Origin of the sequence: Streptomyces hydrogenans (assembly GCF_014656075.1) — a bacterium.
GTDB classification, from domain to species: domain Bacteria; phylum Actinomycetota; class Actinomycetes; order Streptomycetales; family Streptomycetaceae; genus Streptomyces; species Streptomyces hydrogenans.
The window spans coordinates 1-112831 of sequence record NZ_BNBS01000001.1; the positions used below are offsets into that span (position 1 = coordinate 1).

At 75.1% G+C, this 112831-nt stretch carries 100 protein-coding genes and 3 pseudogenes (1 of these 103 cut by a window edge); 61 read left to right on the forward strand and 42 right to left on the reverse strand.

The window, feature by feature from the left end; translation table 11 throughout:
- Together IE321_RS00005 and IE321_RS00010 are read left to right on the forward strand one after the other, a co-directional pair.
- The coding region (locus IE321_RS00005; RefSeq protein WP_190221211.1) for a non-ribosomal peptide synthetase at positions 1 to 6954 on the forward strand (6954 nt) is incomplete at its 5' end.
- A gap of 130 nt (positions 6955 to 7084) precedes the next feature.
- Entirely contained in the window at positions 7085 to 8068 is a 984-nt protein-coding gene (locus IE321_RS00010) for a class I SAM-dependent methyltransferase (RefSeq protein ID WP_190221212.1), read from the forward strand.
- Positions 8069 to 8188: 120 nt separating this feature from the next.
- Here the strand turns inward: IE321_RS00010 and IE321_RS00015 are convergent, their stop codons facing one another.
- Positions 8189 to 8821, reverse strand: coding sequence for a winged helix-turn-helix domain-containing protein (locus IE321_RS00015; protein WP_107063177.1), 633 nt, complete (start codon positions 8819 to 8821; stop codon positions 8189 to 8191).
- Between the two features lie 56 nt (positions 8822 to 8877).
- On the opposite strand from IE321_RS00015, the gene IE321_RS00020 reads away from it, so the two are divergent.
- The 3 genes from IE321_RS00020 (at position 8878) to IE321_RS00030 (ending at position 12358) form a co-directional block, all read left to right on the forward strand.
- Positions 8878 to 10146 carry an MFS transporter gene (locus tag IE321_RS00020; protein ID WP_190221213.1) on the forward strand — a complete coding sequence of 423 codons (1269 nt, stop codon included), beginning with the start codon at positions 8878 to 8880 and terminating at the stop codon, positions 10144 to 10146.
- A 129-nt stretch (positions 10147 to 10275) separates the two neighbouring features.
- The gene (locus tag IE321_RS00025; RefSeq protein ID WP_190221214.1) at positions 10276 to 11337 is read left to right on the forward strand and encodes a sulfotransferase family protein; all 1062 of its coding nucleotides are present in this window, start codon (positions 10276 to 10278) and stop codon (positions 11335 to 11337) included.
- A 49-nt stretch (positions 11338 to 11386) separates the two neighbouring features.
- On the forward strand, positions 11387 to 12358 hold the full coding sequence (locus IE321_RS00030; RefSeq protein WP_190221215.1) for a quinone oxidoreductase family protein: 972 nt from the start codon (positions 11387 to 11389) through the stop codon (positions 12356 to 12358).
- 17 nt (positions 12359 to 12375) lie between these two features.
- Here the strand turns inward: IE321_RS00030 and IE321_RS00035 are convergent, their stop codons facing one another.
- The 3 genes from IE321_RS00035 to IE321_RS43115 form a co-directional block, all read right to left on the reverse strand.
- A complete protein-coding gene (locus IE321_RS00035; RefSeq protein WP_190221216.1) occupies positions 12376 to 13620 on the reverse strand; it encodes a serine hydrolase domain-containing protein in 1245 nt (414 codons plus the stop codon).
- A 214-nt stretch (positions 13621 to 13834) separates the two neighbouring features.
- Positions 13835 to 14353, reverse strand: coding sequence for a hypothetical protein (locus IE321_RS00040; RefSeq protein WP_190221217.1), 519 nt, complete (start codon positions 14351 to 14353; stop codon positions 13835 to 13837).
- Between the two features lie 79 nt (positions 14354 to 14432).
- On the reverse strand, positions 14433 to 15947 hold the full coding sequence (locus IE321_RS43115; RefSeq protein WP_372470276.1) for a DUF3592 domain-containing protein: 1515 nt from the start codon (positions 15945 to 15947) through the stop codon (positions 14433 to 14435).
- Positions 15948 to 16102: 155 nt separating this feature from the next.
- Between IE321_RS43115 and IE321_RS00050 the strand changes: the two genes are divergently transcribed.
- Together IE321_RS00050 and IE321_RS00055 are read left to right on the forward strand one after the other, a co-directional pair.
- Positions 16103 to 16540, forward strand: a complete 438-nt coding sequence (locus IE321_RS00050) for a nitroreductase family deazaflavin-dependent oxidoreductase (protein WP_190221218.1) — start codon at positions 16103 to 16105, stop codon at positions 16538 to 16540.
- A 215-nt stretch (positions 16541 to 16755) separates the two neighbouring features.
- Entirely contained in the window at positions 16756 to 17886 is a 1131-nt protein-coding gene (locus IE321_RS00055; protein ID WP_229916256.1) for a DUF3103 family protein, read from the forward strand.
- Between the two features lie 60 nt (positions 17887 to 17946).
- On the opposite strand, the gene IE321_RS00060 is transcribed toward IE321_RS00055, so the two are convergent.
- Both IE321_RS00060 and IE321_RS00065 read right to left on the reverse strand, forming a co-directional pair.
- Positions 17947 to 18492, reverse strand: coding sequence for an EF-hand domain-containing protein (locus IE321_RS00060; protein WP_043222044.1), 546 nt, complete (start codon positions 18490 to 18492; stop codon positions 17947 to 17949).
- A gap of 137 nt (positions 18493 to 18629) precedes the next feature.
- Positions 18630 to 19337 (reverse strand): NUDIX domain-containing protein, encoded by a 708-nt coding sequence (locus IE321_RS00065; protein WP_051841795.1) that lies wholly within the window; start codon positions 19335 to 19337, stop codon positions 18630 to 18632.
- Between the two features lie 57 nt (positions 19338 to 19394).
- Between IE321_RS00065 and IE321_RS00070 the strand changes: the two genes are divergently transcribed.
- The 3 genes from IE321_RS00070 (at position 19395) to IE321_RS00080 (ending at position 21163) form a co-directional block, all read left to right on the forward strand.
- Positions 19395 to 20150, forward strand: coding sequence for a DeoR/GlpR family DNA-binding transcription regulator (locus tag IE321_RS00070; RefSeq protein ID WP_190221220.1), 756 nt, complete (start codon positions 19395 to 19397; stop codon positions 20148 to 20150).
- Positions 20151 to 20234: 84 nt separating this feature from the next.
- Positions 20235 to 20639: an ATP-binding protein gene (locus IE321_RS00075; protein WP_226652448.1), complete on the forward strand. Its 405-nt coding sequence runs from the start codon at positions 20235 to 20237 to the stop codon at positions 20637 to 20639.
- Positions 20640 to 20746: 107 nt separating this feature from the next.
- The gene (locus IE321_RS00080) at positions 20747 to 21163 is read left to right on the forward strand and encodes an STAS domain-containing protein (protein ID WP_190221222.1); all 417 of its coding nucleotides are present in this window, start codon (positions 20747 to 20749) and stop codon (positions 21161 to 21163) included.
- Between the two features lie 21 nt (positions 21164 to 21184).
- Here the strand turns inward: IE321_RS00080 and IE321_RS00085 are convergent, their stop codons facing one another.
- Positions 21185 to 22723 carry an alpha/beta hydrolase gene (locus IE321_RS00085; RefSeq protein ID WP_190221223.1) on the reverse strand — a complete coding sequence of 513 codons (1539 nt, stop codon included), beginning with the start codon at positions 22721 to 22723 and terminating at the stop codon, positions 21185 to 21187.
- 148 nt (positions 22724 to 22871) lie between these two features.
- Here IE321_RS00085 and IE321_RS00090 point away from each other — a divergent pair.
- Positions 22872 to 23360: pseudogene (locus tag IE321_RS00090) on the forward strand (mycothiol transferase); the annotation flags it as partial.
- A gap of 169 nt (positions 23361 to 23529) precedes the next feature.
- Complete coding sequence (locus tag IE321_RS00095; RefSeq protein ID WP_043222037.1) at positions 23530 to 24264, forward strand: SOS response-associated peptidase; 735 nt, start codon at positions 23530 to 23532, stop codon at positions 24262 to 24264.
- 46 nt (positions 24265 to 24310) lie between these two features.
- Here the strand turns inward: IE321_RS00095 and IE321_RS00100 are convergent.
- A pseudogene (locus IE321_RS00100) lies at positions 24311 to 24961 on the reverse strand (response regulator transcription factor); the annotation flags it as partial.
- Positions 24962 to 24964: 3 nt separating this feature from the next.
- Positions 24965 to 26116: a sensor histidine kinase gene (locus IE321_RS00105; RefSeq protein ID WP_190221224.1), complete on the reverse strand. Its 1152-nt coding sequence runs from the start codon at positions 26114 to 26116 to the stop codon at positions 24965 to 24967.
- A gap of 116 nt (positions 26117 to 26232) precedes the next feature.
- On the opposite strand from IE321_RS00105, the gene IE321_RS00110 reads away from it, so the two are divergent.
- The gene (locus IE321_RS00110) at positions 26233 to 27756 is read left to right on the forward strand and encodes a DUF1349 domain-containing protein (RefSeq protein ID WP_190221225.1); all 1524 of its coding nucleotides are present in this window, start codon (positions 26233 to 26235) and stop codon (positions 27754 to 27756) included.
- A 39-nt stretch (positions 27757 to 27795) separates the two neighbouring features.
- Here IE321_RS00110 and IE321_RS00115 read toward each other — a convergent pair whose 3' ends face one another.
- Both IE321_RS00115 and IE321_RS00120 read right to left on the reverse strand, forming a co-directional pair.
- The gene (locus IE321_RS00115) at positions 27796 to 28482 is read right to left on the reverse strand and encodes a hypothetical protein (protein WP_226652449.1); all 687 of its coding nucleotides are present in this window, start codon (positions 28480 to 28482) and stop codon (positions 27796 to 27798) included.
- A 229-nt stretch (positions 28483 to 28711) separates the two neighbouring features.
- A complete protein-coding gene (locus IE321_RS00120; protein ID WP_190221226.1) occupies positions 28712 to 29215 on the reverse strand; it encodes a GNAT family N-acetyltransferase in 504 nt (167 codons plus the stop codon).
- 165 nt (positions 29216 to 29380) lie between these two features.
- On the opposite strand from IE321_RS00120, the gene IE321_RS00125 reads away from it, so the two are divergent.
- Together IE321_RS00125 and IE321_RS00130 are read left to right on the forward strand one after the other, a co-directional pair.
- On the forward strand, positions 29381 to 33835 hold the full coding sequence (locus IE321_RS00125; protein ID WP_226652450.1) for an aminotransferase class I/II-fold pyridoxal phosphate-dependent enzyme: 4455 nt from the start codon (positions 29381 to 29383) through the stop codon (positions 33833 to 33835).
- Positions 33832 to 34572 (forward strand): class I SAM-dependent methyltransferase, encoded by a 741-nt coding sequence (locus tag IE321_RS00130; protein WP_190221227.1) that lies wholly within the window; start codon positions 33832 to 33834, stop codon positions 34570 to 34572. The genes IE321_RS00125 and IE321_RS00130 overlap by 4 nt, the downstream gene beginning before the upstream one ends.
- Here the strand turns inward: IE321_RS00130 and IE321_RS00135 are convergent.
- Positions 34521 to 36380, reverse strand: coding sequence for a glycoside hydrolase family 15 protein (locus tag IE321_RS00135; protein ID WP_190221228.1), 1860 nt, complete (start codon positions 36378 to 36380; stop codon positions 34521 to 34523). The genes IE321_RS00130 and IE321_RS00135 overlap by 52 nt on opposite strands.
- A 214-nt stretch (positions 36381 to 36594) precedes the next feature.
- Here IE321_RS00135 and IE321_RS00140 point away from each other — a divergent pair, with 214 nt between their 5' ends.
- The 4 genes from IE321_RS00140 (at position 36595) to IE321_RS00155 (ending at position 42281) form a co-directional block, all read left to right on the forward strand.
- Positions 36595 to 37221: a glycosyltransferase gene (locus IE321_RS00140; protein WP_043222029.1), complete on the forward strand. Its 627-nt coding sequence runs from the start codon at positions 36595 to 36597 to the stop codon at positions 37219 to 37221.
- A 507-nt stretch (positions 37222 to 37728) separates the two neighbouring features.
- Positions 37729 to 39150, forward strand: a complete 1422-nt coding sequence (locus IE321_RS00145; protein ID WP_190221229.1) for a glycosyltransferase family 4 protein — start codon at positions 37729 to 37731, stop codon at positions 39148 to 39150.
- Positions 39151 to 39289: 139 nt separating this feature from the next.
- Positions 39290 to 41077 (forward strand): glycosyltransferase family 4 protein, encoded by a 1788-nt coding sequence (locus IE321_RS00150; RefSeq protein WP_190221230.1) that lies wholly within the window; start codon positions 39290 to 39292, stop codon positions 41075 to 41077.
- A 103-nt stretch (positions 41078 to 41180) separates the two neighbouring features.
- Positions 41181 to 42281: a glycosyltransferase gene (locus IE321_RS00155; protein WP_190221231.1), complete on the forward strand. Its 1101-nt coding sequence runs from the start codon at positions 41181 to 41183 to the stop codon at positions 42279 to 42281.
- Positions 42282 to 42308: 27 nt separating this feature from the next.
- Here IE321_RS00155 and IE321_RS00160 read toward each other — a convergent pair whose 3' ends face one another.
- A complete protein-coding gene (locus IE321_RS00160) occupies positions 42309 to 42887 on the reverse strand; it encodes a TetR family transcriptional regulator (protein WP_190221232.1) in 579 nt (192 codons plus the stop codon).
- An 87-nt stretch (positions 42888 to 42974) separates the two neighbouring features.
- Here IE321_RS00160 and IE321_RS00165 point away from each other — a divergent pair, with 87 nt between their 5' ends.
- Together IE321_RS00165 and IE321_RS00170 are read left to right on the forward strand one after the other, a co-directional pair.
- Positions 42975 to 43508 carry a GNAT family N-acetyltransferase gene (locus tag IE321_RS00165; protein ID WP_190221233.1) on the forward strand — a complete coding sequence of 178 codons (534 nt, stop codon included), beginning with the start codon at positions 42975 to 42977 and terminating at the stop codon, positions 43506 to 43508.
- Positions 43509 to 43853: 345 nt separating this feature from the next.
- A complete protein-coding gene (locus IE321_RS00170; RefSeq protein ID WP_190221234.1) occupies positions 43854 to 44333 on the forward strand; it encodes a GNAT family N-acetyltransferase in 480 nt (159 codons plus the stop codon).
- Positions 44334 to 44434: 101 nt separating this feature from the next.
- On the opposite strand, the gene IE321_RS00175 is transcribed toward IE321_RS00170, so the two are convergent.
- From IE321_RS00175 to IE321_RS00195, 5 genes are all read right to left on the reverse strand, one after another.
- Positions 44435 to 44725, reverse strand: a complete 291-nt coding sequence (locus IE321_RS00175) for a WhiB family transcriptional regulator (protein ID WP_190221235.1) — start codon at positions 44723 to 44725, stop codon at positions 44435 to 44437.
- Positions 44726 to 45055: 330 nt separating this feature from the next.
- Positions 45056 to 46177 (reverse strand): DNA alkylation repair protein, encoded by a 1122-nt coding sequence (locus IE321_RS00180; protein WP_190221236.1) that lies wholly within the window; start codon positions 46175 to 46177, stop codon positions 45056 to 45058.
- A gap of 166 nt (positions 46178 to 46343) precedes the next feature.
- On the reverse strand, positions 46344 to 46919 hold the full coding sequence (locus IE321_RS00185; protein WP_190221237.1) for an SMI1/KNR4 family protein: 576 nt from the start codon (positions 46917 to 46919) through the stop codon (positions 46344 to 46346).
- Positions 46920 to 46926: 7 nt separating this feature from the next.
- A complete protein-coding gene (locus tag IE321_RS00190) occupies positions 46927 to 47073 on the reverse strand; it encodes a hypothetical protein (protein WP_190221238.1) in 147 nt (48 codons plus the stop codon).
- Positions 47070 to 48074, reverse strand: a complete 1005-nt coding sequence (locus tag IE321_RS00195) for a GlxA family transcriptional regulator (RefSeq protein ID WP_190221239.1) — start codon at positions 48072 to 48074, stop codon at positions 47070 to 47072. Before IE321_RS00195 ends, IE321_RS00190 begins: the two co-directional genes overlap by 4 nt.
- A 321-nt stretch (positions 48075 to 48395) precedes the next feature.
- Here IE321_RS00195 and IE321_RS00200 point away from each other — a divergent pair, with 321 nt between their 5' ends.
- Complete coding sequence (locus IE321_RS00200; RefSeq protein WP_190221240.1) at positions 48396 to 49244, forward strand: dienelactone hydrolase family protein; 849 nt, start codon at positions 48396 to 48398, stop codon at positions 49242 to 49244.
- Positions 49245 to 49348: 104 nt separating this feature from the next.
- On the opposite strand, the gene IE321_RS00205 is transcribed toward IE321_RS00200, so the two are convergent.
- Complete coding sequence (locus IE321_RS00205; RefSeq protein WP_043222133.1) at positions 49349 to 50986, reverse strand: ADP-ribosyltransferase domain-containing protein; 1638 nt, start codon at positions 50984 to 50986, stop codon at positions 49349 to 49351.
- An 82-nt stretch (positions 50987 to 51068) separates the two neighbouring features.
- Positions 51069 to 51851 (reverse strand): macro domain-containing protein, encoded by a 783-nt coding sequence (locus IE321_RS00210; protein ID WP_190221241.1) that lies wholly within the window; start codon positions 51849 to 51851, stop codon positions 51069 to 51071.
- A 330-nt stretch (positions 51852 to 52181) separates the two neighbouring features.
- On the opposite strand from IE321_RS00210, the gene IE321_RS00215 reads away from it, so the two are divergent.
- The 3 genes from IE321_RS00215 (at position 52182) to IE321_RS00225 (ending at position 55347) form a co-directional block, all read left to right on the forward strand.
- On the forward strand, positions 52182 to 52556 hold the full coding sequence (locus tag IE321_RS00215; protein WP_043222010.1) for a hypothetical protein: 375 nt from the start codon (positions 52182 to 52184) through the stop codon (positions 52554 to 52556).
- Between the two features lie 190 nt (positions 52557 to 52746).
- Positions 52747 to 53091 (forward strand): ArsR/SmtB family transcription factor, encoded by a 345-nt coding sequence (locus IE321_RS00220; RefSeq protein ID WP_043222008.1) that lies wholly within the window; start codon positions 52747 to 52749, stop codon positions 53089 to 53091.
- 201 nt (positions 53092 to 53292) lie between these two features.
- Entirely contained in the window at positions 53293 to 55347 is a 2055-nt protein-coding gene (locus IE321_RS00225; RefSeq protein ID WP_190221242.1) for a phosphocholine-specific phospholipase C, read from the forward strand.
- A 7-nt stretch (positions 55348 to 55354) separates the two neighbouring features.
- Here IE321_RS00225 and IE321_RS00230 read toward each other — a convergent pair whose 3' ends face one another.
- On the reverse strand, positions 55355 to 56317 hold the full coding sequence (locus tag IE321_RS00230; protein WP_190221243.1) for a helix-turn-helix domain-containing protein: 963 nt from the start codon (positions 56315 to 56317) through the stop codon (positions 55355 to 55357).
- 108 nt (positions 56318 to 56425) lie between these two features.
- Here IE321_RS00230 and IE321_RS00235 point away from each other — a divergent pair, with 108 nt between their 5' ends.
- Complete coding sequence (locus IE321_RS00235; RefSeq protein WP_190221244.1) at positions 56426 to 57469, forward strand: saccharopine dehydrogenase family protein; 1044 nt, start codon at positions 56426 to 56428, stop codon at positions 57467 to 57469.
- Between the two features lie 23 nt (positions 57470 to 57492).
- On the opposite strand, the gene IE321_RS00240 is transcribed toward IE321_RS00235, so the two are convergent.
- From IE321_RS00240 to IE321_RS00250, 3 genes are read right to left on the reverse strand one after another with little or no spacing between them, the layout of a single operon-like run.
- Positions 57493 to 58497 (reverse strand): HEAT repeat domain-containing protein, encoded by a 1005-nt coding sequence (locus tag IE321_RS00240; RefSeq protein ID WP_190221245.1) that lies wholly within the window; start codon positions 58495 to 58497, stop codon positions 57493 to 57495.
- A gap of 3 nt (positions 58498 to 58500) precedes the next feature.
- A complete protein-coding gene (locus IE321_RS00245; protein WP_190221246.1) occupies positions 58501 to 59172 on the reverse strand; it encodes a HEAT repeat domain-containing protein in 672 nt (223 codons plus the stop codon).
- Between the two features lie 49 nt (positions 59173 to 59221).
- Positions 59222 to 59809: an SMI1/KNR4 family protein gene (locus IE321_RS00250; RefSeq protein ID WP_190221247.1), complete on the reverse strand. Its 588-nt coding sequence runs from the start codon at positions 59807 to 59809 to the stop codon at positions 59222 to 59224.
- Positions 59810 to 60076: 267 nt separating this feature from the next.
- Between IE321_RS00250 and IE321_RS41730 the strand changes: the two genes are divergently transcribed.
- From IE321_RS41730 to IE321_RS00260, 3 genes are read left to right on the forward strand one after another with little or no spacing between them, the layout of a single operon-like run.
- The gene (locus IE321_RS41730; protein ID WP_229916258.1) at positions 60077 to 60967 is read left to right on the forward strand and encodes an alpha/beta fold hydrolase; all 891 of its coding nucleotides are present in this window, start codon (positions 60077 to 60079) and stop codon (positions 60965 to 60967) included.
- Positions 60964 to 62238, forward strand: a complete 1275-nt coding sequence (locus IE321_RS41735) for an MFS transporter (RefSeq protein WP_226652457.1) — start codon at positions 60964 to 60966, stop codon at positions 62236 to 62238. The genes IE321_RS41730 and IE321_RS41735 overlap by 4 nt, the downstream gene beginning before the upstream one ends.
- Positions 62235 to 62975: a 4'-phosphopantetheinyl transferase family protein gene (locus IE321_RS00260; RefSeq protein WP_190221248.1), complete on the forward strand. Its 741-nt coding sequence runs from the start codon at positions 62235 to 62237 to the stop codon at positions 62973 to 62975. Before IE321_RS41735 ends, IE321_RS00260 begins: the two co-directional genes overlap by 4 nt.
- On the opposite strand, the gene IE321_RS00265 is transcribed toward IE321_RS00260, so the two are convergent.
- The 5 genes from IE321_RS00265 to IE321_RS00285 all read right to left on the reverse strand — a co-directional run bounded on the left by IE321_RS00265 (position 62955) and on the right by IE321_RS00285 (position 69028).
- Entirely contained in the window at positions 62955 to 64637 is a 1683-nt protein-coding gene (locus IE321_RS00265) for a dipeptide ABC transporter ATP-binding protein (protein WP_190221249.1), read from the reverse strand. The two genes, IE321_RS00260 and IE321_RS00265, sit on opposite strands and share 21 nt — an antisense overlap.
- Entirely contained in the window at positions 64634 to 65557 is a 924-nt protein-coding gene (locus IE321_RS00270; RefSeq protein WP_190221250.1) for an ABC transporter permease, read from the reverse strand. The genes IE321_RS00265 and IE321_RS00270 overlap by 4 nt, the downstream gene beginning before the upstream one ends.
- Positions 65554 to 66510 carry an ABC transporter permease gene (locus tag IE321_RS00275; RefSeq protein ID WP_190221251.1) on the reverse strand — a complete coding sequence of 319 codons (957 nt, stop codon included), beginning with the start codon at positions 66508 to 66510 and terminating at the stop codon, positions 65554 to 65556. Before IE321_RS00275 ends, IE321_RS00270 begins: the two co-directional genes overlap by 4 nt.
- Before the next feature lie 46 nt (positions 66511 to 66556).
- Entirely contained in the window at positions 66557 to 68191 is a 1635-nt protein-coding gene (locus tag IE321_RS00280; RefSeq protein WP_043232445.1) for an ABC transporter substrate-binding protein, read from the reverse strand.
- 150 nt (positions 68192 to 68341) lie between these two features.
- The gene (locus tag IE321_RS00285) at positions 68342 to 69028 is read right to left on the reverse strand and encodes a response regulator transcription factor (protein ID WP_043222229.1); all 687 of its coding nucleotides are present in this window, start codon (positions 69026 to 69028) and stop codon (positions 68342 to 68344) included.
- Positions 69029 to 69506: 478 nt separating this feature from the next.
- Between IE321_RS00285 and IE321_RS00290 the strand changes: the two genes are divergently transcribed.
- The 13 genes and pseudogenes from IE321_RS00290 (at position 69507) to IE321_RS00355 (ending at position 82444) form a co-directional block, all read left to right on the forward strand.
- A complete protein-coding gene (locus IE321_RS00290) occupies positions 69507 to 70967 on the forward strand; it encodes an FAD-dependent monooxygenase (RefSeq protein WP_190221252.1) in 1461 nt (486 codons plus the stop codon).
- Between the two features lie 79 nt (positions 70968 to 71046).
- Positions 71047 to 71373, forward strand: a complete 327-nt coding sequence (locus tag IE321_RS00295; protein ID WP_043222234.1) for a TcmI family type II polyketide cyclase — start codon at positions 71047 to 71049, stop codon at positions 71371 to 71373.
- The gene (locus IE321_RS00300) at positions 71370 to 72650 is read left to right on the forward strand and encodes a beta-ketoacyl-[acyl-carrier-protein] synthase family protein (RefSeq protein WP_190221253.1); all 1281 of its coding nucleotides are present in this window, start codon (positions 71370 to 71372) and stop codon (positions 72648 to 72650) included. The genes IE321_RS00295 and IE321_RS00300 overlap by 4 nt, the downstream gene beginning before the upstream one ends.
- Positions 72647 to 73867: a ketosynthase chain-length factor gene (locus IE321_RS00305; protein ID WP_190221254.1), complete on the forward strand. Its 1221-nt coding sequence runs from the start codon at positions 72647 to 72649 to the stop codon at positions 73865 to 73867. Before IE321_RS00300 ends, IE321_RS00305 begins: the two co-directional genes overlap by 4 nt.
- Positions 73868 to 73971: 104 nt before the next feature.
- Positions 73972 to 74247, forward strand: a complete 276-nt coding sequence (locus tag IE321_RS00310) for an acyl carrier protein (RefSeq protein ID WP_043222239.1) — start codon at positions 73972 to 73974, stop codon at positions 74245 to 74247.
- 11 nt (positions 74248 to 74258) lie between these two features.
- Entirely contained in the window at positions 74259 to 75050 is a 792-nt protein-coding gene (gene fabG / locus IE321_RS00315) for a 3-oxoacyl-ACP reductase FabG (RefSeq protein ID WP_043222242.1), read from the forward strand.
- Between the two features lie 34 nt (positions 75051 to 75084).
- Positions 75085 to 76023 (forward strand): aromatase/cyclase, encoded by a 939-nt coding sequence (locus tag IE321_RS00320; protein WP_190221255.1) that lies wholly within the window; start codon positions 75085 to 75087, stop codon positions 76021 to 76023.
- A gap of 2 nt (positions 76024 to 76025) precedes the next feature.
- A pseudogene (locus IE321_RS43310) lies at positions 76026 to 78022 on the forward strand (SDR family oxidoreductase).
- Positions 78019 to 79056, forward strand: a complete 1038-nt coding sequence (locus IE321_RS00335; RefSeq protein ID WP_226652458.1) for an LLM class flavin-dependent oxidoreductase — start codon at positions 78019 to 78021, stop codon at positions 79054 to 79056. Before IE321_RS43310 ends, IE321_RS00335 begins: the two are co-directional and overlap by 4 nt.
- Entirely contained in the window at positions 79053 to 80336 is a 1284-nt protein-coding gene (locus IE321_RS00340) for an MFS transporter (RefSeq protein ID WP_226652459.1), read from the forward strand. Before IE321_RS00335 ends, IE321_RS00340 begins: the two co-directional genes overlap by 4 nt.
- A complete protein-coding gene (locus tag IE321_RS00345; RefSeq protein ID WP_043222248.1) occupies positions 80333 to 80932 on the forward strand; it encodes an NADPH-dependent FMN reductase in 600 nt (199 codons plus the stop codon). The genes IE321_RS00340 and IE321_RS00345 overlap by 4 nt, the downstream gene beginning before the upstream one ends.
- Positions 80922 to 81611, forward strand: coding sequence for an antibiotic biosynthesis monooxygenase family protein (locus IE321_RS00350; RefSeq protein ID WP_051841824.1), 690 nt, complete (start codon positions 80922 to 80924; stop codon positions 81609 to 81611). The genes IE321_RS00345 and IE321_RS00350 overlap by 11 nt, the downstream gene beginning before the upstream one ends.
- Positions 81608 to 82444 carry an SDR family oxidoreductase gene (locus tag IE321_RS00355; protein ID WP_190221258.1) on the forward strand — a complete coding sequence of 279 codons (837 nt, stop codon included), beginning with the start codon at positions 81608 to 81610 and terminating at the stop codon, positions 82442 to 82444. Before IE321_RS00350 ends, IE321_RS00355 begins: the two co-directional genes overlap by 4 nt.
- 82 nt (positions 82445 to 82526) lie before the next feature.
- Here the strand turns inward: IE321_RS00355 and IE321_RS00360 are convergent, their stop codons facing one another.
- The 3 genes from IE321_RS00360 to IE321_RS00370 form a co-directional block, all read right to left on the reverse strand.
- Positions 82527 to 83810, reverse strand: a complete 1284-nt coding sequence (locus IE321_RS00360) for a cytochrome P450 (RefSeq protein ID WP_190221259.1) — start codon at positions 83808 to 83810, stop codon at positions 82527 to 82529.
- 133 nt (positions 83811 to 83943) lie between these two features.
- Complete coding sequence (locus IE321_RS00365; RefSeq protein ID WP_190221260.1) at positions 83944 to 84627, reverse strand: response regulator transcription factor; 684 nt, start codon at positions 84625 to 84627, stop codon at positions 83944 to 83946.
- 119 nt (positions 84628 to 84746) lie between these two features.
- Entirely contained in the window at positions 84747 to 85370 is a 624-nt protein-coding gene (locus IE321_RS00370; protein WP_226652523.1) for a TetR/AcrR family transcriptional regulator, read from the reverse strand.
- A gap of 318 nt (positions 85371 to 85688) precedes the next feature.
- Here IE321_RS00370 and IE321_RS00375 point away from each other — a divergent pair, with 318 nt between their 5' ends.
- The 7 genes from IE321_RS00375 (at position 85689) to IE321_RS00405 (ending at position 94024) form a co-directional block, all read left to right on the forward strand.
- The gene (locus IE321_RS00375) at positions 85689 to 87188 is read left to right on the forward strand and encodes a DHA2 family efflux MFS transporter permease subunit (RefSeq protein WP_190221262.1); all 1500 of its coding nucleotides are present in this window, start codon (positions 85689 to 85691) and stop codon (positions 87186 to 87188) included.
- Positions 87185 to 88015 carry an SDR family NAD(P)-dependent oxidoreductase gene (locus tag IE321_RS00380; RefSeq protein WP_043222257.1) on the forward strand — a complete coding sequence of 277 codons (831 nt, stop codon included), beginning with the start codon at positions 87185 to 87187 and terminating at the stop codon, positions 88013 to 88015. The genes IE321_RS00375 and IE321_RS00380 overlap by 4 nt, the downstream gene beginning before the upstream one ends.
- Positions 88016 to 88168: 153 nt before the next feature.
- Positions 88169 to 88849 carry a hypothetical protein gene (locus IE321_RS00385; protein WP_190221263.1) on the forward strand — a complete coding sequence of 227 codons (681 nt, stop codon included), beginning with the start codon at positions 88169 to 88171 and terminating at the stop codon, positions 88847 to 88849.
- A 253-nt stretch (positions 88850 to 89102) separates the two neighbouring features.
- Positions 89103 to 91775, forward strand: a complete 2673-nt coding sequence (gene lanL / locus IE321_RS00390) for a class IV lanthionine synthetase LanL (protein WP_190221264.1) — start codon at positions 89103 to 89105, stop codon at positions 91773 to 91775.
- Positions 91776 to 91857: 82 nt separating this feature from the next.
- Positions 91858 to 92013, forward strand: a complete 156-nt coding sequence (locus tag IE321_RS00395; RefSeq protein WP_190221265.1) for a VenA family class IV lanthipeptide — start codon at positions 91858 to 91860, stop codon at positions 92011 to 92013.
- An 80-nt stretch (positions 92014 to 92093) separates the two neighbouring features.
- Positions 92094 to 93131 (forward strand): ABC transporter ATP-binding protein, encoded by a 1038-nt coding sequence (locus IE321_RS00400; protein WP_190221266.1) that lies wholly within the window; start codon positions 92094 to 92096, stop codon positions 93129 to 93131.
- The gene (locus tag IE321_RS00405) at positions 93128 to 94024 is read left to right on the forward strand and encodes an ABC transporter permease (protein WP_190221267.1); all 897 of its coding nucleotides are present in this window, start codon (positions 93128 to 93130) and stop codon (positions 94022 to 94024) included. Before IE321_RS00400 ends, IE321_RS00405 begins: the two co-directional genes overlap by 4 nt.
- Here the strand turns inward: IE321_RS00405 and IE321_RS00410 are convergent.
- The 3 genes from IE321_RS00410 to IE321_RS00420 all read right to left on the reverse strand — a co-directional run bounded on the left by IE321_RS00410 (position 94008) and on the right by IE321_RS00420 (position 96243).
- Positions 94008 to 94679 carry a GNAT family N-acetyltransferase gene (locus tag IE321_RS00410; protein WP_190221268.1) on the reverse strand — a complete coding sequence of 224 codons (672 nt, stop codon included), beginning with the start codon at positions 94677 to 94679 and terminating at the stop codon, positions 94008 to 94010. The two genes, IE321_RS00405 and IE321_RS00410, sit on opposite strands and share 17 nt — an antisense overlap.
- A 124-nt stretch (positions 94680 to 94803) precedes the next feature.
- Complete coding sequence (locus IE321_RS00415) at positions 94804 to 95259, reverse strand: cytidine/deoxycytidylate deaminase family protein (RefSeq protein ID WP_190221269.1); 456 nt, start codon at positions 95257 to 95259, stop codon at positions 94804 to 94806.
- Between the two features lie 138 nt (positions 95260 to 95397).
- Positions 95398 to 96243, reverse strand: coding sequence for a helix-turn-helix transcriptional regulator (locus tag IE321_RS00420; protein WP_043222264.1), 846 nt, complete (start codon positions 96241 to 96243; stop codon positions 95398 to 95400).
- A gap of 260 nt (positions 96244 to 96503) precedes the next feature.
- On the opposite strand from IE321_RS00420, the gene IE321_RS00425 reads away from it, so the two are divergent.
- On the forward strand, positions 96504 to 97955 hold the full coding sequence (locus IE321_RS00425; protein ID WP_190221416.1) for an MFS transporter: 1452 nt from the start codon (positions 96504 to 96506) through the stop codon (positions 97953 to 97955).
- On the opposite strand, the gene IE321_RS00430 is transcribed toward IE321_RS00425, so the two are convergent.
- Positions 97876 to 98553: a hypothetical protein gene (locus IE321_RS00430; RefSeq protein WP_190221270.1), complete on the reverse strand. Its 678-nt coding sequence runs from the start codon at positions 98551 to 98553 to the stop codon at positions 97876 to 97878. The two genes, IE321_RS00425 and IE321_RS00430, sit on opposite strands and share 80 nt — an antisense overlap.
- A gap of 75 nt (positions 98554 to 98628) precedes the next feature.
- The gene (locus tag IE321_RS00435) at positions 98629 to 99477 is read right to left on the reverse strand and encodes an SDR family oxidoreductase (protein WP_190221271.1); all 849 of its coding nucleotides are present in this window, start codon (positions 99475 to 99477) and stop codon (positions 98629 to 98631) included.
- Positions 99478 to 99575: 98 nt separating this feature from the next.
- On the opposite strand from IE321_RS00435, the gene IE321_RS00440 reads away from it, so the two are divergent.
- Positions 99576 to 100175 carry a TetR/AcrR family transcriptional regulator gene (locus tag IE321_RS00440; RefSeq protein ID WP_190221272.1) on the forward strand — a complete coding sequence of 200 codons (600 nt, stop codon included), beginning with the start codon at positions 99576 to 99578 and terminating at the stop codon, positions 100173 to 100175.
- A gap of 46 nt (positions 100176 to 100221) precedes the next feature.
- On the opposite strand, the gene IE321_RS00445 is transcribed toward IE321_RS00440, so the two are convergent.
- Complete coding sequence (locus IE321_RS00445) at positions 100222 to 100620, reverse strand: hypothetical protein (RefSeq protein WP_190221273.1); 399 nt, start codon at positions 100618 to 100620, stop codon at positions 100222 to 100224.
- Between the two features lie 30 nt (positions 100621 to 100650).
- Complete coding sequence (locus IE321_RS00450) at positions 100651 to 101391, reverse strand: dienelactone hydrolase family protein (RefSeq protein ID WP_226652524.1); 741 nt, start codon at positions 101389 to 101391, stop codon at positions 100651 to 100653.
- A 195-nt stretch (positions 101392 to 101586) separates the two neighbouring features.
- Here IE321_RS00450 and IE321_RS00455 point away from each other — a divergent pair, with 195 nt between their 5' ends.
- A complete protein-coding gene (locus IE321_RS00455; protein ID WP_190221274.1) occupies positions 101587 to 102078 on the forward strand; it encodes a MarR family winged helix-turn-helix transcriptional regulator in 492 nt (163 codons plus the stop codon).
- Positions 102079 to 102566: 488 nt separating this feature from the next.
- Here the strand turns inward: IE321_RS00455 and IE321_RS00460 are convergent, their stop codons facing one another.
- Positions 102567 to 103220 (reverse strand): NADPH-dependent F420 reductase, encoded by a 654-nt coding sequence (locus IE321_RS00460; RefSeq protein ID WP_190221275.1) that lies wholly within the window; start codon positions 103218 to 103220, stop codon positions 102567 to 102569.
- An 88-nt stretch (positions 103221 to 103308) separates the two neighbouring features.
- Between IE321_RS00460 and IE321_RS00465 the strand changes: the two genes are divergently transcribed.
- From IE321_RS00465 to IE321_RS00480, 4 genes are all read left to right on the forward strand, one after another.
- The gene (locus IE321_RS00465) at positions 103309 to 103674 is read left to right on the forward strand and encodes a winged helix-turn-helix transcriptional regulator (RefSeq protein ID WP_043222280.1); all 366 of its coding nucleotides are present in this window, start codon (positions 103309 to 103311) and stop codon (positions 103672 to 103674) included.
- A 111-nt stretch (positions 103675 to 103785) separates the two neighbouring features.
- The gene (locus IE321_RS00470; RefSeq protein ID WP_190221276.1) at positions 103786 to 105105 is read left to right on the forward strand and encodes a CU044_5270 family protein; all 1320 of its coding nucleotides are present in this window, start codon (positions 103786 to 103788) and stop codon (positions 105103 to 105105) included.
- Positions 105102 to 105479: a VOC family protein gene (locus tag IE321_RS00475; protein ID WP_043222285.1), complete on the forward strand. Its 378-nt coding sequence runs from the start codon at positions 105102 to 105104 to the stop codon at positions 105477 to 105479. Before IE321_RS00470 ends, IE321_RS00475 begins: the two co-directional genes overlap by 4 nt.
- A 96-nt stretch (positions 105480 to 105575) precedes the next feature.
- Positions 105576 to 106214 carry an SMI1/KNR4 family protein gene (locus IE321_RS00480; RefSeq protein WP_043222287.1) on the forward strand — a complete coding sequence of 213 codons (639 nt, stop codon included), beginning with the start codon at positions 105576 to 105578 and terminating at the stop codon, positions 106212 to 106214.
- Positions 106215 to 106247: 33 nt separating this feature from the next.
- Here the strand turns inward: IE321_RS00480 and IE321_RS00485 are convergent, their stop codons facing one another.
- Entirely contained in the window at positions 106248 to 106985 is a 738-nt protein-coding gene (locus IE321_RS00485; RefSeq protein WP_190221277.1) for a class I SAM-dependent DNA methyltransferase, read from the reverse strand.
- 196 nt (positions 106986 to 107181) lie between these two features.
- Here IE321_RS00485 and IE321_RS00490 point away from each other — a divergent pair, with 196 nt between their 5' ends.
- Together IE321_RS00490 and IE321_RS00495 are read left to right on the forward strand one after the other, a co-directional pair.
- A complete protein-coding gene (locus IE321_RS00490; protein WP_190221278.1) occupies positions 107182 to 108447 on the forward strand; it encodes an MFS transporter in 1266 nt (421 codons plus the stop codon).
- Positions 108448 to 108579: 132 nt separating this feature from the next.
- Positions 108580 to 109266: a LamG domain-containing protein gene (locus IE321_RS00495; RefSeq protein WP_190221279.1), complete on the forward strand. Its 687-nt coding sequence runs from the start codon at positions 108580 to 108582 to the stop codon at positions 109264 to 109266.
- A gap of 81 nt (positions 109267 to 109347) precedes the next feature.
- Here the strand turns inward: IE321_RS00495 and IE321_RS00500 are convergent, their stop codons facing one another.
- Entirely contained in the window at positions 109348 to 110043 is a 696-nt protein-coding gene (locus IE321_RS00500) for a substrate-binding domain-containing protein (RefSeq protein ID WP_079021906.1), read from the reverse strand.
- A 97-nt stretch (positions 110044 to 110140) separates the two neighbouring features.
- Here IE321_RS00500 and IE321_RS00505 point away from each other — a divergent pair, with 97 nt between their 5' ends.
- The 3 genes from IE321_RS00505 to IE321_RS00515 form a co-directional block, all read left to right on the forward strand.
- Complete coding sequence (locus IE321_RS00505) at positions 110141 to 110908, forward strand: IclR family transcriptional regulator (RefSeq protein WP_043222290.1); 768 nt, start codon at positions 110141 to 110143, stop codon at positions 110906 to 110908.
- 104 nt (positions 110909 to 111012) lie between these two features.
- Positions 111013 to 112221, forward strand: coding sequence for a 4-hydroxybenzoate 3-monooxygenase (locus tag IE321_RS00510; protein ID WP_190221280.1), 1209 nt, complete (start codon positions 111013 to 111015; stop codon positions 112219 to 112221).
- Between the two features lie 31 nt (positions 112222 to 112252).
- Positions 112253 to 112831, forward strand: partial view of an amidohydrolase family protein gene (locus IE321_RS00515; RefSeq protein ID WP_190221281.1) — the 5' portion only. 447 nt of this gene lie beyond the right edge of the window; 579 of the gene's 1026 nt are visible here — the first part of the coding sequence; it begins with the start codon at positions 112253 to 112255; its stop codon lies beyond the right edge, outside the window.

Sequence of the window (112831 nt, forward strand, 5' to 3'; positions counted from 1 at the left end):
GTCCGCGCCGACGCGTACACCGCCGCCGCCCGCGCCGCGCTCGCCGGGCCGGGCGACCAGATCGACCCGGAGCACTGGCACGCGCTCGCCGCGGCCCACGGCCGCACCGCCGTGCTCACCTGGTCGGCGGACGGCCCGGACCTGCTGGACGTGCTCTTCCCGGCCGCCGACGGCCCGCGGGCCCTGGACGGCGTGTACCTCGACCGGGGCACCACCGGCTCCGCCCCGCTCACCAACGACCCGATCGCCACCCGCCGCCGCGGGCTGCTCGTCGCGGCGCTGCGGGACTGGTCCAAGGAGCGCCTGCCGTCCTCCCTGGTGCCCTCCGCGTTCGTGGTGCTCGACGCGCTGCCGCTCACCGCGAGCGGCAAGCTGGACCGGCGGGCGCTGCCCGCACCCGACTTCCGCGGCCACGCGACCGGCCGGGCGCCGCGCGACGCCCGGGAGAAGCTGCTCTGCGAGCTCGCCGCCGAACTCCTCGACCGGCCCGCGATCGGCATCGACGACGACTTCTTCGACCTCGGCGGACACTCGCTCCTCGCCACCCGCCTGCTCAACCGGATCCGGGGTGCCTTCGGCGTCCGGCTCGAACTCGACGCGCTCTTCACCACGCCCACCGTCGCCGGTCTCGCCGCCACCCTCGCCGGGACCGCCGGGCAGGAGGCGCCGGTCCTGGCCGCGGCCCCGCGACCGGACCGCGTCCCGCTGTCCTGGGCCCAGCAGCGCCTGTGGTTCGTCAACCGCATGGACCCCCTCGGCTGGACGTACAATCTGCCGGTGGTGCTGCGCCTGGCGGGACCGCTGGACCGGACGGCGCTCGCCGCCGCCGTCGAGGACCTGACGGCGCGGCACGAGCCGCTGCGCACCGTCTTCGACGAGCGGGACGGGCGTCCGTACCAGCGGGTCCTGCCCGGGGTGCCGGCGGACGGCCTGATCCGGGTCCTCGACGTGGACGAGGCCGGCCTGGACGAGGCCGTGCGCGCCGCCTGCCGGGAGCCCTTCGACATCACCGCGGACGTCCCCGTGCGGGTACGGCTGCTGCGCACCGCGCCGGAGCGGCACGTGCTGGTGCTGGTGCTGCACCACATCGCGGGCGACGGCTGGTCGATGCGCCCGCTGGCCCAGGACCTGTCCGCCGCGTACGCGGCGCGGACCGCCGGCACCGCCCCGGCGTGGAGCCCCCTCCCGGTGCAGTACGCCGACTACGCGCTCTGGCAGCGGGACCTGCTCACCACCGCCCACCAGGAGCGGATGACCGACTTCTGGCGCGACCACCTGGCGGGGCTCCCCGAGGAGCTGGCCCTGCCCTACGACCGTCCCCGCCCCAGCGGCGCCGACCACGACGGCGCGCTGCTCCCGCTGCGGATCCCCGCCTCCCTCCACGCCGACCTGGTCGCCCTGGCGCAGCGGAGCCGGACGACGCTCTTCATGGTGCTGCACGCGGCGCTGGCCGCGCTCTTCACCCGGCTCGGCGCGGGCACCGACATCCCCATCGGCACCGTGGTCGCCGGGCGCGGCGACGACCAGCTCGACGATCTGGTCGGCTTCTTCGTCAACAACCTGGTGCTGCGCACCGACACGGCGGGCGACCCGACCTTCCGCGAGCTCCTGGAGCGGGTCAGGACCGACGACGTGGCCGCCCTGAGCCATCAGGAGCTGCCCTTCGACCGGCTCGTCGAGGCGCTCAACCCGGTGCGCGCGCTCGGCCGCCACCCGCTGTTCCAGACCATGCTGGTGCTGCAGAACAACGCGGACGCCGGCTTCGCCCTGTCGGGCCTGGACACCGAGGTGGTGCGGTCGACGCCGTCCGCCGCCCAGCTCGACCTGTTCGTGAACCTCACCGACACCTACCGGGCGGACGGCGGGGCCGACGGGATGGCCGGCGAGATCGTCTACCGCACCGGGCTGTTCGACGCGGAGACGGTACGGACCCTGGCCGACCGGTTCCTCCGGGTGCTGCGGGCCGTGGCCGCCGACCCCGACCGGCGGCTGGGCGGCCTGGACGTGCTCGGCGACGGCGAACGCGACACCGTCCTGCGGTCCTGGAACGCCACGGAACGCCCGCTGACGGACGCCTCGCTGCCCCGGCTCCTCGCCGCGCGGGCGGCGGCCGCCCCGGACGCCGTCGCGGTCACCGGCCCCGTCACGCTCACCTACGCCGAACTCGACCGGCGCGCCAACCACCTGGCGCACCGTCTGGTCGCGGCCGGCGCGGCCCCGGACCGGCCGGTGGCGCTGCTCCAGCGCCGTTCGGCCGACCTCGTGGTGTCCATGCTGGCGGTCCTCAAGGCCGGCGCCGCCTACCTGCCGCTGCCGTCGGCGGCCCCCCGGGACCGGCTGCGCCTGATGGCCGAACAGGCCGGCGCCACGCTCCTCGTCACCGACGACCCGGCCGGGGCGTGGGCGGGCCCGACCGTGCTGACCCCCGGGGACGGCGAGTCCCCCGAGGCGCCCGGTCCGGACCCGCACCCGGACCAGGCCGCGTACGTGATGTTCACCAGCGGCTCGACCGGCCGCCCCAAGGCCGTCGTCCTGACGCACCGGAACACCGCCGGGTTCGTCCGCGACCGGCTCTGGCGGGCGGGCGGCACGGTGCTGATGCACTCCGCCACCGGCTTCGACGCCTCGGTGCACGAGATCTGGACGCCGCTGCTGACCGGCGGCACGGTCGTGGTGGCTCCCGGGGAGAACCTCGACGGCGCCGCCCTGGCCGACGCGGTGGCCTCGTACGGGGTGGACCGGATCTGGCTCACCTCGGGCCTGTTCGGGGCCCTCGCCGAGGATCCCGAGTGCTTCGCCGGCGTCCGGGAGGTCCTCACCGGCGGCGACGTCGTGCCGCCCGCCGCCGTCACCCGGCTCCTGGAGCGCCACCCCGACCTGACGGTCCGGGCCCTGTACGGCCCGACCGAGACGACCACCTGCTCCACCCGGTTCTCGATGTCCGGCGCGCACGCGGTGCCCGTCCGGGTGCCGATCGGCACCGCGATGGACAACACCCGGCTGTACGTGCTCGACGAGCGGCTCCAGCCGGTGCCCGTCGGGGTGCCGGGCGAGCTGTACATCGCCGGCTCGGGCCTGTCGCGCGGCTACGCGGGACAGCCCGGCCTGACCGCCGAGCGGTTCACCGCCGCGCCGTGGGGTCCGCCCGGCGGCCGGATGTACCGCACCGGGGACGTCGTCCGCTGGCGCGGTGACGGCACCCTGGACTTCCTCGGCCGCGCCGACGCCCAGGTGAAGATCCGCGGCTTCCGGGTCGAGCCCGCGGAGGTCGAGGCCGCGCTCACCGCCCTGCCCGAGATCGGGCAGGCGTTCGTCACCGCCCACGAGGACCGCGGCGGCGAACGCCGCCTCGTCGCCTACCTGGTGCCCCAGGGCTCCGACCCGGACCCGGCCGCCGTGCGGGACCGGCTCGCCTCGGCGCTGCCCGACTACATGGTGCCCGGCGCGTACGTCGTCCTCGACGCGCTGCCGCTCACCGGCAACGGGAAGGTCGACCGGCGGGCGCTGCCGGAGCCCGTGTTCGAGACCGGCGCCGGATACACGCCGCCGCGGACCCCGGCCGAGGAGATCCTCGTCGCGCTCATGGGCGAACTCCTCGGCAGGCCCCGGGTCGGCGCCCACGACAACTTCTTCGACCTGGGCGGCCACTCGCTCCTCGCCACCCGCCTGGTCAACCGGATCCGCACCCATCTGGGAGCGGAGCTCGGCGTCGCGGACCTCTTCGAGGCCCCGACCGCCGCGTCGCTGGCCGCCCGGATCGGCACCGGCGACGGCACGGACCCCGCCCGCCCGGCCCTGCTGCCGGCCGTACGGCCGACACCGCTGCCCCTGTCGTACGCCCAGCAGCGGCTGTGGTTCCTGTCGCGCTGGAACGGGCTCGGATGGCCGCTGGTGCTGCACCTGGACGGCCCCCTGGACACCGGCGCGCTGCGCGCGGCGGTGGGCGACCTCCTCGCGCGGCACGAGACGCTGCGCACCCGCTTCCCCGAGACGGACGGCACGCCCCGCCAGCACATCGCGGCGGAGACCGACCCGGACGAGGTGCTGCGGACCGCCGCCGTGGACCCGGCCGACCTGGACCGGGAGCTGACGGCCGCCGCGCTCCACCGCTTCGACCTCACCACCGACCTCGCGCTGCGGCTGCGCCTGTTCACCACCGGCCCGGACCGGCACACCCTGCTGCTGCTGATGCACCACATCGCCGGCGACGGCTGGTCGCTGGCCCCGCTGACCCGGGACCTCGCCCAGGCGTACGCCGCCCGGGTGCGGGGGGACGCGCCGGTCTGGCGTCCGCTGCCGGTGCAGTACGCCGACTACGCGCTGTGGCAGCGGGAGCTGCTCGACGGTCCGGACGGCAAGCGCCTCTCCGCCTACTGGACCGGGCGGCTCGCCGGGCTCCCGAGCGAGCTGGCGCTGCCCTACGACCGGCCCCGGCCCGACTCCTCGGACCTGCGGGGCGAGCTGCTGCCGGTCACCCTGCCCGCGCCGCTGCACGCCGGTCTCCAGGAGCTGGCCCGGGCCACCCACACCACGCTCTTCATGGTGCTGCACGCCGCGCTCGCGGCGCTGTACACCCGGCTCGGCGCGGGCACCGACATCCCGATCGGCACGACGGTCGCCGGGCGGAGCGACGAGGGCCTCGACCCTCTGATCGGCTGCTTCGTCAACAGCCTGGTGCTGCGGACCGACACCGCGGGGGACCCGAGCTTCCGCGAACTGCTGGCGCGGGTGCGGGAACTGGACCTGGCCGCGTACGCCCACCAGGAGCTGCCCTTCGACCGCGTCGTCGACGCGCTCAACCCGGCCCGCTCGCTCAGCCGGCACCCGCTCTTCCAGACCATGCTGGTGCTCCAGAACAACGCCGAGTCCTCGTTCACGCTGTCCGGCGTGGACGTGGCGCCGGCCCCGGCCGAGGGCGCGGTGGAGGCGATCCGGGTGGGTCCGGTGGACTTCGACCTCAACCTCAGCTTCGTCGAGCACCACGGCGAGGGCCGGGTGCCCGAGGGCGTCACCGGCGAGGTGCGCTACCGCACCGACCTGTTCGACCGGGACACCGTGACCGCCCTGACGGACCGGCTGGTACGGCTCCTGGGCGCGGCGGTCGCGGACCCCGACGCCCCGATCGGACGGCTCGACCTGCTGTCCGACGCCGAGCGGCGGGTCGCGCTGGCCGACCCGCGCGACACCGCCCGGCCGGTCGTCGACGAGGACCTGGCCGTGCTGTTCGCCCGGCAGGCCGCCGCCACCCCGGACGCGGTCGCGGCGGTGGAGGGCGACCGGTCGATCACCTACCGGGACCTCGACCGGCGGGCCAACCACCTGGCGCACGCGCTGGTGGCGGCGGGCTGCGCGCCCGACGACCCGGTGGCCGTGCGGCAGCCGCGCGGCATCGACTACCTCGTGACGGTCCTGGCCGTCACCAAGGCCGGCGGCGGCTGCCTGCCCCTGCCCGGCGCGGCCCCGCTCGCCCGCCGACAGCACATGGTGGACCACATGCGGGCCACGCTGCTGGTCACCGACGGGCCCACCGACCTGGCCGGGGTCACGGTGGTCACGCCCACCCCCGGCGCGGCGGAGCACGGGCCGGTGACGGTCACGCACCCGGACCGCGCCGCGTACACGATGTTCACCAGTGGTTCGACGGGCACGCCCAAGGCGGTCGTCGTCTCGCACCGCAGCGTCGCCGAGTTCGTCACCGACCGCGCCTGGGCGGGACTGCGGCGGGCCGACGCGCTGATGCACTCGCCGACCTCGTTCGACCCGTCGGTCTACGAGATCTGGCTGCCGCTGCTCACCGGCGGCCGGGTGGTGATCGCGCCCGAGGGCGAGCTGGACACCGAGGTGCTGGCCCGCACCATCGTCGAGGGACGGGCCACCACCGCGGTCTTCACCTCCGCGCTGTTCAACCTGATGGTGGCCGAGGCGGGACCGGCGCTGGCCGCGCTGGACCTCGTCTGGATGGCCGGTGACGTGGTGTCGCCCGCGTCGGTCGCGGAGCTGACGGCCCTCGCCCCGGACACGGCGGTCGCGGCCGCCTGGGGCACCACGGAGACCACCGTCATCTCCTCCTGGCACCCGATCGCCTCGGTACCGGCCCGTACGGTGCCGATCGGCCGCCCCATGGACAACACCGGGCTGTACCTCCTCGACCAGCGGCTGCGGCCGGTCCCGCCCGGCGTCCCCGGCGAGGTGTACGTGACGGGAACGGGCCTGGCCCGCGGCTACGCCCACCAGCCGGACGTGACGGCCGGGCGGTTCGTGGCCGATCCGTACGGTCCGGCGGGCGGGCGGATGTACCGCACCGGCGACCTGGCCCGCTACCGGCCGGACGGGGTGCTGGAGTTCGACGGCCGGGTGGACGCGCAGCTGAAGGTCCGCGGCTTCCGGATCGAGCCCGCCGAGGTCGAGGCGGTGCTGACCGGCCACCCGGACGTGACGCACGCGACGGTCACGGGGGACGGCGAACGGCTGGTCGGCTACCTGGTGCCGGCGGACGTGGACGCGGCCGCCGTGCGGGCGCACGCCGCCCGGACGCTCCCGGACCACATGGTGCCGAGCGTCTTCGTCACGCTGGACCGGCTGCCGCTCACCGGCAACGGCAAGGTCGACCGGAAGGCCCTGCCCGCCCCGGACCCGAGCGCGGCCCGGGTGGAGTACGTGGCGCCGCGGGACGAGCGGGAGACCGCGCTGTGCGCGCTGTTCGCGGAGGTCCTGAAGGCGCCGCGGGTCGGCGTGCACGACAACTTCTTCGATCTCGGCGGCCATTCGCTCCTCGCCACCCGTCTGCTCAACCGGGTGCGCACCCGCTTCGGCGCGAGCCTGAGCGTGGCCACCCTCTTCGACTCCCCGACGGTCGCCGCGCTCGCCGCGCGACTCGGCGGGGCCGCGCCCCGGAGCCGTCCGAAGCTCCGCAGGCGTACGGGTTCCGCCGGAGCGGACGCGGATTCCCGATGAGACGGGCGGAGACCCCGCCCGACCGAAAGACCGGCGCGGCACCGACGGTGCCGCGCCCGCCGGCCGGGAACCGCACCGGACCGGCCCCGTGGAACCCGAGATGATCGTCGAATTGGAGTGGGAGAGCGCGATGTCACCCATCAGTACCCCTGAGACCGCGGCCGACCTCGCCGCCGTCGCCGCCCTGCTGGAGATGGCCGACCGGCTGGGCATCGTGCCCCTGCTGGAGCGCGGCGAGCCGGTGACCACGGCGCAGCTGGCGGCCGCGGCGGACGTGCCGGAGGAGGGCATGGCCGGCTTCGTGGCCACCCTGGTCGCCGCGGCGCTGCTGGAGCCGGCCGGCGTCAAGGAGTTCCGGGTCGCGGACGACTTCGCCGACCGGATCCACGCGTCCGGCTACCTCTACTGGTCGCTGCGGGCCAACCAGCCGTACGTCGAGCACCCCGCGGAGTTCCTGCGCGACCCGGCCGGCGCCGCCGCGCTGTACCGGCGCGACGGCCGTGAGGTGGCGGTCAGTTCGCGCTGGATCGGCAGCCAGGGCTTCTACCCGGCGGCCACCGAGGCGATCCTCGCCGCCCGGCCGCGGCGGATCGCCGACCTCGGCGCGGGCGCGGCGGGGCTCCTCATCGACCTGCTGGGCCGGCTGCCCGAGAGCACCGGCGTGGCGCTGGACATGAGCGCCGGCGCCTGCCGGGAGGCGAGCCGCGCGGCGCGGGCGGCGGGCGTGGGCGACCGCCTGGAGGTGGTGGAGCGGCCGATCCAGTCCCTCGCCGACGACCCCGCGCCGGTGGCCGGCGCCGACGTCATCCACGCCGGCTTCGTCTTCCACGACATCGTGCGCGAGGGCGACGTCTTCGACCGGGTGCTGCGCAGATGCCGGGAGGCGCTGCGGCCGGGCGGCATCATGGCGATCACGGACGCGGTGCCGTACGCGCCGGACGGGCGCGAGCGCCGGTTCAGCGCGCTCTTCACCTATCTGCACGCCGGGTTCATGGACGTGGAGCTGCCTCCGGAGGAGGAGTGGCTGGAGCGCTTCCGGCAGGCCGGCTTCGACCAGGCCCGCTGCGTGCCGCACCGCTTCCCCGGCGGCCGGCTCTTCATCGCCCCCAAGTGACGTGCGGGGGAAGCCCGTAGCCCGTGTCGGGTGAGGCGTCCCCCGCACCCCGAGAGTCCGTGAGGACGAAGCGCCGCCCGTGTGGACCCACACGGGCGGCGCTTCCGTCTTCTCCGCCCCCTACGGCGCCGCCGGCTCCTCCGCGGGGTCCTTCGGCGCCCAGAACATCATCAGGAACTCGACCGGCACCACGGCCTTCTCCTCGTCGTCGGGACGGTTGAACTCCTCCATCAGCGCGGCCAGTCGGGACCGGAACTCGGTGGCCCGCTCCGGGGTCAGCCGGCGGTCCAGCGCCACCACCATCGGGCCGAGCGGGTCCGGCTTCGCCCCGGCCTCGGGCTCCGGCTGGAAGCGCCCGCTGATGATGTCCCGGACGAGCCGGTCCCGGAAGTCGTTCAGCGTCGCGGCGAACGCGTCGGCCAGGTCGCCCGCGTTGCCCGGCGCGGCCAGCAGGTCGCGGCTCAGCCGCAGGGCGAACTGCGCCACCTGGTACTGGCTCTCCTGGATCCCGGAGACCATCCGGGTCTGCGCCACCTTGATCAGGCCCGCCGCCTCCAGCACCTTGATGTGCCGGTAGAGCCGGGTGGGCGGCTGGTCCAGCAGCCTCGCGATGTCCTTGACCCGGTGGCCCGCGCGGACGTCGCTCATCATCGTGCGCAGGATCGCCAACCTCAGCGGGTCGGAGAGGGCCTTCAGCGTCTCCACGTCGTCGACCTCGCGGACGACCGTCACCGCGTCGGCATCGTCAGCCATGAACCCATCCCCATTTCCTCGTAGCGAACCATTCAGTCGCATGCTACCGTTCACGCATGAGTGAACGCTTACGTCAGAGTGATAGCGAAGCTCCCGCCCCATCCATACCCCTGCGCCGCAACCGACGCTTCCAGATTCTCTGGATCGGCGCGGCCTCCGCCAACCTCGGCCTCGAAACGGTGGAGGTCGCGTACCCCCTGCTGATCATGTCGCTGACCGGATCGCCCGCGCTCGCCGGCCTCTTCGGGTTCGCGCAGATCGGCACCGCCCTCCTGGTCGGACTCCCGGCCGGCGCGGTCGTCGACCGGTGGGACCGGCGCCGGATCCTGCTGATCTCCGAAGCGGTCCGCGCGCTCACCCTGGCGTTCATCGTCGTCGGTCTGACGACGGGCCGGGCGAACTACGGCCTGCTGATCGTGGCCGCGGTCGTCCTCGGCGCCGGTACGGCCTTCGGCGCGCCGGCCCGGATGCTGCTCGTCCGGGCGGTCGTGCCGGACCATCAGCTGACCGCGGCGCTCAGCCAGGACGAGGCGCGCAGCGGAGCCGCCGCCCTGGCCGGACCGCCCCTCGGCGGCTGGCTCTACCTGCTCTCCCGCACCTTCCCCTTCGTCGCGGCCACCGCCGGGTTCGTCATCTCGTTCCTCTGCGCCCTCGCCGTCAAGGTCCCGAAGACCGAACCGGCCGCCGAACCGGCGGGCGGCGAGCGGAAGAGCGCGCTCGGCCCGCTGGCCGACGTCTTCTCGGGCCTGGTCGAACTCCTCGGCGACCGGCTGCTGCGGTCCGCGCTGCTCCTGATCAGCGTCTTCTACTTCAGCGTCACCGCCGCCATCCTGATGGTGATGGTGACCCTCCAGGACCGGCACCACTCCCCCGGCACCATCGGCCTCGCCCTCTCCGGCACCGCCGTCGGCATGCTCGCCGGCTCGGCGCTGGTCCCGCGGCTCAACCGGCTGCTCAGCCCCGGCGCGCTGCTCCTGGCCGCGTCCACGCTGACCACGGTCGCGGTGGCCCTGCTGGCGCTGCCGTTCGGACCGGTCTGGGTCTTCGCCCTGCTGACCCTGGCGGCCCTCGGCCTGCCGGCCCTGAAGATCCTCGTCGACATCATGATCTTCCGTCAGACCCCGGACCACCGGCGGGGCCGCGCCATCGCCGCGACCATCACGCTCATCGGCGCCGGCTCCCCGCTCGGCTCCCTGGCCGGCGGTCTGGCCCTGGAGTTCCTCGGCGTCACCGGCGCCCTCGTCCTGATCGCCGGCGTCCAGGCCCTGATCACCGCCGCAGGACTCGCCAACCGGCACGTCAGGTCCGCCCGCTGGCCCGCCTGACCCCCGGTCGGCGCTTCGTCCTCCGGGACCGCCCGAGCACGCACGCCGGTACCCCCTGCCCCGGCACCGCCCCGCGCGCCGCGTCCCCTCCGCCCGAGAACCCGCCTCTTCACGAAAGCGAGCTCCGCCATGCTCAAGCAGCCCATCTTCATCGTCGGCCACCCCCGCTCCGGCACCAGTCTGGTCCGCAGTCTGATCGAGCGCAGCGAGCACGTCTGGAGCATCGGCCGCGAGGGCAAGCCGATCTGGGAACGCGGCAGCCTGCACCCGAGCCGGCGCGACTGGCACTCCAACGCCCTGGACGCCTCCGACGCGACCCCCGAGGTGGCGGCCCGCCTGAACGAGGACCTGCTCGCCGCCGCCCGCCGGCCCGGCGCGGAGTGGTCCGTCGCCGACAAGCTCGACCACCTCGACTTCATCCGCGCCCAGGGACTCCAGCCGTACTACTACGACGTGCCGCTGAAGGCCCTCCAGGAGCGCTTCCCCGGCGAGCTGCCGGAAGGCCCGCCCACCACGCGCGACGGCGGCGAGCTCGACGAGATCACCCCGTTCTGCTTCCCGCCGCGCGGCCCGCGCCCCACCGAGGCCGAACTCGCCGACGGCATCCGGCTGGTCGAGAAGAGCATCCAGTCCTGCTTCCGGATCCCGTTCCTCCAGGCCCTCTACCCCGACGCCACCTACGTCTTCGTCGTCCGCGACCCGCGCACCAGCATCGGCTCCCTGATGGACGCCTGGCTCAACCCCCGGATGTTCTTCTCCTACCCGGTGCCGGAGCCCCTGCGGATCAAGGGCTACTCGGACGTCTTCCCGTGGGGCAAGCAGTGGTGGAACCTCAGCCTGCCGCCCGGCTGGCGCGACTGGGTGGACCTGAGCCTGGCCGAGGTCTGCGCCCGCAACTGGGTGGCCCACAACCGGGCCGTCCTGGACGCCGCCCGCGCCCTGGCCCCCACCGGCAACTCCGTCCTGGTCCGCTACGAGGACGTCAAGTCCGACCCGGTCGCCACCATGGAGGCCGTGGCCGACGCGGTGAAGCTGCCCTTCTCGGACGCCTGGGGCCGCCGCGACCTCCCCGTCGTGATGACCCAGACCGTGCCCGACCCCGACAAGTGGCGCCGCCACGAGTCCGAGATCCGCCGGGTCCTGCCGCTCGTGAACGACCTCGCCGAAGAGGCCGGCTATGACCTCCGGTGAATCCCCGGACTCCCCGCGGACGGTGGCCGGGCCCCGTACGATCCCGGCCATGAAAGCCATCCAGGTCAGCCGGGCCGGCGGGCCCGAGGTGCTCGAACTCGTCGACGTGCCCCGGCCGGTGCCGGGGCCCGGCGAGGCGCTCGTGCGGCTTGCCGCCGCCGGCGTCAACTACGTCGACGTCTACTTCCGCTCCGGCCTGTACCCGCAGGACCTGCCCTACGTGCCCGGGCAGGAGGGCGCCGGCACGGTCGTCGAGGTCGGGCCGGGGGTGCGGGAGGTCGCCGTCGGCTCCGTGGTGGCCTGGGCGAACCTGCCGGGGGCCTACGCGGAGTACGCCCTGCTGAGCGCCGACCGGCTGGTGCCGGTCCCGGACGGGCTCTCCGCCGAACTGGCCGCGGCCACCCTGCTCCAGGGCATGACCGCGCACTACCTCTGCCACGACACCTACCAGGTCCGGGCCGGCGACACCGTCGTGGTGCACGCCGCGGCGGGCGGCGTCGGCATGCTGCTGACCCAGCTCGTCCGGCTCCGCGGCGGCACCGTGATCGGTACCGCGTCCACCGGGGCCAAGGCGGAGGCGGCGCGCGCCGCCGGCGCCGTCGAGGCGGGCGGCCACCGGCCGGGCGCGCTGTCGGAGGCGGTGCGCCGGCACACCGGCGGTCGCGGCGCCGCCGCCGTGTACGACGGGATCGGCGGCCCGACCTTCGACGAGAGCCTCGCCGTGCTCCGCCCGCGCGGCGTCCTGGCGCTCTACGGGCAGGCCGGCGGAGCGGTGCCGCCCTTCGACCTCCAGCGCCTCAACGCCGCCGGATCCCTGTACGTCACCCGCCCGAACCTCACCCACCACATCCAGGACCGGGCCGAACTGCTCCGCCGGGGAGGGGCCGTGCTCGACATGGTCCGCGACGGACGGCTGCGCGTCCGCGTCGGGCAGCGGTTCGCGCTGCCCGACGCGGCGGACGCCCACACGGCGCTCGAAGCGCGCGGCACCATCGCCAAGACGGTGCTCACCTGCTCCTGACCCGCCCGGGCGGAGGGTCAGGCCGCGGGGTCGCCGTACCCGCCGTCGGGCCCGTGCCCACCGCCGTGGCCGTCCTCCAGGAGGGCGCAGACGAAACGCTCCTCGGTCGCGCGCAGGCGGGCGAGCAGCGCGGGGTCGAGGGTGACCTGGCTGGTGACGGAGACGGTGACGGTCCGCCGGCCGTCGGGGGTGGCGGCGGCGAACTGGGTGTAGCCCGGGGTGTTGCCGGTGTGGCCGAGGACGGTGCCGCAGCGGGTCTCGTACCGGAAGACGCCCAGTCCGGCGGCGTTCACCCCCGGCCCGGCGGGCTCGGACGCGCCGGGGACGAACCGGCGCTGCGCGTGCCGGGTCCGCGGCGACAGCAGCGTGGGTCCGACGTAGCCGCCGATGAAGGTGCCGAGGTCGGCCGGGGTGGAGACGATGCCGCCCGACGCCCACGCGCCGGAGGCGCTGATCGCCTCGCTGACGTCCTCGGGCGCCTCGCCGGGGGCCGTGGCGTAACCGTGGAGGAAGGGGCGGGGCAGCCGGAAGCCGGAGGGGAGGCTGGTGTCGCGGAGGTCGAGCGGGCGGTACACCCGTTCGCGCAGCAGGTCCTCGTAGCGGCGTCCGGTGGCCTGCTCGGCCATCAGGGCGACGGCGATGTTGTCCGAGTTGGAGTAGCCGTAGCGGCTGCCGGGCGGGAAGAGGAGGTCCGGGGCGGCGAACTCCAGCAGGCGCCGGGAGACGAAGCGGTGGCGGGGGTCGGCGCGGACGATCGCCTGGAAGCGCGGGCTCCTGCTGTAGTCGGGCAGGCCGCTGGTGTGCTGGAGGAGCTGGCGCAGGGTCACCGCGTGCCAGGCTTCGGGGAGGTGCGGCAGGCGCTGTCCCAGGGTGTCGTCCAGGCCGAGCGCGCCGCGGTCCACCAGGCTGAGGGCCACCGCGCCGCTGAACGCCTTGGCGGCGCTCGCGATCCGCATGTGGTCGTCCGGGCGCGGCGGCCGTCCGCTCTCCGTGTCGGCGGTCCCGGCGCGGTAGACGCGGGGGACGCCGTCGCGGGTGAGGACGGCGATCGCGCCGGGCGGTCCGCCGGGGGCGGCGACGAGCTCGGCGAGCGCCCGGCGCAGCTCCTTCTCCGAGCCGCCGCCCCGTGCCCCCGCGTCCCGGGCGGGCCGCTCCCCGGCGGTGGCGTGGGGCAGCGCGGGCCCGGTCAGCGCGGCGACGAGGAGCAGGGCGGTGGCCGCGGCCCGGCGGGGCCAGGACGCGTGCGGGGCGGATCGGGGCATGCGGGACCTCCTGGACGGGCCGGCGGCCGGGTGCGCCGACCCGTCCAGCTTCCGCGCGCGGGCCGGGGGGCGTCGGCCGGAGCGCGCGATCCTGCGCCACCCGGCCCTGTCGAACCCCCCGGCAGAAGGTTCCGCGCCTCCCGCCCCTCGGCCGATCGGGTGAGCCGCGCCGGAGGTTCCGCGCCTCCCGCGCCTCGGCCGGTCGGGAGCCCCGTCACGGGAAGTACAGGGCGGCCTTCCTCAGGACGTGGCCGGTGAACATGCCGCCCAGGGCGACCCGTCCCCGGTACATCGAGGTGCGGACCCCGTCCGGCGCGGTCTCGACGGCGAGCGGGCGGCTGATCAGGGTCGTACCGAGGATCCGGGCGTCCTCGGCCGCCCACCGGGCCGCCTCCGGCCGGACGCGCGCGCTCACCAGGGCCGGCAGCACGAAGGCCGCGTTGCGGGCTCCGGGTATGCCGCGCCGCAGGCTCTTGGCGTGGCTCATGGCCCAGACGGTGAACTCCCCCAGGGCGGTCTCGTCGACCTCGGGGACGGCGGCCGCGAAGACGAACAGCTCGACCTTCGTGCCGAACCAGCGGACCTTGCGGTCGGCGCGGTGCGCGGCGACCACCCGGTGCTCGTGCCACGACGGGAGGGTCACCGCGCAGCCGTCGGCCGTCAGCCGCTCGTGGAGCGCGGCGAGGTAGGTGGCCGCCGCGTCGGCGGTCGGGTCGGTCGCATGCGGAGTCATGCCCGGATCCTCCAACACCCTTGAGACGCAAGGGAAGAGGCGATCTCGGAGCGACCGCCGGAGGGGGCGGCGCCCGGACTCAGAGCAGCGCCGCCCCCACCGCGGCCGCCGCTCCGCACACGAGCGTCACCAGGACGTTGACCAGCACGTCCAGATCCTGGCCGCGGCGCTCGGCGGCCGGGTCGAGCGTGAACCTCGCCGGGTCGGAAGGATGATGATGGACCGTCACCTCCCGGCCGTACGCGCCCGCCGGGTCCGGGAGGTGCTCCGTGCAGTGGGCCGTGACGGCGGCACCCGCGCGGGTCGTGAAGGAGACCACCGGGGTGAACCTGGTCCAGGTGTGGCCGTCCTCCTGGTCGACACTGACGTCCTTGAGGACCGCGACGACCCGCCCGGGCACGGCGTCCATGGTGGCGAGGTCGGCCAGGCGGGCGGTCCTGGCCCGGACCGTGCCCGGCAGGTGGACGGCGGCGTAGAGCGCACCCGGGCCGCCGGCGCCGACGAGGGCCCACGGCCAGCCCCACTCGATCGCGGCGAGGGCCACCAGCCCGGCGTAGACCAGGAAGACCGCGCAGCCCGGCTTGGCCAGCCCCCGGCCGGGCGGCTCGGGGCGGGGCGAGAACCGGAGGGCGTGCGGCCGGCCCCGCGGGTGGCCGACCCCGATCTCGCGGCCCTCCCACGCCGCGGTGATCACCTCGCCGTGCTCCCCGTCGTTCGTCGCGGTGACGTCCCGCCCGGTGACCGGGTCGCGGTAGGAGACGACCACCGGTATCCCGCCATGGCGCGACCCGCCGTGCCGGGGCGGCCGGACGCGCACGATCCGACCGGTGAGCCGGACCGTGCGTTGCACCTTGGTCAGCCCGGCCAGGGAGAGGGCGAAGCCGACGAGCGCCGCCGCGCCCCAGGCCGCGCACCACAGCCGCAGGAAGGGGACCCATCCGGGGAGGTCCGGCAAGGAGCCGTTCTCCCGGGAGCCGAACAGGTCGGCACGCAGCAGCCAGAGGGCGGCGGCCGTGCCGAGCAGCAGGCCGAAGAGGGTGAGGTAGCCGCCGGCCCGGCCCGGCTCGGGGTCGCTCAGCAGGACGGGTCCCGGTGCGGCGTCAAGGCGCGCCACGGCCGCCCGCGCCTCCCACTCCGGTGTGGGCCGCCGCACGATCCGCGTCTTCCACGGCCGGTCGGGCGGGTACGTGACGACCACGACGCCGCCCGGTCGGACGTCGGCGAGCTCGGAGACGTGGACCTCCTGCCGGAGGGCCACCCGGAACGCGGGCGCGTCGTCCGGCACGACGGACAGCTCGCACCGCACGGGCACGTCGGTGGGCACGCCCTGCTCCATCTCCCGGTCCTCGACCCTCGCGAGGGCCGTGCGCGGGACGGACGCCGCCTTGCGGAGGCGGCGCGGCAGCCCGGCGAGGAGGAGGGCGAGCCCGTGGGCGGCGGGCAGGGCCACTCCCGTGACGATGAGCAGCGGCCGCTCGACGACGCATCCGCCGATGAACGAGGTGAGCGACACCCCGATCACCCCGCCCGTCAGGAAGCCGAGGACGAGTTCGGGAGGCGAGTCGTTCGGCGGCCCGCTCGCGGTGATCGTCATGGGCCCGATTCTGCCCGCCGGGGCGAGCCGCCGACAGCCCCGCGCGGGCACCGGGCCGGGGCGGCGCCCGGGCGGCGCGCGGCGGTGTCCGGGCTTCGGATAGCGTCGGCGGGACGCCGGCCCGGCCGGACACCCCCCTGCGAAAGGCGAGCACCATGCCCCTCACCGGTAGCTACGAGCCCAGCACGAACGAGCTGGTCCGCGCCCAGGTCGAGCTGTACGAGTCGTCCGGCGGCACCGAGGGCACCACGATGCGGGGCATGCCGGTCGTCATCGTCACCAGCGTCGGCGCCCGCAGCGGCCGGCTCCGCAAGACGCCCCTGATGCGGGTGGAGCACGAGGGCGCCTACGCGCTCGTCGCCTCGAACGGCGGCGCGGTGAAGCACCCGGTCTGGTACCACAACCTCGTCGCCCAGCCCCTCGTCGAGCTGCGCGACGGCCCCCGGGTCTGGGACATGAAGGCCCGGCTCGTGCTCGGCGAGGAGCGCCGGATCTGGTGGGACCGCGCGGTGGCGGCCTTCGCCGACTACGCCGACTACCAGGTGCGGACCGACCGGGAGATCCCCCTCTTCGTGGTCGAGCGCGTCGGCTGACCCGGCCCGGCCCCCGCATCTGGCGGGGGACGGTACCCCTGCGCCCCAACGGCCTTGACTCATATCGCCGTTGGGGCGGTCTATACGCGTAGACAGATCATGCCCCATCATGGTCGGGCTCCACCCCCGCACCATCGCACCGGCCGCACACCCACGGCCGGTTCCCGGCATGCCCCGACACCCCGGGGCACCGGCCGACTCCGATGGAGGATGTCTTGTCCGTCAGAAAGCAGCTCCGCACGGCCGCGTGCGGTCTCGCCCTCACCGGCGTCCTGGTCGCCACCGCCCAGGGGCCCGCCACCGCGACGCCCGCCGCGTCCGGCCCGGCGGAGGTCTCGCCGATCGCCGCCGCCGAGGACGCGGCCGCCCGCGCCCTGGCCCGTTCGCTCGCGGACACCGCCTGGCGGGCCGAGGCCGGGCGGGCCGTCGTGCGCGGCGGCGAGACCGGACTGGCGGCGCTGGCCGACGGGGCGCGCAGCCGGGCCGCCGCCCTGCTGGCCGCCGAGGCCGCCGCCGCGGACCGTTCCGTGCTCGCCGCCAAGGGGCTGGGCGCCGGCACCGGGGGGCTCCTGACCGTGTCACTGACCGGGGACGTGGACTCCCGCCGGGCGCCGCTGGTGGCCGTCGCCCCGTCCGACGACGAGGCCGGCGCCGTCACCGCGTACGACACGGCGGGCCGCCTGCACACGCTGTCCGCCACCGAGGCGCCCGAGGTGCCGGTGTACGTCGTCGGGGTCGACGGGGAGAAGGCGGTCGAGGCGGGCATGGCGGTCCTGGAGCGCGAGCTGGCCGCCGCCGGGGTCTCCACGGCCGCGGCGCCCGCCCCGGCCGCCGCCGCGGCGGGGACCGCGGCCACCGGCTTCTGGACCTCCCGCATCACGTCGGTGCGCCTCGCCGACGACAAGGAGACCTGGATCAAGGGCGACGCCGAGATCTTCAGCATCGTCAGCGGCTTCGGGCTCGACGGCAAGGTGCGCGTCGACACGGTCACCCATCCGTATCTGAACGACGCGGGGACCACGTACTACCCGAACCAGATCCTGGTGAACTGGTCGCAGTACAAGTACAACCTGGCCGACACCGTGATGATGGAGGACGACGGGGACACCAACTACTCGGCCCTCGCCAAGGCCATCGCCGCGGCGCTGCTGACCATCGCCGACCTCGGCGCGTACGTCCCGCTCGTCGACCCGGTCGTCGACGCGATCCCGTCGTCCTTCTGGACCGACGACGCCGACTTCGTGGACGCCTGGTACACCCTGGCCCGGGAGACCACCGGCACCCGCGACGGAGCGGGTGGCAACGGCCGCTTCACCTTCGACCGCTACTGGGTGTCCGCCCTCTGACGGACGCCCGGCGTGGGACGCGTCCCCGGCGTCGCGCGACGCCGGGGACGCGCGGTCGGGTCACGCGGTGCCGGGCACCGGGCCGCACAGCTGGTTCCCCGGTTCGGCCGGGTCGTCGCTGATCCAGAACTGGATCCACAGTTCGGTGAACTCGGGGCGGCTGAGGTGCCCGTCCCCGTCCCGGTCGAGGCGGTCGAAGACGTCGGCGACGTCGACGCTCTCGCCGTGCCAGGTGTCGACGAGCCGCCGGTGCTCGGAGGGCGAGATGCGGCCGTCGCCGTTCTCGTCGACGGCGTCGAAGACGGTCTCGGCGGTCGCGGCGACGACCTCGCGCAGGGTGGGCAGCAGATCCACCATGGCGAGGAGCTCGTCCAGGTCGACCCTGCCGTCGCCGTTCGTGTCCACGTGCGCCGCGAGCAGGTCCCACCAGCCCAGCATGAGCGCGTCCACGCGCCCGGCCAGTTCGGATCCCGGCCGCACCCGGGGCAGGCCCCGCCAACGGGCCGCGAGGGCCTGGAAGTCCCGCTGGTCGAGGTAGCCGTTGTCGTCGGCGTCGAAGGCGCGGAACATGCTGACGAGCTTGGCGCGCTGGAAGTCACTTGCCACGGTCGGCCTCTCTGTCGGATCTCCGGCGATCCTGCCCACCCGGCGGCCGTGCCCGAACGGCGCGCGGTGGCGCGGAGGGGCGTGCGACAGGGCGCGCGGCGCGGTCGGCGGCTCCCGGGGCTCCGCGCCCGACGGTCTCACCCGGCCTTCGGGGCGAAGGGGCCGTCCAGCGCCGCCCATTGCAGCAGCAGGATCGTCTTGCCGTCGACGATGCGGCCGTCGCGGGTCATGGCCAGGGCCTCCGCGAAGGGCACTTCGAGGACCTCGATGTCCTCGCCCTCCGACGCGAGGCCGCCACCGGCGCCGGTGCGGTCGGCGGCGGTGTAGGGGGCGGCGTAGAAGTGCAGGCGTTCGGTGACCGAGCCCGGGCTCATGTAGGCGTCGAGCACGTGGGCGACCGGGCCGAGCGTGACGCCGAGCTCCTCGGCGGCCTCGCGCCGGACGGCGGCGAGCGGGGCGTCGCCGTCGAGCAGTCCGGCGGCGACCTCGACGAGCATGCCGTCCGGGTGGTCGTTGACGTAGGCGGGGTAGCGGAACTGGCGGGTGAGCAGCACGCGACCGCGCTCGCGGTCGTACGGCAGGACCGCCGCGCCGTTGCCCCGGTCGTACGTCTCGCGCTGCTGGGACTCCCAGCGCCCGTCGCGCCGGCGGTAGTCGAAGGTCGTGCGGCGCAGGACGTGCCAGCCCCGGGAGGTGAGCTCCACGTCGCGGACGACGACGTCGGCGTTGCGGTCCAGGTCGCGTCCGGCCCGGTCGAGACCGGTGCGGCCCCGGTGGTCGGGGGTGTCGGTGCCGGGCAGGGCGTCGGGGGTGCGGACGGGCACGGGGTTCGGCTGGTCGGTCATGGCGCGCTACGATACAGCCCACTGGACATAAACGTGCAAGACTGTGAAGGAGTACGCATGCTGGCCGCCCAACGGCGCGCGCACCTGCTGGACCTGCTCGCCCGGCAGGGGAAGATCGTGGCCAAGGACGTCGCCGCGGACCTGGGGATCTCCGAGGACAGCGTGCGCCGCGACCTGCGCGACCTCGCGTCCGAGGGGCTCTGCCAGCGCGTCTACGGCGGGGCGCTGCCGGTCTCCCCGGCCGTGGCGGACTACGCCGCCCGGCAGTCCGTCGCCCCGGAGGGCAAGCGGCGGATCGCCCTGGCCGCCGCCGCGCTCGTGCGGCCCGGCAGCGCCCTGATCCTGGACGGCGGCACCACCGCCCTCGCCGTGGCCCGCGCCCTGGCGCCGGAGCTGGACTGCACCGTGATCACCCACAGCCCGACCGTCGCGACCGCGCTGCTGGACCATCCGAAGGCCGAGGTCTTCCTGCTCGGGGGCCGTCTCTTCAAGCACTCCGCGGTCACCTGCGGCGCGGCCGCCGCCGAGGCCGCCCAGAACGTCTCGGCCGACCTGTTCCTGCTGGGCGTCACCGGCGTCCACCCGGACGCGGGCCTCACCACAGGCGACGCCGAGGAGGCGGCGATGAAGCGGGCCCTGGCCGCGCGGGCCGCCGACACGTACGTCCTCGCCTCCTCCGAGAAGATCGGCGCGGCCTCGCGCTTCCGCGTGCTCCCCTGGGAGGGCGTCACCGGCCTGCTCACCGACGCCGACCCCCACCACCCGGTCCTGCGCTCGCTCGCGGCGCGGGGGGTCGAGGTCCTGGCGGCCTGACGACGGCCGGCGGCGCGGCGCATGGCCCGCCGTCCGATGGGTAGCCGCCGGGGCGACGAGCTGTCCGGGCCGAAGGAGGGCACGGTGCCGTTCCCCACGCGACGTCACATCGACATCGAAGGCCCCCACGCGGTGCGGCGGGCCAGGGAAGAGGTCCGCCGTCTCGTCCGGGAGACGGCGGGCGGCGACGTGCCGCCGCGCCGGACCGCCGAGGACGACGCGGCGCTGGTGGTGAGCGAGGTCGTGACGAACGCCGTCCGGCACGGCGGCGGGGTCTGCGCGCTGGACCTGGCGGTGGGGCCCGACGGGCTCGACATCGCCGTCACGGACCGCAGCACCCGCCTCCCGTACCTCCGGCAACCGTCCCTGACCGGCGAGGGCGGTCTCGGCCTGGGCATCGTCGCCCGGCTCGCGGACGCCGTGACGACCTGTGCCGCGGCGGGACCGGGCGAGGGGAAGGCCGTCCACGTCCACCTGCGGCTCTCCTGACGGCGCCGCGCCCCCAGCGATACACGAAACAACTTTCACGTAAATATTGACGTATAACCGTCGAGAGGCAGACACTCGGGGTGAGGCCCCTCCACCCGGGAGGAAACATGACCCCACCACCGGCGGACCCGACCCCCTCACTGTTCCCGGACGCCCCCGACGACCCCCGGATCCGGGTCGAGGCCGAACCGACCACGACCGGGACCCTGCTCCGACTCGGCGGCGAGATCGACATGGACACCGCCCACCAGCTGGACACGGCACTCAGGCGCGCCCTGTCCGACGGCGGCGGGCGGCGCCTCCTCTCCCTCGACCTGTCAGAGGTGACGTTCTGCGACTCCACGGGCCTGAACACACTGCTGCGCGCACGCCAGCGGGCCCTGGACCGGCACGTCTCCCTGTCCATCACCGCGGTGAGCGAGCAGGTGGCGCACCTGCTCGACATCACGCGGACCGCGCCCCTCTTCGGGCTCCCGCCCTCCCGGGCCCGCCGGAGCTCCGACGTGCCGCGGCCCCGACCCTGAGGCCCCGCGCACGGCCGTCGGTCAGCAGCGCACGTCGGCGTCCGGGCGCTCCCCCGTCAGCAGGAACCGGGTGACGGTGCGGTCCCCGCAGGCGTTGCCGGCCCCGCCGGCGGCGGTCAGGTACACGCCGTGGCCACCCCGGTCGACCGAGACGAGCCGGGCCCGCTCGCCGAGCGCCGCGCGCATCCTCAGCCCGGAGGCGTGCGGGGTCGCCGGGTCCCGCAGGTTCTGGATCATCAGGATGTTCGACGGCCCGTCGTCGGTGAGCCGGACCGGCTTCTCGACCGCCCCGCCCTTCCAGAAGGCGCAGGGCGTGACGTTGGCGGGCATGCCGCCGGTGAGCGGGTACCGGGCCCGGTCGGCGGCGACCGCCCGGGCGTAGGCCGGTACGGAACGGGGCCAGTCGACGTCGTTGCAGATCACGCCGACGGTGACGGCGGCCGCCTCGTCGGGCATCGCCCCGGACAGCTCGGGCGGCAGCACCGGCGACGCCTCCGGGTCGAGGACCTGGTCGACGAGGAGCGCGAAGGCGGGGAAGGCGGCGTCGGAGTAGAGGGCGAGCTGGAGCGCCTGCCGGAAGGAGGCGCCGTCGAGCACCGCTCCCGGCACGGTGGTGGCGCGGGGCGCGCGGTCGAGCCGCGCGGCCAGGTCGAGCACGAGCGTCCGTACGCCCTCCGGGGTGTCGGCCAGCCGCAGCCCGTCGCCGGCGCGGTCCGGGTGGGAGGCCCAGGCGGCGAAGTCCGGGAAGCGGTCCTCGGCCCCCTTCGCCATGTCGGCGAGCCAGCCGTACGCGACCCGGCGCGGGTCCGGGTCGGCGCTGCTGTCCAGGACCCACCGGTCGGTCCGCCCCGGGTGTTCCTGCGCGTACCGGGCGGCGACGTAGGTGCCGTACGAGGTGGCCCACGCGGACACCTTCTCCTCGCCGAGCGCCTGCCGCAGGAGTTCCATGTCCCGCACCTGGTTGGCGGTGGTGAGGCCGCGCAGCACGGCGCCGCCGTTGCGGGCGCAGGCGTCGGCGATCCGCCGGGCCCGCTCCGCGTTGGCCGCGATCGACCCGTCGGCGGCGGGCCAGGAGCGCACGGTCACCATCCACCGGTCCTCCGCCGCCAGCCCGCACCGCGCCTTGGTGGAGCCGCCGACCCCGCGCGGGTCGAAGGCCACCAGGTCGTAGGCCCCGCCCGTCTCCTTCGCGAGCGCCGCGCCCTTCTGCGCGAGCCGCTGCACGCCGGAACCGCCCGGCCCGCCCGGGATCACGATCAGCGTCCCGCGCCGCGCCTCCGGCCGGGCGGAGGCCAGCCGGGAGACCGCCAGCTCGATCCGGGGCCCGGTGGGGTCGGCGTGGTCGAGCGGCACCGAGAGGACGGCGCACCGCTGCCCGTCGGCCGCCTTCACCGAGGCGGCGCAGTCGCCCCACGACAGGGCGCCCCCGGCGGCGGCGCTCGCGGCGGCGGGGGCATCGGCATGGGCCGCGCCTCCGACGGCGACGAGTCCCGCCGAGGCGAGCACGGCGGCGGAGAGGGCGGAGGCGGCAAGTGACGTACGAACACGAGGAGTTGTCATGCCCTCACCCTGCCGTCCGGGGGCCCGGCGGCCCATCCGGGCACCCGGCCCGTCGGAGGTGGGGCCACCCCCCTCCCGGTACGGCCCAGTGGGGCAAAGAGTGCGCCTGAAACTTGCTGCAAGAGTTTGCATCAGAGAGGGAACAGCCATGCCGGGATTCGCCCCTCCCGTCTCCGACGAGCGCTCGGCGCTCACCGCCTACCTCGCCCACCAGCGGCGCGCGCTGCGGGTCACCGCCCACGGCCTGACGGACGCCCAGGCCCGCAGCGCGGCCTCCGCGGGGGAGCTGAGCGTCGGCGGGCTGATCAAGCACGCGGCGCGCTGCGAGACGTTCTGGACGGATCTGATCGTCCACGGCGACCGGGGGCCGCGGCGCGCGGCGGACGAGTCGGACGCCGACGAGTTCCACCTCGCTCCGCACGAGAGCCTGGCCTGGGCCCTGGCCGAGCACGCCGCGGCGGCCGAACGCACCGACGCGGTGATCGCGGGCGTCGCGGACCTCGGTCAGGCCGTCCCGGTGCCGCGGGGGCTGCCCTGGTTCCCCGCCGAGGTCGGGGAATGGTCGGTGCGCTGGGTCCTGCTCCACCTCATCGAGGAGACGGCCCGGCACGGAGGCCACGCCGACGTCATCCGCGAGGCCGTCGACGGCGCCACCCACTACCCGCTGCTCGCCGCGGCCGAGGCGTGGCCCGACCCCTGGTTCCGGCCGTGGGAGCCCCCGCCGGCACCGGCCGGCCCACCCCCGCGCCCGACTCCCCCGGCCTGTCGGGCGGCGCGGGTGCGGCCGCCGGTGGCAGAGTGGCGGCATGTGCGGCCGATACGCTTCCACCCGCAGCCCCCAGGAGCTGACCCGGCTCTTCCAGGTGACCGACTGGCGGCCGGAGGAGACCCTGGAACCCAGCTGGAACGTCGCGCCCACCGACCTCGTGTACGCCGTCCTGGAGCGCGCGGACCGGGACGGCGACGACCGGGTCCGCCGCGAACTGCGGGCGCTGCGGTGGGGCCTGGTGCCCTCGTGGTCCAAGGACCCCGGAGCGGGCGCCCGGATGATCAACGCCCGGGTCGAGACGGCGCACGAGAAGCCCGCCTACCGCAGCGCCTTCGCCCGGCGCCGCTGCCTCCTGCCCGCCGACGGCTTCTACGAGTGGGAGCGGGTGAAGGACGAGGCGACGGGAAAGCCCCGCAAGCAGCCCTACTTCATCCACCCGGCCGACGGCGAGCCGATGGCCATGGCGGGCCTGTACGAGTACTGGCGCGACCCCGCCGTCACCGACGACGACGATCCGGCCGCCTGGCTGACCACCTGCACGATCCTCACCACCGAGGCGACCGACGCGGCCGGCCGGGTCCACCCCCGGATGCCGCTCGCCCTCTCCCCCGACCACTACGCCGACTGGCTCGACCCCCACCACCACGACACCGCCGACCTCCGCGCCCTGCTCGGGCGGCCCGCCCACGGACGTCTCGACGTCCGGGCCGTCTCCCCGGCCGTGAACAACGTGCGCAACAACGGCCCCCACCTCCTCGACGCCCCGGCCTGAACCGGGCCGGGCCGCCCCGCGCGCTCAGGCGGGGGGGCAGGTCGGCGACGCGGTAGCCGACCCCGGGCGTCGTCGTGATGACCGGCGGGTCGCCCAGTTTCCGGCGCAGCCGGCCGACCGTGACCGTCACGGTGTGGGTGAACGGGTCGGCGTTCTCGTCCCAGACCTGCTCCAGGAGCTCCTCGGTGCTGAGGAACCCCGGGGCCGCGCGCAGCAGCGCCTCCAGGACGGCGAACTCCTTGACGGACAGGTCCAGGGGCCGTCCGTCGCGCAGGACGGTGCGGCGCACCGGGTCGAGTTCGAGTCCGGCGGCGCGCAGGGTGCGGGCCCGGGCGGTCGGCCTGCGGCGGGCCAGGGAACGGACGCGGAGGATCAGCTCCGGGAAGTGGAAGGGCTTCGCGAGGTAGTCGTCGGCGCCGAGGGTCAGGCCGCTGACCCGGTCGCCGGGAGCCCCGGCCGCGGTCAGCATCAGCACCATGGGCCGGTCGTCCCGCTCGGTGATCATCTGGCAGAGGGCGTCGCCGTGGATGCCGGGCAGGTCCCGGTCGAGGAGCACGACGTCGTACGCGTTCAGGTCGAGCCGCTCGGCCGCGGCCAGGCCGTCGTGCGCGACGTCGACGGCCATGCCCTGGTCCCGCAGCCCCTCGGCGACCACCTCGGCGAGGGACCGCGCGTCCTCCACCACCAGCACCCTCACCCGTCAGCCCTCCGTACCGGCCGCCGCCGGCAGCTCCACCGTGACGCGCAGGCCGCCGGCCGGCCGGGCCAGCAGGACCAGCCGGCCGCCGTGCGCCGCGACGATCGCGGCGACGATCGACAGTCCCAGGCCCGAACTCCCCTCCGAGCCCGTCCGGTCGGCGCCGAGCCGCTCGAAGGGCTCCGTCAGCCGGTCCACCCGCTCCTGGTCGAGGACGGGGCCGCCGGTCTCGACGACCAGGCGCGCCCCGCCCGCGTCGTGCGCGGTGGCGAGCCGGATCGTGCCGCCGTCCTCGTTGTGCGCGATCGCGTTGTCGACCAGGTTCTCCACCATGCGGGACAGCAGCGGCCGGCTGCCGCGCGTCCGGGCCCCGGCCCGGGTGTCGTCGTCGACGGTCAGTTCCTTCGGGGCGAGGTCGGCGGCGCGGGCGGCCAGCGCCTCCCGGGCCAGCTCGTCGAGCGCCACGGGGGCCGGGTCGCCGAGGGCGCCGTGCTGGGCCCGGGCGAGCAGCAGGAAGCCGTCGAGCAGGTGGTCGACCCGGTCGAGCTCGGTCCGGAGCCGGCCGGCGAGCGCCACGGTCTGCGCGGAGGGTTCCGGTTTGGCGACGGCGACGTCCAGCGACGCCCGCATCGTCGCCAGCGGCGTGCGCAGTTCGTGCGAGGCGTTGCCGACGAACCGCCGCTGGGCGACGAACGAGGCCTCCAGGCGTTCCAGGAGGCCGTCGACGGTGTCGGCGAGCTCCTTGACCTCGTCGACGGGACCGGCCACGGCCAGCCGCTCGTCCAGGTTCTCCGCCGAGATCCGCCGGGTCGCCGCGGTGATCAGACGCAGCGGCCGCAGGACCCGGCCCGCGAGGATCCGGCCGAGGAGGAGCGAGAGGCCCGCCATCACCACCAGCGCCACGAGCGAGCCGACCAGCCACTGCCGGCTCGTCTGGGCGTGGACCTCGGCGAGCTGCCGCCGCACCTCCGCGACCTGCTGCGCGGTGGCGCCGGCGGACGGGTCGGCCGGTGCCTGTCCGGGGGCGACGTCGGTGATCCGCCCGCCGGACATCAGGTAGGTGAGGGCGAGGAGGACGATCCCGGAGCCGAGGAACCCCGCGGCGTACAGGAGGGTGAAGCGCCGTCCGACGGTACCGCTGCGCAACCTGCTCATGCTCCTCTTCCCGCCGTCGGCGTCCTGCCCGGGCCCCAGCATGCCCCGTCGGACCTCACAGCGGTGTAACAGGGACCGTTCGGGCCGCGTGAGGGCCCGGTCCGTAGACAGGTCCCATGACGACGACCCACGAACGACTCCGCGGGGAGTGGACCAGGTTCCGGCGCCCGGGCCGGCTGATCGCGATGGGGGCGGCGGCGCTGGCCGTCGTGCTCCTCGGACTGCTGTACGCCTCCGGCAACCGCGCGTCCTGCGACGGCACCTGTCCCCCCGCGCCGACCGCCCGCGACGGCTCCCGCGTCAACGACCAGTTCGCCCTCTACCACCGCGACCTCGGCGAGAACGGCAGCATCACGGTCCGGATGACGTCCATGACCGGCACGATCACCTACCCGCCGCCCGGCCACGACCGGATCGTCCCGGGCCTGGTGCCCTGGGCGAAGGCCGGGATCATCATCAAGGACGGGCTCCGCCAGGGTTCCCCGTACGCGGCGCTGATGCTCACCGGGAGCCACGGCGTGCGGATGCAGTACGACTACCGGCACGACATCGCGGGGAGCGCGGGCGGGGTCTCCGCCGCGTCGCCGCGCTGGCTGCGGCTGACGCGGTCGGGGGACACGGTCACCGGCTACGAGTCCGCCGACGGCACGCGCTGGACGCGGGTCGGCTCCGCCCGGCTGTCCGGTCTGCCCGGGGCCGTGCGCGTGGGCCTCTTCGCCACCTCCCCGGGGGATCTGACGCTGCGGCGGGCCGGCCTCGGCGGCGCCACGGAGCAGGTGCGCTTCACCCAGGCGGGAGGCGTCTTCGACCGCGTCGAGGTCCGGGGCGGGGCCTCCTCCGCGGGCTGGCGCGCGGACATCGTCGGCACGATGAACGAGACCGAGTGGGAGCGGGACCACCGGGCGTCCGGGGCGGTGGAGAAGGACGGCACGGTCACCGTCACCGGCGTCGGCGACATCGGGCCGGGCGGCACGGAGAACGGCAACCGTCCGGTGGAGGGCACGCTGGGCGGCCTGTCCCTCGCCCTGCTCGTCGTGCTGGTGGTGGCGGTGCGCTTCGCGACCGCCGGCGGCGGCGCGGGGCTCACCCGCCCGGAGCTCGCGGCCCGGGCGGCCGTCGTCGGCGCCGTGACCTTCGTGACCGGTCTCCTCGCCGTGGGGATCACGGTCCCGGCCGGTGCGGCGATCCTGAAGGGGAACGGGATTCCCGTCCTCGCCGTCCCGGCGCCCACCACCGTGCGCGTCGTCGTCGGCACGGCCGCCGCGCTCGCCCTCGCCGCCGTGCTCGCCGTCGCGCTCGGCTCCCTGCTGCGGCGGGCCCGGTTCGCGCTTCCCGTCGCCGTCCTGGCGATCGCGGTGCCCTACGTCGTGACGTCCGTTCCGCTGCTCGCCGACGGGCTCGCGCGGTGGCTGCTGCGGGTCACGCCGGCGGCCGGTTTCGGCACCCGGCAGACCCTGGTCCCGTATCCGCAGGTCACGGCCCACTACGCGCCGTCGGCCGGATACTTCCCGCTGCCGTGGTGGGCCGGTCTCGCCGTGCTGTGCGGGTACGTGGTGGTGCTGCTGGGGTGGGCTCTGACCCGGCTGCCGCGGGCCGACGGGGACGCGGCGGTCGCGGAGCCGGCCGCCGCGTGGAGGTGACGGCGACGCCCCGTGGCGCGGGGCGCGTGCCGTCCCGGATCAGCTGACGAACTCCTCGTCGCCGTACCGCACTTCGGTCGTGTTCCAGTCGACGCCCAGGTCCTGGGTGAACTTCCGGGCGAGCGCGAGGTCCGCGAGCGGGGCGACGAGGACCAGCTGCCCGTCGAGGGTGGTCGAGCCCCCGCCGAGCCGTTCGCGGGCCTCGGGGTCGGCGACGAGCGCGTCGTGCAGCCGGGTCGGGCTGACGCCCTCGGCCCGGATCCGGACCGCGTCCGTCTCCGGCGAGGTCCTCGGCAGGCAGCGGAAGGTGAGGACCGACTCCTGCCGGTACCGCTTGGCGATGACGCCGGCGATGTGGTGGAGGCCGTCGCGGCCGACCCGGTCGACCTCGAACTCGCGGGAGCGCTCGTAGGTGGCCCGCTGGAGGTCGGAGGACCAGAAGACGCCCTCCAGGAGGGTGGAGGGGCCGGACTCCGCGCCGTGGGCGCGGATGATCCGGCGCACCTCGTGGCCGAAGCGGACGAGCCGGGTCCGGAGGCGGGGGTCGTCCGGGTCCGTGATGATCGCGGTGTTGTCGGTGGCGAAGATCTCCGCCTCGGACGGACAGGTCCCGCGGTCCGGGCCCGGCGCGTCCTCCCCCGCGTGCGCCACGCCCGACAGGCTCAGGGTGAGCGCGGTGACCAGGACCGCGGCGGACAGCCGTCCGCGCATGAGGGTGTCGTTCACGCCGCGCTCAACGAGCCGGGGCCCGGATGGTGACACGACGCTCCGCGAAACCGGTGAACCTGCGGAGAGGGTCCCCCGGACGGCGGCCCGTCGCGCGACGCGACCGGCCGAGAGGGCCGTCGGCCTCCGCGACGACCCGTCGCCCCGGGCCCGGACCGGCCCGCCGCCCGCGCTCACCCGGCCGCACCACCGCCCCGGCGGCTTCGAAGCCACCCGGCGCGGACCGGGGTCACGGCAACGCGCGGGTGAGCCAGGCCACTTCGCCGTTCTCCTCGACGGAGAGGCGGTCCCGCTCGAAGCCGAGCTTCTCCAGGACGCGCAGGGACGGGGCGTTCCAGGTGCCGACGGTCGACCAGAGGCGCGTCCGCCCGGTCGCGGCCGCGGCCCGCAGCACGGCGCCGGCCGCCTCCGTGGCGTAACCGCGGCCGTGCGCGTGGCGGAAGAGCTCGTAGGCGATCTCGGGCTCGTCCAGCGAGGCGCGCCCGACGATCAGCCCGCAGTAGCCGATGAAGTCGCCCTCCTCCCGGCGCTGGATCGGCAGCAGGGCGATGCCGGTGGTCTCGGTCGCCGCGAGGAGTTCGACGATCCCCTTCCGGCTCTTCTCGACCGTGGGCGATCCCTTCTCGCGCTCGGAGAGCAGCGCGCAGAAGTCCTCCGCGTCCGACTCGGCCCACGGGCGCAGGATCAGCCGCTCGGTCTCCAGGTGATACGCCATCGTCTCGTACGTCGTCATGCCCTCACTCTGCCTCACCCCCGTCCGGGCGGTCCGGGCACGTCGCGCAGGGCCGAAGGGATCGGGACATAATGGACGGTGGCCATGCAGTGGGAGGCCGGCGGCCGATCAGGCGAAGGCCGGGCCTCGCATCGGACCCAGACGCGCCCAGGCGCGGAGGAAGCCATGCCCCCACCCCCACCCGGGCCCGGGGAGCCGGCCGAGTCGGTGGAACCGGCTCGCGACCGGGCCGCCCACAAGGGCCGTGTCCTGGCGATCGGCTACGCCGCCGTCGCCGCCGTCGCCACCGTCGTGTACCTCAACGTGCCGGAGCGGCACACCACCACCTGGGCGATCATGGGTCTCGGCAGCGTCGCCATGATGCTCACCGGGGTCCACCTCTACCGGCCCGCGCACCGCTGGCCCTGGTGGGTGCTCGCCTGCGCCAACTTCACCTTCGTGGCCGGGGACTCGACGTACAACATCATCGAGTCGTACCTGGAGCAGCCCAACCCCTTCCCGTCCCTGGCCGACGTCTTCTACCTCGCGACGTACCCGCTCTTCGCGGCCGGCATCTTCGGGTTCCTGAAGTACCGCTACCAGGGGCACGACCTCTCCGCGCTCCTCGACGCGCTGCTGCTGACCACCGGACTCGCCGTGCTGTCCTGGGTGTTCCTCATCAGCCCGCTGGGCATGTCGGACGGACTGACCTGGGTGGAGCGGGCCATCTCCATCGCCTATCCCCTCGGCGACATCCTGGTCCTCGCCATGCTGACCCGCTTCGTCCTCGGCGGGCTGCGGGACCGGGCCGTCCAATTGCTCGCCCTCGGTGCCGTCGGGCTGCTCGCCTCGGACGTGCTGTACGGGTACCTCCAGCTCCAGAACACCTGGCAGGTCGGCACCCCCATGGACCTCGGGTGGGTGCTGTACTTCACCGCCTGGGGGTTCGCGGCCCTGCACCCCTCCATGGTGCGGCTGACCGAGCCTCGGTCGGAGCCGCCGCGCGTCCGGATCCGCCGACGCCTCGCCGTGCTCGCCCTCGCCGCGCTGGTCGCCCCCGCCGTGCTCCTCGCGCAGGCCCTGAACGGCTCCGTCCGGGACGCCCCCGTCATCGCCGCCGTCTCCGCCGGCATGTTCCTGCTGGTGCTGCTGCGCCTGTGGCTGCTGGTCGTCGAGAACCGCAAGACGCTGGCCCGCGAGCGGAGCCTCCAGGTCGCCGCCGCCCTGCTGGTCTCGGCCCGCACCCGTGGGGAGGTCGCCACCGCCATCACCCGGGCCGCCGACGCGCTCTTCGGCTCGACGGAGCACGTCTCCCGGCTCCTCGTGCTCGACCGCGCGCGGGGCCTGCGCTCCGTGCCCGCCCCCAGCGAGAACGGGTCGTGGCTCCTGGACGACGGGGCCCGCCCCGCCACCGGGCCCACCGGGCCGGAGATCCGGCACCTGCCGGTCGCCCAGCTGGGGCCCGACGCCCGGGCGGCGCTCCGGCCCTTCCCCACCGCCCTGTTGTGCCCGCTGCTGCCGGGAGGACCGGGCGCGTCGACCCGGCCGCCGCTCGGCGCCCTGGTCCTCGCGGCGCCCGCCCCCGCGCTGCGGCAGGTCCAGGACCCGATGCGGTCCCTCGCCTTCCAGACGGCGCTCGCCCTCGAACGCGTCGGGCTCAGCGAGGAGATCACCAAGCGCGACAGCGAGGCGTACTTCCGGGCCCTGGTGCACAACGCCTCGGACGTGATCCTCATCCTGGGCGACGACGACAGCGTGCAGTACGCCAGCCCCGCCGCGGAGACCATGCTGGGTGCCGTCCCACCGGCCGACGCCCCGCTGAGCGACCTCGTCCACCCGAAGGACCGGATGAGGGCGGCAGGCGCCCTCACTCGGGCCCGCAGCCCGCACGACGGCCAGGTCCTGGACAACTGGAGCATGCTCGGTCCGAACGGCTCCACCCCGGAGGTCGAGGTGCGCTGCAGCGACCTGCGCGACGACCCCACCGTGGGCGGCATCGTCCTCACGCTGCGTGACGTCACCCAGCAGCGGACGCTGGAACGGGAGCTGATGCACCGGGCGTTCCACGACGCCCTGACCGGCCTCCCCAACCGGATCCTCCTGGTGGAACGCATCGGGCAGGCGCTGCTGCGGGACCGCCGCAAGTCCGCCGTGACCAGCGTGCTCTTCATCGACCTCGACGACTTCAAGCTGGTCAACGACATGATGGGGCACTCCGTCGGCGACGAGCTGCTCGTCGCCGTGGCCCGCCGGCTCAGCTCCACCCTGCGCCGCAGCGACACCGCGGCCCGGATCGGCGGCGACGAGTTCGCGCTGCTGGTCGAGGGGGCCAGGGAGCCGCGCGACGCCGACGCCCTCGCCGAACAGGTCGTGCAGGCGCTCGGCCGGCCCTTCCCGCTCTCCAACGGATCCGCCGGCATCTCGGCCTGCGTCGGGGTGGCCACCGCGACCGGCGCCGACGACGCGGAGTCGCTGATCGGGCACGCGGACCTCGCCCTGTACGCGGCGAAGTCCGCGGGCAAGCGGCAGTGGCAGAGCTACCGGCCGGCCCTGCACGCCCGGATGGAGGCCCGCCACGACCTCCAGGCCGGTCTCTACGACGCCATCGCCGAGGAGGGCTTCGAGCTGCGCTACCAGCCCATCGTGGAGATCGGCAGCGGGAACGTCACCGGCTTCGAGGCGCTGGTGCGGTGGCCGCGCCGGCGCGGCATGGTCCCGCCCGAACAGTTCATCGCCCTGGCCGAGGAGACCGGCCAGATCCTCCAGCTCGGCACCTGGGTGCTCAACCAGGCCGCGCGGGACGCCGCCCGCTGGCGGCACACCCGGCCCGAGGCGGAGCGGCTGCGGATCAACGTCAACGTGTCCGCGCGCCAGTTCCGCGACACCGGGTTCGTCGGCAACGTCCGCCACGTCCTGGACCGCTTCGGGCTCGGCGCGGGCTCGCTCACCCTGGAGCTCACCGAGTCGGTGCTGATGCGGCGCGACGAGCAGATCCGGGACACCATGCGGTCCCTCAAGGAACTCGGCGCCTCCATAGCCATCGACGACTTCGGGACGGGCTTCTCGTCGCTGAGCTACCTGCGGGAGTTCCCGCTCGACATCCTGAAGGTCGACAAGTCGTTCATCGACCAGATCGTCACCGACGGCCAGCAGGTGGCCATCGTGGAGGGCATCGTGCGCCTCGCCGACGTGCTGGGCCTCCAGGTCATCGCCGAGGGCATCGAGACCAAGGCGCAGCGGGACCTGCTGACCGCCATGGGCTGCGGCTACGGGCAGGGCTTCCTCTTCGCCGAGCCGATGACCGCGGACGAGGCGGAGGACTTCCTGGCGGTCCCGCCGGGGCGGACGCACCCCGCGCCGGTCCTCGGCCCGCTCACCCGGCGCGCCTCGGTCCCGGTCCGGCGCCACCGGCAGCGCTGGGAGGACCTCGGCCGGCTCCAGCACACCGCGCGGATGTGCGACGCCGTCATCGACCAGGTGGAGGGCCGCCGCATCCGCAGCGGCGGGCAGTGGCTCACCGACTTCGCGTCCTGCAACTACCTCGGCCTGGACCTCGACCCGGAGATCATGGACTCCATCGATCCGCAGGTCCGCGCGTGGGGGACCCACCCCAGCTGGTCCCGGCTGATCGGCAACCCCCGGCTGTACCCGGAGATCGAGGAGCGGCTCACCGAACTGCTCGGCGCGCCCGACTCCCTGCTGCTCCCGACCATCACCCTGATCCACACCTCGGTGATCCCGGTGCTCGCCGAGGGCGGGCACCTCTTCGTCGAACACCGCGCGCACCGCACGGTGTACGACGGCTGCCTCGTCGCCCGGGCGAACGGCGCGGCCCTGCGGCGCTTCCGGGCGGAGAGCCCCGACGAGCTGGAGACGCTGCTGCGGGCGACGCCCCGCTGGGGGCCGCGGCTGGTGTGCCTCGACGGCGTCAACAGCATGACGGGCAATCTGCCGGACCTCCGGGAGCTGGTACGGATCTGCGCCGAGCACGACGCGACGCTGTACGTGGACGACGCCCACGGGTTCGGCGTCATCGGCGAGCGCCGGTCCGACGAGAGCTCGCCGTACGGCAGCCGGGGCAACAGCATCGTGCGGCACCTGGACCTCGACTACGACCGCACCGTCCTGGTCGGCGGCTTCTCCAAGGCGTACTCCTCCCTGCTGGCCTTCCTCACCGCCCCCACCGAGGTGAAGGAGCACCTGAAGGTCGCCGCCGGCCCGTACCTGTACTCCGGCCCCTCCCCCACGGCCTCGCTGGCCACGGCGCTCGCCGGACTCGACGTCAACGACCGGCGGGGCGACGCGATCCGCGCCGACCTGTACCGCAAGACCGACCGGGTGCTGCGCCACGTGCGGCGGCTGGGGGCCGCCACGCCGAACACCGACGGCCTGCCCATCGTCGAGCTGCCCCTGGAACGCGCCGAGGACCTGAACGGCGTCGCCGAGTACCTGTGGGACCAGGGCGTCTACGTCACGCTCGCCGCGTATCCGCTGGTCCCCCGCGACCAGGTGGGGTTCCGGATCCAGATCACGGCGGCGAACTCGGACGAGGAGATCGACGACCTGCTGCGGACCCTCACCGGCCTCGACGAACGCTTCCCGCTGAAGAAGCGGGCGGCGAGCGGGGCGGGACGGCGGTGACGACGCCCCGGCGCAACGCCGACGCCGACTGGGACGCCTGGCCCGTCGAGGAGTACCTGGCGGAGAACTACCGGGCGCTGCACCCCTGCGACGTCGCCGTGATCCGGCACCACGCGGCCCTCTACCGGCGCCTCGGACCGGGCAGTGTGGAACGGTCCGTCGAGTTCGGCGCCGGACCCAACCTGTACCCGCTCATGCCCGCCGCCACCGCGTGCCGGGCCGTCGACGCGCTGGAGCCCGGCGCGGCCGGCCACGCCTACCTCCGCGCGCAGCTGCGGAAGGGTCCCGACCCGAGCTGGCAGCCGTTCTACGCCCTGTGCCGACGCCTCGACCCGGCCCTGCCGCGCACCCTGGCGGCGGCGCTGCGGGGGGTGACCGCGGTGCGGGGCGACGTGCGGGCCGTGCGGCGGAACGCGTACGGCCTCGGCTCGATGTCCTTCGTCGCCGAGAGCGTCACCGAGGACCACGCCGAGTTCGCCCGGTTCTGCGGGGACTTCGCCCGCTGCGTGCGGCCGGGCGGGCACCTGCTGGCCGCGTTCATGGAGAACATGCCGAGCTACCGGATCGGCACCGGCCCGCTCTGGCCGGCCTGCCCGGTCGACGCCGGGGTGGTCCGCGAGGCGTTCGCCCCGCACACCCGGCGGCTGGAGATCCGGCGGGTCGAGAAGGACCCCACCCTGCCCGACTACGGCGACACCGGCATCCTGTTGCTGCACGCCGTGCGCGCGGACCGCTGACCCCGCGCGCCGGCGCGGATGTCGTCGAGCACGAAGGCCGTGTTGACGACGGCGACGTGGCTGAACGCCTGCGGCGTGTTGCCCAGCTGACGCCGCCCCACCGGGTCCCACTCCTCCGAGAGGAGGCCGACGTCGTTGCGGACGGACAGCACGCGGTCGAAGACGTCGCGCGCCTCGTCGCCGCGCCCGACGAGGGACAGGGCGTCCGCGTACCACAGGGAGCAGGCGAGGAAGGCCCCTTCGCCGCCGGGCAGGCCGTCCACCTCGTGGACCGCGCCGCCGCGGGCCTCCTCGACCTCGTACCGGCGCAGGAAGCCGCCGTGGTCGAGCCGGCGCACCGCCTCGACGGTGTCGCGCACCCGCCGGTCGCCGGGCGGCAGGAAGCCCAGTTTGGGCAGGAGCAGGGCGGAGGCGTCGATCCGGCGGGAGCCGTAGTACTGCACGAAGGAGCGCCGGCCCTCGTCCCAGCCCCGCTCGCACACCTCGCGCCGGACGAGGTCCCGCATCCGCCGCCAGCGCGGTTCGCGCGAGCGCAGCCCCATCACGCGGGCCAAGCGCAGGGCGCGGTCGGCGGCGACCCAGGACATCACCTTGGAGTGCACGAAGTGGCGGGGCGGGCCCCGGACCTCCCACAGCCCCTCGTCGGGGTCCTGCCAGCGCTTCTCCACGTGGTCCATGAACGAGACGATCAGGCTGCGCATCCGGGCGTCGAGGGTCACTCCGGAACGCAGCGCCGAGTAGAGGGTGTTCATCACCTCGCCGTAGACGTCGAGCTGCACCTGGTCGGCGGCGGCGTTGCCGATGCGGACCGGCGAGGAGTCCTCGTACCCGGGCAGCCACGGGGCGGACCGCTCGCCCAGCCGCCGCTCCCCGCAGATCCCGTACACCGGCTGGAGGTCGGAGGGTTCGCCGGCGATGGTGCGGATCAGCCACGCGTTCCAGGCGGTCGCCTCCTCGCGGTAGCCGCTGCGCATCAGGCAGGAGAGGGTGAAGGCGGAGTCGCGGAGCCAGCAGAACCGGTAGTCCCAGTTGCGTTCGCCACCGGGGTGTTCCGGGAGGGAGCAGGTGGCCGCGGCGACGATGCCGCCCGTCGGCGCGTACGTCAGCGCCTTCAGGGTGATGAGCGAGCGGATCACCGCCTCGCGGGCGGGCCCCTCGTAGCGGCACTTCGCCGACCAGGCGAGCCAGAAGCGGAGGGTCTCGTCGAGGGCCGCCCGGGAGTCGGGGACGGGCACGTCGGTGTCGGCGAGGTGCGAGGGGGTCCAGCGCAGGACGAACCCGAGGCGCTGGCCGGCCGACACGGAGAACCGGAGCGACGCCCCGGTCTCCGTGACGGACATGTCCACCGGCTGCTCGCAGAGCAGCGACATGGCGTCGGGCCCGGCCACGGAGCGCATCGCGCGCTCCCCGGCCTCCCAGTTGCGCGGCACGACCCGGCCGTGGTCGAAGCGCGGGCCGAACTCACCGCGCATCTGGACGTGCCCCGAGATGCCCTCCACGATCCTGATGACGCACGGGAACTGACGCCGCGGCGGCATGAAGTCCGTCAGCCTGACGGCGCCTCCGACGGTCTCCCACACGGTGTCGAGGACGAGCGTCTCCCCGCGGTACGACCGCCGGCCGGCGGTCGGACGATCGGCCGGGCCCATCCACCACTGTCCGTGGGACTCGGTGCCGAGCAGCGCCGCGAAGCTGGCGGGCGAGTCGAAACGGGGCACGCACAACCAGTCGATCGCCCCGTCCCTGCCGACGAGTGCAGCCGTCTCGAGATCACCGATCAGGGCGTAATCCTCGATCTTTCCGGCCATGATGGAGATTCTAGTACCGATTCGCGTGACGGCCAGGGTCGACGGTTCCGCGATCATTCCTTTCCGGTGCGCGGGATTTCCCTCTCATTGACCACCGGGCGGCCGGAGAAGCATCATGGAATGTCCCCGCTCCTCGGGGCCGGAGGTGTTCCGATTGGTCACTCATCCGTTGCGCCGGTCCACGGACCGTGGCGGGTCGCCGGGGCGTGACACCGTGAGCCTGGTGGTCCTCGTCGATCCCGGCGATCCCGATCCCGGCCGTTTCCTCGACCGGCTCCCGGGCTCCGTGGACGAGGTGGTGACGGTCGAGGCGCCCGGCCCGGGCCGGCCCCACCGCTGGCCGGACATCGCGTGGGGGGACCGCATCGTCCTGATCCAGGCCGACGGCAGCATGTCCCCCGACGACATCCCGCATTTCCTGTACTACCTCGACCACGGCTTCGACTTCGTCAAGGGTTCCCGTTTCATCGCGGGCGGCGAATGCACCGCGTATCCGCCGCTCCGCAGAATGGGACACCGCTTTCTGCTCGTCACGGCCCGATGTCTCTACGGTCAGCAACTGACCGACGTGTGGTACGGATTCTGCGCCTTCCGCCGGGAATTCCTGCCCCTCCTGGAGGAACAGCCGGAACCCCCCGAGCTGGTGGGCCCCGAGATCGTCGTCCACGCCCTGCACTACGGCCTGCGGATCGCCGAGGTGCCGAGCCGGGAGGCACCGGGCCCCGCCCGGAAGACGACCGCCAGGACCTTCCACGAGGGGCGGCGCATCCTGCGCGTCCTGTGGCGGGAACGCCCCCGGAACGCGCTGCTCAGACTCGTCGCCCGGCACCGGCGCGGTTGACGCCCGGAGGAACGTGCCTAGAGTGGAGAGAACAGGCAGCAGCACGAAGACGATCCGGAAGAGGCCCTCGGTGTCCTCACTCCAGGAACCCCGTTTCGCGTCGCCCGCCCCGCATCCGCTGCGACGAGCGACCGACTGGCCTTCGTGCGGCCCCCGCCCCGGCGGTCCCGTCGGAGGAGCCCGCCGCCCCGGCCGCCGTCGCTCCGACCGCGTGCTGCGGGCCGCGCCCGTCGTCCGCCCCCTGACCGGCCGCCGCCGGATCGCACCGCGCCGCCGCAGGCGCTCCCGCTCCACGGGCAACCGCTCGGGAGCCCGCCGCCACTCGTCGGGCTCGGGCGCCGCCGACGGCCCGCCGGCCGCCGATCCCCCGCTTCCGCCGCTCTCGCCCCCACCCCGCCGTCCGCGCGGTGAGGCGTCCCCGCGTGCCCGCTTCCGGCCACCGCCGGCCCGCCCCCGCGCGGTCACGGCCGACCGGTCCCGTCCGCCTCTGCCGCGCGAGGTGACGTCGTGACCGCCAGGAACCTGTCCCAGCTCGCCCGGGCCCAGGTGCTCCTGCTCAACCGACGGGACCCCTGGCATCCGCAGGCGGGCGGAGCGGAGGTCTACTGCTTCGCGCTCGCCCGCCGGCTCGCCGCCGCGGGCGCCGAGGTCACGCTGTTCACCGCCCGGTACCCCGGCTCCGCCCCGCTCGGCGTGGCCGACGGGGTGCGGATCGTGCGCGTCGGCGGCCCCTACGGCGTCTACCCGGCGGCCGCCCGCCATCTGCTGCGCCACCGGCACGGCTACGACGCGGTCGTCGACTTCCAGAACGCGATCCCGTTCTTCTCGCCGCTCTTCACCGGCCGCCGCACCGCCACCGTGCGCGTCATCCACCACATCCACCGGCAGCGGTTCGACGACCACTTCCGCTGGCCCCTCAGCAGCCTCGGCCGGCTCCTGGAGAAGCACGCCGGCCGCGTGGTCTACCGCGGCCGGCCCGTGGTCGTGTCCTCGCCGTCGACCCGCGAGGACACCCGGCGCGAACTGCGCCTGGCCGATCCGGTGTACGTCGTCCCGAACGGCGGCCCCGCTCCCCCGGCGCACCCGGTCGCGCCCCGCGCCGACACCCCGACCCTCACCGTCGTGAGCCGGCTGGTCCCGCACAAGCGGGTCGAGCTGGTGATCCGGGCGGTGCCCGCGCTGCTCCCGCGCTTCCCCGAACTCCGGGTGCACGTCTGCGGGGACGGCTCCGAACGGGACCGGCTGCGCGCCCTCGCCGCCGCCACGGGAGCGGACGGCGCCGTCACGTTCCACGGGCACGTGGACGAGCGGCGCAAGCAGGAGCTGCTGGCGCGGGCGTGGCTGACCGTCGTCCCCTCCTCGGCCGAGGGCTGGGGCCTCACCGTCATCGAGGCCAACGCCGTCGGCACCCCCGCCGTCGCGTACGACGTGCCGGGGCCGCGCGACGCGGTGCAGCACCGGCGCAACGGCTGGCTGCTGGCACCCGGCGCCGACCTCGCCGAGGGCGTCGCGGACGCCTTGGAGGAGCTGGCGGACCCGGCGCTGCGCGAACGGTACGGGGCGGGCTGCCGCGCCTGGGCCGCCCGCTTCTCCTGGGACGCCAGTGCCGAGCGGCTGGCCGCCGTGGTGCTGGAGGAGAGCCGTCGGCTCCGCAGGCACCGCAGGTCGCGGCGGCGGCCGAACGACCTCACGGCGGCCGGCCGCTTCCGGGTCGCCGACGGGGACGCGATGGAACGCGCCATCCGGCGGACGCTGCGCCAGACCGACGACTACGCCCGCCGCGGCGACGACTTCCGGCTGCTCCTGCACGGCTGCGACGAGGCGCGCGCCGCCCGGGCGCTGCGCCGGCTCGGGGTCCACGACGGCGCGGTCACCCTCGCCTCCCGGCGGGACCTGCTGATCGGCAGCGGCGAGGGGCGTCCGTCATGACCTCCGTACGACGGACCGCCGCCGCGCGGCGCACCGGACCCGGGACGTCCGCCGGGGCCCTCCCCCTGTCGGACGACCGCCGCTCCGTGCCGCCGCCGCGCGGGCGGGCCTCCGCGGACCGGCCGAGGAGGGCCGTCCCGTGACCGGGGCCGCGGACCCGTTCGTCGTCGTCGTGTCGGGCCCCGGGGGCGTGGGGAAGTCCGCCCTCGTCCGCCGGCTCGCCCCGATGCTCCGGGAGGACGGCTTCACCGTGGAGATCGCTCACAGCCACGGGTGCGTGCTGTGCCGACGGCACGCCCCGACCCCGGGCCCGGAGGACCCCGGGAAGCCCCGGGCCCGTGCGGGCCGCTCCGGCCGGGCGTTCCTGGAGCGCGCGCACGGCTTCGTGGACGCCGCCGAGCTGTCCGCGCGGCTGGCGGCGGCGCGGCGCCGGGCGGCCCGGAACGCCCGGGGGCGGCGGCCCTCGCTCGTGCTCGCGGACCGGGGCCCGCTCGACGGGCTGGTCGCGTACGACCCCGCCCCGGACGGCCTCCCGGCACGCCGGTTCCTGAGGTCGGCGGGCCGGTGCGACCTCGCCCTGCTCCTGGAGGCCGAGCCGGACGTGCTGCTGGCCCGCGATCCCGACCACACGCGCGCGGGACTGGAGGAGACCGGGCGGCGGTACCGGCGCTGGGCCGGCGCGCCGGGGCCGCCCCTGGTCCGGCTGCGCTCCGGTCCGGCGCCCCGGTCGACGGCCGACGACGCCCTGCGGCTGGTGCGGGAGCGTCTGCCCGGCCCCGGCCCGGTGACCGCCCGCCCTCGGGTGGTGCTGTCGGTCTTCGACGACCCGGGCGACGCGGAGCACCGGGGCGGCCACGCGGTGGTCGTCGGGAAGGTCGCCCGACGGCTGGCGGAGGAGTGCGACGTCACCGTCGTCACGGCGGGCTCCCGCCGGTCGGCGCCGGTCGACGGCCGGGTGATCCGCCGCCGGCTCCCGGTGCACCGCGCCGGCCACCGGGCGGGCCGGCTGCTGTTCCGGGCGCTGCTGCCGCTCGCCGCCCGCCGCGTCCCGCACGACCTGTGGCTGGAGAGCCTCGCCCCGCCGTTCCCCGGCGGCCTCCTGCCGCTGTTCACCCGGGCCCCGGTGGTCGGCATCGGCCCGGGCCGCGGCGGCGCCCCGGGGCGCGGCTGCCGCCCGCCGTTCTCCCTCGTGGAGCGGATCGGCCTGCGCCGGTACCGCGCCCTGGTGGTCCCCGACGACGCCGGCGCGGCGGCCGTGCGGAGCCTCGGCCGCCGGACGGACGTCGAGGTGATCCCCGCCGGGGTGGCCCCGCGGCCGCCCGGCGAGCGGCCCCACGACGACGGCTTCGTCCTCTTCCTCGGGCGCCCGGACATCCGGCGCAAGGGCCTCGACCTGCTCCTGGAGGCCCACGCCCGCGCGAACCCGGCGATGCCGCTGCTGATCGCCGGCGGCGGCACGAGGGCCGAGGAGCGCGCGCTCGACCGGCTCCTCGCGCGGGAGGCGCGCGGCGGGGACGTCCGCCGGCTCGGGCACGTCACCGAGGAGCACAAGGAGCGGCTCCTCGCCGACTGCTGCTTCGTCGTGATGCCGTCGCGGCACGCGGCCTTCGGCCTGGTGGCCCTGGAGGCCATGGCCCACGGCAAGCCCGTCCTCCACTTCGACCTGCCGGGGCTGCGCTGGACCGGGGCCGGCGGCGGCGTGGCCGTCCCGGCGTTCGAGGTCGAGGCGCTGGCGGAGGCCATGCGCCGGCTGGCCTCGGACTCGCCCTGGCGCCGACGGCTCGGCCACGACGCGCTCGCCACGTCCCGGGCCCGCCCCTGGTCCCTGACGACCGACCGCTATCTGTCGCTGACCCGCCGGCTGCTCGACGGCGCGCCGCCCTCCCCCGTCCCTCGCCCGCCGTGGCGCGAGGTGAGCCCGCCATGACCGGCGCCCACCCGCGCTCCTCCTCCCCCGAGGCGTCGCCGGCCTCCACCGCCCGCAGGCCGCCGCGCGGCGGGCCCGCGCGGCCCGCGACCGGGAGCGCGTGATGGTCCCGGCGACCCGGCGGCCCCGTGTCCTCCTCGTCACCCCCGGCCCGCTGGACGGCCGGGACGGTACGGACATCGCGCTGGCCTCGGCGGTCGCCGAGGTGATGACGGAGGCGGACTTCGTGTGGTTCGCGCGCCGGCCGAGGCGGTCGGGGCCCTCCCCCGTCGTGGGCGGCCGGCCCGTCCCCGTGTACTCCCGGGACGGCCTGGCGCACGGGCGGCAGCGGCTCCAGGTGGCCCTGCGCAGCGTGCCGCTGGCCCGGGGGGCGGACCTCGCGCACGTCGTGATGACGATCGGGCCCGGCTACCCGCGCTTCTCGCGCGTCTGGCCCCGGCTGATCGGCGGCACCCCGGTGCTGCACACCGTGCCCGGGGTGGCGGAGCCCGACCTGCTGCACCGGGCCCGTCCGCTGGGGACGACGGTGGCCCTCTCCGACGTCACGGCGCGCCAGCTGGGCGGCGCGGGCTTCGGCGACGTGGCCGTCGTGCTGCCGATGATCCGGCTGGACCGGTGGCCGCTGGTGCCCCGGCCGGTCGACGGACCGCCCACCGTCCTGGTGACCGGGCACCACGACCCGCTGGGCGGCGCGTCCGACGCGATCCGGGCCGCCGCCGTGGCCGTACGGGCCGGGGCGCGGATGCGGCTGCTCCTCGCGCTGCGGGGGCGGCCCGGCCAGGACGTGCCCGCGCTGGAGCGGGGGCTGCGGGAACGGGCCGCGCGGGAAGGGCTGTTCGGGACGGACGTCCTCGGCCGGGTCGACGACGTGCAGGGGCTGCTGGCCGCCTCCGACGTCCTGCTCTTCCTCCCCCGCGACCTCGGCGGGAAGGCGGACATCCCGCTGACCGTCCTGGAGGCGCTGGCCACGGGGCGGCCGGTCATCCTCAGCGACCTGCCGGAGTTCGCCGTCCTGCGGGACGCCGTGCTGCGCACCCCGCCGGGCGACGCCCACCGCGCGGGCCATCTGCTGCGCCAGCTGCTCGACCGCCCGTGGTGGTGGCAGAGCCTCGCCGAGCAGGGCCGGGCCACTGTGCGGCGCGACTTCACGCCCGAGCGCTTCCGGGCCCGGTACGCGGCCCTGTACCGGCGGCTGCTGCCCTGACCCGCCCGAGCGGCGTCCCGGGCCGTCTCAGCTCCGCAGCAGCGCCAGCTGGTGCGCGACGGCTGCGCTGACGCGCCGCTCGTCGTCCGTGGCGAGGAGATCGAGCAGGGCGCCCCGCAGGACGGCGAGGGCGAGGGTACGACGGACGGCGCCGGCCTCGCCGTCGCGCTCGGACGGCGGCTGGCAGTCGGCCAGGGCGGCGAGCCAGTCCTCGACGGTCGCCCGGGCGAACCCGGCCCAGGCCCCGTCCGGTTCGACGAGGGAGCGCGTGTACGCCTCCGCCCACAGCCGCAGCAGCGGCCGGTGCTCCTCCGCCGCGAGCCACGCCCAGACCCGCTCGACGGCCGGCACCAGCCCGACCGGGGCCTCGGGCTCCCTGGCCCGGCCGAGCAGCGCCACCTCGTCCGCCCGGGCCCGCGCCAGCAGGGCGCGGACCAGGCCGTCCTTGCTCCCGAAGAGGAAGAGCAGGACCCGGGGGCTGGAGCCGATGGCCTCGGCGAGCGGGCGCAGCGACAGGTCGGCCAGGCCGTGGGCGAGGGCGTACGCGTACGCCGCCTCCAGCAGCTCGGTCTGCCGGGCGGACGGGGTTGGCGTTCTCTGGGGCACGTGGCTAGCCTAACGTAACTGAAACGACTGTTTCAGTGCCGCGCCGCAGAGTGCGGGGCGAGAACCACGGGTCCGGGAGAACAGCCCATGACACAGCAGGACGAGACGCGGATCGCCGTGCGCCGCGCCACCCACCCCGGCGACCTGGGGTGGGTCGTGATGACCCACGGCGAGGAGTACCACCGGCAGTTCGGCTGGGACACCGACTTCGAGGCGCTGGTCGCCGGGATCGTCGCCGACTACGCCGGCGGGCACGACCCGGCCCGTGAGGCGGCCTGGATCGCGGAGCTGGACGGCCGCCGCGTGGGCTGCGTCTTCCTGGTCGGCGGCGACCGGCCGGCCCAGGCCAGGCTGCGGCTCCTCCTGGTCACCCCGGAGGGCCGGGGCCTGCGCCTCGGGACCCGCCTGGTCGCGGAGTGCCTGGCCTTCGCCCGCGCGGCCGGATACGAGCAGGTGACCCTGTGGACGAACGACGTCCTGGTGGCGGCCCGCGGGATCTACCAGGGCTTCGGCTTCACCCTCGCCGACGAGGAACCCCACCACAGCTTCGGCCACGACCTGATCGGCCAGAACTGGACGCTGGACCTGGGGCCGGAGGGAGACCGGTCCGGGCCCCGCTGACGGTCCGGGGCGACGCAGCGGGCTGACGGGCCATCGGATACGGTCCCGTCATGGACCCGCCGACTCCCGAAGACCCCGGCCGCATAGGCCCGTTCCGTCCTTCGAGGAGGCCCTCGGCATCGCCTGGACCGACAACGTGCGCCCGCACGCGGTCGTCATCACGGTGCTGGGCGCGCTCGTCGCCGTACCGTGGAGGCCACGCGGACGCCCCAGCCTCGCCGTCCACCTGACGGTGGCGTCGGCGGTCGCCGCGGCCCGCAACGTCCTCATGCTCATCCGGCACCTCCAGCTCCCGACGGGCCGAGACCGCCTCCCCGCCGCCCCCTCACGCCCCGAAGGCACCCCATGCCCCTGCGCCCCGCCACCGCCCGCGACGCCGCCCTCCTCTGGAACGTGCTGCTGGAGGCGTACAACTGGACCGGCGAGCAGCGCTTCACCGTCGAGCGGCTCGCCGCCGACCCGCACGCCGCCCGCTACCTCTCCGGCTGGCCCCGCGAGGACGACTTCGGCGTCGTCGCCGAGACGGAGACCGGCGAACCGGTCGGAGCGGCCTGGGCGCGCCGCCTCCCGGAGGACGCGCCCGGCTACGGCTTCGTGGCGCCGGACGTCCCCGAACTGACCCTGGCGGTCCTGCCCGCCCACCGCGGCCGCGGCCACGGCCGCGCCCTCATGGCGGCCCTCATCCGCTCCGCCGCCGACCGCTCCACCACCCGCCTCAGCCTCAGCGTCGAGGACGGCAACCCCGCCGTCCACCTCTACACGTCCCTCGGCTTCACGCCCGTGGGCCGCAACGGCGGCTCGGACACGATGCTCCTCACCCTGTGACGGGCGCCGGACCGACCGCCGGGCCACCGGCGCGCCCCCCGGTACCGCGTCTCCGGCACGTCCACCGCGCGCGTACCCCCGGGACGGCTCCCGCCGGGTTCTCAGGCGGTGCGCCGGCCCGCGCCGGTCGCCGCGGTCGCGGCGTGCTCGCGGCGGGCGGCCTGGAGGAGCCCGGCCCAGTCCCGTACGGTGGGGCGGCGCTTCAGCAGGGCGCGGCGCTCGCGCTCCGTCATGCCGCCCCAGACGCCGTGCTCGATCCGCCGGTCCAGCGCGTACGCCAGGCACTCGGCGCGCACGGTGCAGCCGACGCACAGCTCCTTGGCCTGGTTCTGGGCCGCCCCCTCCACGAACAGGTCCTCGGCGTCCGCCTCCCGGCACCGACCCGACGCCATCCAACTACCGTCCACACGATCCCCCTTGACCCGCATGCCACTCCTCCGACGATCAGTGGCGTTCATTGATCAGGCACGCTACGTAGGCATGTGCTGCGGGTCTACACCTCGCCCCACCCTTCGCTCCATCGGGTGACATCCGCACGCATTTCCGGCCACTTTTCGTGACCATCCGTCAGCGCCGGACGCGCGGGGAACACGACCGCGACCCCGATGGCCTCCTCGCCGACGCGCACCGACCGGCCCGTAGTTCAGGCTCGCCGGCCGCCCGTCCTGCCCACCGAGGACCGCCGCCCGAGGACCGCCGCCGGTCACGGCGGTCCGGTCGGCTCAGACGTGCAGGTCGAAGTGGCCGGTGGCGCGGACGAGGCCGTTCACCTGGATGTCGACGGTGTGCTTGCCGGGGTAGTAGCGGCGGGTCCGCACCTCCCGGATCGCGTGGGCCTTCTCCACGGACCGGCGCTCGCCCGGGCCGAGTTCGAGGGTGGCCAGTTTGAAGACCTTGGGAAGCGCGCGCCCGTTGCCGCGCACGTGGTGCACCACGTAGTCGACGGTGACGCGGTGCGGCCGGGTGTCGGTGTTCTCCACGTCGAAGCCGATCGCGAGGGTGTCCCCGAGGGTCACCGTCCCGGGAGTCACCGTCAGCCGGGGCACCCGGACGTGCTCGCCGCCCGTGGCTCCCAGCAGGGCCAGGGCCTGCTGGTCGCCCTTCTTCACCAGGGTCCGCAGGCCGTGCCGGACGATCCAGGCGGTCTCGGGCGTCGGGCTCTCCTCCAGCCACCGCGTCGCGGTGGCGAGGGCGAGGTCCGGGGAGTCCTTGGAGATGTCGTTCAGGTTGTTGCCGACGGACGTGCGCACGTACGGGGAGGGGTCGGCGCGCAGCGGTTCGAGGAGGGCGAGGACCGGCCGCGGGTCCTCGACGAACCGGGTCAGCGTCCGCGCCCACGGCAGCCGGGGGCGCACCCCCTCGCTCGCGAGGCGCCGCACGTTGTGGCTCGGGCTCAGCGCCCAGTCGGCGACGCGGTCCATCGTGAGGGCGTGGTGCCGCTCGACGTAGGGGCGGACCGCGTACTCGCCGGTGTGCCGCCGGGTGATCGCCTCGATGGCGTCCAGCGACACCTCGGGGTGGTCGAGACCGTACTCCTCGACGAACCGGGCGACCGGCATGAGGAACCAGCTGGTGGTGAACATCCCCTGCCCCTCGGCGAGTTCGTCACCCAGTACGGACAGCAGGACGGGTACGGCCTCCGGGTACGCGGCGGGCAGCCGGGTGCGCAGCCCCTCCGCCAGCACGAGGACCCGGTCCTTCAGTTCCTTCCCGACGACCCGCGCCTCGACCTCGGCCGCGTATCCGTCCACGTCGAACGCCGGCCGGACGACCCGGACCCTCTCCCCGACCAGACGTGCCGCCTCCCCGTCGAAGTACCGCTTCAGGCCGTACTCACCCGCCATGCCCCAGAACCCGCCTTCGTCTCGTCCGCTACGGAGAAAACCCTTCCCCGCAGCCTACGTTCGAGCCCGGCGGGTATCCGGCCTCCGCGGCCGAGAGGGCCGAGAGAGCCGGGCCGGCGGAGGATCGGCCGCGCCCGACACCCCCGGGCGACGGTGTGCGCGGTCCTCAGGCGTCGGGGAACCAGTCCTGGCCCCGGGACCAGTGGGTGACCCAGCCGGTGAAGCCGGGGATGCCGGGCATCGGGGGGTCGGCGACGTGGGAGCCGAAGGGGAGCGCGCCCTCGCCGGCGATCTGCCAGACGTGGCCGCGCTGCGGGCCCGTGACGACGAGGTGCCAGTACATGCCGCAGCCGTCGGTGCCGAGCAGGAGCGAACCGTGGTCGAAGACGGCGCTCGTCCAGGCCTCGAACTCCTCCTCCGGCAGGGCCGGGTCCTCGTCGTCCTCCCAGACCCATGCCTCCGTGAGCGGGAAGGGCTCGGCGAGGCGGCGTTCGGGGCGGCCCGCCCCCCAGTCGGGCGGCGTCTGCGCGAGGGGCAGCAGACCGTAGTACGGCGGTCCCGCGCGCAGTCCGTCGCCGACCTCCGCGACGAAGGTGCGGTACGGCTCCGGGAGGACGACGCCGTGCTCCGCCTCGAAGGACCGCACCGCCTCCCAGCCGGCCGGCGGCGCCGCGTCGGGGTGGGAGGCGAGGAGCTCGCGGAGGGCGGCCAGCTCGGCCGGGTCGCAGGTTTCCGTGTTCATTCCGCCATCATGCAAGAGTCGGCGGGCGCACCGCGGGGCGGGCGGGCAGCCGCTGGATCGGGGCCCGTTCCACCAGGTCGGAGGGCCTGTCCAGGTCGGGGGGCCTGTTCCAGGTCGGGGGCGTGAAGGCGACGGCGGCCACGGAGTCGCTCACGGGCGGCTGGATCCCCCCTCGGGCGGGGGCTCCGTCCGGCTGGTGGCCCGGTGGACGCTGGGCCGGCGTCCCGTGTGGCGGGTGAAGATGCCGGCGAAGGTCCCCGGGTCGCGGTAGCCGACGTCGGCGGCGATGGCGGCGACGGTGCGGTCGGTCGTCTCCAGGAGGTGAACGGCCCTGCGTACGCGCGCGCCGTGCAGGTACGCGAGCGGCGTCCGGCCCGTCTCCGCGCCGAAGCGGCGCAGCAGGGTCCTGGTGCTGACGCCGAACTCCCGGGCGAGGGCCGGCAGGTCGTAGCGGGCGGCGAGGTTCTGGTCGAGCCGGCGCATGACGGTCGCGGCGAAGGCGTGCCCGGTGGCCGGCAGGAGGTTCGTGTCGACGTACGGGGACTGGGTGGACCGGGTGTCGTCCAGGAGGGCGACGCGCGCGGTGGCCCGGGCGGCGCGGGGGCCGTCGTGGTCGCGGACGAACCGCAGCGCGAAGTCGTACATGGCGCTGAACGCCGCGGTGGTCGTCACTCCCCGGTCGGTCACCACGAGGCTCTCGGCACGGACCCGGACGTCCGGGTGGCGACGGGCGAGGCGGTCCGCGTACAGCCAGGACGTGGTCGCCTCGCGGCCCTGGAGCATTCCGGCCTCCGCCAGGAGGAAGGCGCCGACGCAGATCGACACCACGGCGCTCCCCTCGGCCGCCCGGTCGCGGATCACGGCGAGTTCGGGGGCGAGTCCCGCGAGCGCCGTGTCCGGGTCGAGCGTGGGCGGCAGGTCGAAGCCGGGCACGATCAGGACGTCGGCGGGGCGGACCGCGGAGACGTCGACGCGGGCGCCGCCGACGGCGTGCACGCGCCTGCGCGGGGAGACCACGGAGGTCTCGTACGACGGCTCCGTCCGCCCCTGCGCGGCGGTGACGTGCGCGGCCATGGTCAGGAGGTCGGGCACGCCGTACACCTCCGACGCGAAGCAGCCGGGGTAGGCCAGGACGCTCACGCGCAGGGGGCTCATACGGGTCTCCGAGGGGACGGGGCGAGGGCAGCCGAGGGGGACGGGGGGCGAGGGCAGCCGGTGGGCGGGGCGCCCGGGCTCGCGAGGGGCGGGTGTCGGGGGTGGCGGCTGTCAGGGGTGGCGGGTGTCGGGAATGGTGGATGTCGGGAATGGTGGATGTCGGGAATGGTGGATGTCGGAGGTGGTGGGTGTCGGGGGTGGCGGGATTCCCGGTGATCTCGGGTGGAGCGGTTCCCCGGTGATGGCGGGTGGCGGGATTCCCCGGCGATGCGGCGATATCGCCGGTTCACCGGGGGACAGCTTCTCGCCATGCTTCCCGTCATGGCAACCAAGCGGACGCAGGGGCGGGACGACGACCCGCTGGACGACTTCGAGCGCAGGGAGGTCGAGGTGGAGGGGGTGAGCAAGCGCGTGTACGTCTCCGGGGCGGGGCCCGCGGTCGTGCTGATGCCGGAGATGCCGGGGATCAGTCCCGACGTCGCCCGGTTCGCGCGGTGGATCAGGGACGCGGGGCTCTCGGTGTACGTGCCGTCCCTGTTCGGCGTCGACGGGGCCTATCCGCCGGCCGACGCGGCCGGGACGGTCATGCGGCGCGCCTGTGTCAGCGCCGAGTTCCGGGCGTTCGCGGGCGGCGGCACCAGCCCCGTGGTCGGGTGGCTGCGGGGGCTGGCGCGGGCGGCGCACGCCGAGCGGGGCGGGCCGGGGGTGGGAGCCGTCGGGCTGTGCTTCACCGGCAACTTCGCGCTCTCGATGACGCTGGAGCCGGCGGTCGTCGCGCCCGTGGTCAACCATCCGTCGCTGCCGCTCGACGACCCCGGCGGGCTCGAACTGGGCGAGGGGGACGCCGCGGCCGTGGCCGAGCGCGTCCGGCGCGAGGGTCTGAAGGTGCTCGCCTACCGCTTCGAGGACGACCGCTGGTGCACGGGCCGCAGGTTCGCCGCCTACCGCGCGCTGCTCGGGGACGCCTTCGACGGCCGCGTGCTGCCCGCCGGCGTGGCGAACACCGATCCGCCGCCCTTCTTCCGCGAGGTCGTCGGCTGCGCCCACAGCGTCGTCACGGCACATCTGGTGGACGCCGCCGGTCACCCCACGGTGCGGGCCCGGGACGAGATCATCGCCTTCCTGGCGGAGCGGCTCGGGGTCTCGCGGGAGGCCGCGACAGCGGAGTGACCCGCGACGGGCGGCGCCCCGCCGGCGCGGGCGCCCCGCGCGAGCGGGGGCCGCGGCCGGACGGGGCGGGGCCGGGAGGGTGGTCCTCCGGGTAGGGCGGTGGGTCAGGACACCAGGCGGGTCTCCAGTTCCCTCAGCTTGACGGTGCACAGGCCGCCGCGTTCGGCCTTCACGTCGGTGACCTCCAGCTGGGTGCCCGGGGCGAGGATGTACTCCTCCTCGCCCGTGAAGGCGGAGAAGCTGCGGATGCCCACGGCGCGGGCGGGGGTCACCTCGAAGAGGGTCCGCTTGCCCCGGCTGCCGAGGAAGGAGCGGGCGACGCCCAGTTCCGAGGTGCAGGAGGAGACGCCCCACCAGGTGACCGTCGAGCCCAGGGGGTACTGGCCGCGGAGGTCCAGGGCGACGCCGCGCCACAGCGGCTCGGTGCGGACCGGGAGGGACTCGACCGCGGAGAACAGCAGGCGGAGGTAGGGCAGGTAGGGGACGGCGCGGGCGCGGTCGGGCGAGCGCAGGACGGCGTTGATGGTGCGGTAGAAGCCGGACTCGCAGGTGTAGAGGAAGAGGGCGGCGACGGCGTCGGCGGAGAGCCCGGCGCCGGCCGGTTCGTCGGCGCGCCGCTTGCCGAACTCGCGGGAGCGGTCGATGTGCCCGGTGAGGCCCCGCAGGACCCGGGCGACCGGGGCGACGGCCTCCTCGAAGGACATCAGCGGGGTGTCGAACACGCCGGTGAGCGGGGGCAGGACGTGCCCCTCGTCGCGGACGCTGGTGAGCCGCTCCAGGTACAGCTGGTGGAGCTCCATCGTCGACGCGATGAAGGCGCCCATGCGGGCGGCGACGTCCTCGCCCGGGGCGGATCCGGCACCCGGGGCGGAGCCTGCCGGGGGCTTGTTCCAGCCCTTGCTCGGCAGCCAGTCGACGGCTTCGGCGCCGAGGGACATCAGGGCGTCGTTCACGGTGGCGAGGTGGTCGCCGTCGCAGAAGATGTCGCCCTGGGCGGCCGGGTTGGCGTGGTCGAGGTGCCGGACCTCGACACCGGGGTACTTCTTCTCCAGGCGCTGCACGGTCTTCTTGAGGCTGCGGGCGTGCGCGCCCCACCAGGCGAAGACGACGCCCCGGTCCTCCGGATCCTCGGCGTCCTGCTTGGCGCGCAGGATCTCCTCGACGATCCGCTCGGCGACGGGCCGCCAGAAGGCGGTGTGCTGGTCGGTGGCCATCGCGCCGTCGCCGCTCGCGGTCAGCGAGGCGTTCAGGAGCAGGACGCCCTGCGTGAGCATGGCCTGGAACCACTCGGGCGGCTGGACCGTGTCCCGCTCCTTCAGCAGGGCGCGGACCTCGGCGATCGGGGTCTTCTTGACGATGCCGTACTTCCACATCGCGGCCGCCTTGATCAGGCAGCGGATGCTGACGACCCGTCCGAACTGGCTGTCCTTCCAGTCGTTGAAGGTGTTGTCGAACATGGCGATGCCGGTGGCGCTCTCCGGCCGCGGGTAGGGGTTCTGTCCGAAGACGACGACCTTCCACTTGTGCGCCGGGTGGGGCTTGAGCGCCTGGAAGGTCAGCTCGCGGACCGGGACCACCTGCGGGCTGCGGCCCGGACCGATGAACCGGTCGGCGTCCGCGCGGGCCTCGATGACGGGCTTCAGGACGGGCAGCCACGGCTCGCCGCCGCCCGTGAACAGCTCGGCCAGGGCGAGCGGGTCGTTCGGGTCGGGCTGCGGCGCGGACGGGGTGGCTTCGCTCATGGCGGGGGAACTCCCGGGGGTCGTGGCTGCGGGGTGGACGGTGCCGTCGGCCGGCACCGGCGAGTCGGCCGGAGCGGCCTCGTCAGCGGCGAAAGGGATGCCCTTCGGCGTGTGCTCCTTCGGCAGCGCCCCCTTTGGCGCCTGCTCCTTTGGCAGCGGCTCCTTTGGCAGCGCCCCCTTTGGCCGGCGCGCCGGTCGCCGGCGTCCCGCCCGGCGGCACGATGCGGACGCGGGTCGTGTGCGGCGCCTGGTCGATGCCGGCGAGCTGGGCGGTGATGGTGGCGCGCAGCTCGTCGTCGTCCTGGAACCAGTGGTCGTGGAAGAGCGTGTAGCCCGTCCACATCAGGTTGGCGCAGACCCGGGCCGGGACGCGGCCGGTGCGGGCGCCCATGCCGACGAGCGCCACGGAGCGGATGCTGCCGGGTGCCTTCCGGTTCTGCCGGTGCACGGCCTGGAAGGCGGCGGCGCAGGCCATGGCCACGTTCAGGGTCTCGCTCACGTTCTGCGAGGAGGACACCATCGTCGGCGTCGAGATGACGAAGCGCGGCACGGTGGCGCCCGACGGGACGCACACCGCGCTGCCGACCGGCATGCTCCCGCCGAAGCGGTCCTCGATCGCCCGCCGCACCCGCAGCTGGATGCCGGCGCCCAGATGACGCTTGATCACGGCGTCGACGCCGCCGTCCATCCGGCCCGCCGCGTTCGTCGGCGTGACCCACGCGTCGACGTCCTCGTCGAGGATCGAACCCCGCCGGATCTCGATTCCGGGCACGTCCGCGAAGGCGGCGCGCCATGCCTCCACCACTCCCGCGTTGACATCCGTCAGCACCACCCGCAGCGCGGTGTCCACCCAGCCGTCGGTCATCGAAGCCCCCTGTAGGAACGGTCTCTTGCAACACCTCCGAACCTAGTGGGCACCACTGACAACGCCCCTGTTCAGCCGGGACGCCGGGGCCGTCAGGAGGGAGGGTCCGGGTGCGCGCTCCCCGGTTCCGCCGGGGAGCGGCCCGACCGTCGTCATGGGGGCGCCGAACGGCGCGAAATGACGCACCGTCCTATGCCCGGGGCATCGTCTTGTGCCGAAAGCCCCTCATTCCCCGTCCGGGTGGTGTCTAGTGGGGGTCGTCCGCGATCACCACCCGGTCCGGGGCGTGACGTCCGGCCGGGGCCGTCTTGAACCAAGGGAGCACTACTGATGGCGAGTGTGGAAACGTCTCTGAAGGAGGCGATGACCTCCATCGAGGGCAGTGTGGGAGCCGCGCTGGTCGACTACACGAGCGGCATGGCCCTCGGGACGCTGGGCGGGGGCAAGGACCTCGACCTGACCGTCGCCGCGGCCGGGAACACCGATGTCGTCCGGGCGAAGCTCCGGACGATGGAGATGCTGGGCATCGAGGACGGCATCGAGGACATGCTGATCACCCTCGGCAGCCAGTACCACCTGATCCGGCTGATCAAGGGGCGGGGCGGCAACGGCCTGTTCCTGTACATAGTCCTGGACAAGGGCCGGGCCAACCTGGCCATGGCCAGGCACCAGCTCAGGCGCATCGAGGCGGACCTGGAGCTGTGACACGTCTCCCGTGAACCGGTTTCGCACGCCCTCTACTTGAAGAAATCTTCAACTCGGCACATCTGAAAGTGATCAGTTGAGGGCGTGCGGAAGCCGGGACGCGGGAGAATGACCGTCAGCCGTGGATCAAGGTTCCGGCAGGTCCGGCCGTCGGCGTCCGGACCTGCCGGCCCGGGGGGAGAGTCGTCGCATGCAGGTGCCGCTGTACCAGGCCAAGGCGGAGTTCTTTCGCATGCTCGGGCACCCCGTCCGGATCCGTGTCCTGGAGCTGTTGCAGCACGGACCCCTCCCCGTACGCGAACTGCTCAAGGACATCGACATAGAGCCGTCCAATCTCAGCCAGCAGCTCGCGGTCCTGCGCCGGTCCGGGATCGTGATCTCCATCCGCGACGGCGCCACCGTCAGCTACGCCCTGGCCGGCGGGGACGTGGCCGATCTCCTCAAGGCCGCGCGGCGCATCCTGACGGAGCTCCTGGTCGGCCAGAGCGAGCTCCTGGAGGAACTCCGCCACGCGGACGGGGCGCGCCCGGAGTAGTCCCCGGCCCGCCGCACCCGCCCCGACGTCCCCGGTCCGCGAGGCTCGCTCCGGCGCGGGGGATTTTCCCGGGTGTACAGCGGGAAGTCACGGGACGGTCGTGGTCCGGTGGTTCGCGGACGCTCTTCTTGGGGCGCCCTGCGCCGGTCCCCGGCCGGCGTTCCGTTCCCGTCCGCTCGTACCCCGGAGGACTACTCCCCCATGGCCGACCTCGATCGTCGCCGGTTCCTTCAGCTCGCCGGTGGCGCCGTCGCCTTCAGCGCGCTCTCCGAGTCCATCGCCCGTGCCGCCGCCATCCCCGCGCAGGGGTCGACCGGCACGCTCCAGGACGTCGAGCACATCGTCGTCCTGATGCAGGAGAACCGTTCCTTCGACCACTATTTCGGGGCGATGAAGGGCGTCCGCGGGTTCGGCGACCCCCGTCCCGTCATGCTGCCGAGCGGCAAGTCCGTCTGGAACCAGTCGGACGGCTCGAAGGTGACCCTGCCCTTCCGGCCGGAGAGCGCGAAGCTGGGCATGGAGTTCCTCCAGGGCCTCAACCACGACTGGGCGGGCGGCCAGAGCGCCTTCAACAAGGGCAGGTACGACAACTGGATACCCGCCAAGACCAAGGCGACGATGGCGCACCTCACCCGTGAGGACATCCCCTTCCACTACGCGCTCGCCGACGCGTTCACCGTCTGCGACGCCTACCACTGCTCCTTCATCGGCTCGACCGACCCGAACCGCTACTACCTGTGGTCGGGACACACCGGCAACGACGGCACCGGCGGCGGCCCGGTCCTCAACAACGCCGAGGCCGGCTACGGCTGGAAGACGTACCCCGAGCGCCTGGAGGCGGCCGGGGTCTCCTGGCGGATCTACCAGGACGTCGGCGACGGGCTGAACGCGGCCGGCTCCTGGGGCTGGATCAACGACGCCTACCGCGGCAACTACGGCGACAACTCGCTGCTCTACTTCAACGCCTACCGCAACGCCCAGCCCGGCAACCCCCTGTACGACAAGGCCCGCACCGGCACCGACGCCAAGGCGGGCGAGGGCTACTTCGACCGGCTGCGCGCCGACGTACGGGCCGGCACGCTGCCGCAGGTCTCCTGGATCGCCGCGCCCGAGGCCTTCTCCGAGCACTCCAACTGGCCGTCGAACTACGGCGCCTGGTACATCGCGCAGGTCCTGGACGCGCTGACCTCCAACCCGGACGTGTGGGCCCGTACCGCGCTGTTCATCACCTACGACGAGAACGACGGCTTCTTCGACCACGTCGTCCCGCCCTACGTCCCGGCCTCGGCCGCGCAGGGCCTGTCGACCGTCCCCACCACCCTCGACCACTTCCCGGGCAGGACCGGCTACGTCGCCGGGCCCTACGGCCTGGGGCCCCGGGTGCCGATGCTCGTCGTCTCCCCCTGGTCCACCGGCGGCTACACCTGCTCCGAGACCTTCGACCACACCTCGGTGATCCGGTTCATCGAGCGCCGCTTCGGCGTCCAGGAGCCGCAGATCTCCCCGTGGCGGCGGGCCGTCTGCGGCGATCTGACCTCGGCCTTCGACTTCGGCCGCGCGCAGCCTCAGCCGGTCGCCCTGCCGTCCACCGCCGGGTACTACCCGCCGGACCGCGACCGGCACCCCGACTTCCCGGCCACCGCGCCGGCCGTCGGCTCGATGCCGCGGCAGGAGCCGGGCTCCAAGCCCACCCGCCCGCTGAAGTACGCCCCGTACGTGGACGGCTCCGCCGACACCGCGGCCGGCACCTTCCGGCTGGCGTTCAGCGGCGGCCCGTCCGCCGGCGCCCAGTTCTACGTGACCTCGGCCAACCGCACCGACGCGCCCTGGACGTACACGACGGCGGCCGGCACCTCGATCGCGGACACCTGGAACACCAAGTACTCCAAGGGCACCACGGACCTCACCGTGCACGGCCCCAACGGCTTCCTGCGCCGCTTCCGCTCCCCCGGCAAGACCGCCGTCCCCGAGGTCACCGCCCGCCACAACGCCGCCACCGGCGCCCTGGACCTCAGCTTCACCAACGCCGGCGCCACCACGACCGTGACCGTCACCCACGCCTACGCGGGCGGCCCGCAGACGCTGACGGTGGCCCGGGGCGCGACCGTCACCCACTCGGTGCCGCTGTCCGCCTCCGGCCGGTGGTACGACGTCACGATCACCTCTCCCGCGCACACCGACTACGTGCGCCGGCTCGCCGGACACGTGGAGACGGGCGCGGAGGGCGTCACCGACCCGGGCATCCTGACGTACTGACCCCGGATCACGGGGCCTCGGGCAGCGCCGCCGCACGGGTGCGGAAGGTGCGGCGGTAGCTGTCCGGGGGCACGCCCAGGGTGCGGTGGAAGTGCCGGCGCAGGGTGGTGGCGGTGCCCATGCCCGTCGCCGTCGCGATGGCGTCGACGCCGTCGTCGGTCCGCTCCAGGAGTTCCTGGGCGCGGCGGACGCGCTGGGTCAGCAGCCACCGCAGGGGCGTGGTGCCGGTCGCCGCGCGGAAGTGGCGGGTCAGGTGGCGCGAGCTCATGCCCGCCCGGCGGGCGAGGTCCTCCACGGTGAGCGGCCGGTCGAGGCGCTCCAGGGCCCAGGGGAACAGCGCGGTGAGCGGGTGGTCGTCCTGCGCGGGCACGGGCGCGGTGACGAACTGCGCCTGGCCGCCCGACCGGTGCGGGGGGACGACCAGCCGGCGGGCGACGGTGTTGGCGACCGAGGAGCCGTGGTCGAGGCGGACCAGGTGCAGGCACAGGTCGAGCGCGGCGGCCTTGCCGGCGGAGGTGAGGACGGTGCCCTCGTCGACGTAGAGCACGTCCGGGTCGACCTCCACCGCCGGATGGCGGGCGGCGAGGACGCCGGTGTGCGCCCAGTGGGTCGTGGCGCGCCTGCCGTCGAGCAGTCCGGCGGCGGCGAGGACGAACGCCCCGGTGCAGAGCGAGACGACCCGGGCTCCGGCCTCGTGGGCGGCGCGCACCGCGTCGACCAGCGCGGCGGGCGGAGCCGCGTCGACGTCGGCCCAGCCGGGGACGATCACGGTGTCGGCGTCCCGGAGCCGGTCGAGGCCGTGGTCGGGTTCCAGGCGGAACGGGCCGAAGGGCACGGTGCCGGGACCGCAGACCGTCAGGTCGTACCAGGGGACGGCGACCGCGTCCGGCGCGGAGCCGAACACCTCGTGGGCGACGGAGAGTTCGAAGTGCAGCATGCCGTCGGTGACGGCCAGCGCGACGGAGGTCATGTCCGGAAGTGTACGGGGCACGTCGTTTCCGACACTCACGGTTGCCCGTTCAACCATTCCAGGATGGGGGCAGTCGATCGGACGCGGCACGGACAAGGGAGAGACCTCATGGCGGCGGGGCAGACGGTGGCGGTGTACGGCGCGTACGGGCACACGGGCCGGTTCGTGGTGGCGCACCTGCGCGAGCGGGGCTTCGTCCCCGTGGCGGCCGGGCGGGACGCGGAGAAGCTCGCGGCGCTGGCGCGGGAGCACCCGGGGCTCGACGCGCGGCCGGCGCCGGTCGACGACCCGGCGGCGCTCGACCGGGCGCTGGCAGGCGCGGACGCCGTCGTCAACTGCGCGGGACCGTTCGCGACGACGGCCGGCCCGGTGATCGAGGCGGCGCTGCGGGCCGGCATCCCGTACGTCGACGTGGCGGCCGAGATCGAGGCCAACGCCGACACCTTCGCGCGGTACGCGGACCGGGCTCGCGCGCAGGGCGCGGTGATCGTGCCCGCGATGGCCTTCTACGGCGGCCTCGGCGACCTGCTGGCCACGGCCGCGATGGGCGACTGGACCTCGGCGGACGAGGCGCACGTCGCGTACGGGCTGAGCGGCTGGGCGCCCACGGCGGGGACACGGCTCGCCGGGAAGGTCTCCGCCGAGCGGCGCGGCGGCCGGCGGGTCCGCTTCGCCGGCGGGCGGCTGGAGTACCACACCGACGAACTGCCCGTGCTGACCTGGCCGTTCCCGGAGCCGATGGGGCCGCGGTCCGTCGTCGGCGAGTTCACGATGGCCGACGTCGTCACGCTCCCCAGCCATCTGGCCGTCCCCTCGGTGCGCACCTACATGTCGACCGAGGCGGCGAGCGGGATCGCCGGCGCGGACACCGCGGGCCCGACGGCGGTGGACGCGCGCGGACGGTCCGCGCAGACCTTCCTCGTCGACGTCGTCGTCCGCTCCGGCGGAGCCGAGCGGCGCGCCGTGGCGACCGGCCGGGACATCTACGCCGTGACCGCTCCCCTCGCGGTCGAGGCGGTGCACCGCGTCCTCACCGGCCGGACCCGCACCGTCGGCGTCGCCTCCGCCGGGGAGCTCTTCGACCCGGCCGACTTCCTGGACGCGCTCGCCCCGCACGTCACCTGGGAGGCGCACGGAGCGACGGGGGCGTGACGGCCGGGGGACGGCACCGGCGTTCAGCGGCCGTCGCGGAGCCGGCGGAGGTAGCCGGCCGTCAGGGCCACGGCGGGGTCCGGGTCGTGCGTGAGGTCGGCGAGGGCGCGGCGGGCGACGGGGCCGGGGATGTCGGCCAGGGCCTGGGTGAGGCGGCCCCGGGCGGGCGGTGCGGTGGCGGCGTCGGCGAGGTGGGCGACCAGGCCGGCCGCGATCCCGTCGGCCGTGGCCGCGTCGGCGGCCAGGGTGCCGAGGGCGTCGGCCGCGTCGGTGTCGTTCCTGCCGTCCACGACCATCTCGACGAGCGTCGGGATCGCCTCGGACTCCCCCCGGGCGCCCAGGGCCAGGGCCGCCCGGCCCCGGACCACGGGGTCGGGATGGGCCAGGGCGGTCCGCAGCAGGGAGACGGGCTCCTCGCCGGGGAGTCCGGCGAGGGTGCGGACGGCCCGTTCGCGGACCTCCGCCGCCGGGGAGTCGAGGCCCCGGGCCAGGAGGGCGGTCCCGCCGCCGCCGGAGCGGGCCAGCGCCCACCGGAGGGCCCCGGCGACATTGGGCTCCGTCTCGCTCAGGGCGGCCTCGACCAGGGCCTCCACCGGTACGGGGACCTCGTCGGCCGAGGAGAGGGCGGCGCGCTGCCGGGCGTCCTCGCTCGGCGAGCCGAGGGCCTGGAGGAGCGCGACGACCCGGAGGGCCTCGTCCCAGCTGGCGGGTTCGGTGGCGTCGATCCGGCGCAGCCGGGTGAGCAGTTCGGTCTCGGCCTCGATGCGGGCGCGGGTCTGCTCGATGAGGTCGCCGACGAGCTGCGCCGGGGTGAAGCCGGGGTCGTCGAGCGCGCGGCCGATCTCCCTCAGCGAGAGGCCCATGGAGCGGAGGCTCTCGATGTGGAAGATCCGCCGGATGTCCTCGTCGCGGTACTCGCGGTAGCCGGAGCCGGTGCGGCCCGAGGGCCGCAGCAGTCCGAGCGACTCGTAGTGCCTGAGCATGCGCGCGCTGACGCCGGAGCGCCGCGCCACCTCACCGATCAACACGCCCTAGTCTCCCTCCCCCGGGGCCCCGTCGAGCGCCACGACGCGCTTCGCCTCCTCGATCGCGTACTCGAATCCGGTGTCGGGGTCGCGCAGGATCCGCCGGGTGGCGAGCGCGTGGGCGCGCACGCGGGGGTCGGGGTGTCCGGCCGCGGTCTCCAGGGCCGGGAGGATCACGTCACCGAGCCCGGTCAGGGCCCGGCTGAGGCTGAGCTGCGTCTCGCGGTCGCCGCGCCCCAGCCGGCCGGCGAGCACGGCGGCCAGCGCGGGCTCCTCCCCCTCCGGCACGAGCAGGACCGCCGTCCGCCAGGCGGCCCGGGCCACCTCGTCGTCGGGGTCGGTCAGATGGGCGTGCGTGATCGCCGGCCAGGCCCGCCGGTCGCCGATCTTGGACAGCGTGTGCAGGGCCTGGCTGCGCGCCTGCGGCCGCTCCGAGTCGAGCTCGACCAGCACCCTGGGCAGCGTCAGGCCCTCCGGGTGGCGGGTCAGCGCCCAGGTCAGCATGTCGCGGACGAAGAACTCCGGCTCCACCGCGCACCGCTCGACGAGCGGGTCGACGAACCGGTCGTCGGGCGTCGTGCCCACCGCCAGGGCCGCCTTGAGCCGCACCGAAGCCCGCGCGTCGGTCAGGGCCCGCAGCGCGCGCCGTACGTCCTCGTCCTGATGGGTCAGGGTCATCGGGACCACCTCCTGGGCAGGCAGTCAAAGGCTTGTCACCGTGTCAAGGTCAAGCAAGGACGGCGGGCCCGGGCTCCGGCGGGGCCTCCGCGATCCGGGCGGCGGCCGCTTCCCACGGCATCGGGACCGGCGCCGCGGCGCCCTCGTCGTCGTGCGCGTCCTCGCGGTACCACCCGGTTCCGCCGAGCCAGGTCTCCAGCCACCCGGCGAGGTCTCCGGCGTCGACGAACCAGGCGTCGGCGCCGTCGTCGTCCAGGGCGTTCGGGTCGAAGAGGAGCACGGTGCCGCTCTCCTCGCGGCAGTCGACGGCCGCGTACATCCCGCAGCCCCAGTCGAGGACGGGCAGGACGCCCGCCGGCCAGTAGGGGGTCTCCCCCTCGGCGGAGGCGGCCCGCTCCGAGGCGTACTCCCCCAGCACCGTGCGTCCCTGGCCGGTGAGCGGCAGGAGGAGGTAGTCGGGCCCGAAGCCGCCGTCGGCCACCTCGCGGTAGAGCCGGGCCAGCAGGGGCGGCAGGGCGAAGCCGAGGACGCGCTCCGCCTCGGCCACCGCCCCGGCGCTCGCGGGCGGCGGCAGCGGGCCGGAGGAGGCGGCCGCCTTCGCCGCCACCCGGGTGAGGAGGTCGTTCACGTCGGTCATGGGCGCGATGCTGTCAGGCGCCACTGACAGCGCAGGGCCCGCGCCCCGTCCCACCGCGGCGGCGGGCGGTCGTCGGCGTCCGGTCCCGGCCCGGCGGCGACGCGTCTGACACTCCCCTGACGCGGCGTTGGCCGGGCCCTGACGTTTCCGTGGGACGGCGCGGGAAGCTCACCGAGTCCTGGACCGGGGCGTCTTGAGGCGGTGGGCCGGCGGTGCCGATGCTGGTGGGGTCGGATCGTCGGTGGTGGTGGGTGGGGGGGAGGGCGGATGGCCGTCGTGTCGTCGCGGGTGTCTCCGGGGGTGCGTCGGGTGACGCTCGGGACCGGCCGGGAAGCACCCGTGACGGGGCTGCTGGCCGAGCCGGAGCCCGGGGCCGGACCCGCGCGTGCGCTGGTGGTCGCGCTGCACGGCGGCGGGATGAGCGCGGGGTACTTCGACGGACAGGCCCACCCGGACGTGTCGCTGCTCGCGCTCGGGAGCCGGCTCGGCTACGCGGTCCTGGCGCTCGACCGCCCGGGCTACGGTCCGTACGCCGGTCTGGTGCCGGACGGACGGGGCGTCGGCGAGCAGGCCCGGGTGCTGGGGCGGGCCCTGGAGGGCTTCACCGACGGGGCCGTCCTGCTCCTCGGGCACTCCTTCGGCGGCAAGGTCGCCCTCGCCCTCGCCGCCGAGGAGCGGCCGCACGGGCTGGTCGGGGTGGACGTGTCGGGGGTGGGGCACCGGCCGGCGGTGCCGGTCGGGCGTGCCGCGCGCCGCGCGGGCTTCGCCTCACGGCGGCTCGACTGGGGCCCGAGCTTCGGGCTCTATCCTCCGGGCACGTTTCGCGCCAGCCGATCGGTGGTGGCGCCGATGCCGAGGCGGGAGTGGGAGTCGGTGGGCGGTTGGGCGGCCGGTGGGGCCGAGGTCCTCGGGCGGGTGCGGGTGCCAGTGCGGTTCACCTTCGCCGAGCACGAGGCGTGGTGGCGGCACGGACCCGAGGACGTGGACGACCTGACGGGCCGGCTGGCCCTGGCACCGCGGGTCCAGGTGGACCGGCTGCCGGGGGCCGGGCACAACGTGAGCCTGGGCTGGGCCGCCCGCGCCTACCACCTGCGGGTCCTGGCGTTCCTGGAGGAGTGCCTGGCGGCGGGCGGCGAGCGGGCGGTGCCGGAGTCGTGAGCGCTGCCGTGGGCGGGGTCTTCCGGTCCCTGCGCGTCCGGGACTTCCGCTTGTTCGTGCTCGGCCAGATCGTGTCGGTGGCCGGCACGTGGATGATGGTCGTCGCCCAGGACTGGCTCGTGCTCGGCCTCACCGGCGGGTCGGCGAGCGCCCTGGGGACGGTGACGGCCCTGCAGTTCGCGCCCGTCCTGCTGCTGACGCTGTACGGCGGCCGGCTCGCCGACCGGTACGACAAGCGGGCCCTGCTGACCGCGGCGAATGTGCTGTCGTGCGGGCTGGCGCTCGCGCTCGCGGTGCTCGTGGTGACGGGCGGGGTCCGGCTCTGGCACGTGTACGTGTTCGCCTGCGCGCTGGGCGTGGTGAACTCGTTCGAGGTCCCGGCGCGGATGGCGTTCGTCGGCGAGCTCGTGGGCTCCGACCTGCTGCCCAACGCCTCGGCCCTCAGCGCCGCGTACTTCAACGTCGCCCGGGTGGTGGGCCCTGCCCTGTCCGGGCTGCTGATCTCGGCGGCCGGCGTCGGCCGGGTGATGCTGCTGAACGCGGCGAGCTACGCCGCCACCGTCGTCGCCCTCCGGCTGATGCGCGGCCGGACCGGGCCGGAGCACAAGCGCGGCGACCGGGTGCGGATCAGGGACGGCCTGCGGGCGGCGGGCCGGTTCGACCTGGTGGTGCCCCTGACCCTGGTGGCGGTGATCGGCCTCTTCGGGCTCAACTTCCAGTTGACGCTGCCGCTGCTCGCCACCCAGGTGCACCACGCCGGGGCCTCGACCTTCGGTGTGGTGACGGCGGTGTTCGCGGCGGGCTCGCTGGTCGCGGCGCTGGCGACGACGGTACGGAGCGGGCGCCCCTCGGCCCGGCTGGTGGCCGGCGGGGCCGTCGCCTTCGGCGTCCTGGAGACGGCGGTCGGGGTCGCGTCGTCGTACCCGCTCTCCCTGGTGCTGCTCTTCCTCACCGGCGGGGCGACGATCTTCTTCGTGCAGGCCGCCAACCACCGCGTCCAGCTGGGCGTGCCGCCCGAACTGCGCGGCCGGGTCCTGGCCCTGTACACGCTGATCCTCCAGGGGTCGACGCCGCTCGGGGCACTGCTCGTGGGCGCGCTCGCCGACCACTGGGGCGTGCGGTGGGGCTTCGTGATCGGCGGTCTGGTGTCGCTGGCCGCGGGCGTGGGGGCGGCCGTCGCCGGGCGCCGGGCCGGGGCCGTGGCCGTACCGGTCGACGACGGGCCCCGGGAGCGGGACCGGGAGCCTTCCGGGGAGCGGGCCCGGCCGTGAGGCGGACGCCCGGGCCCGGGGCCGTGGAGGTGTGGCTGCTGCCGGTCCCCGGCGGGCCGGGCGGGGTGCCCCCGGAGGCGTACGCCGTCCTCGACGCCGCCGAGCGGCGCCGGGCCCGCGGCTTCGCGACCGAGGAGGGGCGGAGCCGGTACGTGTGGGCGCATCTGGCGCTGCGCCGGGTGCTGGCCCGGTACGCCGGGGCGGACCCGGCCGGTCTGCGCTTCGGTCGGGAGGGACGGTACGGACGGCCGGTGCTGCGGGGTGTCGACGGGCCGCCCGGTTTCTCCCTGTCGCACAGTCACGGGCTGGTGGCCGTCGCCGTGGCGGCGGGTGTCGTGGGGGTGGACGTGCAGCGGGAGTGCCCGCCGGAGACGGTGGAGGCGTGCCTGCCGCGGCTGCACCCGTGGGAGCGGGCGGAGCTGGAGCGCCTGGACCCGGCGCGGCGGGTGGAGGCGTTCACCCGCCTGTGGGCGCGCAAGGAGGCGTACCTCAAGGGCCTGGGGACGGGGCTCGCGCGTGCGCCGCGCGCCGACTACCTGGGGGACGCGGAGCCGGCGGCGCGGCCGGCGGGGTGGAGCGTGTGCGGGGTGCCCGTCGCCGCCGGGTACGCGGCGGCCGTGGCGGTGCCCGCCGGGGAGGCGCCGGAGGTCACCGTGCGGACGGTGACGGCGGCGGAGGTCCTCCCGGCGGCGGGCGGGGGCGGGCGGGCCGCCGTGTCAGTCGTCGGCCGGGGCTGACCGTCCCCGGCCGGGGACGGCGTCCAGGAGGGCGCGGGTCCACGCCTCCCGGGGCTCGGTGAAGACGGTCTCGACGGGGCCCGTCTCCACGATCCGCCCGTGGCGCATGACGGCGACGCGGTGCGCGATCCGGCGGACGACGGCCAGGTCGTGGGTGATGAAGAGGTAGCTCAGGCCGTCCTCGCTCTGGAGTTCGGCGAGGACGTCGAGGACGTGGGCCTGCGCGGAGACGTCGAGGGCGGAGACGGGTTCGTCGCAGACCACGAGGTCGGGGCGGAGGGCCAGGGCTCGGGCGATGGCGACGCGCTGGCGCTGCCCGCCGGAGAGTTCGGCGGGGCGGCGGCGCGCCACGTCCGCGGGCAGGTGGACGCGGTCGAGGAGTACGGCCACCCGCCGGGTCCGTTCGGCGCGGCCGGCGACCCGGAAGGCGCGCAGCGGCTCCGCGACGATCTCGGCGACCGGCAGCCGGGGGTCGAGGGAGGTGTAGGGGTTCTGGTAGACGATCTGGAGGCGGCGGCGCAGGGCGCGCAGGGCGGCGCCCCTGAGCCGGGTGACGTCCTGGCCGTCGAAGGTGATCCGGCCGGCGGTGGGGTCGGTGAGGCGCAGCAGCAGCCGGGCCGTCGTGGACTTGCCGGAGCCCGACTCGCCGACCAGGGCGAGGGTCTCGCCGCGCGCGACGCGGAGGCTGACGCCGTCGACCGCCGGGGGCGGCGGGGTGTGCCGGCCGGTGCGGCGGTGCGGGTACTCCTTGACGAGGTTCTCGGCGGTGAGCAGGTCGGCGGGGGCGGGCGCGGGGGTTCCTCCGTCCCGGGCCTCCGCCGTTCCCGACGGGGTGCGGCGGGCGGGGGCGAAGGCGGGCGCGGCGGCCAGGAGGGCCTTGGTGTAGGGGTGCCGGGGCGAGGTCAGGACCTCGTCGGTGGGGCCGGTCTCGACGACGCGGCCGCGGGCCATGACGGCGACGCGCCCGGCGCGGTCGGCGGCCACGCCGAGGTCGTGGGTGATGAGCAGGACGGCGGTCTCCGAGGTGCGCGTGAGCGTGTCGAGGTGGTCGAGGATGGTGCGCTGGACGGTGACGTCGAGGGCGCTGGTGGGCTCGTCGGCGACGAGGAGGCGGGGGCGGGCGGCGAGGGCGATGGCGATGAGGACGCGCTGCCGCATGCCGCCGGAGAGTTCGTGGGGGTACTGGCGGGCGCGGTCCCGGGGCCGGTCGAGCCCGGCCTCGCCGAGGAGTTCGGCGGCCCGGGCGTGGGCGGTGTCGCGGTCGGCCGCCAGGCCGTGCAGGAGGAGGACCTCGGCGACCTGGCTCCCGACGCGCTGGACGGGGTTGAGGGAGACGGCCGGGTCCTGCGGGACGAGTCCGATGGCGCGGCCCCGGTGGGCGCGCAGGACGGACTCGTCGGCGGCGGCCAGGTCGGTCCCGGCGTACCGGATCGTCCCGCCGTCGACGCGGGCGCCCGGCGGGAGGAGGCCGAGGACGGCGTGGGCGGTGGTGCTCTTGCCGGAGCCGGACTCGCCGACGAGGGCGAGGACCTCTCCGGGGCGGACGGTGAGGTCGACGCCCCGGACGGCGGGGACGGGGCCGGCTCGGGTGGCGTAGGTGATGGTGAGGTCCCGGACGGCGAGGAGGGCTTCCGGCTCGGAGGAGGTCGGGGGCGTGGTCATGGGGTCTCCCTCGCCTCGCCGTCGAGGGCGCGGGCGATGCGGTTGGCGGCCAGGACGGTGGCCGCGATGGTGAGTCCGGGCAGGGTGGTGAGCCACCAGGCCGGGGCGAGGTAGTCGCGTCCCGAGGCGACGAGGGCGCCCCATTCCGGCTGGGGCGGGCGGGCTCCGTAGCCGAGGAAGGAGAGGGAGGACACCTGGAGGACGACCGCGCCGAAGTCGACGGCCGCGTAGACGAGGACGGGCGCGGCGGCGTTCGGCAGGACGTGGCGCAGCAGCACCGTGTACCAGCGGACGCCGGCGGCCCGCGCGGCCTCCACGTACGGGGTGCGGGCGACGCGCTGGACCTCGGTGCGCATGATGCGGGCGAACATGGCGACGCTGGTGACGCCGACGGCGACGGCGACCTCGACGGTGCCGAAGCCGAGGGCGGTCACCAGGGCGAGGGAGAGCAGCAGTCCGGGGACGGCGAGCAGGACGTCGGCGAGGCGCATCAGGGCGTCGTCGGCGCGTCCGCCGAGGTATCCGGCGAGCAGGCCGACGAGCGAGCCGGCGACGAGTCCGACGGCGACGGCGAGGCCGGTCGCGCGCAGGGTGAGGGCGCTGCCGTGGACGACCCGGGCGTACAGGTCGCGGCCGAGCTGGTCGGTGCCGAAGGGGTGGTCGGCGCCCGGGGGCAGGAGCCGTTCGCCGGGGATGCCGGCGAGCGGGTCGCGTGAGGTGAGGAGGGCGGGGAAGAGGGCCGCGAGCAGGACGAGGGCGAGCAGCGCGGCGGAGAGCAGGAGCCCGGGTCTGCCCAGCCAGAAGGCGAGGGCCCGGCGTGCGCGCGAGGGGGTGCCGGGCCGGGGCGCGGCGGGTTTCGCGGTCGCGGGGTCCTCGGGGGTGGCCGCCCGGGTGCGGGGCGGGGTGGTGAGTTCGGTCATGTGGTCACCGCCGGGCGTTCCGTGGCCGCGATGCGGGGGTCGAGGAGGGGGTGGAGGAGGTCGACGACGAGGTGGGTGGTGACGTAGACGCAGGCGCCGAGGACCACGAGCCCCTGGACGACGGGGATGTCCTGGGTGGTGACCGCGGTCGCCGTGAGCCGGCCGACGCCGGTGCGGGCGAAGACGGTCTCGACCACCACGGAGCCGGCCAGGACCCCGCCGGTGAGGACGCCGGCGACGGTGAGCGGCGGGGCGAGGGCGTTGCGGGCGGCGTGCCGGAGGTGGACGCGGGCGCGGCCCGCGCCCTTGGCGCGCGCGGTGTCGATGTACGGCTCCGCCAGCGCGGTCCGCAGGCTCTTGGCGAAGACCTGGGCGACGAGTCCGGCGGCGGGCAGGGCCAGGGTGACCGAGGGCAGGACGAGCGAGCTCCAGCCGTCGTTGCCGAAGGCGGGCAGCAGGCCCCAGCGGAACGAGACCAGTTGCACGAGCAGCAGTCCGACCCAGAAGGTGGGCGCCGACACGCCGGCGGCGGGCAGCGACAGCAGGAGCTGGCGGAGCCAGCGGCGCCGGGTGTAGGTGCCGAGGAGGGCGACGGCGCCGCCGAGCGGCAGGGCCAGCAGGAGGGTGGCGCCGGCGAGCTGGAGGGTGGCGGGGAGGGCGTCGGCGATGAGCCGGGTCACCGGCTGCCCGCCGTGCACCGAGGTGCCGAGGTCGCCGCGTACGGCGTTCCAGAGCGCGGTCGCGTACTGCTCGGGGACGGGTCGGTCGAGGCCGTAGCGGGCGCGGAGTTCGGCGATCTGCTCCGGGCTGACCGAGCTCGCGTCGCCGCCGCCCGCGGCCATGATCGTCACCGGGTCGCCGGGCAGCAGGTAGAGCACGGCGAAGGAGACGGTGTACGCGGCCCAGAGGACGAACAGTGCCTGGGCCAGGGTGCGCGGGAGGCGGCGCTTCACCGGTGTGCCTCCGTGTCGGTGGGCCGCGGGGGCCGGTGGCGGGCGGTCACGAGAGCCACGTGTCGTGGAACTGGAGGCGGGAGGAGGCGTCGAAGGTGATGTCGTGCACCTTCTTGGAGAGCGCGAAGACGGTCGTCATCTCGAAGACCGGGATCTGGTAGCCCTGTTCGAGGATGCGGCGCTGCGCGGTGGCGACGTGGGCGGCGCGGCGGGCGGGGTCGGTGGCGGCGGCCTGGGCGTCGAGTTCCCGCTGGAGGGCGGGGTCGCTGATGCGGGAGAGGTTGAGGAGCTTGGAGGAGAAGGCGGTGCGCAGGATGTCGGGGTCGGTGCGGGTGCCGTTGCCCCACGCCAGGTCGTAGTCGCCGGCGCCCCTGGCCTTCTGGTAGTCGGCGATGGACAGGACGCTGAGGTCCAGCTGGATCCCGGCCTTCCTGACCTGCTGCTGGATCAGTTCGAGGGCGGACTGGTTGGGGCCGAAGTTGGTGCCGAGGATGACCTTGAGCCGCAGCGGGCGCCCGTCCTTGACGCGGATGCCGTCGGCGCCTGGCCGCCAGCCGGCCTCGTCCAGGAGGGTCCGGGCGCGGGCGGGGTCGTGGGCGAGGAGGGGGCTGTTGTCGCGGTAGGCGTCGGTGGTCTCGGCGAGGGAGCTGGTGGCGGGGCGGTAGCTGGAGCTGAGGACGGTGTCGACGACCTCGTCGCGGTCGACGGCGGCCTGGAGGGCGCGGCGGACGGCGGGGTCCTTGGCGACGGGGCTCGCGGTGTTGGCGCTGAGGGCGACCGGGACGCCGGGGTTGGCGCGGCCGACGACGGAGACCTTCTGTCCCTTGAGGAGGGTCTCGTCCTGGGGGGCGACGCCGGCGATGGCGTCGACCTGGCCGGAGGTGAGGCTGCCGGAGCGGACGCCGGACTCGGGGACGACCCGGAAGGTGATGGCTTCGAGGCGGGCCGCGTCGGGGCTCTTCCAGAGGGGGGAGCCCCAGGCGTAGTCGTCGCGCCGGTTCAGCTCGACGGAGGTGTCCGGGGTGTAGCCCGCGAGGGTGAAGGGGCCCGAGCCGGCGAGCGGGCCGGCGCACCGTTCCTCGGCGGCGCGGCGGAGCGAGGCGGGGCTGAGGAGGCCCAGGGTGGGGGTGGACGTGGCCTGGAGGAACTGCGCGTTGGGGCCGTCGAAGGCCACCTCGACGGTGTGGGCGTCGACCACCTCGGTGCCTCGGTAGCCCTGGAGGAAGCCGGAGCCGAGGATGGAGCGGGCGCCCAGGTCGTGGACGGCGTCGAAGTTGGCCTTGACGGCCTTCGCGTCGACGGGGGCGCCGTCGCTGAAGGTGGCGTCGGTGCGCAGCCGGAAGGTGAAGCGGGAGGCGTTCGCGGCGATCTCCCAGGAGGTCGCGAGCCAGGGCACGATCCGTCCGGTCCTGGGGTCCTGGTCGGTGAGGGAGTCGACGATGCCGCGGGTGACGTACATGGCGTCGTTGGTGGCCGCCTGGTGCGGATCGACGCAGGTGGGGTCGGAGGAGAGGGCGAAGGTGAGGCGCCCGCCGGAGCGCGGCCCGGTCGTCTGGCCGTCGGAACCGGCGGCGGAGCAGGCCGTCAGCGGGACGGCGAGGAGGAGGGGTGCGGCGAGGACGGCGAGGCGTCTGCGGTCCCCGGGGGTGCGGGGACGTGCGGGGGTGCGGGTGGCGCGCATGGCGGGGTGACTCCTGTCGTGCGTTCGGTGATCCGGGGCCTGGTGGTCCGGGGCCCGGGGCGGTGCGTGGGGGGGGTGGGGTGGTGGGGGCGGCGGCCGGCGGGCCGGGCCGTCGGGTGCCGCGTAGGGCGGCGGGCGGGAGGGCGTGCGTCAGGTGCGGCCGAAGCGGAAGCCGACGCCGCGCACGGTGACGATCCAGTCGGGGGCGCCCAACTTGGTGCGGATGGCGCTGACGTGGGTGTCGATCGTGCGGCTGGCCCGTGCGTCGGGGGCGTAGCCCTCGCGGTAGCCCCACAGGTCGGCCATGAGGCGGGCGCGGGAGTGGACGGTGTGCGGTTCGGCGGCGAGGCGGTGCAGCAGGTCGAACTCCTTGCGGGTGAGCTTGATCAGCCGTCCGTTGAGCCGCACCTCCCGGGTCGCGGGGTCGATGCACAGCGAGCCTCGGGCCAGCACGGCCGGGGTCCGGCGGGTGGCCGCCCGGGCCGGTCGGGCCCGGCGGAGCACCGCCTCGATGCGGGCGATGAGTTCGCGCGGGCCGTAGGGCTTGGCGAGGCAGTCGTCCGCGCCCGCCTGGAGGCAGAGGACGCGGTCGAGTCCGCGGTCGGCGGAGGCGAAGGCGATCAGCGGGATGTCGCTCGTGGCGCGTACCGCCCGGCACACCTCCAGGCCGTCGATGTCGGGTAACCGCAGGTCGAGCAGGAGCAGATCGAATTCTTCGTGCATATCCAGCGCTTCGGCTCCCGTCACGCATTTCATCGCGTCGAATCCATGGCGTTTCAGCTCGTCACTGATCAATGAGCTTTCGGCCGGGTCGGCATCGACCACCAGTGCATGCATCAATTCCCCCGGTTTTTCATGCCGCGGCCGTACGACTTTGCAGCCTGGCAGTGCCCCGCATGTCGTCACAACCCCGGGCCCGGACAATTCACAAGCCTGTAAAGAGGGCGGGGAGCGACGCCGGCGGCGCTCTGCCACCCGATGGGGCACAGGTCCTGAGGCTAGGCGCGCCTTGGGGTTCTGGCAGTGACCGGGGTCACAGGCCAGTGGATCACGACCCACCGGCGGGGGTCGGTTCGGTGGATTTGCAGTTCCTCTGACATTCGCTTGTAGATTTCTTTACGGGACCGGTCGCTTTGACGGTCGCCACACACGTCCTTTTGCCGGTCCTGGGATTCGCGGGTTGAAAACCCCGGACGAGTCGGCCGACGATATTCATGGCCATCCGGCAGGGCTGTCAGCACAATGCGGCGGCTCGCGGGGAAGGGCCGGTAATTCCGTGAACGGTCGCCCCGGGCGTTGTGAGAGGAGAAGCCGTATGGACGTGTCCGTCGTCATCGTGGGAGCGGGACCGGCCGGTCTGGCGCTCGCCGGAGAGCTGCGGCTGGCCGGCGTCGGCGTGGTCGTGCTGGAGCGGCTGGCCGCGCCCACCGGCGAGTCCCGCGGGCTGGGACTGACGATCCGCACGATGGAGACGTTCGACCAGCGCGGGCTGCTCCCCCGCTTCGGCGATCCGGAGACCAGCCCGCAGGGCCACTTCGGCGGCATCCCGCTCGACTTCGGGGTGCTGGACGGCGCGCACCGGGCGGCCAAGGCGGTCCCCCAGTCGCTGACGGAGGGCGTGCTGGAGTCCTGGGCCCGCGGGCTGGGCGCGGACCTCCGCCGCGGTCACGCCTTCCTGGGCTTCGAGGAGGACGCCGACGGGGTCCTGGTCCGGGCCGAGGGGCCGAACGGGCCGCTGGAGCTGACGGCGCGGTACCTCGTCGGCGCGGACGGCGGCCGCAGCGCGGTGCGCAAGGCCGCCGGGTTCGACTTCCCCGGTACGGAGGCGACCACGGAGCTGCTGCTCGCCGACGTCCGGGGGGTGGAGGTGCCGGCGCGGGGCATCGGGGAGCTGGTCCCCGGCGGCATGGTCATGTCCGCGCCGCTGGGCGACGGCGTGCACCGGCTGATCGTCGGGGAGCGCGGAACGCCGCCCCGGCGCCGTACGGCTCCGCCCCGCTTCGAGGAGGTCGCCGACACCTACAAGCGCCTGACCGGCCACGACATCGCGCACGGCCGGCCGGTGTGGGTCAGCGCCTTCACGGACGCCGCCCGGCTGGTCACCGAGTACCGGCGGGGCCGGGTGCTGCTGACCGGCGACGCGGCCCACATCCATCTGCCGGCCGGCGGACAGGGCATGAACACCGGCATCCAGGACTCGGTGAACCTGGGCTGGAAACTCGCCGCCGTCCTGCGCGGGAGGGCGCCCGCCGCCCTCCTCGACACCTACCACTCCGAGCGGCACGCGGTCGGCCGGCGGCTGCTCGCCAACACCCAGGCGCAGAGCCTGCTGATCCTCGGCGGCGCCGAGGTGGGCCCGCTGCGCGAGGTGCTGGGCGAACTCGTCGCGTACGAGGAGGTGGCCCGGCACCTCGCCGCGAAGGTGAGCGGGGTGGAGATCCGCTACGACGTCGGCGCGGGCACCCACCCGCTGCTGGGCGCCCGGCTGCCCGCGCTGCCGCTGACGGTGGCCGGCCGGTCCACCGGCAGCGCCGCGCTGCTGCACCGGGGCCGGGGCGTCCTCCTCGACCTCGACGACAACCCGTGGCTGCGCCGCCGCGCCGCCCCCTGGAGCGACCGGGTCGACGTGGTGACCGCCGCCCCCGAGGCCCCGGTCCCGCACGACAGCGCCGCCGTGCTGCTGCGCCCCGACGGCTACGTGGCGTGGGCGGCACCCGGCAGCCACGACGACCTTCCCACGGCCCTGGACCGCTGGTTCGGGCCGCCCCGGGACTGACCCGAGGCACCCTCCGCACCCGTTGCCGTTCCTCCACCGACCCCACCGCCACCCCCACCCGTTCCCGAGAGAGGTCACGATGCACAGCACCCTGATCGTCGCCCGGATCGCCGCCGGTTCGGACGACGAAGTCGCCCGGCTCTTCGGCGCGTTCGACGCGACCGAGATGCCGCACCTGATGGGCACCCGCAGGCGCCAGCTCTTCGCCTACCGCGGCCTGTACTTCCACCTCCAGGACTTCGACGACACCGACGGCGGCACCCGCATCGAGGGCGCCAAGAGCGACCCGCGGTTCGTCGCCATCAGCGACGACCTGAAGCCGCACATCGAGGCGTACGACCCCGCCACCTGGCGCTCGCCCGCCGACGCCATGGCCCGCCGCTTCTACCACTGGAGCGCCCGGTGAGCCGCCCCGACGACCGCCGGGTCGTGATCACCGGGATCGGGGTGACGGCACCCGGCGCGATCGGCACCAAGAACTTCTGGCAGCTGCTCACCGACGGCCGCACCGCCACCCGCCGGATCTCCTTCTTCGACCCCTCGCCGTTCCGCTCCCAGATCGCCGCCGAGGTCGACTTCGACGCCGAACTCGCCGGACTGACCCCGCAGGAGATCCGGCGCACCGACCGGGCCGCGCAGTTCGCGATCGTCACCGCCCGGGAGGCCGTGGAGGACAGCGGGCTCGACCTCGGCGCCCTCGACCCGGCCCGCACCGGCGTCACCATCGGCAGCGCCGTCGGCGCCACCACCGGCCTCGACCAGGAGTACCGCACGGTCAGCGACGGCGGCCGGCTCGACGTCGTGGACGGCACCTACGCGGTGCCGCACCTGTACAACTTCCTGGTCCCCAGCTCCTTCGCCACCGAGGTCGCCTGGGCGGTCGGCGCCGAAGGCCCCAGCACGGTGGTCTCCACCGGCTGCACCTCCGGGCTCGACGCCGTCGGCTACGCCGCCGAGGTCATCCGCGACGGCCTCGCCGACGTGATGGTGGCCGGCGCGACCGACGCCCCCATCTCCCCCATCACCGTGGCCTGCTTCGACGCCATCAAGGCCACCACCGCCCGCAACGACGACCCCGAGCACGCCTCACGGCCCTTCGACGCCAGCCGCAACGGCTTCGTCCTGGGCGAGGGCTGCGCCGTCTTCGTCCTGGAACGCCTCGACCACGCCCGCGCCCGCGGCGCCCACGTCTACGCCGAGGTCGCCGGCTACGCCACCCGCTCCAACGCCTTCCACATGACGGGCCTGCGCCCCGACGGCCGGGAGATGGCCGAGGCGATCCGGGTCGCCCTCGACGAGGCCCGCCTCGACGCGGACAGGGTCGACTACGTCAACGCGCACGGCTCCGGCACCAAGCAGAACGACCGGCACGAGACCGCCGCCTTCAAGGCGAGCCTCGGCGAGCACGCGTACCGCACGCCCGTCAGCTCCATCAAGTCGATGGTCGGGCACTCGCTCGGCGCCATCGGCTCCATCGAGATCGCCGCCTCGGCGCTGGCCATGGAGCACCACGTCGTGCCGCCCACCGCGAACCTCCACACCCCCGACCCCGAGTGCGACCTGGACTACGTCCCGCTCACCGCGCGCGACCAGCTCGTCGACGCGGTCCTGTCGGTCGGCAGCGGCTTCGGCGGCTTCCAGAGCGCCGTGGTGCTCGCCCGCCCCGAGCGGAGCGTCCGATGAGCGCCCGCGCGGTGGTGACCGGCCTCGGCGTCGTCTCCCCCAACGGCCTGGGCCTGGAGGAGTACTGGCGCAACACCCTCGCCGGACGCAGCGCCGTCCGGGAGGTCACCCGCTTCGACGCCTCCTCCTACCCGTCCCGGCTCGCCGGCGAGATCGACGGCTTCGAGGCAGGGGAGCACCTGCCGGGCCGGCTGCTGCCGCAGACCGACCGGATGACCCGGCTGGCCCTGGTGAGCGCCGACTGGGCGCTCGCCGACGCCGGGGTGGAGCCGGACGACCTGCCCGACTACGCCGCGGGCGTGATCACCGCCAGTCACTCGGGCGGCTTCGAGTTCGGCCAGCACGAGCTGAAGGCGCTGTGGAGCAAGGGCGGGCAGTACGTGTCGGCGTACCAGTCCTTCGCCTGGTTCTACGCCGTCAACAGCGGCCAGATCTCCATCCGGAACAAGCTGCGCGGTCCGAGCAGCGTCGTCGTCAGCGACCAGGCCGGCGGCCTCGACGCCGTGGCCCAGGCCCGCCGCCAGGTCCGCAAGGGCACCTCGCTCGTGGTGTCCGGCGGCGTCGACGCCTCCCTCTGCTCCTGGGGCTGGGTCGCGCAGCAGGCCGGCGGTCGGCTCACCACCCGCCACGACCCGGAACGGGCCTATGTGCCCTTCGACGCCGAGGCGTCCGGACACGTGCCGGGCGAGGGCGGCGCGCTGCTCGTCGTCGAGGACGCGGAGCACGCCCGGCGCCGGGGCGCGCCCCGGGTGTACGGCGAGATCGCCGGGCACGCGGCGACGATGGACCCCCGGCCCGGCAGCGACCGCGCCCCGGGGCTGCGGCGCGCCGTCGAACTGGCCCTGGCCGACGCGGGGGCGGCGCCGGGCGACGTCGACGTCGTCTTCGCGGACGCCGCCGCCGTCCCCGAACTGGACCGGATCGAGGCCGAGACGCTGGCCGAGGTGTTCGGCCCGCGCGGCGTGCCGGTCACCGCGCCCAAGACGATGACCGGCCGGCTCTACTCCGGGGCCGCGCCGCTCGACCTGGCGGCCGCCCTGCTGGCCCTGCGCGACGGCGTCATCCCGCCGACCGTGGCCACCCGGCCCGCCCCCTCCCACGCCCTCGACCTGGTCACCGGCGCGCCCCGCCCGGCACGCCTGCGCACCGCCCTCGTGCTGGCCCGCGGCCAGGGCGGCTTCAACTCCGCGCTGGTGGTCCGCGCGGCGGAGGACTGACGCTCCCCGCCGGACCCGTCCCCACGACCGCCCCAGAGGCACCCCCGTACGCGGTGGGCCCTCCGCCTCCCGCACCCTCCGATCCCTCACCGAAAGGCCGCCCCATGTCCTCCACCCTCCCCCCCTTCACCCTCGACGACCTGCGCCGCGTGCTGCGCGAGGCGGCCGGCGCCGACGAGGGCGTCGACCTCGACGGCGACATCCGCGACGCCGACTTCGACGCGCTCGGCTACGAGTCGCTGGCCCTGCTGGAGACCGCCGGCCGGATCGAACGCGAGTGGGGCATCACGCTCGACGACGACACCCTCGGCGAGGCCCGCACCCCGGGCGCGCTCGTCGACGCGGTCAACGCCCACCTGTCCGCCGCCCGGGCCGCCTGAGGGAGCCGGAGATGACCCAGCCGACCACCACCCCCCGCGTCGCCCTCGTGACCGGCGCGACCAGCGGCATCGGGCTCGCCGTCGCCCGGCTGCTCGCCGCGCAGGGCCACCGCGTCTTCATCGGCGCGCGCGGCGCCGAGAACGTCACGGCCACCGTGAAGGAACTGCGCGCCGAGGGCCTCGACGTCGACGGCACCGTCCTCGACGTGCGCTCCGCCGAGGACGTGCGGGAGTTCGTGCGCGCCGCGGTCGAGCGCTTCGGCCCCGTCGACGTCCTGGTCAACAACGCCGGCCGCAGCGGCGGCGGGGTGACCGCCGACCTGGCCGACGAGCTGTGGGACGACGTCATCGAGACCAACCTCACCAGCGTCTTCCGCGTCACCCGCGAGGTGCTGAACGCAGGCGGTCTGCGCGCCAAGGACCGCGGCCGCATCATCAACATCGCCTCCACCGCGGGCAAGCAGGGCGTCGTCCTCGCCGCCCCGTACTCCGCCTCCAAGCACGGCGTCGTCGGCTTCACCAAGGCGCTCGGCAACGAGCTCGCGCCGACCGGCATCACCGTCAACGCCGTCTGCCCCGGCTACGTCGAGACGCCGATGGCGCAGCGCGTCCGCCAGGGCTACGCCGCCGTCTACGAGACCACCGAGGACGCCGTCCTGGAGAAGTTCCGGGCCAAGATCCCGCTCGGCCGCTACTCCACCCCGGAGGAGGTCGCCGGACTCGTCGGCTACCTCGCCTCGGACACCGCCGCGTCCATCACCGCGCAGGCGCTCAACGTCTGCGGCGGCCTCGGCAACTTCTGATCACCCACCCACCCCTGCTTCCCGGGAGTCCACCATGACCGTTCGCGAGGTCGAACACGAGATCACCGTGCGGGCCCAGGCCACCGAGGTGTACCGGCTGCTGGCCGACGTGGAGAGCTGGCCGCGCCTCTTCCCGCCCTCCGTCCACGTCGACCGCCTGGAGGCGCACGGCGACGAGGAGCGGATCCGGATCTGGGCCACCGCCAACGGCGAGGCCAAGAACTGGACGTCCCGCCGGGTCCTCGACCCCGCGGGGCTGCGCATCCGCTTCTGGCAGGAGGTCTCCTCGCCGCCGATCGCCGAGATGACCGGCACCTGGATCCTGGAGCCCGCCGGCGACGACGGGACCCGGGTCCGGCTGCTGCACACCTACCGCGCGATCGGGGACGACCCCGACGCGCTGGCCTGGATCGACGAGGCCGTCGACCGCAACAGCCGGGCCGAGCTGCCCGCCCTCAAGGAGAACCTGGAACGCGCCTCGCACGGCGACGAGCTGACCTTCTCCTTCGAGGACAGCGTCCGCGTCGAGGGCGCGGCCAAGGACGTCTTCGACTTCCTCAACGAGGCCGACCGGTGGACCGAGCGGCTCCCGCACGTCGCCTCCGTCACGTTCACGGAGACCACGCCCGGCCTGCAGACCCTGCGGATGGAGACCCGTACCAAGGACGGCTCCACCCACACCACCGAGTCGGTCCGGGTCGCCTTCCCCCACCACCGGATCGTCTACAAGCAGACCACCCTGCCGGCCCTGCTGGCGCTGCACACCGGCTACTGGCAGCTCACCGAGGACGCCGACGGCACCACCACCGCCACCTCCCAGCACACCGTGATCCTCAACGCCGACGCCATCCCCCGGGTCCTCGGCCCGGACGCCGGCGTCGCCGAGGCCCGGGTCCTCGTCCGCGAGGCGCTCGGCGGGAACAGCCGCGCCACGCTCGGCCTGGCCAAGCGGTACGCGGAAGAGCGGCGCTGACCATGGCCCCGCTCTCCCGCCCCGCCCCGGCGTACGCGGGCGCGCCCGAACGGACCGACGTGATCGTGGTCGGCGCCGGGCCGGTCGGCCTGCTGCTCGCCGGCGACCTGCGCCGGGCCGGCGTCCGGGTCACCGTCCTGGAACAGCTCACGGCGCCGGCCACCGCGTCACGGGCCTCGACGCTGCACACCCGCACCATGGAACTCCTCGCCGAGCGCGGGCTGCTCGCGCGGCTCGGCCCGCTGCCGCCCGGCGGCCCCGGCCACTTCGGGGGGCTCCCGCTCGACCTGCGGGCCGCCGCCCCCGGCCATCCGTACGCGGGCCAGTTCAAGTGCCCGCAGCCGCGCCTGGAAGCGGCCCTGCACGCGTGGGCGACGGGCCTCGGCGCCCGGGTCCGGCGCGGGCACGCGGTGACCGGGCTGCGTCAGTACGCGGACCGGGTGGTCGTCAGCGGGATCGAACTCGGCTCCGGACCGCGGCGGTTCGCCGCCTCGTACGTCGTGGGCTGCGACGGCGAGCGCAGCACCGTGCGCCAGCTGGCCGGCTTCGACTTCCCCGGCGACGACCCGTCGCTGGAGATGCTGCGCGCCGACGTGGCGGGCATCGGGGTGCCCAACCGGCGCTTCGAGCGCCGCCCGAACGGGCTGGCGACGGCCCACCGCTGGCCCGACGGGACGACCCGGATCATGGTGCACGTGCACGGCTCGGTGCCCGTGCCCCGGACCGGGCCGCCGTCCTTCGACGAGGTCGTCGCCGCGTGGGCGAAGGTCACCGGCGAGTCCATCGGCCACGGCACCCCCGTCTGGCTCGACGCCTTCGACGACACCAGCCGCCAGGCCGCCCGGTACGTCAAGGGCCGGGTGATCCTCGCGGGCGACGCGGCGCACACGCAGATGCCGGTCGGCGGCCAGGCCCTCAACCTCGGCCTCCAGGACGCCGCCGCCCTCGGGCACCGGCTCGCCGACCGGGTCACCGGCCGCGCGGCGGACGCGGGCCTGGAGGAGTACGAGCGGCTGCGCCACCGCGTCGGCGCCCGCACCCTCACCGGCATCCGCGCCCAGTCCCGGCTGCTGCTGGGCGGGCCGGAGGTGGAGGGCCTGCGCACGGTCATGGCCGAACTGCTCGACCTCGACTCGGCGGCCGGCTACCTCGCCCGCATCATCAGCGGCGTCGACCACGAGCCCGACACCACCACCTCACCGACCCCCCTCCCCCACGAAGGAGTTGCCGCATGACCCGGCTCACCGGCAAGACCGCGCTCGTCACCGGATCCAGTCGCGGCATCGGCCGTGCCGTCGCGGTGCGCCTCGCCCGCGAGGGCGCGCTCGTGGCCGTGCACTACGCGGGCAACGACGCCGCCGCCGAGGAGACCCTCCGGCTCATCGAGAAGGACGGCGGGCGCGGCTTCACCGTGCGGGCCGAGCTCGGTGTGCCGGGGGACGTGCACGAGCTGTTCCTCGCCCTGGAGACGGGCCTCAAGGAGCGGACCGGCACGACGACGCTGGACATCGTCGTCAACAACGCCGGCGAGACCAGCCAGAGCGGCATCGCCTTCGAGGACCTCACCCCGGAGCGGTTCGACCGGTTCTTCGCCGTCAACGCCCGCGCCCCGTACTTCCTCCTCCAGCGGGCGCTGCCGCAGATACCGGAGGGCGGACGGGTCGTGAACATCTCGTCCGGCCTCACCCGCGTCGCCAACCCCGACCAGGTCGCCTACGCGATGACGAAGGGCGCCATCGAGCAGCTGACCCTGCACCTGGCCCGGCTGCTGGCGCCGCGCGGGATCACCATCAACAGCGTGGCGCCCGGGATCACCGACAACGGCGGGGCGGTGTTCGACATCCCCGAGGCCGTGGAGCAGATGGCGGCGCTCTCCGCCTTCCGCCGGGTCGGCCGGGCCGGTGACGTCGCCGACGTGGTGACCTTCCTCGCGACCGACGAGGCCCGCTGGATCACCGGGTCCTTCGTCGACGCCAGCGGCGGGACCCTCCTCGGATGACGCCGCCGACCCCGCCCGCACCGGAGGAGCGGCACCCCGTGGACGTCGGTCTCCTCTTCGACCTGCGCAATCCCGATGCCTGGCACCGTCCCTGGGCCGACCACTACGCGCACACCCTGGAGCTGTGCGAGGAGGCCGACCGGCGCGGTGTCGGCGGACTCTGGTTCACCGAGCACCACCTCTTCGAGGACGGCTACCTCCCGCAGCCGCTGACCTTCGCCGCCGCCGTCGCGGCCCGCACCCGGCGCGCGCGGATCGGCACGTCCGTGGTGCTGCCCGCGCTGCACCACCCGGTCGACCTGGCCGAACAGGCCGCCCTGGTCGACCTGATCAGCGGCGGCCGGCTCGAACTCGGCCTCGGCGCGGGCTACCGCCGCCCCGAGTACGCCCTGTTCGGGGCGGAGTTCGGGCGCCGCTTCCAGCACACCGAGCGGAACATCGCCGAGATCCTGCGGCTGTGGCGGGAGCGGGAGGTCACCCCGGCCCCGATCCAGGACCCGCCGCCGGTGTGGGGCGGGTTCTACGGCCCGCGCGGCGCCCGCATCGCCGGACGGCTCGGACTCGGCCTGCTGCACATCGACCGCACCGTCCACGAGCACTACCTGAAGGGGCTGGCGGAGGGCGGGCACGCCCCGGAGACGGCCCGCGTCTCCGACCTGCTGCCGATCATCCTGTCGAACGATCCCGAGGCGGCCTGGCAGCGCGTCGGCCCGCACCTGCTGCACCAGCTGAACTCGTACCGGCAGGGCGCCCTCCAGGGGACCGGTCTGGAGGGGCCGCCGCCGCTGACCCTGGAGGACCTGCGCGACCCCGACGCCGAGGACACCCGCGGCCTCCTCGACATCCTCACGCCCGAGGACGCCGCCGTCCGGATCGGGGAGCTGACCGCGGGGCTGCCCGTGCGCCACCTCATCTTCTGGGCGAGCATCGCGGGCATGCCCGACGACCTGGTCGCCGAGAACATCGAGCTGGTCACGGAGAGGCTGCCGCCGCTGCTCGCCGCCGGGCCCGCGGCCGGCCCCGCCCCCCGGTGAGCGGGGGCGCCACGGCGCGGGCCACCGGGACTCCCCCGGCGCACGGCGGCTGGGACGTGCGGCACCGGGCGGTCCTGCTGGTGCTGTCCGCCAACATGATCCTCGACGCGATCGAGGTCTCGTTGGTCCTGGTGGCCCTGCCGGACGTCCGTGCCGAGCTGGGCCTGTCGCCGCTGGCCGTGCAGTGGCTGATGAGCGGCTTCGCGCTGGGCTTCGCCGTCGCCCTGCTGACGGGGGCGCGGCTGGTGGCGCGGCTCGGCACCCGGCGGGTGTACCTGGCGGCGATGCTCGGCTTCGCCGTGGCGTCCGTGGCCGGCGGGTTCGCCGACGATCCCGTCACGCTCGTCGCCACCCGGGTGGTGAAGGGCCTGTGCGCGGCGCTCACCGCCCCGGCGGGCCTGGCCATCATCGCCGACGCGTTCCCCGAGGGCCCGGGCCGGCGGCGGGCCGTGTCCGTGTACGCGCTCTGCGGGGCGGCCGGGTTCACGGCGGGGCTGCTCCTGTCCGGGGCGCTGCTCCAGGCCGGCTGGCGCTGGACCCTGTGGTTCCCGGCGCCGCTGGCGCTGCTCGTCCTGGTGCCCGCGCTGCGGGTGCTGCCGCGCGACCGGCCGCGGGGGGCTCCGGCGGCTCCGGCCGTTCGCGTCCCGTCGGCGGCCCGGGCGCTGCGTGACGGGGTGCTGGTCCGTACGGCGGTGGGGGCGGCGGCGCTGAACGGCACGTACCACAGCGTGCTGTTCCTGGTGACCCTGCACGTCCAGGAGAGGCAGGGCTGGCCTCCGTGGCTGAACGCCCTCGCGCTGCTGCCCGCGTGCGTGCCGCTCGCGGTCACGGTGCCGTTCGCCGGGCGGATGACCGCGCGGTGGGGCGTCGGACGGCTGATCGCGCTGGGCGCGGCTGCGCCCCTGGCCGGGTACGCGCTGCTGCTGGCCCGGCCGCGGCTCGCCCCGTACGCGACCGGCGTCCTGCCGGTGCTGCTGCTCGTGGGCGCCGGGTTCGTCCTGTCGTTCGCCGCGCTCAACATGCGGGCCGCCGCCACGGGGGCGGCCGAGGACCGGCCCGCCGCCCTCCGCGTCTACCAGGCGGCCGTGCAGCTCGGCGCCGTGGTGCTCCTGCCGGTGACGGGCGCGCTGCTGTCCGCCGGGCACGGCGGACGGCCGGCCTTCGCCCTGCTCGCCGTCGCCGCGGCCGTCGGCCTGGCGGCGGCCGTCGCTCCCTTCCCCTCCCGCTCCGCCCCTTCTCCTTCCGCTTCGCCCTCCCCTTCCCGAAAGGACCGAGCATGACCACACCGCACCCCGATCTGTCCGTGGCCGTCATCACGGCCAGCGTCCGCGACGGGCGGCTCGGCCCGGCCGTCGCCGACTGGTTCACCGCCCGCGCGCTGACGCATCCCGGCCTGAGCGTCCGGACCGTCGACCTGCGGGAGACGCCGCTTCCCCTGACGCTGCCCGAACCGGGGCAGGAGCCGCCGGCCGAGGTGGCCGGGGTCAGGGACCGGCTGCGCGACGTGCTGGCCGACGCCGACGCGTTCGTGGTGGTGACGCCCGAGTACAACCACAGCTTCCCGGCCTCGCTCAAGAACGTGCTGGACTGGTTCCTCTCCGAATGGGCCGCCAAGCCCGTCGGGTTCGTCTCCTACGGCGGCCTGGCCGGCGGGCTGCGCGCGGTCGAGCAGCTGCGCCCGGTCTTCGCCGAGCTGCACGCCGTGACCGTGCGCGAGTCGGTGAGCTTCCACACCGCGTGGGAGCGCCTGGACGCCGAGGGGCGGGTCCTCGGCGACAAGGCGGCCGACGCCGCGGCGACCGCCCTCCTCGACCAGCTCACCTGGTGGGGGCGGGCCCTGCGGACGGCCCGGCGGGAGCACCCCTATGGGACGTGACGCGCTCCCGGCGCCCGCCGGGCCGGACCCGGGCCGTCCGGACGCGCGGGCCGTGTTCGTGACGCAGTGGTACGTGCCGGGGCGCGCGGCGGGGACACGGCTGCTCGACGAGCTGGCCGGCCGGTGGCGCGCCGCCCCTCCGCCGGACGGGCTGCTCTCCTTCCACGCGTACCTGAGCACGGACGACGACACGGTCCTCGTCTACGTGCAGGCGCGGGACCCGGAGGCGTACCGGCCCTTCGTCCGGTCGCTGGACGGGGCGGCCCGCGCCGAGCCGGTCGAGTACCGGCCGCGGCGCGGCGTCGTCCTCGCGTCCTCGCCCCGGCCGCCGGGGAGCGTGGTGGTGGCGAGCTTCGACGTGGACGGCGCCGAGCGCCAGGACCGCATCATCGAGTCCGTCCTCGGCGCGCTCGACGCGGCCCCCGCCGACCAGCACCGGGGCATGCTCAGCGCCCACTTCCACGCCAGCACCGACGGCAGCCGGGTCCTCAACTACGCGCGGTGGACGAGCGACGAGGCCCACGAGGCGTTCCTGGCGGGCGCCACCCGGCGGGCGACCCTGGGCGCGACCGGCGCCACCCCCGGCGTACGGCCCATCGGTTTCAAGCGGTACCACCTGCACCACGCCCTCGACCTCCACCCCGTTCTCGATCCCCCTCTCGACAGGAGCAGCTCATGACCGTTCTGGTGACCGGAGTACGCGGCCGGGTGGGAGGTGCCGTGTGGCGCGGGCTGCGCGAGGCCGGAGTGGCCGTGCGCGCCGCCAGCGGCGCGCCGGAGACGGCCGGAGCGCCGGCCGGGGAGCCGCCGGTGCGCCTCGACCTGGGCGAGCCGGGCGGCTTCGCCCCGGCGCTCGACGGGGTCCGGAAGGTCTTCCTGTACGCGCGGGCCGACACGGCCGAGTCGTTCGCCCGGCAGGCGCTGGCCGCCGGGGTGGAGCACGTGGTGCTGTTCTCGTCGCTGGCGATCGACGAGGACGGGGCCGAGGACAACCCGATCGCCCGTCTGCACCAGGGGGCGGAGGACGCGCTGCGCGCCTCGGGTCCGGCCTGGACGTTCCTGCGGGCGGGCGCGCTGGCCTCGAACGCGCTCCAGTGGGCGGAAGGGATCCGCGCGGGGCGGGGCGTCCGGGTCGCCTACCCGGACACGTACAGCGAGCCCGTCCACGAGGACGACGTCGCCGAGGTCGCGGTCCGCGCCCTGCTGGGGGACGCCCATCGCGGGGAGGTGCTGCGGATCACCGGTCCCGAGTCCCTGTCGGCGCGGCGGCAGGCGGAGCTGATCGCCGCGGCGGCCGGGGTCCCCGTCCCCGTGGAGCGCATCGAACGGGCCGAGCACCGGGACCAGTTGACAGGTCACCTGCCGGAGCCGATCGCGGACTTCCTGCTGGACTTCCAGCGGAAGCGGGACGGTCTGCCGGGGAGCCCGCTGCCCGACACGGAGCGGGTTCTGGGCCGGGGCGCGGCACCGTTCGCGCAGTGGGCGCGGGAGCACGCGGCGGCGTTCCGCTGACGACCGGCCGTACGGCGCGCGGCACGACGACGGCGCGGCCCCCTCGTGCGGGAGGGGGCCGCGCCGTCGTCCGTGCCGGGGGTCACCACTTCACGGGGAGTTCCTTCACGCCGCGCATGACCCGGTTGCTCTGCCAGACGACCTCGTCCACCGGCACCGCCAGGCGCAGGCCGGGGAGCCGGCGCACCAGGGTCGCGACGGCGGTGCGCAGTTCGAGGCGCGCGAGGGGCGCGGCGGGGCAGTGGTGGGCGCCGTGCCCGAAGGCGAGGTGCGGGTTGACGGCGCGGGTGAAGTCGATCTCCTCGGGCCGTTCGAAGACCGTCCCGTCGCGGTTGGCCGAGTCGTTCTGGGCCACGACGGCGTCGCCCGCGCGGACGAGCGCGCCGCCGATCTCCAGGTCCTCGACGGCGATCCGGGAGAAGGGCGCGACGCTGGTGGCGAGCGGGGTGACCCGGAGCAGTTCCTCGACGGCTCCCGGCACCAGAGCGGGCTCCTCGACCAGGCTGTCCCAGAGGGCGGGCCGGGACAGCAGGGTGTAGAGGAAGTTGCCGGTCTGGTTGGCGGTGGTCTCGTGTCCCGCGGTGAGCAGGTCCACGGCGAAGATGGCGAGTTCGGCCTCGGTGAGCCGGTCCCGTCCGTCGCGGGCCGTGACGAGGCGACTGAGCAGGTCGTCGCCGGGGTCGGCGATGCGACGGGCTATCAGGTCACGGAGGTAGGCGTCGAGTTCGGCCCGCGCGGCCTGGATCCCGGTGGGGTCGGCCACGGTGAGGGCCATCATCGTGTCGGTCCAGGCCCGGAAGGCGGCCCGGTCCTCCTCGGGGACGCCGAAGGTCTCGCAGATGACGGTGATGCCCATGGGCCAGGCGAGGCCGCCGGCGAGGTCGGCGGGCGAGCCGGTCTCCTCCAGGGCGTCGACGAGTCCGTCGACGATGGCCTGGACCCGGGGGCGTACGGCCTCGACCTGGCGCACGCTGAACGCCTTGGCGGCCAGGCGGCGCAGCCGGGTGTGTTCCGGGGGGTCCATGCTGAGCAGCGACTCGGGGTGCTGGATCAGCGGGCTGGAGCGGGGCACGTCCTTGCCGACGGTCGCCGCGCGGCTGAGCCGCGGGTCCGCGAGGGCCGCGCGGACGTCGTCGTAGCGGGTGACCAGCCAGGCGTCGCCGCCGTGGGGCATGGTGACCCGGCTGACGGGCTGTTCGTCCCGCAGCCGGGCGTAGACCGGGTCGAGGTCGAGCCGTCGGGAGGTGAAGTCGGAGGCGAGGTAGGGGCAGGAGGACGCCGGGGAAAGGGAATCGGGCTTCGGGGGTTCGGGGACGCGGGATGCGGAAGCCAGAGAATCGGGGATGAGGAATTCGGGTGAGGTCATGAGGCCGTCTCCGTCGCTGAATCGGGCGGGCGCTGACCTTTCGACTCTAGGCCGCGAAGGGGTGGTCGATCGTCAGAGGAGCGACCACTTCTTCACAATTCGACGTCAAGCGTTCGGCCGGAGTTCCGGGGCGTCATCCGGCGCCGAGCCGGAAGCCGACGCCGCGCACGGTGCGGATCCATCCGCTGTCCCCGAGTTTGCTGCGCAGGGAGCTGACGTGGGTGTCGACGGTGCGGCTGGCCCGGGCGCCGATCGCCTCACCCCTCGGGTCGCCCCATATCTCCTTCATCAGCTGGTGCCGGCTGACGACTTTCCCGGAGTTCTGGGCGAGGTAGTAGAGGAGGTCGAATTCCTTGCGGGTGAGTTCCACGAGCCGTCCGCCCACGAGGACTTCGCGGGATTCCGCGTCGACTCTGAGGCGCCCTATGGAGACGACCGTGAGGGATTCGCGCACGGGTTCCCGGGGGCGGGTCCGGCGGGTGACGGCCTCGATGCGGGCGACGAGTTCGCGGAATTCGTAGGGCTTGTCGAGGCAGTCGTCGGCGCCGGCCCAGAGGCCGAGCACCCGGTCGAGTTCGGTGCCGCTGTCGGTGAAGGCGATGACCGGGACCGGGCCGCCGGCGCGGATGCGCCGGCACAGCTCCAGGCCGTCGATGTCCGGCAGGTCCAGGTCGAGCAGGACCAGGTCCGCCTCCTGGTGGAGGGCGAGGGCCTCGGCTCCGGTGGCGGCACAGGTGACGTCGTGTCCGAGCCGTTCCAGCCGGGCGGCCGGTGAGCCGGAGCCGTCCTCCGGCGTCCCCACGACCAAGACGTGCACGCTGCCTCCTACCACCGCTGCCAACTGCCGTTCTCCGCTTGATGATTCACCAGATCCGACGCGGCGGCGGAGTGCGGGGCGCGCCTTAAAGGAGCGTTCACCCGCGTTCACAAAAAGGTTCAGGCCACCGGTCCGTACGCCGCCAGGAAGGTGCGGACGGCGGACCCGCCCACGGCCCGGAGTTCTGCCTCGGGAACCCGCCGGGTGCCCAGGCGCGAGCGGGCCTCCATGGGTCCGGTCAGCAGGGCGAGGAGCTGTTCCGCCGCCTCGGCGGGGTCGCAGGGGCGCAGGTGCCCGGCGAGGGAGAGGCGGGCGAGCCGGTCGGCGAGGGACTGCTTGAGCCGGCCCGCGCCGCGCCCCCAGACGACCTCCAGCAGGTCGGGGAAGCGGGCGACCTCGGCGTACAGCAGGCGGCGGAGGGACCAGGAGCGCTCGTCGCAACATCGCAGCAGGAGCTGGTGGGCGACCGCGTCGAGGGTCGCGCGCAACGCGTCCGGGCCGAAGGGGGTGTCGTGCCCCTCGGCGGTCAGCCGCTCGACGACGGCGAGGTTCTCGGCCATGACGGTGTCGGCCGCCGCCTCCAGCGCGCTGCGGAAGACGTTCTCCTTGTCGCCGAGGTGGTTGTACACGGTGTGCTTGGCGACGCCCGCGACCTCGGCGATCTCCTCCATGCACGCGCGGGCGTAGCCGCGGTGGGCGAACACCGTGAACGCGGCGCCGAGGATGGCCTCCCGCTTGTCGATCCGGCCGCGGGACGCGCCCCGCCGGGCCGCCCTCGCGCCTCCCGCGGACTCGCCCGCACCGGCCTCCTCGGCCGTCTTCGTCGCCTTCGTCGCTGCACTGGTTCCGGTCACCGCGTCATCGTACCGCCCCGACCCAACTACTGCACCAGTGAGTGCAATTGAGCGCACACCCGGTTGCAGTCGAACCAGCGAGCCCCATAAAGTGCACCAGCCAGTGCAGTTCACTGGGACAGATCGTCGACGCCCGGGGCCGACCCGCCCCCTCCGCTCGCGACCGCTCCCGTCCGGCACACCGCTCGACCTTCGGAAGAGAGAGTCATGGCACACACGTCCGACGGACGCCTCGATCCCGCCCTGCGGCGACTGATCGGCGTCATCCTGCTCGGCGGGATCATGGGGATCCTCGACAGCTCGATGATCGCCGCCGCGGCCGACACCCTGGCCCAGGACCTCGACACCTCACTGGCCACGGTCAGTTGGGTCTCGACCAGCTATCTGCTGGCCCTCACCGTCTCCATCCCGGTCACCACCTGGGCCGTCGACCGCTTCGGCGGCCGGCGGCTGTGGCTGGTCGGCCTCGTCGTCTTCCTCGCCGGATCGATCGGCTCCGGCCTCGCCTGGGACGCGCCGAGCCTCATCGTCTTCCGCGTCGTCCAAGGCCTGGGAGCGGGCCTCCTCGACCCGCTGATGCTCACCCTCCTCGCCCGCGCCTCCGGCCCCGAGCGGGCCGGCCGCGTCATGGGTCTCATGGGGGTGGTCGGCTCCAGCGGACCCGTGCTCGGACCGGTCGTCGGCGGCATCATCCTCCAGGGCCTCTCCTGGCGTTGGATGTTCCTGGTCAACATCCCGATCGGGATCGTCGCCCTGGTCCTCGCCCTGCGGACCGTGCCGAAGGACGCGCCCGGCTCCGACGCCCCCGTCGCGCGCCTCGACATCACCGGCATCGCCCTGATCGGCCCCGGCGTCGCCGCCGGCGTCCTCGCCCTCTCGCAGGCGGCCGAGCGCGCGGCCTTCGCCACGTGGCAGGTCCTCGTCCCGCTGGCCGCCGCCGTCCTGCTGCTCGGCGGGTACGCGGTGCACGCGCTCGGCGCCCGGCGCACGGCCCCCCTCATCGACCTGCGGCTCTTCACCCGCCGCAGCTTCTCGGCCAGCGTCACGGTCGGCGCGCTCGTCGGCCTCGCCACCTTCGCCTTCCTCTTCGCGCTGCCCCTCTACTACCAGCAGGCGCGCGGGCACGGCGCCTTCGCGTCGGCCCTGCTGCTCGCCCCGCTCGGCGTCGGCTCCGCCCTCTCCATGCCCCTCACCGGGCGGCTCTCCGACCGGCTCGGCTCCCGGCCCCTGGTGCTGGCCGGCGGTGTCGTCGCCGCGCTGAGCGCCCTGGCGTTCACCCGGGCCGGCGCGGACACCCCCGAGGCCCTGACCGCCCTCGCCGCGTTCACCCTCGGTCTCGGGCTCGGCTCCGTCGGCGCCCCGACGATCGCCTCCCTCTACCGCACGCTGCCGTCCGCGCTGGTCCCGCAGGGCAGCTCCGTCCTCTACATGCTCAACCAGCTGGGCGCCTCGGTCGGCATCGCGACCGTCGCCCTCGTCGTACAGACCGCCGGCGACGGCGACGCCGTCCGCGGCTTCCGCGCGGCCGCCTGGACGGTGGCGATCGCCCTCGTCGTCACCCTGGCCGCCGCCACCCAGCTCCCGGGCCGGCCCGAGCCGCGTCGGGAAGCGCCCGACACCTCCGCCGACACCGGGACCGACGCCCCGGACGCGCCCCTCTCCGAGACCACCCCGTCCGCCGTCGCCACACGGGGGGACCAGCAGTGAGCACCCTCGTCATCGCGGGCGGCACCGACGGCATCGGCAAGGCCCTCGCCGAGCGCCACCTCGACCGGGGCGACACCGTCCTCGTCATCGGCCGCGACCCCGCCAAGGGCCGTACCTACCTGGAGCGGGCCCGGGCCCGCGGCGCCGGCGACCGGGCGCGCTTCGTCCGCGCCGACCTCAGCCTGCTCGCGGACACCGAGGCCGCGATCGAGCGGATCACCGCGGAAGCGCCGGCCCTCGACGCCCTGGTCCTCTGCGCCCGCCACTACCGCTCCCGCCGCACGGTGACGCCGGAGGGGTACGAGGAGAACTTCGCGCTCTTCTACCTCAGCCGCTATCTCCTCGGCCACGGTCTGGTCCCGGTCCTCCGCAAGGCCGAGCGGCCCGTCGTCGTGAACGTCGCCGGCCCCGGCGCCCCCCTCGACGTGGTCCGCTGGGACGACCTGCAGCTCCGCCACGGCTACCACGGCGGCGCGGCCCTCGGCCACGGCGGCAAGCTGAACGACCTCCTCGCCGTCGCCTTCGCCGACCGGTACGCCGCCACCACGGGCATCCGGTACGTCCTCATCCACCCCGGCGTCACCGCGACCGGCTTCTCCGGCGAGTACGACGCCGAGACCCTCCGGCACATCCGGTCGATGCAGCAGCGCGCGAAACCCGTCTCGGCGGCCCTGCCCCCCATCGTGGACGCCCTCGACGACCCGCCCGCCGCACCCCTCAGCGCCTTCGTCGAGGGCCACCGCCTGCGGGTCGACACCTCCGACTTCGACCGGGCGGCCGCCCTCCGCCTGGAGCGGATCACGAAGCTGCTCCTGGAGCGGAGTTGACGACTCCGTCACGTCGGGGCCGGGACCGCGCCGCGTCCCCGGATCCCTGACGAAGTTCTGACGAAGTCCTGAAACGGCGGCACTTGGGCACCCCCGCCCGGCGCACGGAGACTTGATCCGTCCCGATCCCCCACTCCCGCTCCGGAGGCTCCCGTGCCGCACCCGCAGACCCCCGCCACCGCCCGCCCGGTCCTGGACAGCCCGGGGAGCGCCGCCGCGCTCGTCACCACCGTGCCCGTCGACGGACCCGGCCGTCCCCGGGCCGTCGCCGAGGCGGTTGCCCGCCTCGGCGCCGACCCGGCGGCGTGGCCCGAGGGCCTGACCTCGTTCACCGTCTACGTCGACGACACCGGCGCCACCGTCCTCACGTACACGCAGTGGACGTCGGAGGAGGCGCTCGCCGGGGCCCGGAAGGGCACCGGCGGCACCTGGCCGGCCGGTCTCGGCGCCGTCCCCGGCACGGGAGCCCCGGCGGCGGCGCCCTTCCGTCACTACCGCGCGGTCCTGGGCAGCGTCCCGTCGGATCCCGCGGTCCTCCCCGAGTCGTTCCCCGTCGCGTTCTTCGACACCGAGGACGAGGCGGCGGCCCGGAAGTGGCTCGACGGGCTGCTGGCCTCGGAGGAGAGCACGGAGGGAGCGGACCGCGCCTACCCGGGCGCGGTGGCCGCGCACCTGCACATCAGCCTGGACGGCACCCGGGTCCTCAGCTTCTCCGAGTGGCTCTCGGAGGAGCAGGCGGTGGCCCACATCGAGGCCGTGTGGGCGCCGGTGCTCGCACGCTTCGGGGGCACGGGCTCCCTCTACCGGCACGTCGCCACGTACCTGCGGCCCTGACGCGGCGCCGGCGAAGAAGCGCAGCTCAGCGCGTTCCTTCCGCGTCCCACGGTCCGTCATGGACGCTTCTCCACAAGGGCGTTGACGCCCCCGAGCACGCGTCCGTGCGCCGTTCCGCGCCGGTCGCACCTCAGGGTGGGACAACCGCGGCGCGCGCTCGCGCGAACCGGTGAATCCGGCCCCCGGTATGTGGGGCCGACACGTGCGCCGGGCACGTTCCCGCCAGCGGTACTCGCCGTTGAGAGGGATGGGCATGACGCTTCACGCCACGGAAGCCGTACCGGAAGCCGTACTGGAAGACCTCCTCCACCGAGCACTGGGCGCCACGGACACGGGCGAGCGGTGGACGACCGAGTCGGACGACATGTGGTGCCGGGTGGCACCCACGTCCGGGGAGCGGCGCCGGCAGGGATGGAAACTGCACCTGTCGGCGACCGCCGCCTCCGCGCCCGCGGTCCTCGCCAAGGCCCTGGACGTCCTGCTGCGGGACGCGTCCGGGTTCAAGTTCGCCCGGTCGCTGGAGCGGGTGGGCGCGCTCAACTCCCGTGCGACGCCCCGCGGAAGCTCCGGCAAGTTCCTGACGGTGTACCCGCGCTCGGACGCCGACGCGGCCCGGATCGCCGGGGAGCTGCACCGGGCGACGGCGGGGCTCACCGGCCCGCGGATCCTCTCCGACCAGCAGTACGCGGCGGACAGCCTGGTCCACTACCGGTACGGCGCCTTCGTCGGCCTGCGGCGACTGTCCGAGGACGGACTGCTGGTCTGGTACTTCGAGGACCCCGAAGGCAATCCGGTGGAGGACCGGCGGACCGGGCGGTACACCCCGCCGGCGTGGGCCGTCAGCCCCTTCCCCGCCCCGCCCGCGGCGCCGGCTCCCGCCACGCCCCGCCCGGTGGTGGTCGGCGGCCGGTTCTCGGTGCGGGAGGCGATCCGGCACACCAACAAGGGCGGCGTCTACCGGGGCAGCGACGTCCGCACGGGCGCCCCGGTCGTCATCAAGGAGACCCGCCCGCACGTGGAGGCGGACGCCTCCGGCGGCGACGTCCGCGACTGGCTGCGCGCCGAGGCGCGGACCCTGGAGAAGCTGCGCGGCACGGGCCTCGCGCCGGAGCCGCTCGCGCTCTTCGAGCACGGCGGGCACCTGTTCCTCGCGCAGGAGGAGGTGCCGGGCGTGCCGCTGCGGACCTGGGTCGCCGAACGGTTCCGCGACGCCGGCGGCGAGCGGTACGCCGCCGAGGCGGCGGAGCAGGCCGGGCGGCTCGTGGACCTGGTCGCGGCGGCCCACGCCCGCGGCTGTGTGCTGCGGGACTTCACGCCGGGGAACGTGATGGTCCGTCCGGACGGGGAGCTGCGCCTCATCGACCTGGAGCTCGCCGTCCTGGACGACGACGCCGCGCTCCCGACCCGGGTCGGCACGCCCGGGTTCAGCGCCCCCGAGCGGCTGGCGGACGCGCCGGTCTCCCCGACCGCCGACTACTACAGCCTCGGCGCCACCGTGTGCTTCGTGCTGACGGGCAAGGTGCCGAACCTGCTGGCCGAGGAGCCGGCCGACCGGCCCGCGGAGGAGCGGCTCGCCGACTGGCTGGACGCCTGCGCGGTCTCCGTACGGCTCCCGGACGGGGCGCGGGAGTCGGTGCTCGGGCTCATGCGGGACGATCCGGCCCGGCGCTGGGACCCGGCCAGGGCCCGCAGGGCCCTCGGGGGGACGGACGCGGACCGCCCCCCGGCCTCCGGTGCCGCCCCGGCGGGACGCGGCGCGCGGGAGGCGACCGAGACCGCCGTCGCCGGGATCGTCCGGCACCTCGTCGACACGATGACGCCCGGGGACGAGCGGCGGCTGTGGCCGGTCTCCACGACGGCCGGCGAGACCGACCCGTGCACCGTGCAGCAGGGCGCGGCCGGCGTCCTCTCGGTGCTGACGCGGTACTTCGAGCTCACCGGCGATCCCCGCCTGCCCGGCCTGCTCGCCACCGCGGGCCGCTGGATCGCCGCCCGCGCCGACACCCGCGCCGGCCGGCCCGGCCTGCACTTCGGGACCCGGGGCACCGCCTGGGCGCTGTACGACGCCGGGCGCGCCGTCGGCGACCGGACGCTCATGGACCACGCCGTGGCCCTCGCGCTGGCGCCGCTGGAGCCGACGCCCAGCCACGACATCACCCACGGCACCGCGGGCGCCGGCCTGGCCGCCGTCCACCTGTGGCGGCGCACCGGCGATCCCCGCCTCGCGGCGCTGGTCACCGACGCGGCGGACCGGCTGGCCGCCGCCGCGCGCCGCGAGCCGGCCGGGGCGAGCTGGCCGGTGCCGGCGGAGGCCGTCGCGTCGGAGGCGGGCAAGCGCTACCTCGGCTTCGCCCACGGCACCTCCGGCATCGGCTGCTTCCTGCTGGCCGCCGCGTCCGTCACCGGCCGTCCGGCGGACCGGGAGCTGGCCGTGGCGGCGGGCGAACTCCTGGTCGCCCACGCCGTGGACGTGGGCGGGGCCGCCCAGTGGCCGGCGCAGGCCGGTGACGTGCCCACGGCCCCGTACTGGTGCCACGGCTCGGCCGGCATCGGCTCGTTCCTGGTGCGGCTGTGGCGGGCGACCGGCGACGACCGGTTCGGCGAGCTCGCCCGGCGCGCGGGCCGGGCGGTCGTCGAGCGGGCCTCGCGCGCCGCGCTCACCCAGTGCCACGGCCTCGCGGGCAACGGCGACTTCCTGCTCGACCTGGCCGAGGCCACGGGCGACCCGGCGCCCCGCGCCCGGGCCGAGGACCTGGCCCGCCTCATCGTCTCCGAACGGTCCCACCGCGGAGGTCACGTCGTCTTTCCCAACGAGTACGGGGACGTCACGACGGGCTGGAGCGACGGATCCGCCGGAATCCTGGCGTTCCTCCTGCGGGTGCGCCACCAAGAACCCCGGCACTGGATGGACCAGCGGCCGGTGTGAGCGGCGGACGGCCCGCCGCCACGGTACGAGGAACGGCGCGAAGGACAACGGCACGGACAACACCACCGAGAAGGAGAACACCATGGAGAACCAGGACCTCGACCTGCTCGCCCGCCTGCACGCCCTTCCGGAGACCGACCCGGTCGGCATCGACGGAGCGCCCTTCGCCGGCACCTGCGAGTGCGTCGGCCTGCTCACGCTCCTCAACACCGTCTGTATCGGTGTGAGCTGCGCGTAGCCCCCACCGCCTCCTCCGGCCGCCGGCTGCCCCGGGGCAGCCGGCGGCCGGGGGAGGCCCCAGCGACGAGGACCAGACGCATGCCGCTGCACACCGGTGACCACGCATCCCCCCGCACCGCCGCACCGCACCCGGGCGACACCCCGCCCGCGCCCGCACCCGCGATCAGCACGCGGGGCCTGGTCAAGAGCTACCGGGGCCCGGACGGCACCACCACGCACGCGGTGCGCGGCCTCGACCTGGACGTGCGCCAGGGCGAGACGTTCGCCTTCCTCGGCCCCAACGGCGCCGGGAAGTCCACCACCATCGCGATGCTCTGCGCCCTCACCCGGCCCACGTCCGGTCACGCGACCGTGGCGGGCGCCGACGTCCTGACCGAACCCGACCGGGTACGCCGCCGGGTCGGCCTCCTCTTCCAGCACAGCGCCCTCGACCCGGACCTGACGGCCGAGCAGAACCTCCGCGTCCACGCCCGCCTGTACGGGCTCGGCCGCGCCGAGGCCCGCCGCCGCACGGCCGAGGTCCTGGACCTCGCCGACCTGACCGACCGCCGGCGCTCGCCCGTCCGCACCCTGTCGGGCGGCATGCGGCGGCGCCTGGAGCTGGCCCGCCAGCTCCTGCACTCCCCGGGCGTGCTGTTCCTGGACGAGCCGACCACCGGGCTCGATCCGCACGCCCGCGCCCGCGTCCGGGAACACCTGCGGGACCTGCGGGACCGGCACGGCAGCACGCTGTTCGTCACCACCCACTACCTGGACGAGGCGGAGCACTGCGACCGGCTGGCCATCATCGACGGGGGCCGGCTGGTGGCGCAGGGCACCCCGCACGAGGTCAAGGCCGCGATCGGGGACGACCGGGTGGTGCTGCGCACCAGCGACGACGAGGCCGCGCGACGGGTCGTCGGCACGCTCACGCCGCCGGACCGGTCGCTCACCGTGGACGCGGACGGGCTGTGGCTCCGGGTGCCGGACGGCAGCGCGTGGATCCCCCGTCTGTGCGCGGCCCTCGGGGCCCACGGCATCGCCGTGCACGCCGCGTCCGCGACCCCGCCCACCCTCGACGACGTCTTCTTCCACCACACCGGACGCAGCATGGCCCCGGACGGAGGCGGCCGATGACCACGCTCACCCGGCCCGAGCCCGACGGCAACGGCACCGGGGCCCCCGCCCGCCTCGCCGCCGGCGCCCGCGCCGGCGCGGAGCGCCCGCCCCGCCTCCGGCGCGAACTGCGCGCCCTGCACGCGCTGGTCCACCGCGACCTGCTCCGCCTCGCCTGCCAGCGCACCCCCACCGCGCTGATGCTGCTCCACCCGGTGCTGTACCTCTTCATCCTGGGCGGCGGCCTGGCGACGCTCATCCCCACCGCCTCGCTGGGCGTCGGCTACCGGACGTACCTCTTCCCCGGCATGCTGATGATGACCGTGCAGACGCCGGCCATCATGGTCGGCATCCGGCTGATCACCGACCGGCAGAGCGGCTACCTCCGCGAGCTGCTGATGGCCCCGGTGGGCCGCGCGACCCTGCTGCTGGGCGGCTGCGCGGGCGGGACCCTGGTGGCCACGGTGCAGGGCGCGGTGCTCCTCGGGCTGGCCGGAGCGGTCGGCATCCCGTACGACCCGGTGCTGTTCGCCCTGCTCCTCGGCGGCATGGTCCTGGCCTCCTTCACCATCACCGCGCTCTCCCTGGCACTGGCCGTGGGCCTGAGCAGGCCGGAGACGTTCCACACGCTGCTCGGACTGGTGATGATGCCGCTGCTCTTCCTCTCCGGCGGCTTCTTCCCCCTGGCGTCCCTGCCCGGCTGGGCCCAGCCCCTGGCGGCCGTGAACCCCCTCGCGTACGGCGTGGACGTGCTGCGCCGTTCCATCGCCCTGCGGGCGCCCGGGCAGGCGGCGGCCGGCGGCGTCGAGTGGGCGGGCCGGCAGCCTCCCCTGTTCCTCGAAGCGGGTCTGCTGCTGACCGCCGGGGTGCTGGCCCTGCTGTGGGCGACCCGCCGTTTCAGCCGCCCGGAGTGAGCGCGCCGGCCGGGTGCGGGTCCGCCGGGCCGGAGGAGCGGCGGATCCGTTCCTCCAGCGCGGCCCGGCAGCCGGGCCACTCCGCCCCGGTGACCGAGAACATCGCGGAGTCGCGCAGCCTGCCCGACTCGCCCGGGGCCCACGACCGCGACCAGTTGCGCAGCACTCCCTCGAACCGTGCGCCGACCCGCTCGATGGCCGCCCGGGACCGGGCGTTGCGCGCGTCGGTCTTCAGGTCGACCCGCGCCACCCCCCACTTCTCGAACGCGTGCCGGAACAGCAGGTACTTCGCCTCCGTGTTCACCCCCGTGCCCTGCGCCGAGGCGGCGAGCCAGGTGAATCCGACCTCGACGGCGTACAGCCCCTCGCGGTCCCCGGGCGGCCACGGCCGGGGGTCGAGGAACGCCGTGGCGCCGACGGCCCGCCCGGTCGCCCGGTCCACCTGCGCGTAGGGGGCCACCTTCCCGTCGGCCCGACGGCCGAGCTGCGCGTCGACGTACGCCTCGACCTCGTGCGCCCCCGGCACCCAGGTGAACCGGTACGCGCCGCGGTCCTCCTCGGCCGCGGCGGCGAGGTCCGGGGCGTGCCGGTGCTCCAGCGGCTCCAGCCGCACCCTCGTCCCGTCCAGTACCGGTGCTTCGTACGCGAATCCCATCAGCCACACTCCCGCGCGCCGTTCCTCAAGTCCGGGCGGTGCGCCCGGAGTCGAAGGCTCGCTCAGGTCCGACGGCGTCCGGCGGGAATTCCACGGAACGAGACGCGCGGGGCGCCGGCCCGGCTCAGGAGCGGGGCTCCTCGTCCGCCTCCCCGGCCGCGAGCTGGTGGTCGGCCCAGACGTAGCCGACCGGCAGCAGTTCGGCGACCGGGACCGCGCGGACGCGGCCGCCGTCGACGACGATGACCTTCGCGCCGGGGAAGTAGTCCAGGAGCACCTGGCGGCACCGGCCGCACGGGGGGACGACGCCCCGCTCGCGGTCGCCGACGGCGACGATCGTGTCCAGTTCGTAGGCGCCCTGCGCGGCCGCCGTGCCGATCAGGACCAGTTCGGCGCAGGGTCCTCCGGTGAAGTGGTAGGCGTTCACGGCGGTGACGACCCGGCCGTCCCGGGCGCGGCCCGCGGCGGCCATCGTGTGCTCGTCCCCCCGACACCGGGTGCGGGCGACGTGCGTCGCGGCTTGGACCAGCTCCTCGTCGAGTGGATCGAGCGCGTCGGGGTGGGGGGTGTGCGTCGCCATCGTTCTCCGCCTTCGTGGGGTCTCCGCCGACCTTGGCGCGAACGGCGGGACCGCGCAACCGCGTTCCGGACGGGGGCGGGCACCGGCGCGAGGGGCCCCGCGCCGGTGGCGGGCCGGCCGCGTGACCGCCGACGTCCTTCAGCGAACCGGTTTCCGGCGGGCGAGCGCCGCCAGCGCGTCGCCGGACGGGCCGTCCAGGGGGGTGTAGACCTCCAGCCGGTGATCGGGGCTGTCGGGCTGGAGCCACACCTGGTAGGCGACGCCGACGGAACCGACGACCGGGTGCCGCAGACGCATGTCGCCGGTCGTGCAGTCGGCGACCTCACCGCCCGCCCACAGGGCGGCGAACCGGTCGTCGTGCATGGTCAGTTCGCCGATCAGGCCCGCGAGGCGGGCGTCGCCGGGGAACCGGCCGGCGGTGAGCCGCAGGTAGGCGACGTGGACGCGGGCGAGTTCGTCCCAGTTGCGGTGGAGCTCGCGGGTGAGGGGGTCCAGGAAGAACATCCGGGGGATCGAGGGACGGGTCCCGGCGCTCTCCGGGGCGGCGAAGTCGAGGTGCTCGGCGAAGAGGGCGTGACCGGTGCGGTTCCAGGCGAGGACGTCCCCGCGGCGGCCGAGGACGATCGCCGGGGTCGCCTCGGCCAGCGCGTCGAGGAGGGCGAGGACCCGGGGATGGGGCTCCTCCTCCGGGGGTTCGACGGGCACGGTGCGGGGCGGCCGGCGCGCGAGGTTGTGGAGGTGCGCGGTCTCCACCGGGTCCAGCTCCAGCACGCGGGCGAGGGCGCCGAGGACCTGCTCGGAGACGCCGTCGGCCAGGCCCTGCTCCAGCCGCGTGTAGTACCCGGCGCTCACCCCGGCGAGCTGGGCGAGCTCCTCGCGGCGCAGCCCGGGCACCCGCCGCGCGGTCCCGTAGGTCCGCAGCCCGATCCGCTCGGGGGTGACCCGGTCACGCCGGTTCTTCAGAAACGCTCCGAGGCTCTCCACCCCTGGCAGGCTAGTCGGCGGCGGCCCGACGAGGGTGCACCCGCCGGGTGTACCCACAGCGGGTATCTGGTGGGGGGCGGGCGGCCCGCCCGAACGTGGTGGGCATGAAGCGACCCACGTCGACGTCCCCCTCGTCCCCCTCGTCCCCCTCGTCGGGCTCCCCCGCCGGCTCCCCCGGCAGGGGCCCCGGAGGCTCCCCGGCCGGTGTCCGGGCCCGGCTCGGCCTCCTGGTCGTCCTCGGTCCGGTCCTGCTCGTCTCGATGGACGGCTCCGTGCTCTTCCTGGCGATGCCCCGCGTCGGGCAGGCGCTCGCGCCCACCGCCGACCAGGCGCTGTGGATCCTGGACGTGTACGGCTTCGCCGTGGGCTCGCTGCTCGTCGCGGCCGGGAACCTCGGTGACCGGTACGGCCGCCTCCGGCTCCTCCGGGCGGGCGCGGCCCTCTTCGGCGCCGCTTCGGCGGCCGCGGCGTTCGCCCCCTCGGCGGAGCTGCTGATCGCCGCCCGGGCCGCGATGGGCGTCGCGGGGGCCACGCTCCTCCCGTCGGCGCTCGCGGTGCTCGGCGAACTGTTCCCCGACCCGAGGCGGCGGGCGCGGGCGATCGGCGTGTTCGCGGCGGCTTTCGCGGCGGGCTTCGCCCTCGGCCCCGTCCTCGGCGGCGTGCTCCTGGAGCGCTTCTGGTGGGGCGCGGTGTTCCTGGTCAACCTCCCCGTGGTGGTCCTGTTCCTGGCCCTGGCGCCCGTCCTCCTCACCGAGACGCGTCCGGCGGTCCGCCCGGGCCGTGTCGATCCGCCCAGTGTGGTGGCCTCGGCCGTCGGGCTCCTGCTCACGATCTACGCCCTCAAGCACGCCGCCGCCGGCGGGGCGACCGTGCCGGCGCTCCTGGCCGGGCTCGCGGGCGCGGCCGTGCTGACCTGGTTCGGACTCCGCCAACGGCGGCTGGAGCACCCGCTCGTGGACTTCTCCCTGTTCCGCGACCGGACCTTCGCCCTGGCGGTGGCGACCGGCCTGCTGCCCCTGGCCGCCTGGTCGGCGACCGCCTATCTCACCGGCGTCCACCTCCAGTCGGTCCTCGGCCTGCCGGTCCTGGAGGCGGCGTTCCTCGCGCTCCCGGGCGCCGTGGTCCTGACCGTCACCTGTGTCGTCACCCCGGCCGTCGTCGACCGCGTCGGCAAGCGCGCCGCCCTGCTCGGCTGCCACTTCTCGATCGCCGGCGGGCTCCTCCTGCTCCTGCCGACCACGGTCGGCGGCGGTGTCGGCTGGTACGTCGCCGCCACGGCGGTCTCCGGAGTCGGCTACGGCATCTCCTTCGCCGTCGTCGCCGACACGGCCGTCGGGGCGGTGCCGCCGGAACGGGCGGGCGCGGCCGGGGCGATCGCCGAGACGAGCAACGAACTCGGCAACGCCCTGGGCATCGCGCTCCTCGGTGCGCTCGCGGCCCTGCTCTTCCGCCTCCAGGGTCCGGGCCTCGCCCCCACCCTGGACGAGACCCTCGGCCTGCCCGCCCTGTCGGCGGCGGCGGCGGGCGAGGCCAGGTCGGCCTTCGTGACGGGTCTGCACGCGGTCGCGGCGGTGGCCGCCGCACTGCACCTCGCACTGGGCCTGCTCACCCTCCGCACCCTGCCCTCCGGTACTAGGACGTCGGCTCCCCGCACGAGGCGAACCTCGCGGCGTCCTTCTTCGCGAACGTCTCCAGCGCGAGGGTCTCGGTGACGACCCCGGAACCCCGCCGCACGCGCACGCTCACGGTGCCCAGGGTCAGGTCGGGGAACTCGACGGCGTGGACGGAGCGCCGTCCGTCGGCCATGACGCCGACGTCCTTCACCCGGACCGGGACCCCGTCGCAGGTGACGGACTCCACCGTCTCGTGCTCGGCGCCGAAGACGACGTTCCAGCCGGTGGCCATCATGCGCACCAGCGGGACGAGCCGCGGTTCCTTCCCCACCGGAGGCGTGTGCGGACGCGTGAAGCACGCCACGCTCGTCACGCCGACGCCCGTCGCGGTGCCGTGACAGAACCGTCCGTCCGAGGACTCCCAGACGAAGAGCGCCCCGCCGGTCGACTCCGCCGCCACCAACAGCCCTTCGGGGCCGGGCGCGTCGCGGCCCGTGGCGGCGGCCGTCATCCGCTCCCGCGCGGCGGCGACGGCGTCGTCGACGGTCGGCGGCGCGGGGCTCGCGGACGTGCTCGCCGCGCCCTTTCCCGCCGCCGTCGCCGTCGCCGTCGCCGCCGGACGCTCCGGGCCCGCGCAGGACGCCGCCGCCAGCACGACGCATCCCATGACCGCGGCGACCGCCGTTCTCCGCGTCATCCGCATCCCCTCCCCCTTCGTTCCCTGCCGCACAGGACGGCCGTCCCGCCGCTCCGGTTCCGCGGCGGCGGGCGGTCAGCGGAAGGCCGGCAGGTGGCGGGCCGCCCACGCTTCGAAGGGGGCCGCGGGGCGGCCGAGGACGGTCGCCACGTCGGGGCTGACCCTCCGCTCCTCGGGGAGCGGGCGTCCGAGGATGTCCAGGGTGCCGTGGACGACCTCCTCCGGCATGAACCGCGCCAGGTGGGCGTGGGCCTCGGCGCGGGACAGCTCCACGAAGGCGACGTCCTCGCCGAGCGCCTCCGCGAGGATCTCGGTCTGCCGGCGCGGGCTGACCGCCTCGGGTCCGGTGAGCTCGTACGTGCGGCCCGCGTGGCCGTCCTCGCGCAGCGCCGCCGCGGCGACGGCCGCGATGTCCGCCGGGTCGACGACCGGCAGGGCCACGTCCCCGAAGGGCGCGAGGACGGTACGCCGGGTGCGGACGGTCTCGGCCCAGGCGAAGGCGTTCGAGGCGAAGCCGCCGGGGCGCAGCACCGTGAAGTCGAGCCCGGAGGAGCGGACGGCGCCCTCGAACTCCCGCAGGCGGGCGTGCGAGACGGCGTCGGGCCGGGTCGCGCCGGCCTGTGAGGAGACGAGGACGATCCGTTCGACCCCGGCGTCGCGCGCGGCGCCGACGAGGACGGCCGGGTCCTCGCCCCGGCTGTTGAGTTCACCGGCGAGCAGGAGGAAGAGGGCGCGCGCCCCGTCGGCCGCGGACCGGAGCCCCTCCGCGGTACCGATGTCGGCCCGGACCCACTCGACGCCGTCCGTCGCGCCCGCGCCCGGGTCGGCCCGCCGCGACACGGCCCTGACCTTCTCGCCCGCCCCGGCCAGCAGTTCCACCAGCGTCCGGCCGATGTTGCCGGTCGCACCGGTCACCGTGATCATCTTGAACCCCCGAAGCGTCGCCGTTCTTTTAGTTAGCCGACTGACTAACTGAATCGACCGTAGCATGCGGCCACCCGGGCCTGTCTATAGTCAGTCGGGTGACCAACTCAGTGAGCCGGCGCGAGCAGGCGACCCAGAAGCGCCGACGCCTGACGGCGGCGGCCGCCCGCGTCCTGCACGAGCAGGGGGTCGAACGGACCACGCTCGCGGACATCGCGCGCGAGGCGGACGTTCCGGTCGGGAACGTCTACTACTACTTCAAGACCAAGGACGAGCTGGTCCAGGCCGCCCTCTCCGAGCACACCGCGCGCCTGGACGAGCTGACCGCCCGCCTGGACGAACTCGCCGACCCGCGCGACCGCCTCAGGGCCCTGGTGGGGGGCTGGATCGAGCAGCGCGACACCGCCGCGCGCTTCGGCTGCCCCACCGGCACGCTCGCCGTCGAACTGGACAAGCGCGCCGACGGCACCCTGGACGTCGAGGCCGGTACGGTCATCCGCCGCCTCCTGGACTGGGCCGCCCACCAGTTCCGCGCCCTGGCGCTGCCCCACCCCGAGGACCTGGCACTCACCCTCGTCGCCGGCTACCAGGGCATGTCCCTGATGGCCAACGCCCTCCGCGACCCGTCCGTCATGACCCGCGAAGGCGCCCGCATCCTCGCCTGGCTCGACTCCCTCCCGGTCGCACCCACCGACTGACGAGGCGTCACCCCGACCGGCGACCCGCCACGGGCGCGCCCTTCGGTCACGCGCGCCCGGGGTCCTCCCTCAGGAGCCATTCCCTCACGGAGGGGACGTGACCGAGGAGCCGCGCGACCTCCCTGCCCTCGGCGCGCGACGTCACCCGCGACAAGGGGGCGAAGTCGTCGGGCAGCACGTCCAGCCAGCCCACCACGTGTTCTCCCGTGCGCAGGGCGATCAGCAGCTCGCACCGCAACTGCCGCGGGATGTCGGGCCGGTGGGACAGGCTGTTCCAGAGGGCGGGCCACAGGTAGTGGGTTCCCCCGGGCGCCGCGTGGGCGCGCAGCAGCGCCGGGTCGAGGCGCGAGTTCAGGCGGAGCTCGTACGCCCGCTCCTCGAGCGCGAGCAGGGAGGCGGTGTCGACGGCCTTCACCTCGCGGGGGACGGGCTGCTCGCTGATCATCACCCCATCCTGCCCGACCCGGGTCCGGCGTCAGGCGGCGGAGGGCAGGTTGCGGGCGAGGAGGGCGAGGAGGCGGTCCCAGTGGAGCCGGCGGCCGGCGGGATGCAGGGCGTCCGTGTCGGCCATGGTGAAGCCGTGGACGGTGCCGGGGTAGATCTCGACGGTGGAGCGCACACCGGCCGCGGAGAAGGCGTCTTCGAGCGTGGCGATCGCCTCGGGCGCCATGTCGTTCCCGGAGAGCCCGAGATGGACCTCGGCGGCGAGTGCGGGGATGCCCAGGTGCGGGCTGTCGGGCGCGTCGGTGACGAGGAAGCCGGGGTGGAAGCCCGCGACGGCGGCGACCACGTCGGGGTACGCCGTCCCGGCGCGCAGCGCCAGCGCGCCTCCGATGCAGTAGCCGACGACGCCCACCGGCCCGGGAGCGGTCTCGGGCCGGCCGGTCAGGAACTCCAGGTGGGCACCGGCATCGCGCACGATCCGCTCGGTGACGAGCGCCTCCTCCAGGAAGGGCAGCAGCCGCTCGACGACGGCGGGCCGGATCTCCGCCCCGATGTGCGCCGGCAGGTCGATCACGGGTGCCGGTCCCTGGCGGTAGTAGAGGTGGGGCACGACGACGTGGTACCCGTGGCCGGCCAGTTCACGGGCCCGCTCCTCCAGCTCGGGACGGACGCCGAACGCGTCGCCGTAGAGCAGGACCCCGGGGTGCCGCCGACCGTCGTCGGGGCGGGCGACGAAGGCGTCGGCCACCCCGTCGGGGGTGGGGATCGGCAGGGTCGTGGACGAGAGGGCGGACGTGGTGGAGATGGCGGGGCCTTCCTTCCGGTTCGCGGTCGCGGGGCGGGGCGTGGGGGCGGCCGCGTGCGTCGCGCACGCACTCCCCACCGCCGGGTCGGCGTTAGTGTCACTAACGCCGACCCGGCGAAGCTATAGCGTTAGTCCCACTAACACAAGGGATAGGATCACGCCATGACCCGACCCGAAGCGGCCGCCCTCCCCGGCGCCTCCGACACGCCCCCCGACCGCCTGGCGCAGCGCGCGAGCCGCCTCCTGTCGCAGCTCGCCACCCGCTCGGACCGTCTGGTCAACGAGGGGCTGGCCGAAGTCGACGCGCGCAAGTGGCACTACGCCGTGTTGGCCTCCCTGGCGGACCAGGGCCCCGCGAGCCAGGCCGCGTTGAGCGGGCGCACCGGCATCTACCGCAGCGACATGGTCGGTGTGCTCAAGGAACTGGCCGCGCGCCGGCTCGTCGACCGGTCACCGGACCCCGCCGACCAGCGGCGCAACCTCGTCACCCTGTCCTCCGAGGGCCGCCGGCGGCTCCGCCGCCTCGACCGGATCCTGGACGAGGTCCACGACGAACTGCTCGCCCCCCTCGATCCGGCCGAACGCGACCAGCTGGTCGGCCTCCTCACCCGCCTCCTCCAGCCGCGCCACCCCGAGGCCCCGCCCTCCCCGTAGCCCCGGCGTCGGGGTGGTGACGGCTGTCCTCGCCCCGTGCTCCCGACCTCAGCGGCCGACTTCTACGACGGACCGGCCGACGACCACCACCTGATCCACGCGGACCGGGACGCGAGCGTCCGCAGCCAGGGGAGCGCGCCGCACGCGCCCGTCGGCCGGGAGGACGCGGCGGTCCTCGACCGCGCGTGCGGCATCGGCACCCAGGCGCTCGGGCCGGCCCCGCACGGACACCTGGTCACCGCCACCGACCTCAACCCGCGGGCGCCCGCCCGCGCCGCGCGCGAGGCCCGGGCCTGGAGGCGCGTACGGCCGCCGCCGACACGCGGCCCCTCCCCTTCGCCGACGGCCGGTTCGACGTCGTCGTCCGCGCCGACAACTCGCCACGGACGCCGGATCCACCGCCCCGGCCTGGCGGGCCCCGGACGAGACGGGCTTCTTCCAGCCCCCTTCTCCTGGCCCGCGCCCCCTCGTGACCGACCCGGCGCCGGTCACTCCGTGCCCGGGCCCGTCGCGTACGCCAGCGGCGGGGCGATCGCCTGGGCGTCCGCGCCCTCGGCCACCCACAGGCCGATGAAGAGCGCGGCCGTCGCTTCGAGCAGCCCCGCCCGGTCGAGGCCGCCGCCCACCACGGGCTCGCAGCCGGCGTCCCGTACGAGGGTGTGGACGCGCGCCAGGGCCGTCTCGTCGTCACCGCAGACGGGGACGGCGAGGGGGCGGCCGTCGAAGACGGGCGGACGCATGCGCCACACGTCCTCGTGGCAGAGGTTGAACGCCTTCACCACGTGGGCCTCCGGGGCCGCGTCCGCCAGGAGCCGCGCCGCGGAGGGCCCGCCCCCGGTCAGGAGCCGGAAGCCGGGCCCGACCGGGTTCGAGCAGTCGATCAGCGTCCTCCCGGCGAGGGCCGGACGCAGCTCCCGCACCACCTCCGCTCCCGCGCCGAACGGCAGCGCGGCCAGCACCACCTCGCCGGACGCGGCCGCCGCCTCCGGCGAGCCGGACCCGGCGCCGCCGCCGATCCGCTCCGCGAGCCGCCGGGCCTTCTCCGCGTCCCGGCCGCCGATGGTCACCCGGTGCCCGGCGCGCGCCCAGTGGGTGGCGAGCGCGTCGGCCATGTTGCCCGTTCCCAGTACACCGATCTTCATGGCGTGTTCCGTCCTCTCGTCGTCCGGCGGGCCTTCCCGACCGGCTCTCGTTCCGACGCTAGAAGGCCCGTCGGGCACCATGTGGTACGTGACCACCGACCCGTTCCTCGCCGACTGCCGCGCCCGCCTCGCCTTCGACCTCCTGTCCAACACCTGGAACGCCGTGGTGCTGTGGGCCCTGCGCGACGGCCCCCTGCGCCCGGTCGAACTGCGGGAGCGGATCGGGGGGATCAGCTCCAAGGTCCTCACCGAGACCCTGCGGCGGCTCCAGTTCAACGGCCTGGTCGACCGGCACCCGGAGCCCGGCGCGCCGCCCCGCGTGACCTACGAACTCACGTCTCTGGGAAGGACGTTGCTGGCACCCATCGACGCCTTCGGCGCCTGGGCCTTCGAGCACGGCGACGAGGTCATGGCCGCCCAGGAGGCCGCCCGGCCCTCCGGGCCGGAGGAGTGACGGACTCCACCGACCGCGCGGCGAGGCGGGCGGCGGAACACGGCCGCACGGCCCGAGGGGCGCGGACAGCGGGCCGAGGGAACCTTTTCGCGGCTGCGGACACTTGTCTGCGTGGAGGGGGAACCGAACCAACGGATCCGGGCGGGTGACCGCGACGCCTTCGCCGAGCTCTTCGCCGAGCTCTTCGACGGGCACGCGCGCGGAGTCCACGCCTACGCCGTGCGGCTCACGGGCGACTGGGCGCTCGCCGAGGACATCATGTCGCTCACCTTCCTGGAGGCGTGGAAGCAGCGGAAGAAGCTGGGCGACGAGGTCGGCGACGTACGGGCCTGGCTGCTGGGGGTCGCCACGAACGTGGCGCGCAACACCGCCCGCGCCGCCCGGCGCCACCGGGACGAGGAGCTCGACGAAGTACGGCGGGAGGTACCGGACTTCCCGGTTCCCCGCCTCGGGGAGGAGCGGCGGCTGGAACGGCGGCGGCACCTGCTCGGGCGGGAGCGGGCCCGCCGGCCCGTGCCGCGGCGGCGGTACGCCGTCGTGCTGGGCGCCGCCGCGGCGGTCTGCGCGCGGGTGGCGGGCAGTGTGGTGCTCACGCGCCAGACCGTGCCGGGCCCGCCGCCGGCCACGGCGGCGGCGGTCTCGTTCCTCGAACGCGCCGCGCTGGCGGCCGCCGCGGAACCCCCGGAGCCGGCCCGGGCGGACCAGTACGTCTACGTCCGGGTCGTGGGCCACACGACGGTCCTCTCCGAGAACGCCGACGGCGGCATGGACCGCACCCTTCAGCGCGAGGACGGGGAGTCGTGGACCCCCGTGGACGGTTCCCGCCCGACGTTCCGCCGCGAGGACGGGGCCGGAGAACCGGTCGAGGAAGGGGTCGGCGAGCGAGATCCCGCGGATCCGGGCGGTCCGGGCGCGGGGAGCTTCGCCTCCCCGACGTACGCCTTCGCGGCGGCGCTGCCGAGCGATCCCGACGCCCTGCTGACGATGCTCCTCGCGGACGCGTTGCGGCACCACGGACCGGGAAGCGGGTCCACGGCGGGGCCGGCCCAGCAGGCGTTCGTCGCCGTCGGCGACCTGCTCCGCGGCGCGTTCACCCCCCGGCGACGACGGCCGCGCTCTTCCGGGCGGCGGCCCGCATCCCCGGCGTGGTCGTCCTCCCCTCCGCCGTCGACGCGGCGGGGCGCGGCGGGATGGCCGTGGCCCGCGTCCACGACGGCGAGCGCTCCGAGTGGATCTTCGACGCCGCGACGGCCCGCTACCTCGGCGAGCGCACGGTCCTCACCGAGGCGGGCCCCTGGGGCGGGAGCGGGACCGTCGTCACGTCCGTGGCGGTCGTCGGGCACGGGATCGTCGACGAGGCCGGTCGGCTCCCGCGGCCCGTGGCGGGCCGGTAGGCAGGCGGGAGCCGCTGATCTACGCTGCCCGTCATGATCGCGAAACTGCAGTGCGTGGTGCTGGACTGTCCGGACGCCGGGGAGCTGTCGCGGTTCTACCGGGCCCTCCTCGGCGGGGTGGTGGACCGGCCCGACCCCCGGTGGTCGCTGGACGACGACTGGTCCACGCTCCACACCGAGGGTGGTCTCGTCCTCGCCTTCCAGCGGGTGGCGGACCACCGGCCGCCGCGCTGGCCGGACCCCGGCCGTCCCCAGCAGTTCCACCTCGATCTGGGTGTCGAGGACCTGGACCGGGCCCAGGCGGAAGCCCTCGCCCAGGGCGCGACGCTGCTCGACGCCGGTGACGGGAAGCGCGGTTGGCGCGTGCTCGCGGACCCGGCGGGGCACCCGTTCTGCCTGGTGCGGGACTGAACCCGGGGCGAGCGGCCAGGGGCCGGGGCGCACCACCCCGACCGCCGAGGCGCCCCTTCGCCCCCGACTCCCCTTACAGCGAGGAGATACGAACACATGGACGTCGAGAGCGCCGTCGCCGCACGGGTCGTGGAGGACGCCTGGCGGCGTGTCCTCGACTGGCTGGGGCTGCACGCGCCGGGCTCCCACGCCGCGCTCCTCGACGGCGCGGATCCGGAGCGGATCGACGCCCTGGAGGCGGAGCTCGGCGTCCGGGTCCCCGTGGAGCTGCGCGCCCTGTGGCTGCTGACGGCCGGCGACGGCGGCGTGGCGGGCGCGGGCTGTCTGCCGGGCAACGAGGCGCTGATGTCCCTGGACGCCGTCGCCGCCGTCCACCGCCTGCGGAGCGGGTTCCAGGAGCGGCAGGAGGCCCTGGACGCGCTCCGCCCGGACCCGGACGGGTTCGTCGCGTGGCGGACGTCGTGGCTGCCGGTCGTCTCGCACGGCGCGGCGGACCACACCTCAGGCTGGTACCTGGACACCGAGTCCGGGTACCTGGGCCGCTGGTCCCGCCACCACGAGGGGCAGCCGGAGGAGCTGGACACCCTGGGCACGTACCTGGAGGAGGTCGCCGACATGCTGGAGGCCCCGTCCCTGGCGACACGGGACACGCCCGGCCTGGTGGGTGACGCGCTGGTGTGGGGCAGCCGGCTCGACCCCGCGCGGGAGGGCGCGTGGCGCCCCCTGGCGGAGTGACCCCGGTCCCGCTCGGCCGCCCGGTGTCCGGGGTCAGAGCGGCTTGCGCCACACGGAGACGTGCTTCACGGAGTCCTGGGTGAACGGGGTCCCGTCCCAGTCGGCGACGCGGCGCTCGGGTTCGAGCCCGGCGATCCGTGCCATCAGGTCGAGCTCCGCCGGCCAGGCGTACCGGTGCCGGGAGTTCTCGCGGCGGTAGCGGCCGTCGTCCTCGCGGGTGAGGTGGTGCGAGACGAGGACCTGCTCGACCAGGTCGAAGGTGTCGAAGCCGAAGTGCCGCTCGGAGACGTCGAACGGCACCGCGAGCCGGCCGGGCGGCAGGAACCGCAGCGGCGGCACGCCCAGTTCGATGACGAACCGGCCGCCGGGCGCCAGATGGCGTGCGGCGTTGCGGAAGCACGCGACCTGCTCGTCCTGCGTGAGCAGGTTCGTGATCGTGTTGTAGACGAGATAGACCAGGCTGAACTCCCCGGGGACGACGGTGGTGGCCATGTCCCCGATCACCACCGGAAGGGTGTCCGCGTCGGTCTTGCGCCGCAGCACCGCCGCCATGTGCTCGGACAGTTCGATGCCCACGACGGGCACGCCGCGCTCCCGGAGCGGCACTCCCACGCGTCCGGTCCCGATGGCGAACTCCAGTGCCCGGCCGTCTCCGGCGAGTGCGGCGAGGAAGTCCAGGGTCGGTCCGAGGAAGGCGGCCGAGGACGTCTCGGCCTCTTCGGTGTCGTAGCGGTCGGCGGTCTCACGGGTCCACAGTTCGCTGCTCGTCACGATCGGCCACTCTGCCCCGTGCCGACGGCGGCCGTCGACGCATTTACGCCTTCCGGCGACGCCGTGGCACCTGCTCGGCCCCGCCCTCCCCAGGCGCGTCGGCCGGTCGTGGCCGGATCACCCGGTACCCCTCGCGCCGGGGCGGTGGCAGGATGCGCGGGCACCTCGACAGCCTCGCCGAACCGGAGCGTTTCCCATGAGCCGCCTCTCCGCAGCATCCTCCACGGACTGGCGCGGGCCGTACGTCCGGTACGTCGCCGGGCGGGGCGTGTCCACCGCGGGGACGAACCTGGTCAACGTCGTCCTGGCGTTCGCGGTGCTCGGCACGGGCGCCGGCGGGGTCTCCGCCGGGCTGGTCCTGGCGTGCTCGATCCTGACGCAGACGGTGCTGCTGCCGGTGGGCGGCGTGCTCGCCGACCGCGTGTCGCGCCGGCGGCTCGCGACGGCCGGGAACGGCGCCCTCGCCGTCGTCCAGGCGGTCATGGGCGCGGTCCTGGTCGCCGCGCCCGAGCGGTCGGCCGTCTGGATGTTCGCGGTCGCCGCCGCCCTCACCGGCGCGGCGACGGCCGGCGTCCAGCCGGCCTTCCAGGGGCTCATGGTCCAGCTCGTCCCGGCGACGGCCCTCCAGAAGGCCAACGCCTCGCTGCGTCTCGTGCTCAACCTGGCCCGCATCGCGGTCCCCGGGCTCGGCTCGTTGCTGGGCGCGGTGTACGGCTTCGGCCAGGTCCTCCTCGTCGCGGCGGCCTCCTTCGCGGCCTGCGCGCTGATCCTGGCGGGCCTGCGGGTGGCCGCCCCCGTCCGCGGGAGCGGGCGCGCTCCGCTGCTGCGCGGCGGCCGTGAGGGGTGGCGGGCCGTCGCCGACCGTCCCTGGATGTGGGGCTACGCGCTGTCGGGCACCGTCGCCGTGCCCCTGTGGCTGGCCGGTTACCAGCTGCTCGGCCCCCTGACCCTGTCGGCGCGGGAGGGCGGGGCGGCGTCCTGGGGCTGGGCGGTGTCCGCCTTCTCGACGGGCATGGTCCTCGGTTCGCTCGTCGCCCTCCGCTGGAGCCCGCGCCGCCTCATGCTGGCGTGCGTCCTGGTCCAGCTGGTGTGGCCGCTGCCCCTGGCCGTACTGGCCGGAAACCACTCCCTCCCGCTCCTCCTGGGCGCCATGCTGGTCAGCGGGCTGAGCCTCGAACTCGCCGTGGTCTTCTTCGAGACGGCCAAGCAGCAGCAGGTCCCCGAGCGTCTCATCGGGCGCGTCACCTCCCTGATCATGCTCGGTGAGACCGCCCTCGTCCCCCTGGGCTACGTCCTCGCCGGCACCGTCGCGGACCGGCTGGGCCCGTCCCGGGTGCTGTGGATCTGCTGCGCCGGCATCACCGCCGCCACGCTGGTCCTCCTCCTCGTCCCCGGCGTCCGCCGGCTGACGGCCGTGACGGAGCCGGAGGAGGACGGCGAGAAGGAGCGGATCGCCGCCTGAACGGCCGCTCCGGGGCGGGGCGGCGGTGACGAGTTCTGGACAGGAAGCGGCGATTCCGCATGGGGGGCGCGAGAGCGGGGAGCCATGCGGTGTCCCTCGTCCTCCCTCGTCACCCGCCCGTGAGGAGCAGCCATGACCTTTCCGTTCCCGTCACCGCCCCCGCCCGACGAGCCCGTGTTCAGCGCCGACTTCGGGTCGTCCGCGCAGTGGGTCGCCGGGCGTTCGTGGGCCTATCCCGGCGGTGGGCCGGTGAACCCGCTCGACAACAAGCTCGATCATCTGGTGGACGATCCCGCGTACTGCCGTTCCGGGGTCTTCCGGGCGACCCGGCGCAGGGACGGGCTGTGGGACAGCGGGCTGCTCACGACGGAGGGGAGCGCCGAGGGCTTCGAGGTGCGGGCGGGCGACGTGCTGGAGGCACGGGTGCGGCTGCCGGTGGAGACGGGGGCCTGGCCGGCGATCTGGACGTGGCGTGACGGCGGGCAGGAGATCGACGTCTTCGAGTACCACCCGGACAACCCCGACCTGCTGGAGCTCTCCAACCGGGTGCGGAGCACCCACCACTACCACCGGTCGCCCGACATCCGGCCCGGCGGCTGGGTGGACCTGCGGACCGAGTTCGGGGCGCGGTCCGTGGTCTGGTGGGTGAACGGCTCCCGGGTGTTCGCGGACGGGCGGGGCGTCGGGCGGTCCTGGCACGCCTGTCTGATCGTCAACCTGTCGGTCTGCGCGGGCCGTTATCACCCGGCGCCCGATCCGGAGACCGACGCGATGGACTTCGAGGTGTCGGAGCTGCGGGTGTTCCGGGGACGCCGCTGACCCGGGCGGCGGACGGTGCGCCCGGGGCGGGCGTCGCGTGCGGCCCTGACGCGCTCCGCGCCCCGGGCCGTCGCGTCGCGTTCAGCGCTCGACGGGCTCCATGCCCCGGGCCGCCGCGAGCTTCGACGCCTCGTCGCCGGCGAGGAGGTCGAGGGCCGCCCGGGCGCGGTCCGGTTCGGTCGTGGAGGCGAGGACGGCGGCGCCGAAGACGGAGGTGATGGCCGTGTCGCCGGGCAGCGGACCGAGGACGGTGACGCCGGGGAGGTCCATGAGTTCGCTGAGCTGCTGGAAGGCCAGGTCGGCGCGGCCGGAGGACAGCAGGCTGCCGGCGGGGACGCCGGGCGGTGCCTGGACGAGGCGGTCGGCGAGGGTTTCGGCGAGGCCGAGGCGGTCGAGCAGGTCGAGCAGGGCCGTACCGCTGGGGCCGGTGGAGTAGGCGATGCCCGTCGCCGAGGTCAGGGCGGCGCGCAGGGCGTCGACGCTGTCGAGGGCGGGCGCCGGTGCGCCGTCCGGGACGGCGGCGACGACCTGGGAGATCCACAGGGGGCGGGCCGTCCCGGGGAGGAGGTGGCCCTCCCGCTCCAGGGCGGCGAGCGCTCCGGCGGCGAGGACGAGCAGGTCGGCCTCGGCACCCTCGCGGACACGGCGGGCGACCTCCACGCCGCCGGCCGACTCGAAGCGTACGGGCGTCCCGTGGGCGAGCCGGAGGTGCTCGCACAGGTCGGCGAGTATCGGCCGGGTCGCCATCGAGGACAGCCCCACGAGTTCTCGGTGCACGTCGACTCCTCGGTCGTGATGTCGGTGGGGAAGGCGGGAGGGAGGGGTTCGGCACGCTCGGCCCGGTGGCTCGACGCCGGTCTGCGAGACTGGCGGCGTGAGCACGACCCGGAGCACGGCCGCAGGAAAAGTACTGGAGGTCCTCGCGGCCTTCGACCGCGAGCACCCCGCGCAGACACTATCGGAGATCGCCCAGCGCACCGGGCTGGCCCTGAGCACGGCGCACCGGGTGGTGCGGGAGCTGGCCGAGTGGGGCGCGCTGGAGCGGGGCGAGGACGGGTCGTGGCACGTCGGCCTGCGGCTCTGGGAGATCGCCTCGGGATGCCCCCGGACGCAGATCCTGCGGGACGTGGCGCTGCCGTTCATGCAGGACCTGTACGAGGCGACCCACGAGAACGTGCAGCTCGCGGTGCGGGAGGGCACCGAGCTGGTGTTCGTGGAGCGGATCGCCGGGCACCGGTCGGTGGAGCTGCTGACCGGGGTCGGGACGCGCTTCCCGGTGGGGTCGACGGGGATGGGGCGGGTGCTGCTCGCGCACGCGCCGCGGGACATCCAGGAGGAGGTCCTGGGCGCTCCGCAGCGGGCCTGGACCCCGCACACCGTGACCGATCCGAAGACGCTGCGGACGCAGCTGGACCGGATCCGGCGCGAGCGGGTCTTCGTCAGCGACCGGCAGTTGTCGGAGAGCACCGTGGCGGTGGCGACGCCGGTGCGGATCGGGCGGTCGGGGCCGGTGAGCGCGGCGCTCGGCATCGTCTTCACGGCGCAGGGCGCGGGCCGGGCGCACACGCTGCGCGAGCCGCTGCTGCGGGCCGCGTACGGCATCTCCGACGAACTCGGCAGGCGGACGCGGACGACGCGGTGAGAAACGGACCGGCTTCCGCCTGACGGAAACACCGCAGACCAGGGCCTGGGCAGGCTGACAGCGTTCGACCCGTTCGAAACGTTCACAGCTGCTTGGGAGATGCCATGGCCGACACCCCCGTCGACTCGGTCGTCTCGGTTCCGGTCGCGGTGGTCGGCGCGGGGCCGGCGGGCCTCATGCTGGCGCACCGGCTCGGCCGCGCCGGGATCGAGACGATCTCCGTCGACACCCGCACGCGTCACGAGATCGAGACGACCCAGCGGGCCGGGATCCTGGAGGCCGACTCGGCCCGGGACCTGGTCGACACCGGGGTCTCGGACCGGATCCTGCGGGAGGGGTACGAGCACGAGGGCGTCGAGCTGCGGTCGGCCGGGCGCGCGTACCGCGTCGACTTCAAGGAGCTCGTCGGCGCGTCCGTGTGGCTGTACCCGCAGACCGACGTCTTCGTCGACCTGGCGGACGCCCGCGAACGCGACGGCGGCACCGTCCACTTCGGCGTCCGCGACACCGAGGTCCTCGACGTCACGACGGACGCGCCCCGGGTGCGCTACACCGCGCCCGACGGCAGCCGGCACGAGATCCGGGCGCGGTACGTCGTCGGCGCGGACGGCTCGCGGAGCATGTGCCGCGACCTGGTGCCGGAGGACCGGCGGGTGCGGTACGGCAAGGAGTACCCCTTCGCCTGGTTCGGGATCCTGGCCGAGGCGCCGATGAGCGCGCCCGAGCTGGTCTACGCCCACTCCGAGCACGGCTTCGCGCTGATCAGCCAGCGCACCGAGGCCGTGCAGCGCATGTACTTCCAGTGCGCCCCCGACGAGTCCGTCGACGCCTGGTCCGACGACCGGATCTGGGAGACCCTCCAGGCGCGGGTGGCCGGCGAGGACGGCTTCCGGCTGAAGGAGGGGCCGATCACCGAGAAGACGGTGCTGCGGTTCCGCTCCTTCGTGCAGGAGCCGATGCGCTGGGGTTCGCTGCTGCTCGCCGGTGACGCCGCGCACACCGTGCCGCCTACCGGGGCCCGCGGGCTCAACCTGGCGCTGCACGACGTGAAGGTGCTCGCCGACGTGCTGACGCGGGCGCTCGGCCCGGAGGGCGGGGCCGCGCTGGAGGAGTACCAGCCGCGGGCGCTCCAGCGGGTCTGGCGGGCGCAGAACTTCTCGTACTGGATGACCCGGCTGCTCCACACGGCGCCCGGCGCCTCCGCGTTCGACCTGCGGCGTCAGCTCGGCGAGCTGGAGAACGTGGTGGGGACGCGCGCCGGACGCGCCTACCTGGCCGAGCAGTACACCGGCTGGCCCACCCGGGACCACTGACCCCCGCCGACCCGACGCACACGAGGCTTCCATGATCATCGACTGTCACGGTCACTTCACCACCGCCCCGCCGCAGCTCGCCGAGTGGCGGGACCGGCAGATCGCCGCCTCCGAGGGCCGCGGCCCGGTCCCGGACCCCGCCGAACTGGTCATCACCGACGACGACCTGCGCGCGGCGATCGAGGGCAACCAGCTGCGGCTGATGGACGAGCGCGGCAGCGACCTCACGATCTTCTCGCCGCGCGCCAGCTTCATGGCCCACCACCTCGGCGACTTCGCCGTCTCCTCGGTGTGGGCGCGGATCTGCAACGACCTGGTGCACCGGGTCGCCGGCCTCCACCCCGACCGGTTCGCCATGGGCGCGATGCTGCCGCAGTCGCCGGGCGTCGACCCCGCGACCTGCCTGCCCGAGCTGACCCGCGCGGTCGAGGAGCTGGGCGCGGTCACAGTGAACCTCAACCCGGACCCGTCGGGCGGCCGGTGGACCGCGCCGCCGCTGACCGACCGAAGCTGGTACCCGCTGTACGAGGCGATGGTCGCCTACGACATCCCGGCGATGATCCACGTCTCCACCTCCTGCAACCCGGCCTTCCACACGACCGGCGCGCAC

Excerpts from the sequence above, each read along its gene's own strand:
- IE321_RS00105 (WP_190221224.1), bottom strand. The coding sequence starts at position 26,116 with ATGAGCAGGTTGCGCAGCGGTACCGTCGGACGGCGCTTCACCCTCCTG.
- IE321_RS00125 (WP_226652450.1), top strand. The coding sequence starts at position 29,381 with ATGCCCCCACCCCCACCCGGGCCCGGGGAGCCGGCCGAGTCGGTGGAA.
- IE321_RS00445 (WP_190221273.1), bottom strand. The coding sequence starts at position 100,620 with ATGATCAGCGAGCAGCCCGTCCCCCGCGAGGTGAAGGCCGTCGACACC.
- IE321_RS00475 (WP_043222285.1), top strand. The coding sequence starts at position 105,102 with ATGATCGCGAAACTGCAGTGCGTGGTGCTGGACTGTCCGGACGCCGGG.
- IE321_RS00230 (WP_190221243.1), bottom strand. The coding sequence starts at position 56,317 with ATGACCTCCGTCGCGCTGGCCGTCACCGACGGCATGCTGCACTTCGAA.
- IE321_RS00415 (WP_190221269.1), bottom strand. The coding sequence starts at position 95,259 with ATGGCGACGCACACCCCCCACCCCGACGCGCTCGATCCACTCGACGAG.
- IE321_RS00400 (WP_190221266.1), top strand. The coding sequence starts at position 92,094 with ATGCCGCTGCACACCGGTGACCACGCATCCCCCCGCACCGCCGCACCG.
- IE321_RS00265 (WP_190221249.1), bottom strand. The coding sequence starts at position 64,637 with ATGACCACGCCCCCGACCTCCTCCGAGCCGGAAGCCCTCCTCGCCGTC.
- IE321_RS00015 (WP_107063177.1), bottom strand. The coding sequence starts at position 8,821 with ATGGCTGACGATGCCGACGCGGTGACGGTCGTCCGCGAGGTCGACGAC.
- IE321_RS00355 (WP_190221258.1), top strand. The coding sequence starts at position 81,608 with ATGACCGTTCTGGTGACCGGAGTACGCGGCCGGGTGGGAGGTGCCGTG.
- IE321_RS00080 (WP_190221222.1), top strand. The coding sequence starts at position 20,747 with ATGACCCCACCACCGGCGGACCCGACCCCCTCACTGTTCCCGGACGCC.
- IE321_RS00225 (WP_190221242.1), top strand. The coding sequence starts at position 53,293 with ATGGCCGACCTCGATCGTCGCCGGTTCCTTCAGCTCGCCGGTGGCGCC.
- IE321_RS00035 (WP_190221216.1), bottom strand. The coding sequence starts at position 13,620 with ATGCCCCGATCCGCCCCGCACGCGTCCTGGCCCCGCCGGGCCGCGGCC.
- IE321_RS00170 (WP_190221234.1), top strand. The coding sequence starts at position 43,854 with ATGCCCCTGCGCCCCGCCACCGCCCGCGACGCCGCCCTCCTCTGGAAC.
- IE321_RS43115 (WP_372470276.1), bottom strand. The coding sequence starts at position 15,947 with ATGACGATCACCGCGAGCGGGCCGCCGAACGACTCGCCTCCCGAACTC.
- fabG (WP_043222242.1), top strand. The coding sequence starts at position 74,259 with ATGACCCAGCCGACCACCACCCCCCGCGTCGCCCTCGTGACCGGCGCG.
- IE321_RS00295 (WP_043222234.1), top strand. The coding sequence starts at position 71,047 with ATGCACAGCACCCTGATCGTCGCCCGGATCGCCGCCGGTTCGGACGAC.
- IE321_RS00085 (WP_190221223.1), bottom strand. The coding sequence starts at position 22,723 with ATGACAACTCCTCGTGTTCGTACGTCACTTGCCGCCTCCGCCCTCTCC.
- IE321_RS00210 (WP_190221241.1), bottom strand. The coding sequence starts at position 51,851 with ATGACCGACGGCTGGGTGGACACCGCGCTGCGGGTGGTGCTGACGGAT.
- IE321_RS00375 (WP_190221262.1), top strand. The coding sequence starts at position 85,689 with ATGGCACACACGTCCGACGGACGCCTCGATCCCGCCCTGCGGCGACTG.
- IE321_RS00025 (WP_190221214.1), top strand. The coding sequence starts at position 10,276 with ATGCTCAAGCAGCCCATCTTCATCGTCGGCCACCCCCGCTCCGGCACC.
- IE321_RS00290 (WP_190221252.1), top strand. The coding sequence starts at position 69,507 with ATGGACGTGTCCGTCGTCATCGTGGGAGCGGGACCGGCCGGTCTGGCG.
- IE321_RS00360 (WP_190221259.1), bottom strand. The coding sequence starts at position 83,810 with ATGACCTCACCCGAATTCCTCATCCCCGATTCTCTGGCTTCCGCATCC.
- IE321_RS00010 (WP_190221212.1), top strand. The coding sequence starts at position 7,085 with ATGTCACCCATCAGTACCCCTGAGACCGCGGCCGACCTCGCCGCCGTC.
- IE321_RS00040 (WP_190221217.1), bottom strand. The coding sequence starts at position 14,353 with ATGACTCCGCATGCGACCGACCCGACCGCCGACGCGGCGGCCACCTAC.
- IE321_RS00495 (WP_190221279.1), top strand. The coding sequence starts at position 108,580 with ATGACCTTTCCGTTCCCGTCACCGCCCCCGCCCGACGAGCCCGTGTTC.
- IE321_RS00195 (WP_190221239.1), bottom strand. The coding sequence starts at position 48,074 with ATGAGCCCCCTGCGCGTGAGCGTCCTGGCCTACCCCGGCTGCTTCGCG.
- IE321_RS00405 (WP_190221267.1), top strand. The coding sequence starts at position 93,128 with ATGACCACGCTCACCCGGCCCGAGCCCGACGGCAACGGCACCGGGGCC.
- IE321_RS00510 (WP_190221280.1), top strand. The coding sequence starts at position 111,013 with ATGGCCGACACCCCCGTCGACTCGGTCGTCTCGGTTCCGGTCGCGGTG.
- IE321_RS00350 (WP_051841824.1), top strand. The coding sequence starts at position 80,922 with ATGGGACGTGACGCGCTCCCGGCGCCCGCCGGGCCGGACCCGGGCCGT.
- IE321_RS00310 (WP_043222239.1), top strand. The coding sequence starts at position 73,972 with ATGTCCTCCACCCTCCCCCCCTTCACCCTCGACGACCTGCGCCGCGTG.
- IE321_RS00215 (WP_043222010.1), top strand. The coding sequence starts at position 52,182 with ATGGCGAGTGTGGAAACGTCTCTGAAGGAGGCGATGACCTCCATCGAG.
- IE321_RS00395 (WP_190221265.1), top strand. The coding sequence starts at position 91,858 with ATGGAGAACCAGGACCTCGACCTGCTCGCCCGCCTGCACGCCCTTCCG.
- IE321_RS00200 (WP_190221240.1), top strand. The coding sequence starts at position 48,396 with ATGGCAACCAAGCGGACGCAGGGGCGGGACGACGACCCGCTGGACGAC.
- IE321_RS00435 (WP_190221271.1), bottom strand. The coding sequence starts at position 99,477 with ATGATCACGGTGACCGGTGCGACCGGCAACATCGGCCGGACGCTGGTG.
- IE321_RS41730 (WP_229916258.1), top strand. The coding sequence starts at position 60,077 with ATGGCCGTCGTGTCGTCGCGGGTGTCTCCGGGGGTGCGTCGGGTGACG.
- IE321_RS00095 (WP_043222037.1), top strand. The coding sequence starts at position 23,530 with ATGTGCGGCCGATACGCTTCCACCCGCAGCCCCCAGGAGCTGACCCGG.
- IE321_RS00180 (WP_190221236.1), bottom strand. The coding sequence starts at position 46,177 with ATGGCGGGTGAGTACGGCCTGAAGCGGTACTTCGACGGGGAGGCGGCA.
- IE321_RS00220 (WP_043222008.1), top strand. The coding sequence starts at position 52,747 with ATGCAGGTGCCGCTGTACCAGGCCAAGGCGGAGTTCTTTCGCATGCTC.
- lanL (WP_190221264.1), top strand. The coding sequence starts at position 89,103 with ATGACGCTTCACGCCACGGAAGCCGTACCGGAAGCCGTACTGGAAGAC.
- IE321_RS00050 (WP_190221218.1), top strand. The coding sequence starts at position 16,103 with ATGCCCCTCACCGGTAGCTACGAGCCCAGCACGAACGAGCTGGTCCGC.
- IE321_RS00175 (WP_190221235.1), bottom strand. The coding sequence starts at position 44,725 with ATGGCGTCGGGTCGGTGCCGGGAGGCGGACGCCGAGGACCTGTTCGTG.
- IE321_RS00065 (WP_051841795.1), bottom strand. The coding sequence starts at position 19,337 with ATGACCGACCAGCCGAACCCCGTGCCCGTCCGCACCCCCGACGCCCTG.
- IE321_RS00280 (WP_043232445.1), bottom strand. The coding sequence starts at position 68,191 with ATGCGCGCCACCCGCACCCCCGCACGTCCCCGCACCCCCGGGGACCGC.
- IE321_RS00120 (WP_190221226.1), bottom strand. The coding sequence starts at position 29,215 with ATGACGACGTACGAGACGATGGCGTATCACCTGGAGACCGAGCGGCTG.
- IE321_RS00020 (WP_190221213.1), top strand. The coding sequence starts at position 8,878 with ATGAGTGAACGCTTACGTCAGAGTGATAGCGAAGCTCCCGCCCCATCC.
- IE321_RS00165 (WP_190221233.1), top strand. The coding sequence starts at position 42,975 with ATGACACAGCAGGACGAGACGCGGATCGCCGTGCGCCGCGCCACCCAC.
- IE321_RS00250 (WP_190221247.1), bottom strand. The coding sequence starts at position 59,809 with ATGACCGACGTGAACGACCTCCTCACCCGGGTGGCGGCGAAGGCGGCC.
- IE321_RS00205 (WP_043222133.1), bottom strand. The coding sequence starts at position 50,986 with ATGAGCGAAGCCACCCCGTCCGCGCCGCAGCCCGACCCGAACGACCCG.
- IE321_RS00270 (WP_190221250.1), bottom strand. The coding sequence starts at position 65,557 with ATGACCGAACTCACCACCCCGCCCCGCACCCGGGCGGCCACCCCCGAG.
- IE321_RS00135 (WP_190221228.1), bottom strand. The coding sequence starts at position 36,380 with ATGGCCGGAAAGATCGAGGATTACGCCCTGATCGGTGATCTCGAGACG.
- IE321_RS00030 (WP_190221215.1), top strand. The coding sequence starts at position 11,387 with ATGAAAGCCATCCAGGTCAGCCGGGCCGGCGGGCCCGAGGTGCTCGAA.
- IE321_RS00320 (WP_190221255.1), top strand. The coding sequence starts at position 75,085 with ATGACCGTTCGCGAGGTCGAACACGAGATCACCGTGCGGGCCCAGGCC.
- IE321_RS00410 (WP_190221268.1), bottom strand. The coding sequence starts at position 94,679 with ATGGGATTCGCGTACGAAGCACCGGTACTGGACGGGACGAGGGTGCGG.
- IE321_RS00305 (WP_190221254.1), top strand. The coding sequence starts at position 72,647 with ATGAGCGCCCGCGCGGTGGTGACCGGCCTCGGCGTCGTCTCCCCCAAC.
- IE321_RS00480 (WP_043222287.1), top strand. The coding sequence starts at position 105,576 with ATGGACGTCGAGAGCGCCGTCGCCGCACGGGTCGTGGAGGACGCCTGG.
- IE321_RS00285 (WP_043222229.1), bottom strand. The coding sequence starts at position 69,028 with ATGCATGCACTGGTGGTCGATGCCGACCCGGCCGAAAGCTCATTGATC.
- IE321_RS00490 (WP_190221278.1), top strand. The coding sequence starts at position 107,182 with ATGAGCCGCCTCTCCGCAGCATCCTCCACGGACTGGCGCGGGCCGTAC.
- IE321_RS00430 (WP_190221270.1), bottom strand. The coding sequence starts at position 98,553 with ATGACGCGGAGAACGGCGGTCGCCGCGGTCATGGGATGCGTCGTGCTG.
- IE321_RS00455 (WP_190221274.1), top strand. The coding sequence starts at position 101,587 with ATGACCCGACCCGAAGCGGCCGCCCTCCCCGGCGCCTCCGACACGCCC.
- IE321_RS00235 (WP_190221244.1), top strand. The coding sequence starts at position 56,426 with ATGGCGGCGGGGCAGACGGTGGCGGTGTACGGCGCGTACGGGCACACG.
- IE321_RS00155 (WP_190221231.1), top strand. The coding sequence starts at position 41,181 with ATGGTCCCGGCGACCCGGCGGCCCCGTGTCCTCCTCGTCACCCCCGGC.
- IE321_RS00425 (WP_190221416.1), top strand. The coding sequence starts at position 96,504 with ATGGACGGCTCCGTGCTCTTCCTGGCGATGCCCCGCGTCGGGCAGGCG.
- IE321_RS00345 (WP_043222248.1), top strand. The coding sequence starts at position 80,333 with ATGACCACACCGCACCCCGATCTGTCCGTGGCCGTCATCACGGCCAGC.
- IE321_RS00110 (WP_190221225.1), top strand. The coding sequence starts at position 26,233 with ATGACGACGACCCACGAACGACTCCGCGGGGAGTGGACCAGGTTCCGG.
- IE321_RS00245 (WP_190221246.1), bottom strand. The coding sequence starts at position 59,172 with ATGACCCTGACCCATCAGGACGAGGACGTACGGCGCGCGCTGCGGGCC.
- IE321_RS00185 (WP_190221237.1), bottom strand. The coding sequence starts at position 46,919 with ATGAACACGGAAACCTGCGACCCGGCCGAGCTGGCCGCCCTCCGCGAG.
- IE321_RS00335 (WP_226652458.1), top strand. The coding sequence starts at position 78,019 with ATGACGCCGCCGACCCCGCCCGCACCGGAGGAGCGGCACCCCGTGGAC.
- IE321_RS00460 (WP_190221275.1), bottom strand. The coding sequence starts at position 103,220 with ATGAAGATCGGTGTACTGGGAACGGGCAACATGGCCGACGCGCTCGCC.
- IE321_RS00070 (WP_190221220.1), top strand. The coding sequence starts at position 19,395 with ATGCTGGCCGCCCAACGGCGCGCGCACCTGCTGGACCTGCTCGCCCGG.